Origin of the sequence: Desulfitobacterium chlororespirans DSM 11544 (genome assembly GCF_900143285.1) — a bacterium.
In the GTDB taxonomy this organism is placed as follows: domain Bacteria; phylum Bacillota; class Desulfitobacteriia; order Desulfitobacteriales; family Desulfitobacteriaceae; genus Desulfitobacterium; species Desulfitobacterium chlororespirans.
This window is the reverse complement of the sequence record NZ_FRDN01000018.1, coordinates 1-92,897: the sequence shown is the minus strand read 5'-3', so window position 1 is coordinate 92,897 and position 92,897 is coordinate 1. Positions and strand designations below refer to the sequence as shown.

General features: G+C 46.5%; 84 protein-coding genes and 1 pseudogene. 22 read left to right on the top strand and 63 right to left on the bottom strand.

All coding sequences use genetic code 11. The annotated features are described in order from the left end of the window. From BUA14_RS24090 to BUA14_RS24065, 7 genes are all read right to left on the bottom strand, one after another. On the bottom strand, positions 1–477 hold a 477-nt coding region (locus tag BUA14_RS24090), incomplete at its 3' end, for a TrmH family RNA methyltransferase (RefSeq protein WP_427846702.1). A gap of 605 nt (positions 478–1,082) precedes the next feature. Next, positions 1,083–1,211: a hypothetical protein gene (locus tag BUA14_RS28815; protein WP_282433394.1), complete on the bottom strand. Its 129-nt coding sequence runs from the start codon at positions 1,209–1,211 to the stop codon at positions 1,083–1,085. A 366-nt stretch (positions 1,212–1,577) separates the two neighbouring features. After that, positions 1,578–1,853, bottom strand: coding sequence for a hypothetical protein (locus tag BUA14_RS28625; protein ID WP_242954753.1), 276 nt, complete (start codon positions 1,851–1,853; stop codon positions 1,578–1,580). Beyond that, positions 1,810–2,304 (bottom strand): hypothetical protein, encoded by a 495-nt coding sequence (locus BUA14_RS24080; RefSeq protein ID WP_242954752.1) that lies wholly within the window; start codon positions 2,302–2,304, stop codon positions 1,810–1,812. The genes BUA14_RS28625 and BUA14_RS24080 overlap by 44 nt, the downstream gene beginning before the upstream one ends. Positions 2,305–2,651: 347 nt before the next feature. Then, positions 2,652–4,169 (bottom strand): glutamate synthase subunit beta, encoded by a 1,518-nt coding sequence (locus BUA14_RS24075; protein WP_072774904.1) that lies wholly within the window; start codon positions 4,167–4,169, stop codon positions 2,652–2,654. A gap of 12 nt (positions 4,170–4,181) precedes the next feature. Continuing rightward, on the bottom strand, positions 4,182–8,801 hold the full coding sequence (gltB, locus tag BUA14_RS24070; protein ID WP_072774903.1) for a glutamate synthase large subunit: 4,620 nt from the start codon (positions 8,799–8,801) through the stop codon (positions 4,182–4,184). Between the two features lie 223 nt (positions 8,802–9,024). Continuing rightward, positions 9,025–9,579 carry a helix-turn-helix domain-containing protein gene (locus BUA14_RS24065; protein WP_072774902.1) on the bottom strand — a complete coding sequence of 185 codons (555 nt, stop codon included), beginning with the start codon at positions 9,577–9,579 and terminating at the stop codon, positions 9,025–9,027. Positions 9,580–9,748: 169 nt separating this feature from the next. Here BUA14_RS24065 and BUA14_RS24060 point away from each other — a divergent pair, with 169 nt between their 5' ends. Both BUA14_RS24060 and BUA14_RS24055 read left to right on the top strand, forming a co-directional pair. Beyond that, positions 9,749–10,456, top strand: a complete 708-nt coding sequence (locus BUA14_RS24060) for an AzlC family ABC transporter permease (protein ID WP_072774901.1) — start codon at positions 9,749–9,751, stop codon at positions 10,454–10,456. Beyond that, positions 10,453–10,755 (top strand): AzlD domain-containing protein, encoded by a 303-nt coding sequence (locus tag BUA14_RS24055; protein WP_072774900.1) that lies wholly within the window; start codon positions 10,453–10,455, stop codon positions 10,753–10,755. Before BUA14_RS24060 ends, BUA14_RS24055 begins: the two co-directional genes overlap by 4 nt. Positions 10,756–10,781: 26 nt before the next feature. Here the strand turns inward: BUA14_RS24055 and BUA14_RS24050 are convergent, their stop codons facing one another. From BUA14_RS24050 to BUA14_RS24040, 3 genes are all read right to left on the bottom strand, one after another. Next, positions 10,782–11,915 carry a mechanosensitive ion channel family protein gene (locus BUA14_RS24050; protein ID WP_072774899.1) on the bottom strand — a complete coding sequence of 378 codons (1,134 nt, stop codon included), beginning with the start codon at positions 11,913–11,915 and terminating at the stop codon, positions 10,782–10,784. A 151-nt stretch (positions 11,916–12,066) separates the two neighbouring features. Beyond that, positions 12,067–13,689, bottom strand: a complete 1,623-nt coding sequence (locus tag BUA14_RS24045) for a sensor histidine kinase (RefSeq protein ID WP_072774898.1) — start codon at positions 13,687–13,689, stop codon at positions 12,067–12,069. Next, on the bottom strand, positions 13,682–14,395 hold the full coding sequence (locus tag BUA14_RS24040; protein ID WP_072774897.1) for a response regulator transcription factor: 714 nt from the start codon (positions 14,393–14,395) through the stop codon (positions 13,682–13,684). Before BUA14_RS24040 ends, BUA14_RS24045 begins: the two co-directional genes overlap by 8 nt. Positions 14,396–14,765: 370 nt before the next feature. Between BUA14_RS24040 and BUA14_RS24035 the strand changes: the two genes are divergently transcribed. After that, positions 14,766–15,485 carry a poly-gamma-glutamate hydrolase family protein gene (locus BUA14_RS24035; protein ID WP_072774896.1) on the top strand — a complete coding sequence of 240 codons (720 nt, stop codon included), beginning with the start codon at positions 14,766–14,768 and terminating at the stop codon, positions 15,483–15,485. A 152-nt stretch (positions 15,486–15,637) separates the two neighbouring features. On the opposite strand, the gene BUA14_RS24030 is transcribed toward BUA14_RS24035, so the two are convergent. From BUA14_RS24030 to BUA14_RS23950, 18 genes are all read right to left on the bottom strand, one after another. Next, positions 15,638–16,474 carry a poly-gamma-glutamate hydrolase family protein gene (locus tag BUA14_RS24030; protein WP_072774895.1) on the bottom strand — a complete coding sequence of 279 codons (837 nt, stop codon included), beginning with the start codon at positions 16,472–16,474 and terminating at the stop codon, positions 15,638–15,640. A gap of 17 nt (positions 16,475–16,491) precedes the next feature. Beyond that, entirely contained in the window at positions 16,492–16,626 is a 135-nt protein-coding gene (locus BUA14_RS28810) for a hypothetical protein (protein WP_282432838.1), read from the bottom strand. Positions 16,627–16,641: 15 nt separating this feature from the next. Continuing rightward, positions 16,642–17,097: a poly-gamma-glutamate biosynthesis protein PgsC gene (pgsC, locus tag BUA14_RS24025; protein WP_084078822.1), complete on the bottom strand. Its 456-nt coding sequence runs from the start codon at positions 17,095–17,097 to the stop codon at positions 16,642–16,644. Continuing rightward, a complete protein-coding gene (gene pgsB / locus BUA14_RS24020; protein WP_072774894.1) occupies positions 17,078–18,295 on the bottom strand; it encodes a poly-gamma-glutamate synthase PgsB in 1,218 nt (405 codons plus the stop codon). The genes pgsC and pgsB overlap by 20 nt, the downstream gene beginning before the upstream one ends. Before the next feature lie 234 nt (positions 18,296–18,529). Next, on the bottom strand, positions 18,530–20,269 hold the full coding sequence (xsc, locus tag BUA14_RS24015) for a sulfoacetaldehyde acetyltransferase (protein WP_072774893.1): 1,740 nt from the start codon (positions 20,267–20,269) through the stop codon (positions 18,530–18,532). A 45-nt stretch (positions 20,270–20,314) separates the two neighbouring features. Next, complete coding sequence (locus tag BUA14_RS24010) at positions 20,315–20,635, bottom strand: SCP2 sterol-binding domain-containing protein (RefSeq protein WP_072774892.1); 321 nt, start codon at positions 20,633–20,635, stop codon at positions 20,315–20,317. 127 nt (positions 20,636–20,762) lie between these two features. Then, entirely contained in the window at positions 20,763–22,409 is a 1,647-nt protein-coding gene (locus BUA14_RS24005; RefSeq protein WP_072774891.1) for a thiamine pyrophosphate-binding protein, read from the bottom strand. 103 nt (positions 22,410–22,512) lie between these two features. Then, positions 22,513–23,769 (bottom strand): MFS transporter, encoded by a 1,257-nt coding sequence (locus BUA14_RS24000; RefSeq protein WP_072774890.1) that lies wholly within the window; start codon positions 23,767–23,769, stop codon positions 22,513–22,515. A gap of 72 nt (positions 23,770–23,841) precedes the next feature. Then, positions 23,842–24,771 (bottom strand): 3-hydroxyacyl-CoA dehydrogenase family protein, encoded by a 930-nt coding sequence (locus BUA14_RS23995; RefSeq protein ID WP_072774889.1) that lies wholly within the window; start codon positions 24,769–24,771, stop codon positions 23,842–23,844. A 247-nt stretch (positions 24,772–25,018) separates the two neighbouring features. Then, on the bottom strand, positions 25,019–25,936 hold the full coding sequence (locus tag BUA14_RS23990) for a LysR family transcriptional regulator (protein WP_072774913.1): 918 nt from the start codon (positions 25,934–25,936) through the stop codon (positions 25,019–25,021). Positions 25,937–26,253: 317 nt separating this feature from the next. After that, entirely contained in the window at positions 26,254–26,625 is a 372-nt protein-coding gene (locus tag BUA14_RS23985; protein WP_072774888.1) for a hypothetical protein, read from the bottom strand. A 56-nt stretch (positions 26,626–26,681) separates the two neighbouring features. After that, positions 26,682–27,893 (bottom strand): GNAT family N-acetyltransferase, encoded by a 1,212-nt coding sequence (locus BUA14_RS23980; RefSeq protein ID WP_072774887.1) that lies wholly within the window; start codon positions 27,891–27,893, stop codon positions 26,682–26,684. A gap of 49 nt (positions 27,894–27,942) precedes the next feature. Beyond that, positions 27,943–28,233, bottom strand: coding sequence for a hypothetical protein (locus BUA14_RS23975; RefSeq protein WP_242954749.1), 291 nt, complete (start codon positions 28,231–28,233; stop codon positions 27,943–27,945). 274 nt (positions 28,234–28,507) lie between these two features. Next, positions 28,508–28,885: an ArsR/SmtB family transcription factor gene (locus tag BUA14_RS23970; RefSeq protein WP_072774886.1), complete on the bottom strand. Its 378-nt coding sequence runs from the start codon at positions 28,883–28,885 to the stop codon at positions 28,508–28,510. 80 nt (positions 28,886–28,965) lie between these two features. Continuing rightward, positions 28,966–31,368 carry a heavy metal translocating P-type ATPase gene (locus BUA14_RS23965; protein WP_072774885.1) on the bottom strand — a complete coding sequence of 801 codons (2,403 nt, stop codon included), beginning with the start codon at positions 31,366–31,368 and terminating at the stop codon, positions 28,966–28,968. Between the two features lie 292 nt (positions 31,369–31,660). Beyond that, positions 31,661–31,846, bottom strand: coding sequence for a hypothetical protein (locus BUA14_RS23960; RefSeq protein ID WP_072774884.1), 186 nt, complete (start codon positions 31,844–31,846; stop codon positions 31,661–31,663). A 32-nt stretch (positions 31,847–31,878) separates the two neighbouring features. Beyond that, positions 31,879–34,230, bottom strand: a complete 2,352-nt coding sequence (locus BUA14_RS23955) for a heavy metal translocating P-type ATPase (RefSeq protein ID WP_072774883.1) — start codon at positions 34,228–34,230, stop codon at positions 31,879–31,881. 123 nt (positions 34,231–34,353) lie between these two features. Continuing rightward, on the bottom strand, positions 34,354–34,722 hold the full coding sequence (locus tag BUA14_RS23950) for an ArsR/SmtB family transcription factor (protein WP_005807902.1): 369 nt from the start codon (positions 34,720–34,722) through the stop codon (positions 34,354–34,356). A 250-nt stretch (positions 34,723–34,972) separates the two neighbouring features. Between BUA14_RS23950 and BUA14_RS23945 the strand changes: the two genes are divergently transcribed. Next, positions 34,973–36,556: an alkaline phosphatase gene (locus BUA14_RS23945; protein WP_084078820.1), complete on the top strand. Its 1,584-nt coding sequence runs from the start codon at positions 34,973–34,975 to the stop codon at positions 36,554–36,556. A 140-nt stretch (positions 36,557–36,696) separates the two neighbouring features. Further along, positions 36,697–37,842, top strand: coding sequence for a YibE/F family protein (locus tag BUA14_RS23940; protein ID WP_072774882.1), 1,146 nt, complete (start codon positions 36,697–36,699; stop codon positions 37,840–37,842). 199 nt (positions 37,843–38,041) lie between these two features. Here BUA14_RS23940 and BUA14_RS23935 read toward each other — a convergent pair whose 3' ends face one another. From BUA14_RS23935 to BUA14_RS23860, 16 genes and pseudogenes are all read right to left on the bottom strand, one after another. Continuing rightward, complete coding sequence (locus BUA14_RS23935; RefSeq protein WP_011461804.1) at positions 38,042–40,129, bottom strand: glutamine synthetase III family protein; 2,088 nt, start codon at positions 40,127–40,129, stop codon at positions 38,042–38,044. A gap of 203 nt (positions 40,130–40,332) precedes the next feature. Next, a complete protein-coding gene (locus tag BUA14_RS23930; RefSeq protein WP_072774881.1) occupies positions 40,333–40,947 on the bottom strand; it encodes a nitroreductase family protein in 615 nt (204 codons plus the stop codon). A gap of 35 nt (positions 40,948–40,982) precedes the next feature. After that, positions 40,983–42,284 (bottom strand): DUF362 domain-containing protein, encoded by a 1,302-nt coding sequence (locus BUA14_RS23925; RefSeq protein WP_072774880.1) that lies wholly within the window; start codon positions 42,282–42,284, stop codon positions 40,983–40,985. Positions 42,285–42,339: 55 nt separating this feature from the next. After that, positions 42,340–42,531 (bottom strand): annotated as a pseudogene (locus BUA14_RS23920) (3-hydroxyacyl-CoA dehydrogenase NAD-binding domain-containing protein); the annotation flags it as partial. 34 nt (positions 42,532–42,565) lie between these two features. Further along, the gene (locus BUA14_RS23915) at positions 42,566–43,162 is read right to left on the bottom strand and encodes a helix-turn-helix domain-containing protein (RefSeq protein ID WP_072774878.1); all 597 of its coding nucleotides are present in this window, start codon (positions 43,160–43,162) and stop codon (positions 42,566–42,568) included. 145 nt (positions 43,163–43,307) lie between these two features. After that, the gene (gene nadA / locus BUA14_RS23910) at positions 43,308–44,390 is read right to left on the bottom strand and encodes a quinolinate synthase NadA (RefSeq protein WP_072774877.1); all 1,083 of its coding nucleotides are present in this window, start codon (positions 44,388–44,390) and stop codon (positions 43,308–43,310) included. A 73-nt stretch (positions 44,391–44,463) separates the two neighbouring features. Then, positions 44,464–46,263 carry a two-component system sensor histidine kinase NtrB gene (locus tag BUA14_RS23905; RefSeq protein WP_072774876.1) on the bottom strand — a complete coding sequence of 600 codons (1,800 nt, stop codon included), beginning with the start codon at positions 46,261–46,263 and terminating at the stop codon, positions 44,464–44,466. A gap of 60 nt (positions 46,264–46,323) precedes the next feature. Next, positions 46,324–46,446, bottom strand: a complete 123-nt coding sequence (locus BUA14_RS23900) for a cyclic lactone autoinducer peptide (RefSeq protein WP_072774875.1) — start codon at positions 46,444–46,446, stop codon at positions 46,324–46,326. A 1-nt stretch (position 46,447) separates the two neighbouring features. Further along, positions 46,448–47,032, bottom strand: a complete 585-nt coding sequence (locus BUA14_RS23895) for an accessory gene regulator ArgB-like protein (RefSeq protein ID WP_072774874.1) — start codon at positions 47,030–47,032, stop codon at positions 46,448–46,450. Continuing rightward, on the bottom strand, positions 47,025–47,453 hold the full coding sequence (locus BUA14_RS23890; RefSeq protein ID WP_072774911.1) for a hypothetical protein: 429 nt from the start codon (positions 47,451–47,453) through the stop codon (positions 47,025–47,027). The genes BUA14_RS23895 and BUA14_RS23890 overlap by 8 nt, the downstream gene beginning before the upstream one ends. Before the next feature lie 191 nt (positions 47,454–47,644). After that, positions 47,645–48,832 carry a benzoate/H(+) symporter BenE family transporter gene (locus tag BUA14_RS23885; protein WP_072774873.1) on the bottom strand — a complete coding sequence of 396 codons (1,188 nt, stop codon included), beginning with the start codon at positions 48,830–48,832 and terminating at the stop codon, positions 47,645–47,647. A gap of 325 nt (positions 48,833–49,157) precedes the next feature. Next, a complete protein-coding gene (locus BUA14_RS23880) occupies positions 49,158–50,531 on the bottom strand; it encodes an acyl-CoA carboxylase subunit beta (RefSeq protein WP_072774872.1) in 1,374 nt (457 codons plus the stop codon). A gap of 63 nt (positions 50,532–50,594) precedes the next feature. Next, positions 50,595–51,311 carry an ABC transporter ATP-binding protein gene (locus BUA14_RS23875; protein WP_242954754.1) on the bottom strand — a complete coding sequence of 239 codons (717 nt, stop codon included), beginning with the start codon at positions 51,309–51,311 and terminating at the stop codon, positions 50,595–50,597. Next, positions 51,305–52,156, bottom strand: a complete 852-nt coding sequence (locus BUA14_RS23870) for an ABC transporter permease (protein ID WP_072774870.1) — start codon at positions 52,154–52,156, stop codon at positions 51,305–51,307. Before BUA14_RS23870 ends, BUA14_RS23875 begins: the two co-directional genes overlap by 7 nt. A 36-nt stretch (positions 52,157–52,192) precedes the next feature. Continuing rightward, on the bottom strand, positions 52,193–53,284 hold the full coding sequence (locus tag BUA14_RS23865) for an ABC transporter substrate-binding protein (protein WP_072774869.1): 1,092 nt from the start codon (positions 53,282–53,284) through the stop codon (positions 52,193–52,195). Between the two features lie 32 nt (positions 53,285–53,316). Then, positions 53,317–53,994 (bottom strand): N-acyl homoserine lactonase family protein, encoded by a 678-nt coding sequence (locus tag BUA14_RS23860; protein WP_072774910.1) that lies wholly within the window; start codon positions 53,992–53,994, stop codon positions 53,317–53,319. 106 nt (positions 53,995–54,100) lie between these two features. Here BUA14_RS23860 and BUA14_RS23855 point away from each other — a divergent pair, with 106 nt between their 5' ends. Beyond that, positions 54,101–55,075, top strand: coding sequence for an oxamate carbamoyltransferase subunit AllH family protein (locus tag BUA14_RS23855; protein WP_072774868.1), 975 nt, complete (start codon positions 54,101–54,103; stop codon positions 55,073–55,075). Positions 55,076–55,095: 20 nt separating this feature from the next. Here the strand turns inward: BUA14_RS23855 and BUA14_RS23850 are convergent, their stop codons facing one another. The 11 genes from BUA14_RS23850 to BUA14_RS23800 form a co-directional block, all read right to left on the bottom strand. After that, positions 55,096–56,268, bottom strand: a complete 1,173-nt coding sequence (locus tag BUA14_RS23850) for an MSMEG_0565 family glycosyltransferase (RefSeq protein ID WP_072774867.1) — start codon at positions 56,266–56,268, stop codon at positions 55,096–55,098. Positions 56,269–56,280: 12 nt separating this feature from the next. Then, entirely contained in the window at positions 56,281–57,858 is a 1,578-nt protein-coding gene (gene fdrA, locus BUA14_RS23845; protein ID WP_072774866.1) for an acyl-CoA synthetase FdrA, read from the bottom strand. Between the two features lie 12 nt (positions 57,859–57,870). Next, positions 57,871–59,292, bottom strand: coding sequence for a YlbE family protein (locus BUA14_RS23840; protein WP_072774865.1), 1,422 nt, complete (start codon positions 59,290–59,292; stop codon positions 57,871–57,873). Positions 59,293–59,307: 15 nt separating this feature from the next. Then, on the bottom strand, positions 59,308–60,267 hold the full coding sequence (gene arcC / locus BUA14_RS23835) for a carbamate kinase (protein WP_072774864.1): 960 nt from the start codon (positions 60,265–60,267) through the stop codon (positions 59,308–59,310). Positions 60,268–60,269: 2 nt separating this feature from the next. Then, complete coding sequence (locus BUA14_RS23830; RefSeq protein WP_072774863.1) at positions 60,270–61,442, bottom strand: (Fe-S)-binding protein; 1,173 nt, start codon at positions 61,440–61,442, stop codon at positions 60,270–60,272. A gap of 12 nt (positions 61,443–61,454) precedes the next feature. Beyond that, entirely contained in the window at positions 61,455–62,909 is a 1,455-nt protein-coding gene (locus BUA14_RS23825) for an FAD-binding oxidoreductase (protein WP_072774862.1), read from the bottom strand. Between the two features lie 14 nt (positions 62,910–62,923). Continuing rightward, positions 62,924–63,889 (bottom strand): sll0787 family AIR synthase-like protein, encoded by a 966-nt coding sequence (locus BUA14_RS23820; protein ID WP_072774861.1) that lies wholly within the window; start codon positions 63,887–63,889, stop codon positions 62,924–62,926. Between the two features lie 21 nt (positions 63,890–63,910). Then, positions 63,911–64,360, bottom strand: a complete 450-nt coding sequence (locus BUA14_RS23815) for an MSMEG_0567/Sll0786 family nitrogen starvation N-acetyltransferase (protein ID WP_072774860.1) — start codon at positions 64,358–64,360, stop codon at positions 63,911–63,913. Then, positions 64,342–65,451: an MSMEG_0568 family radical SAM protein gene (locus BUA14_RS23810; RefSeq protein ID WP_072774859.1), complete on the bottom strand. Its 1,110-nt coding sequence runs from the start codon at positions 65,449–65,451 to the stop codon at positions 64,342–64,344. Before BUA14_RS23810 ends, BUA14_RS23815 begins: the two co-directional genes overlap by 19 nt. A gap of 99 nt (positions 65,452–65,550) precedes the next feature. Further along, on the bottom strand, positions 65,551–66,015 hold the full coding sequence (locus BUA14_RS23805) for an MSMEG_0572/Sll0783 family nitrogen starvation response protein (protein ID WP_072774858.1): 465 nt from the start codon (positions 66,013–66,015) through the stop codon (positions 65,551–65,553). Positions 66,016–66,051: 36 nt separating this feature from the next. Then, on the bottom strand, positions 66,052–66,906 hold the full coding sequence (locus BUA14_RS23800; RefSeq protein WP_072774857.1) for an amidohydrolase family protein: 855 nt from the start codon (positions 66,904–66,906) through the stop codon (positions 66,052–66,054). A gap of 505 nt (positions 66,907–67,411) precedes the next feature. Between BUA14_RS23800 and BUA14_RS23795 the strand changes: the two genes are divergently transcribed. Genes BUA14_RS23795 through BUA14_RS23785 form a run of 3 tightly spaced genes read left to right on the top strand, consistent with a single transcriptional unit; the run spans position 67,412 to position 71,199 of the window. Next, positions 67,412–69,091: an ATP-binding protein gene (locus BUA14_RS23795; RefSeq protein ID WP_072774909.1), complete on the top strand. Its 1,680-nt coding sequence runs from the start codon at positions 67,412–67,414 to the stop codon at positions 69,089–69,091. Positions 69,092–69,106: 15 nt separating this feature from the next. Next, positions 69,107–69,799, top strand: coding sequence for a response regulator transcription factor (locus BUA14_RS23790; RefSeq protein ID WP_072774856.1), 693 nt, complete (start codon positions 69,107–69,109; stop codon positions 69,797–69,799). Between the two features lie 20 nt (positions 69,800–69,819). Beyond that, a complete protein-coding gene (locus BUA14_RS23785; protein ID WP_072774855.1) occupies positions 69,820–71,199 on the top strand; it encodes a sugar phosphate nucleotidyltransferase in 1,380 nt (459 codons plus the stop codon). Between the two features lie 151 nt (positions 71,200–71,350). On the opposite strand, the gene BUA14_RS23780 is transcribed toward BUA14_RS23785, so the two are convergent. Then, positions 71,351–72,739: a DUF4179 domain-containing protein gene (locus BUA14_RS23780; RefSeq protein WP_072774854.1), complete on the bottom strand. Its 1,389-nt coding sequence runs from the start codon at positions 72,737–72,739 to the stop codon at positions 71,351–71,353. Continuing rightward, the gene (locus BUA14_RS23775) at positions 72,740–73,270 is read right to left on the bottom strand and encodes an RNA polymerase sigma factor (RefSeq protein WP_072774908.1); all 531 of its coding nucleotides are present in this window, start codon (positions 73,268–73,270) and stop codon (positions 72,740–72,742) included. A gap of 203 nt (positions 73,271–73,473) precedes the next feature. Between BUA14_RS23775 and BUA14_RS23770 the strand changes: the two genes are divergently transcribed. From BUA14_RS23770 to BUA14_RS23740, 7 genes are all read left to right on the top strand, one after another. Continuing rightward, complete coding sequence (locus BUA14_RS23770; protein ID WP_072774907.1) at positions 73,474–74,043, top strand: RNA polymerase sigma factor; 570 nt, start codon at positions 73,474–73,476, stop codon at positions 74,041–74,043. Beyond that, positions 74,044–74,490 (top strand): zf-HC2 domain-containing protein, encoded by a 447-nt coding sequence (locus BUA14_RS23765; protein ID WP_072774853.1) that lies wholly within the window; start codon positions 74,044–74,046, stop codon positions 74,488–74,490. Between the two features lie 20 nt (positions 74,491–74,510). Then, entirely contained in the window at positions 74,511–75,233 is a 723-nt protein-coding gene (locus tag BUA14_RS23760) for a DUF2953 domain-containing protein (protein WP_072774852.1), read from the top strand. Further along, positions 75,223–75,582 carry a GerW family sporulation protein gene (locus BUA14_RS23755; RefSeq protein WP_005807867.1) on the top strand — a complete coding sequence of 120 codons (360 nt, stop codon included), beginning with the start codon at positions 75,223–75,225 and terminating at the stop codon, positions 75,580–75,582. The genes BUA14_RS23760 and BUA14_RS23755 overlap by 11 nt, the downstream gene beginning before the upstream one ends. A 314-nt stretch (positions 75,583–75,896) precedes the next feature. Further along, on the top strand, positions 75,897–76,526 hold the full coding sequence (locus BUA14_RS23750) for a TetR family transcriptional regulator (protein WP_178371795.1): 630 nt from the start codon (positions 75,897–75,899) through the stop codon (positions 76,524–76,526). A 28-nt stretch (positions 76,527–76,554) separates the two neighbouring features. After that, the gene (locus tag BUA14_RS23745; protein WP_072774850.1) at positions 76,555–77,910 is read left to right on the top strand and encodes a B12-binding domain-containing radical SAM protein; all 1,356 of its coding nucleotides are present in this window, start codon (positions 76,555–76,557) and stop codon (positions 77,908–77,910) included. A gap of 94 nt (positions 77,911–78,004) precedes the next feature. Further along, positions 78,005–78,208, top strand: a complete 204-nt coding sequence (locus tag BUA14_RS23740) for a hypothetical protein (protein ID WP_072774849.1) — start codon at positions 78,005–78,007, stop codon at positions 78,206–78,208. An 89-nt stretch (positions 78,209–78,297) separates the two neighbouring features. On the opposite strand, the gene BUA14_RS23735 is transcribed toward BUA14_RS23740, so the two are convergent. After that, a complete protein-coding gene (locus BUA14_RS23735; protein ID WP_072774848.1) occupies positions 78,298–79,707 on the bottom strand; it encodes a transporter permease in 1,410 nt (469 codons plus the stop codon). A 423-nt stretch (positions 79,708–80,130) separates the two neighbouring features. Here BUA14_RS23735 and BUA14_RS23730 point away from each other — a divergent pair, with 423 nt between their 5' ends. Further along, on the top strand, positions 80,131–81,498 hold the full coding sequence (locus BUA14_RS23730; protein WP_072774847.1) for a citrate/2-methylcitrate synthase: 1,368 nt from the start codon (positions 80,131–80,133) through the stop codon (positions 81,496–81,498). A gap of 161 nt (positions 81,499–81,659) precedes the next feature. Here the strand turns inward: BUA14_RS23730 and BUA14_RS23725 are convergent, their stop codons facing one another. The 4 genes from BUA14_RS23725 to BUA14_RS23710 form a co-directional block, all read right to left on the bottom strand. Further along, positions 81,660–82,265, bottom strand: coding sequence for a histidine phosphatase family protein (locus BUA14_RS23725; protein WP_072774846.1), 606 nt, complete (start codon positions 82,263–82,265; stop codon positions 81,660–81,662). Between the two features lie 192 nt (positions 82,266–82,457). Then, a complete protein-coding gene (gene dapA / locus BUA14_RS23720) occupies positions 82,458–83,375 on the bottom strand; it encodes a 4-hydroxy-tetrahydrodipicolinate synthase (protein ID WP_072774906.1) in 918 nt (305 codons plus the stop codon). 139 nt (positions 83,376–83,514) lie between these two features. After that, positions 83,515–84,750, bottom strand: a complete 1,236-nt coding sequence (locus tag BUA14_RS23715; protein ID WP_072774845.1) for an NAD(P)-dependent malic enzyme — start codon at positions 84,748–84,750, stop codon at positions 83,515–83,517. 55 nt (positions 84,751–84,805) lie between these two features. Beyond that, positions 84,806–85,693 (bottom strand): HpcH/HpaI aldolase/citrate lyase family protein, encoded by an 888-nt coding sequence (locus BUA14_RS23710; RefSeq protein ID WP_072774844.1) that lies wholly within the window; start codon positions 85,691–85,693, stop codon positions 84,806–84,808. Positions 85,694–85,949: 256 nt separating this feature from the next. On the opposite strand from BUA14_RS23710, the gene BUA14_RS23705 reads away from it, so the two are divergent. Both BUA14_RS23705 and BUA14_RS23700 read left to right on the top strand, forming a co-directional pair. Continuing rightward, the gene (locus BUA14_RS23705; protein WP_072774843.1) at positions 85,950–86,282 is read left to right on the top strand and encodes a cupin domain-containing protein; all 333 of its coding nucleotides are present in this window, start codon (positions 85,950–85,952) and stop codon (positions 86,280–86,282) included. 19 nt (positions 86,283–86,301) lie between these two features. Then, positions 86,302–87,213, top strand: a complete 912-nt coding sequence (locus BUA14_RS23700; RefSeq protein ID WP_072774842.1) for a sugar phosphate isomerase/epimerase family protein — start codon at positions 86,302–86,304, stop codon at positions 87,211–87,213. Between the two features lie 99 nt (positions 87,214–87,312). Here BUA14_RS23700 and BUA14_RS23695 read toward each other — a convergent pair whose 3' ends face one another. Then, positions 87,313–88,125: an SLAC1 family transporter gene (locus BUA14_RS23695; protein WP_242954747.1), complete on the bottom strand. Its 813-nt coding sequence runs from the start codon at positions 88,123–88,125 to the stop codon at positions 87,313–87,315. A 215-nt stretch (positions 88,126–88,340) separates the two neighbouring features. On the opposite strand from BUA14_RS23695, the gene BUA14_RS23690 reads away from it, so the two are divergent. The 3 genes from BUA14_RS23690 (at position 88,341) to BUA14_RS23680 (ending at position 92,738) form a co-directional block, all read left to right on the top strand. Beyond that, positions 88,341–89,225, top strand: a complete 885-nt coding sequence (locus tag BUA14_RS23690) for a LysR family transcriptional regulator (RefSeq protein WP_072774905.1) — start codon at positions 88,341–88,343, stop codon at positions 89,223–89,225. Between the two features lie 408 nt (positions 89,226–89,633). Next, positions 89,634–91,355 carry an L-lactate permease gene (locus tag BUA14_RS23685; protein ID WP_072774841.1) on the top strand — a complete coding sequence of 574 codons (1,722 nt, stop codon included), beginning with the start codon at positions 89,634–89,636 and terminating at the stop codon, positions 91,353–91,355. Between the two features lie 138 nt (positions 91,356–91,493). Next, positions 91,494–92,738 (top strand): (Fe-S)-binding protein, encoded by a 1,245-nt coding sequence (locus tag BUA14_RS23680; protein ID WP_072774840.1) that lies wholly within the window; start codon positions 91,494–91,496, stop codon positions 92,736–92,738. Positions 92,739–92,897: the final 159 nt, after the last annotated feature.

The window sequence follows — 92,897 nt, the reverse complement described above, 5'->3', positions numbered from 1 at the left end:
TGGGTCACAGCATGAAGGGGTAAGCAGCACGGCATCGATGCCTAGAGCCGCAGCCGAGCGAAAAATGGCTCCCATGTTGGTGGAATCCGCAATCCCCTCAAGCACAGCCACCCGACTTGCACTGGCACACACCTCCTCAACGCTGGGTAAATGAGGGCGCCGCATGGCACACAGCACACCGCGGGTCAGCTGAAAGCCAGTCAGCCCTGCCAGCAGGCTTCTATCGGCAGTATAGACGGGGATATCTCCGCAGCGGATGATTATACCGTGCGCCTGCCCTGCAATGTATTTGCGCTCCATCAAAAGTGAAATAGGCTCGCATCCAGCGTCGAGGGCAAGTCCAATTACTTTGGTACTCTCCGCAATAAAGATGCCCATCTCCGGCTCCAACCGGTTGCGCAGCTGCGTTTCCGTCAGGCGAGCAAAGACATCCAAATTAGGCAATGAAAAATCGCTTATCTCAATGGTATTTGACATCTTATCTCCTTATGTTCGGGGTTAGTGAAAACATATAAACCTTGATTTTTTTGCAATATAAAATCCTTTTTTACCGTAAGTAAGAATTACACCACCATCAATATACTATATAACTACACTATATTGCATATAAGACACATCTTTCCACCACTACGAAACAATAATCTACAAGTACGAAATTAAGTTCTCGTCTATATCCCGCCATGGACGGCGGGCGGTCTTGAAGGAAATGTCATATAACGTTCTGGGCATTCCCGACGCGTCCTAACCACATACATCGTCCTCTAAGTGTCGGGAACCTGCTGTTATAAGAAGTGGCGCGCTCCAGAGCCCTACTTAATCCTTTAGAAATCCGAATGAATGAATCTAAGAAATTCTTTACCAAAATCGATGATATATAGTATGGTTAATCCCTCTTTTCCCAAGTCGTTGTATGTGTTTCCTATATTTTTTGAATCTATCAACAGAGATTTTGATATTAGGTCACATATATAAAATTCATACTTACCTTCTATTTCAATCGTTGTCAACTCCTGCTCATATTGACGAATTCTTTGCTTTATTCTTTTTCATAAATGGACTCAATAAACTATTAGTAAAATCATTTAACTTTTCTGTGCAATTCTACCTCTAATCTCAAAAAGAACCTCATTTAGTGCCTCACCGACATGAGGAATAGCCGCTATACCGGATTTTAACACACCGATTAATAGCTCTCTTTTATTGTTGTCCATAAAGTAATAACTCCTTTACAGCTAGTAAAAACCTACCCGAAATAAGAGCCACATATGCATCATTTCTTATAACGGATGTGAATTCCCGACGTTCTCCCGCCTTAGATAGCTCTTATCTTAGGCGGGAGGATGTGGTGCCTAAACCTGTGCCCTAACTTCCCTCATCTAGCACCCTTGCGGGAATTCTGGGTTATCTGACGCTATGCCCCCATATGTAACTTAAAATAATCAACTTTCTTCATTACCTATTATCGATAGCCATCCGGTCGGTGATTTAGCTTAGAAAGATTTACGATTTTCTTCCCATTGTTCTACTTAGTGAAATTGAAAAGTATACTCCCCGGAAAAGACGTCGTTGCCTCCGGATTATTTTACTATTCTAACGAACTTTTCTTGCTCAGTGTCATATTCATATATTTCAACAGTTTGCTCGACCTTATCTGGCTTATCTATTTTGTTATATAATTCTTCGGTTATAGAATAAACCAACGTTTGATTATCCATTGTCAGATTTATACTTCCTATTGTTCTGTAATCGGGGACTTGTCCCCCAAACATAAACTTCTCAGCTACTCCAGACCAGATTTCTGAATAGCCTTTATTTGTATATCCAATGACATGAAATGAGTTTTCCTTGAACACCAGTTCCTCCATGACCTGAAATAAATGCTAGTAACTGTTTTCCTCCACCGCCTCCACCATATACTTGCATACTATAGACTGGTTCACTTTTCGAGTAAACTTCTACGTATTTACCTTCCCTAAACTCATAAAGTATAAAATATCCATTCATTCTATCAATTGATAAAAATGCAGCGACTTGACTTTTACCAGATTCTTTCAAGTTAACCAGTATGAAAGTAATATCCTCTTGCTTTATGGATATTGTTGCGCTATTAAATTTCTGCTGAAGTGATTGATATAGCCAATCTGGTACTATATCATCCGAGAATTGTTTAGCACCAGAATTCATTGAAGAATTTAGTATTTGTACATCTTTGTTGTTTTCTTCTGTACGTTTCGTTGTATCATTTCCACAACCTATTAACAGAAGGATTACTATTATGATGGCTAACAATACAGTCTTTCTCATTATATTCAACCTCTCAAAATCGGCAATGACCAAGAATCGTTGTCAGTTGCCATGGATGGCAGCCCTTTAATCATTGAACCAACCTATTATAACTTTATTCTCCACAAACTACCTATTTCCTCTTAATTTTCCTAAATCTTACACAGCACCTGCAAAAACTACACCAACATATACATATCTACTTTCTTCCATACACCAAAGGTGCATTTCACTTCACACAAATACACCAAGAACAAAATAATCCAAAATAACAAAGGGACGATTCATCGACAGCACCCTGTCCAATGAATCGTCCCTTTAATTTACTCCACATTTCCTACCTATTTCACACACCTCTTACCTACCCATTACCTAATCCCGCTCCTCCCCATCAGATACTTATCCACCTCACGTGCCACCAGCTTTCCTTCTTGAAGAGCTGAAACCACAAGACTCTGCCCTCTTCGGGCATCTCCCGCTGCAAAGACTTTCTCCACATTGGTTTCAAACTCTTCATACACCGCTTTAAGGTTGCTGCGCTCATCCCGCTCAAGATTCAGCTCATTGGGTATAGCATCTTCCGGGCCAAGGAAACCCATGGCCAAAAGGACCAAGTCTGCTTCCCATACTTTTTCGCTGCCGGGCACTTCCTGGGGAACCATTCTTCCGGAGGAGTCTTTATTCCAGTGGACTTCTACGGTATGAACCTCCTTAACCTCACCCTGCTCGTTGCCCACGATCTTTTTTGTATTGATGAGGTAATGACGGGGATCTTTTCCGTAGAGACTGATGGCTTCTTCCTGACCGTAGTCAACTTTAAGCTTTTTGGGCCACTCCGGCCAAGGATTGGTGGCCTCGATTCGCTTGACAGGGGGCTCGGGCATAATCTCGAATTGGTGGACGCTTTTGCAGCCATGACGGATGGAGGTCGCGACACAGTCCGTTCCCGTGTCTCCACCGCCGATGATGATAACGTTTTTTCCTTGGGCACTGATCCAGCCGCCCTCCTGGCCATCTTTCTCAGCCATGGTTTCCAAGCCTTCAAAATTGGAGTCCAGCAGGCTTTTGGTGTTGGCCTTCAGGAAATCCACCGCATAGTGGACCCCTTTCAGATCACGGCCTTCCACGTTGAGCCCCCTGGCCTTGGTGGCACCGATGCAAAGAACCACCGCATCATATTGATTCACCAGATCCTGAGCTGGAACATCCCTGCCCACCTCGGTATTAAGGACAAAGTGGATACCGGATTCCTTCATTAAGTTTATGCGCCGCTCTACCACGTTTTTCTCCAGCTTCATGTTGGGAATGCCGTACATGAGAAGCCCGCCGGGACGGTCGGCCCGCTCATACACCGTGACCTCATGGCCCACGGCATTGAGATAATTCGCTGTTGATAGTCCTGCGGGGCCGGAACCGACCACCGCCACCTTTTTACCGGTGGCTTTACCCTTTTTGGGCTTTACCCATCCTTCGGCAAAGGCCTTCTCGATGATTTCATACTCTATACAGTTGATGGTTACCGGCTCCATAATATAGCCTTCGGTGCAGGCTCCTTCACAGGGTGCAGGGCAAACCCGGGAGGTGAATTCCGAGAAAGGACTGGTACGGCTTAAGCGCCGATAGGCTTCTTCCCATTGCCCTTTGTAAATCAGTTCATTCCAGTCCGGAATCAAATTATGCAAAGGGCAGCCCGAAACCATGCCATTGAGCATGACCCCCCCATTGCAGAAGGGAACACCACAATTCATACAGCGGGCTCCCTGGGTCTTAATCACCTCAGGGTCTCTGGGCAGCTTAATCTCCCGCCAGTCCTGAATACGCTCCTCAGGAGCGCGCTTCTTGGGCTCAATTCTTTGATACTCTAAAAAACCTGTTGCTTTTCCCATGTTTGTCCCCCCTTACTTAGCCGCTTCCGACGTTTTAAAATGCTCGGCAAAGGCTGCCATCAACGCTTCATCTCCTGAATATCCGTCTTGGCAAGCCTTATCGATATTGGCCAGCATCCGCTTATAGTCCTTGGGAATCACTTTGGTAAACCGGGTTGCATAGCTTTCCCAATCCGCGAGAACTTTTCCTCCCTGGGGACTATGGGTATACTCCACATGCTTGCGGATCATTTCCTTGACTTCATCAAGTTCGGCTTCAGATTGGATGTTTTCCAAAAGCACCATGGATTTATTGCAATAGTTCTCATCAAAATCCAGGATATAAGCTACCCCGCCGGACATTCCCGCTGCAAAGTTCCGTCCCGTCTTGCCCAGGATGACCACTTTGCCGCCGGTCATATATTCACAGCCATGATCCCCTACACCTTCTACCACGGCATGAACACCGCTGTTTCTGACGCAGAAGCGTTCCCCGGCAATCCCATTAATATAGGCTTCCCCTGAGGTTGCTCCATAGAAGGCTACATTGCCGATCAGAATATTCTCTTCAGGAACAAAATCCGCAGTCCCGGGTGGGTACACGGCGATTTTGCCGCCGGAAAGTCCTTTGCCCAGGTAATCGTTGGCGTCCCCTTCCAGCTCCAGAGTCAACCCCTTAGGGACAAAGGCCCCGAAGCTTTGACCGGCTGAGCCCACAAAGGTCAATTTAATGGTATCTTCAGGCAGTCCTTGTTCTCCATAGCGTTTGGAGATTTCGCTGCCGATGATGGTCCCCACCACCCGATCCACATTGTTGATTTTCAATTTGGCACGGATCGGCTTTTGGTTTTCCAAAGCAGGCTGACAAACCCGCAGAAGTTTTTTCATATCCAGGGATTTTTCCAGCAAATGTTTTTGGGTTTGAGTGTTATAGCGGCTTACATCAGAGCCGGCATAAGGCTGGTAGAGAATCTGGGAGAGATCCAACTGGGAGGCTTTCCAGTTCTTAATCGTCTCTTTGCTTTTCAGGCGGTCGGTACGGCCCACCATCTCATTGATGGTTCGGAAGCCCAGTTTGGCCATGATTTCCCGCATTTCCTGAGCGATAAAGCGCATGAAGTTCTCGACATGCTCAGGCTTGCCTGTGAAGTTCTTTCTTAATTCCTCATCCTGAGTAGCGATGCCCACCGGGCAGGTATTCAGGTTGCAGACCCGCATCATGACACAGCCCAAAGCGATCAGCGGGGTGGTGGCAAAGCCGAATTCTTCAGCGCCCAGCATGGCGGCGATGACCACATCACGCCCTGACAAAAGCTTGCCGTCTGTTTCCACCACCACCCGGTCTCTCAGTTTATTGAGGACCAGAGTCTGATGTGTTTCAGCCAGGCCCAGCTCCCAGGGCAGCCCGGCATTGCGGATACTAGTGCGGGGGGAGGCCCCTGTCCCTCCGTCATAACCGCTGATCAGAATCACATCGGCCTTTCCTTTGGCTACTCCGGCGGCAATGGTGCCGACTCCCACTTCCGAAACCAATTTGACGTTGATGCGGGCATCCCGGTTGGCATTCTTCAGGTCGTGGATCAGCTCCGCCAAATCTTCGATGGAGTAAATATCATGATGGGGAGGGGGAGAAATCAGGTCCACACCCGGTGTGGAGTGACGGGTCTTGGCCACCCAGGGATAAACCTTGCGTCCCGGCAGCTGTCCACCTTCACCGGGCTTGGCTCCCTGAGCCATCTTGATCTGAATCTCCCGGGCATTGACCAGATAATTGCTGGTGACACCGAAGCGTCCGGAAGCCACTTGCTTGATGGCGCTGTTCTTGGTGTCGCCATTGGCAAGAACCTTAAAGCGCTCATAGTCCTCCCCGCCTTCACCAGTATTGCTCTTGCCCCCCAGCCGGTTCATGGCTATAGCCAAAGCTTCGTGAGCTTCCTTGCTGATGGAGCCATAGGACATAGCCCCAGTTTTAAAGCGTTTGACGATGGAATCCACGGATTCCACTTCTTCGATGGGAATGGTGTCCCCGGCATTATATTTGAAGTCCAAAAGATGTCTCAAGGTATAGACTTCTTCTTCATTGATCTTTTTGGTGTACTCTTTAAAGAGAGCATAATTGCCTTCCCGGCAGGCCTTTTGAATCAAATAGATGGTTTCCGGATTATAAAGATGCTTTTCCCCATCTTCTTTACATTGGAAGTAACCGCCTACCTCCAGACTGTCTGCATAGAGAGAGTTTTCATCGTAGGCGCTTTCATGGCGCATTTGGTTCTCCAGGGCAATCTCTTCCAGACCGATCCCTTCCAGACGGGAAGGAGTCATGGTGAAATACTTGTCGATCAGATCCTTCCGCAGCCCCACCGCTTCAAAAATCTGGGCGCCATGGTAGCTGTGCATGGTGGAGATCCCCATTTTGGTGAGAACTTTAAGCATTCCTTTCACCGAAGCTTTAATGAAGTTTTTGATCCCTGCCTGGGCGGTCAGTCCGTCAAGGAGGCCCTTAGCCGCCAGATCTTCGATGGTCTCATAGGCCAGATAAGGATTGATGGCCGTCACGCCATAACCCACCAAAGTACAAAAGTGATGAACTTCCCGGGGTTCCGCAGATTCCAGCACAATACCCAGGTTCGTACGGATTTCTTTGCGAATCAGATGGTGGTGAAGGCCTGAAGAAGCCAGGAGGGCCGGAATGGCTGCCTGTTCCTTATCCACTCCCCGGTCGGAGAGAATGATAATATTGGCCCCCTCTGCAATTGCCTTATCCGCTTCTCTGCAGAGCCGCTCCAAGGCCCGCTCCATAGCCTTCGGGCCCCCCGCCACGGGATAAAGCATGGATAAGGTCACGGTTTTAAACTGCCCATGCTGCAAATGCTTAATCCTGTTAAGCTGTTCATTGGTCAGAATGGGATGCTCCAGGAAAAGGGATGCCGTATTCTCCTGATCGGGGTCCAGCAGGTTCCCGGAATTACCCAGAAGCATCGTGCAGGACGTGACGATTTCTTCCCGGATGCCATCGATAGGAGGATTGGTTACCTGAGCAAAAAGCTGTTTGAAATATAAATAGAGCATCTGAGGTTTTTCCGACAAGACCGCTAACGGAGAATCCATGCCCATGGCCCCCACAGGATCTACTCCTTCTACCGCCATCGGCTGGATGGTTTTTGTAATGTCTTCAAAGGTATAGCCAAAGGCTTTTTGCTGCTGAATCAGCTGCCCCTGATCTTTGCTTTCTTCCGATTCCTCAACTATCCCAACTGACCCAGCTCCCTGATCCATCCGGGCTGCCTCAGGTAAACTGCTGAGCTTCACGATATGCTTCTCAATCCACTCACCATAGGGGTTTTTCCGGGCTACGCCCGCTTTGATCTCCTCGTCGGCAATGATCCTCTGGGCCTCCGTATCAATAAGCAGCATTTTTCCAGGCTCCAGACGGCCTTTGTATTGAACATTCTCCGGCTTGATATCGATAACTCCCACCTCGGATGCCAGAATGACCTTATCATCCTTGGTGACATAATAGCGGGATGGGCGCAGCCCATTGCGGTCCAGTACCCCGCCGATCACCACCCCATCCGTAAAGCCCATAGCGGCGGGGCCGTCCCAGGGTTCCATCAAAAAACTGTTGTAAGCATAGAAATCCCTTTTCGCCTTAGGCATGAAGTCGTTGTTTTCCCAAGGCTCCGGAATCATCATCATCACCGCATGGGGAAGAGATCTTCCGGTCAGGTGCAGGAACTCCAGGCTGTTGTCAAACATGGCCGAATCACTGCCGAACTCATCCACAATGGGATAGACTTTGGCTATATCCTCAAATAAGGAAGAATCGATACATTTCTGACGGGCTCTCATCCAGTTCACATTCCCCCGGATGGTATTGATCTCCCCATTATGAACAATATAGCGGTTCGGGTGAGCTCTTTCCCAGCTGGGGAAAGTGTTGGTGCTGAAGCGGGAGTGGACCATAGCCAGAGCCGAGACGAAATCCAGGTCGGATAGATCCAGATAAAAATGACGCAGCTGCTCCGCCGTCAGCATCCCTTTATAAACGATGGTCTTGGCGGACAGGCTGGCCACATAGAAGGTACCGCCCTTATCCTCACACATAGGCAAAATGATTTTCTCGGCACGCTTGCGGATGGTATAGAGCTTTCTTTCGAAATCCATCACGTCAAGAATCTCAGGGTTTTTCTCTATAAACACTTGAATAAAGCGGGGCATCACTGTTTTAGCGCTTTCTCCAATCGTGCTTTTATCGATAGGGACCTCTCTCCAGCCCAGGATCCTTTGACCTTCTTCGATGACGATCCTTTCAAAGGTCTCCATTTGGGTCTGCCTGAAGTCAGCATAGCGATGAGCAAAGATCATCCCTACCCCGTAATTCCCCTTTTCCGGCAGCGCAAATCCCAGCACTTCACATTCCCGCTGAAAAAAATTATGGGGGATCTGGACCAGAATTCCGGCGCCGTCGCCTGTGTTCTCATCAGCGCCACTGGCTCCTCTGTGATTTAAATTCTCCAATACGGTTAAAGCTTCATCGATTATCTCATGGGACTTTTCACCTTTGATGCTGACCACGAATCCCATTCCGCAGGCATCGTGTTCTAACGCCGGGTCGTAAAGCCCCTGTTTTTGAGGCAGACCGTAATTTTGCATAATTCTCCCCCTCTTTGTTCAATACTGCTCTCTATAATAAGTGAATATTTCCGCTGCCTAAAAATAAAACAAAAAAGGCGCTTCAAAAAGACTTGCACCTGTTGGGTACATGTCTCTTTGAGCGCCTTTGCTCCATTTTTGATTAAGCATAACTTAACATAATAAGGCTTAGCATTTCAACCGTTTTCGCGAATGTATACAATATTTAAAGCTTAAGCCCTTATTACATCGGATAATAAATAACCATGCTTGCCCGTGTTAAGTGTTCCGTTCTATTGGAATAAGCATGAGCTCTGTCCGCCATGAATTTAATGGAGTCCCCTGCTTTTACACTGTATTCTTCATCATCCACCTGAATGGTCAGCACACCCTCATAGACCGTAATAAATTCCTGAGTTTTTTCTCCATGAGAATTCGAAGCAAAGGAACCGTCCTTTTCAAGCTCTATCGTATAGACTTCCACTTTTCGCCCATCTTCAGAGGGAAAGATTGAATAGACCTTATATCTCCCATCGTCCTCAACTTGAGGTTCGATCTCCTCTCTCAGAACAAGGAAGGTCTCCGGCTGGGGAATGTTGATGATTGATGTATAAGGTATTTTTAACCCTGAGGCAATTTTCCAGATGGTTTTAATGGTCGGGCTGGATTCACCCGCCTCAATCTGTCTTAACATCCCTTTACTGACACCCGTCAGATCCGCTACCTTGTCCAGACTTAATTTCATCTCTTCCCTGATTCGTTTTAAGTTATTGGCCACAATCTGGTTCAAGTCTTTCAACTAGGTCTTCCCCCTTGTATCTTATCCCCCGGCAGGCTATAATATATCCATCTGTATGTTATATTATACTTATTTGTTCAATATAACGCACAATATATACGATCTATGCTTTATCATTATACCATTGCCCTTAATAATAGATAGACTGCACAGAACCGGAGGAGAAAACATGAACAGAGAAAATCAGCTTGCAGACAGTATCAAAGAAGGACTTATCGCAGCTCTTCCCCTTATCTTCGGCTTTTTCCCCGTGGCTATGGCCTTCGGACTCCTTGCCAGAAATGTTGGCATCTCTCTGCAGGACACCGGTTTATTTTCCGTAATGGTTTTTGCCGGAGCCAGCCAATTTATGGCCTTAGACATGATCAAAGACGGCATTTCGGCGGGAAGCATCATTCTTGCCACCTTTCTTCTGAACTTACGGCATTTCATTATGAGCGCTTCCTTGTCGGTCAGACTGCAGGGAATTAAAAAGCATTGGCTTTTTGTCATTGCCTTCGGCATTACCGACGAAGCCTTTTCCTTGATCTCTCTAAGGAACAGGACCTTAGACATCCCATTTTTACTTACCTTGCAGATCATTCCCTATTTTTCCTGGGTCGCCGGTACGATTGCCGGGTATCTTGTCGGCACCATGCTGCCGGAAACGGTTCAACTGAGTCTGGGCGTAGGTCTTTACGCTATGTTTATGGCCTTATTGGCACCTGAGATCAAGAAATCCTTTTCCGTTTTGTTTCTGGCGGTGATGTCCGGGATTTTTTACCTGGTTGGATCACACTTCAAGCTTCTGCCCCCATCCTGGTGCTTCATTGCCGCCGTGATCCTGGCGGCCGGAATCGGCGCTTTCCTTATTAAAGAGCAGGAGGTATCCCCATGAAAAGCTATCTCCTTTTAATTACCGGTATGATGGCGGTAACCTATTTGCCCAGGTTGCTGCCCCTGCTGATGATGACAGGAAGACCTCTGCCCCCTGTCTTGAAGCGCTTCCTGCAGTATATACCCTATACCGCTTTGAGTGCTTTGATTATACGGGGGATCATGCAATCCGCTCCAGATATGAGATTGGCAACAGTTGTCGGTATCCTTGCCGCCGGTATCTGTTCCTGGTTGAAAGGGAGCTTAGTTTTATCCGTACTCGTTTCCATCATGGCCGCCTTTGCAGTTCTACAAATATAGCCATCATAGAGTCATCACTGACAAATTTAAGCTTTAGCAGTCGTGACCGTGACAACATCCTCTTTCAGAGCCTCACTCTTTGCTCCTTCGATATAAACACTTCGCGAAGGCAGGGCTACGAATACACCCAGCTCCTCCAGCAAGGCCATAATCTTAAAGTTAATATCCTCCTGAACTTCGAGGAATTTCTTCCAGTTGGTGGTGTTGGTAAAGAAATAAACAAAGATATTAAGGGAATTCTCCCCAAACCGCTCAAAATAAACCAGGATGGTTTCGGGATGGACCTCCGGATGTTCTTCCAGAATGGTCCGCAAAGATTGAATACACTGTTGAAGCTGTTCAGCTGTGGTTTGGTAACTCACTTTGAGCTGAAAATTAATTCTCCGCTTCCCCATCCTCGACCAATTGGTAATAGGGTCATTGCTCATGACCGAATTGGGGATGGTCACTACCGCATCGGCAAATGTTCTTACCTTGGTGCTTCTAAACCCAATCTCTTCAATCGTTCCTTCTACACTGGGGGTCAGAACCCAGTCGCCAATGTTAAAAGGGCGATCCAGCATAATAGTCACACTGCCGAATAAGTTTTTTGCTGTATCCTGAGCAGCAAGAGCAAAGGCCAGGCCGCCCAGCCCCAAACCCGTCAAAACACCGGCAATCTCACTAAACCAGACCTGAGCTACGGTGATCGCTCCCAAGACAATGATCACTGCTTTAGCCCCATTGCTCAAAAAAGAAACCAGCATATCGTCAAATTTATCAATCGTGAGCAGGGCCCGTTGTTCAAACAAAGCCGTAAAAACATCCGCAGCCCGGTAAGCCGACCAAAATAGAGTATATAAAATTAAAGAGCGAATAACCCTCTGGACAAACACACTGATCTCCGGGGGCAGGATCAGCATCTGGGCCGCGATCTGTAAGCCAATAATGATGAAAGCCAGCTGTACCGGTTTATCCAGCGCTTCCACAATAGAATCATCGACAGTGCTTTTGGTCTTTTTAGCCAATTTTTGCATCAAGACGATGATCACTTTAGAAAATATCTTTTTCAGCAGAAGCGCCAAGAGCAGAATTAATATGGCTCCGCCAATTCTCCTTAGATTAGTGCCATAAATGATCGATTCCCATTGATTTTGCAGTTCCAGCAGCAGCAGATCCATACTTACCTCCACTTAGTTCTTCATAATATTCTTAGAAAGCAGCAGCAAACTATACTTAAGAAATTATACCATACTTTAAAGCCCTTCCTAAAAATATCAGACAGCAGCATAAGCCTTTTCCGGGTTAAACTAACAGCCTCTAATATTATAACTATTTGTCAATCGTTCCCTGTTTCCGGGCGTAACTATGATCGGTAAGGGCTGAAGCCTGAAAAGAGGGAAAGATAATGCTGAAAACCGTTCCCTTGCCCAACTGGCTGGTGACCTCGATCCGGCCGCCTTGCAGCTGAACCATTTTTTTGACAATCACCAGGCCCAGACCGCTCCCTTTTTCCTGCTGGCGGCTGTCCTGCCGGTTCTTCACCCGGTAAAACCTCTCCCAAATGTGCGGCAGGTCGTCGGGCGCTATGCCGGTGCCGTTGTCTTCAATAGTCAGGACTACCTCCCTGCCGTAGCGTTCCTCCACCCCAACCCGGATCGTACCGTTCTCGGTGGCGGCGATGGCGTTCTTCAATAAATTCCTGATAATTTGTTCCAGCCGGTCCACATCGCCGATGACCACGGTTTTTTCCACTTTTTTCTCCAGGTAAATCGTGTTCTGCTTGCCGGCAGCCACAGCCTCCATGGAAACGACAACCCCCTGGGCCAGGGCGACCAGGTCCACCGGCAGCTTCTCCACCGTGATATTGCCGCTTTCCAGGCGGCTTAAGACCAGGATGTCGTCGACCAGCCTGCCGATATGTACCGTTTGCGTGTAAATCGTGTCCAAATACCGCTCCCGCAGAGCCTCGTCCTGCACCACACCGTCCCGGATGGCCTCCACAAAGCCCTGAACAGCCGTGAGCGGCGTGCGCAGCTCATGGGAAATCTCGGCAAACAGGCGGGCTCTTTCTTCATCCATGCGCAGACTTTCGCTCTGGATCTTCTGCAGTCTTTCCGTCAGTTTATTGAGCTGCCCGGCCAGGACATTGATCTCATCCAGAGGCTGGTCGTCCGTGCTCAGAACATACCCCCCGCTGCTGATCTCCCCCACCGTGGCCGCCAACCGGGAAATCGGCCGGGAAATATACATGGCCAGGTTCACGGAAACGATCAGAACGATCACCAGGACGGTCATTCCCCCGATCACCAGATAAACATGGAGTTTGTTCAAGGCCAGGTTCACGTTGGAAGGCTTGGTTTCCAGTAAAATACCGTTTTCCGTGGCCTGGTTGTTGTTGCCCATCGGAACGACAACCAGAAAGGCGAGCTGTCCCGTTTCGGGGTCCGTTGTGCGGGTGATCGCCGTCCCGCCCTTGGTGAAACTCTCCACATGCCGGAACTCTACCTTGCTGCCGGGCACCACTTCCTGCTCCGCCGAAGTGTCCAGAATCGTTCCCTCCCGGTCAAAGATGGTGATCCTGGCGTCAAAGAGATCGGCCAGGTATTTCAGGAAACTCTGTTTCTCCTGGGCCTGATCATTGACCTCTCCTTCCGGCGCTTTGCCCCAGATATAGTTCGTTTGCTGGAGCAGGGCGAAATTGACCCGCTTGGCCTTGCGCAATAGCTCCTGTTCGACCTGGTCGTAAGTCACCTGTTTGACCATAAAGCCGGAAAACAGGATGAGAGCGATCAAACCGACGACAAAGACCGTAACATTGGTGAAAAGAATACGGGTATAAATATTTTTATTAAACTGTTCCCCCAACAGGCGCTTGACCCCGAGCCAGAACCCCCGGACGGCGCCGGCTGCCTGCTGAAGTTTCCGCTTGATCCATCGCAAATCATTACGCAAAACCGGTCTCTCCCCCCTTGACCGGAGGTGTGAACTTGTACCCTACACCCCAAACAGTCTGCAGGTATTCGTGAGGCAAAGACGCCAGCTTTGTCCGCAACCTGCGAATATGAACATCCACCGTACGCTGATCGCCGAAGTAGTCATATCCCCAGACAGCCCCCAGCAGTTCCTCCCTGGTAAAGACCCGCTGGGGATTCTGGGCCAGGTGATAAAGCAGATCGAATTCTCTGGGGGTCACTTCGCTTTCCGCGGCATCCACCAGCACTTTCCTGATATCGGCCCGGATTTCCAGCCCCGGATATTTCAACTGCCAATTCGTGGCCGGGTCCGCCGCCTGGCTGCGCCGCAGCACCGCTTTGATCCTGGCGACCAATTCCCGTGGGCTGAAAGGTTTGGCAACATAGTCGTCAGCACCCATTTCCAGGCCGAGAACACGGTCCGCTTCCTCCCCTTTGGCCGTCAGCATAATGATCGGAATCATGCGCACCGCCCTTAAGTTTCGGCACAAAGAAAGCCCGTCCTGACCGGGAAGCATGATATCCAGGATGACGACATCAGGATTCTCCCGGTCGAAGGCGGCCAGCACCAGGTCCCCGTCGTCGACAGCGACCACTTCGAAACCCTCTCTCTCACCATATAACTTGACCAGTTCCAAGACATTCTGGTCGTCGTCGACAATAAGAACTTTCCCCAAAAACAGCATCGTTTCCCTCCTCAGCGGTTTTTATCCTACTTTTACTCATAGTTCATCGATTTATGGCGGTCCACAAATTGCCATTTTTCTTCCGGACGGAAGCGGAAAATGCTGAGAAGCAGATACTTCTCAGCTCTTTTCTTTTCGTCCCCTTACCACGTATATTAATCATTGTTACAAGAATCACACATTTTTCCCTTCCCAGTCATTATAGGGCAGAAATTTTACCTATCCTTTACCCCAATGTGAAAGTATTTTGCCAATCTGTTAACAAATGTTACAGGACGAAAGACCGCCGCCCCGGGAAGTTGCCAAGTGCGGAAAACATCCTTTATAATACAAACATGGAATACAGATATGGATTTTGGCAAAGCGGGTGATGAAGATGATAAACACAGGCATTTTTTCCAGACCGAAACGAATTCTGACTTGCTCCTGCCTGCTGATTTTGCTGTTTGCGGAACCGACCGCGACAGCTTCCGGTGCTACATACCTTGAGGCCCGGGAGTTGCCTCCCCAGCAAGGGACCACCCTCGAAGATGGAGTGAATATAAACGTGAAAAACTTCGGCGATTACGAAATCAGAACGGGCGTGACGGATTCCAAGATTGCCGTCATCGCCATTCATGGGGGGAAAATCGAGCAAGGGACCAGCGAATTGGCTTACACCTTGTCCGCCCGCAATCATTACAACTATTACACTTATCTGGGCGTGAAAAACAAAGACAACGCTTCCCTGCATATTCCTTCCGCTCAGTTCGAAGAACCGGCCGCCCTGGCCATAGTAGCCCAATCGGAAACAACCTTATCCATCCACGGCTGTTCCGGTGCGGGTGAGTTTACCTATATCGGGGGCCTGGACACCCCATTGGCCGGCAAAGTCAAAGACGCCCTGACGGAGTACGGCTTTACCGTGCTGGATGCGCCGAAGCACCTGGCCGGCCTGTCCCCGGACAATATCGTCAATCGCAACCAAAACGGGGGCGGCGTTCAGCTGGAAATCTCAAAGGGCTTGCGGGCACAGTTTCTGGATGCAGACAGCGACCAACTGACCAGGTATGTTGCGGCGCTCAGCGAGGCCCTGGGCAACAGAACATAGAGGCTGCCCAGGTCAGTAATCTGCCGGGATTGGCAATCAAAACAGTACACTCAATCAAAACGGTACACTCTTAAATACGAAAGCTGCAAACCCTTTTTAGGCGGTTTGCAGCTTTTTGTTTATCCCTGTTGTTACTCTGGGGTATTTTCTTGTTATTCCTGGATATTTTCAATTAATTCTTTGGGGGTTTTGGCTCCCTTCTTCAAGATCTGGTTGACCTTTTTCTCAAAGTTGGGCTTGGCCGGATCAAACTTGTGGAGAAATCCATTATAATTGGCGTTGGTGATTTTCTCCAGCTGGGAAACGATCACCGGCCAGCTGCCGCTTAACGCGCCATCAATGGCGCCCGCATAGCCGGTTAAGGTAGCGGGATCCGCTGCCAGCTTATCCCGTAACCCTTTGGAAACGGCGATCTGAACTCCGCCCAGCTGGTAATTGTCCTTAAACAGTTGATTCTGATTAACGATATTGCTGTCCAGGATTCCGGCGATCCGTTCGGGGACGCTTAGGGTCTGCACCTGGTAGCCTTTAGTAGTCAGATGCAATTTGATCAATTCCGCCAGCAGCTTATTCTGGCCGCCGATATAGGTGATTTCATCATCCCCTGCCGCTCCGACCACGGAAACCGTGTAATCCGAATCCTGAACCAGGCTGACCGCTGTGGGTTCATCAAACTCAACGGCCCTCAGGAAAAGGCTGCCGTTATCCGCCGCTTTCAGACCCTCAAAGGAATAGGTATTATACTTGCCGTAGCCGTTCAGGGCTTCGACCAGCTCCGAAGTCCCTCTTTCAATCCCGCCCCCGTGCAGGGCCAAAACGGTGGTGTCGCTGCCGATATCATTGGATTTGATGGTGTAGTCCGCAGCCGCTTCCGCCGCAGACAGTTCGGCAAAACTGTGATACCCCGGTGTCAGGGCATAGGCGCTGGCGCCAATCCCAAATGTAAACACTAAAGCAACCGCTAAAATTTTGTTCAGTCCTTTTTTCATACTTTTTCTCCTTTCAACTAGAGGAACAAATAATTGACCCCTATAACCGCCAGCATGACTCCCATAACCACAAGGGCCTGGGTGCCGGTCCTGCGCTTGCTGATCTTCATCAGATACAGGCATTTTTCTTTGATGGTCAACGCCTTATTCATTGTTCTCCTCCTTTCTCAAATTTGGACATTCAACAGCACTGCGCACCCGTAAGTCAGCACACTCAGCAGGCCCGTGCTTAAAAATGTTGTGGCCAGGCCCTGACGCTGAATGGTATTGGCCAACAGACCGGGTACGATAATGCCGACTGCCGCCAGTCCGGAGATCATACTATAATCAAAAACAGGCACCAGGGCATGGATGATAAACTGCAAGACGATGGCCACCGTGATCATGGCCACAAATTTTCGCTTGCCGTATAAAATGGTGACTTTGCTTACACCGAAATAAACGATGGCATAAGTCAGAATGCTGATCAGAAACGTCAGGAAAATGGCCTGAGGCTGTCTGGCAAGCATGGCCAGATAGCCGGGCACCACCAGACCGGCAGGCAATACGCCCGTGATTTCCGTAAACAGCAGACTCAAGATCACACCCATGATGATCATCGCGTCAATATTGGTCAGCAGCAACGATCTGCCTCCTCTCCTCCTGTTGGATGAAACCATTGCCTGTGGGGTGTATGATCAGCTCGACCAGTTCTTCCCCGCCCCCGTGGATGTTGCCGACACCGAAAACCATCCTGCCTGCAAAATCATCCTTGATCATGTGATACACCTCATGGGGAGACAGCCCCTCGGCATTGATATATTTGCGCGGCTCTATTTTCCCGCTGTGGACCCCTTCGCTGATGGGGCCCACTGTCTCCCCCATAGCCACGAGAATCTCAATATCCATCTGCGGCAGGACCTCCCCGGCAAACTGCAGGGTCCGGTCCACCCGGTCGGGCCGGCAGTTGACAATGATCATGGGGTTTGCCGTGGCATAGCCCATCGCTGTGATATGGTCCCAGATCAAGCGGGTCGAATTGGGATCATTGGCCGCAAAGCCGTTGACAAAATAACTCCCCTCCTGCTCATCCAGGGGATGGATCATCAGGGCCCCTGGGTCCGGATTGGCATTCAGCATTCCCCTTAAGGCGGTGTCCTTGTCGATGTTCAGGGCTTTGGCCACCGCCAGCGCCAAGGCGATATTTTCCGGGAAAACGATATAGCTGAACTTTTCCAGGTAACCATCAGGAATTTCCTTTTCATCAGTAATCAGGACCCGGCTGTTCCGTTTGCCCGCCTCCCGCCGGAAATAATCGTTATAAGGGCTGTCCGCCACAACCAGGGTTCCGTTCCTGGGAATGGTGGCTGTAAACGACTCGGCGATAAAGTCCAGGGTAGGGCCGCATAAATCCATATGGTCTTCCCGCACATTGACAATCACCCCGACATTGGCTTTCACCAGCTTCTCCTGGAATGTGATCTGGTAATCGGGATTGACCGCCATGCACTCCGTGACAAAGGCGGAAGCGCCCAGCCCGGCCGCTTTGCGGACGACTGTTTTTTGTTCGATGATGTTGGGCCCCAGAGGGCCCCGTTTGATCGGTTCTTCTTCCTCCCGGTCCCAGTAAATAATTCTGGCACTGGTTCCGGTCGTTTTCCCGACAACCTTCTCCCCCGCCTCCTTCAGGATCCCGGTAATCAACCTGGTGGCCGTTGATTTGCCCCTGGTGCCGTTGATATTGACGCGAAGAGGGATACTGTTCAGGTTTCGATTATGTCTGATCTGCTCATACACACCCAGGCAAAAAACAAAAAACATCAGCGCCAGCGCAAACTGCAAATCGATCTGTCCTTTCGTCCAATAATTAACAAATGGAACCCTCTTTCGTCGTTCATTATACGTGACAAATATGACCCAATATTTACCGGAAACAGAATATTTGTTACAGATTTTTAAACAAATGTTACAAAATGCCTATAAACAAAACAAAAAAAGAGCTGTGCCTGCGCACAGCCCTTTATATGGCAATCCGGGTTTTCTTGTTTTCTCACAATAGACTATCGATGGGTTTTCTCACTGCCAGTTTCTTACGTCCAGGTGCTGATACTTAGGCAGTAAACGGGTGGGCATTTTCAAAGCGTCTTTTCTAAAGGGTGGTGCCAGCTGGGTTCCGTCGCAAACGATTTCCAGCACGGTGGGTTTCCGGGAAGCCAACGCTTTTTCCAGAGCCGGTCCCACTTCCTCCGGGCTGGTAACGCGAATACCTTCGGCACCCATAGCGATGGCTACCGGCACAAAGCTTTCCGGATTAAGAATATCGGCGCCGATAAACCGATTATTGTAGAAATCGATTTGATTCTTTTTCTCCGCGCACCAAGCCATGTTCCGGAAGACAATGGCCACTACAGGCAGATTGTGTTCCACAGCGGTACTCACTTCATGGAGGCTCATTCCCCAAGCTCCATCCCCGACGATGGCAACCACAGGGGCATCGGGAGCAGCCATTTGGGCTCCTAAAGCTGCCGGATAAGCAAATCCTGTATTGCCGAAGGTCAGAGCCGCAATATGCATCCCTTCACCTTTGAATCTCAGGTAGCTGTTAGCTGTCGAAGAAACATTGCCAATATCCGTAGATACGATAGCATGCTCAGGCAGCGCTTTTTGGATTTCCCAAAGCGCACGGCGGGGATTGATGGGCTCCCCATCCACCATCGCCAGGTCAACAATTTCTTTATCCCAGGCTTCTTGACGGCTCTTGATGACAGCCAGGTATTCTTCCTTAACTTGGGGGCTGGGGATTTTAGCCTCTAAGCCCTTAAGAATTGCTTTAGCTGCTTCTTTGGCATCGGCAATCAGTCCGACTTCAACCGGATGGGTTCTGGCGATATGGCGGGGGTTGATATCTACCTGAATGATCTTCGCACTGTCCGGGAAGTAATTGATGTCATATTGAGGGGTGGTGCCAAAGACAGAAAGCCGGGTTCCCAGGGCCAGCATCACATCCGCCTCCGCCACGGTATTCATGGCTGCTTTGGAGCCCATATAGCCGATAGGCCCTAACCACAGAGGATGATCAGATGGGAAGGCATCGTTATGAAGATAGGTACAAGCTACGGGAGCGGAAAGGATCTCAGCGATTTTCCCTACAATATCCTTGGCTTTTGTATCGACAATTCCACGCCCGGAGATGATCACCGGACGTTTGGCGGAAGCCAGCAGCTCAGCAGCCTTGGCGATGGCGTCTAAATCACCGCAGCCCCGTTGGGAAACCCGGTATTGATGGGGTTCAAGAATCTGCTCATCGATCTCGCCATAGAAATAATCCCGGGGAATATCATAAAGGACCGGTCCCCGTTCAGCATAGGCAATGCGGAAAGCTGTCCGCAAGCAATCGGCAGCCCGGGAGGGATGAGGAACGCGAATGGTTTCTTTGGTAATCGCTTTGAAAATTTGAACAGTATCTGCTTCCTGGAAGCCATCCCAGCCCACGGTAGGGGTTCCGGCTGAAGGACAGATCACCACCATCGGTGTGTGGGCCATATTGGCTGCTGCCACAGAGGTGACCATGTTGGTAATGCCCGGGCCATTTTGACCGATCAGCACCCCGGCCCGGCCGGTAACACGGGTATAAGCGTCTTCCATATGGCCGGCGGATTGTTCGTGGCGAACAGGGATAAATTGAATCCCGGCGGTGGGGAAGAGATCCAAAAGGTCCATAAACGCAGATCCCACAATACCTGTTACATGGTCCACCCCTTCGGCCAATAAGGTTTCACAGATAGCTTCACTAGGTGTCATTCGCATTTTTGCCATAGTTCTTTCCTCCGAATCTATTCCAGCACATCTACGCACTATTTTTTAATAGTATTGCTTGACTACTTCCAAAAGCCTTAAGGCCTTATCCACACGATCCACTTTGACTTTTCCGGTCATCAGGGCCACTGTGGTGTTCAGCTGATTTTTAAGCAATTTCGAATAGTCCTCATCGGCAATGGTCAAGGTCAGCTCCGGTGTATGGGGGCAATCTTCATAAACCGTAATCCAGCTGTCTTTGATCATCATTTGAATAGGGCCGCTTTCCTTTAGATTAACCTGGAAGGTGAGATCCTTTTCTTCCATATGACCGGGGTCGGCATTCATTTTCTCGCAAAACTCATAGATTTCATCTTTAACACTCAATGTACCATAACCTCCAAATCTTCCCTAATTCCAGATCTCCATGATACTGGCCCAGAGCTCATTGTTTTTTGCTATAGGAACGCGGCAGGAACACGGTAGAGACACAGTGCCTGTCCCCTTGTCCCGGTTATCTGCTGGGGGGGCCGAATTGGGGGTCGGTAATGACATTGACACAGGACATTGTGCCGGAGGCCAGGGCGCGGTCAATAGCCTCGCCCACTTCTGCGGGATCGGTGACGAATTCACCGTAGCCCCCCAGGCTTTCCACCATCTTTTCGTAGCGCACCTCTTCCATCAGCTCCACCCCGACAAATCTGGCTTTGCCGCTGGCCTTTTTGGCTTCGGAGCGTTTGATCATTCCCCAGAGGCCATCATTGAGGATGATTGTCGTAATATCCAGCCCATAGCGCTTTAAGGTATCGAATTCGGCCGCGCCATAGCCGAAGGCTCCATCCCCGGTGACCATGATGACCTTTTTCTCGGGATGAGCCAGCTTGGCAGCGATGGCATAACCCATGCCCACGCCTAAAGGACCAAAACTTGTGCCGGCAATGGAGAGCATCTGTCCCGGACCATAGGCCGGAAGGACTAACGTTGCCCAAGTGGCTGTATCTCCCCCATCGATGACTACCACGGTCTCTTCATCCACCCGCTGGGCAATTTGGTTCATCAGGTGAACGGGATGGATCGGTGTATGGGCGGGATCACACATCTGGCCAAAAAGTCCGGCAAATTGTTGTTTCACAGCATTGAGGAATCCGGCCCATTGGGGATGACTTCCCTGATCTACTCCCCCATTAAGCTGTTTCAGAACTTCCCGGGCATCGCCGTGGATACCGACGGTGATATCCAGCTGATTGGTCAGCTCGGCAGCGTCAATATCAATGCGGATGATTTTCAAATCCTTGCGGAAGATTCCCCGCCCCAAGGTAAAGCCGGGTCTTGTGCCGATAACGATGGCCAGATCCGCCTCTGCCATGAGGGCTTGCAGGATGGGATGATCATAGCCGGGGCTGATGAACAAAGGATGTTTATCCGTTATGCATCCCCTGGCCGCGTTGCGGGTTGCGAAGGGGATGCCTGTTTTCTCCACGAATTCCCGGAGCTCCTGGTGAGCTTGGGAGAACCATACTCCGGAACCGGCGATGATCACCGGCTTATAAGCTTGTTTGATCAGATCCAGAGCAGCCTGAATGCTGGCTGGATCCCCTTGGGGCTTGCCGGCAACACAATAGTTTTCCTGGAATGCCACGGCAGAGAGTTCCACTTCCGATTCCATAAGATCCCTGGGTATTTCGATATAGACCGGCCCCGGTCTGCCGGTGGTTGCCTGGGCTACGGCCCTGCCCACGTATTCAGGGATCCGTTTCACCTCTGCGACGGCACGGGAGTGTTTGGTCATTTGACTGAGAATGGCCATTTGATTAAAATCCTGCAGTTCGTTGCGGTCACTTTCCGTAACCCGGGCTTTGCCGCCGAGAGCAAAGACCGGAAATCCTCCCACATAAGAGTTGGCCAGACCGGTAAGCAGATTGGTAACCCCCGGGCCCGCTGTCCCTGTGCATACTCCCAGTTTGCCGGTGGTCAAGGCCCACCCCCCCGCTGCAAAAGCAGCGGTCATTTCATGGCGGACACCGATGAATTTGATACCCAGCTCTTCACAGCGCTCCATAGTAGGATAGATGTGCCCGCCTGGGATACCGAAGAGGTATTGAACACCTTCCTTTTTGAAAATCTCGGAGACAAGAGCTCCTGCTCGGCATTTACCTTCCATGAGTGAAAACCTCCTTCTATTCTGCTTAAAATTCACTTCAAAAACTTTCCAGGCGATTCTGTACTGTTAGATTTCATAACCTTAAATTCCGCACCTGTAATCGTTACTTGGAAATAACCTTAGGGTTCGGAGTACCCGGAATATTGTTCTTCCTACCCGTTTCCGGCAAGAAGATCAGGATTAAAATAAGGGAAAGCAGAGGCAAGGCGACAGCGACAGCGGTGGCATTACCTAAACCAAGCCAGAGGGCCATCGTGGTTACGGCAGTGGGAACGATAATCTGCCCCAAACGACCGACGATATTGTTGGACCAAGCCATGGCATTGGCCCGGATCTCCGTGGGAAAAAGTTCATTGGTTAAGGTGGAGCCTACGATTAGAAACGAGTTGACAAATCCCGCGGAAATGATGCTGCACACCAGTACCGGATAGAAGCTCTTCAGAGTAAAGGTTAAGACACTAAAGACGCAGCCTACCAGAATGATTATCGTAGCAGCGCGCTTGCGCCCGATGACGTCCATCATTTTTCCATTCATAGCAATGACAAAGATACCGGTGAGGGTTTGGAGAACCAGACCTAAACTCACCATATTGGGAGTCCAGCTTAATTCATTAACAACTCTCAGAGAGAAAAAGTTCAAGGTTCCTTTGACTCCAAAATAAAGGAATACCCAGACCAGACACATGACCACCATATATTTGGCAAAGGGGTTTCGCCAAGGACCGAAGAAATCTTCTTTCTGGGGCAGGTTGCCTTGTTTCTTCTCTGCCTGGACCTCCAGGAAGGCCTCTGTTTCAGGCAAGCGGTTTCTCATCAGAAAAACAGGAATCATCGGCAGTGCACCCACAACATAAAGTGCTCTCCAACTTAAGCCGAAACGGGTGAAAACGGGAAGCAGAATACCAATCAGCAAAGCCCCGAATACAGCGGTCAATTGGAATCTTCCTACGGCTTTTCCCCGATGTTCCGTGGCGAACTCCTCGCAGAGGATGACATACCCCACAGACCAACAACCGATTAAGAAGATCCGGGCTACGAATTGAAAAAAGATGAACACCTGGATAGTCGGGGAAAAGGCTGTCAAGAGACTGCAAAGAGAATACATATATACGCAGGTTAAAAATATGTTGCGGCGGCCGATAGTGTCCGCCATCCGCGAAACGAAGAAGGCGACCATAGTCCCAAAAGCAATAATGGACAGGGCATAACCGGACATCTGAGTACTTAGGGCAAAATCCGCTTTTATATAGGGTAGGGCAATATTGATCAGCGCATCATCAAAGCCTTCGAAAAATGCTCCCAGGATGAGGATGGGCCACATGGTTTTTTGACGCGGGGTCAGTGCAAATTTTGTGCTCATCTTTGCTTCCTCCCGAATAAAAAGTCCTGACTTCAGGAGACCGGCGCATTCCTTTTGCCGCTTATCTATTTCCTATCTGGTTATGTATGACTTAAAAAGCTTAAGCTGTTCCAGGAGGCCCGCCTGTCTCTCCAGGGAAACCTCTGCGGAGCCCTCTGGATAGGTGAAGAAACCTTCTCCTGATTTTAAGCCTAACTTTCCTTCCTGAACCTTTTGGGTGATCGCTGCCGGAACGGCCGTGTCATTGCAAAGCTCCGGAAAAATGACATTATAGGCAAAGGCACAGGTATCCAAACCGATGTAATCCATAGTCTCAAAGGTTCCCTGCCAGGCGGATTTAAAACCAATACAGGCCGTATTGGCAGTATCCAGATCCTCAAGGGAAACAATGCCTTTTTCATAGAGGTAGAGAGCCTCCCGGGCCATGGCTGTCTGCATGCGGTTGATCAGGAAACCTTTGATAAATTGGTTAATGACAATCGGCTTTTTCCCGCATTTCTCCAATTCCTCTCTAAGCCAGGCCACTTTTTCGGGATTGGTTTTGTCATTTTTGACGATTTCCACTAAAGGAATGATTTGGGGCGGATTCATAAAGTGAGCCACAAAGAAGTTTCCCGGGCGAAAATGAGGGAATATCTCAGGCAGCGGCAAGGCCGAGGTGTTGCTGACGATAACGATCTCTTGGGGACAGAACCGATCCAGATCCTCATAAACCTTTTGCTTTATGCTGATCACTTCAGGGATAGCTTCTATCACCAGATCCGCCTCTTTAACCGCTTCTTCCAAGCTGGTCATGGTTTGAAAATTGCTCATCAGAGCCGTGATATCCTGAACAGTGATGCCCTTAGCTGCCATTAAGGCAAGACTATTGCGGATTTCTCTGGTTCCTTCCGCTAAAGCTTCCACTTTAATGTCTGACATAATCACACGATGTCCACCCATGAGGAATACCTGAGCAATGCCGGGTCCCATCACACCTGAACCAATAACAACCACATTCATTCCTTATGCCCCCTTTTCATTACAAGGTTGATGCCTTGTGAACCTCTTAACAAAATTGTAGACACCTTGACTCATTTTGACTAACACATAGTTTTGAATATCCTGCCATAGACTACAAATCTCATTTGTGGCTCTTTCTATCATCCACCTGCGCTGCTGTCAATGGACATAAAAATCCGCCATATAAATAAAACTCCGAGAGCATCTCTCGGAGGGAACAGGTTTTACTTATAAGCAATGAATAAGATTAGCAACGGTAATCCTGAGTTGTTAATTTAAGATAGCCGATAAATTCCTTACTGATTTCGGTTTGAGCATTGGCCATGGGATATACCACCCCAATGGTGATGTTATTGTGCTTTTCGATGGCTATGGGGACCACTTCCCCCTTCTTAAAGATAAGCTCTTTTTCCAAACCGATTCCGGTAACGAAACCCACCGCCAAGCCTTCTTCAATCACCTTTTTGTAAATCTGCATGCTGTTTGATTTCTGAATCTGCAGATCGGCGGGGTCCTGATAGCGTTTGATAATCTCCAGAATCCAGCCATAAAGATCCTCAGAAACGATCAGTTTTTGCTTAAAGAGCTCGGTATGAGTGATCACGCGCTTGTTTTTGAGAGGGGACTTTTTCCCGGCACACACAAAAATCTTATCGTCAAGTATGCTTTCGTAGCTCAATCCCAGATCATGAACAGCCTCAAAAAATCTCGGATCTTCACTTGTCTGAAAGATAATGCCAATATCGCTTATCCCCGCGGCTACATTACACATAATTTCCTGGGGACTATGCTCTTCTAAAATCACATTGACCTGAGGATGCAGCTTATAAAAAGAAACCAGGATATCCGGCAGGGTCATATAAGGGACCACATCAATGCGCAGCTTCCCTTTTAAAACCTTTTTAGGAAGAGGCTTGCTGAATTGGGAATAGAATTCGTCAATCTTAGTTAGGAGCTCCTGAGCTTTATTGACAAATTCCTCCCCCTCCTTTGTAAGCGATACACCCTTATAGGAACGCACCAAAAGCTCAACGCCGAACTCCTTCTCCAAATTACGAATGGCGACGCTAAGATTCTGTTGTGAGACATGAATCTGCTCAGCGGCGACACTCAGAGATTTATTTTTGCTCACTTCAACAAGATAATATAGCTGCTCGATACGCATAAACAGCATCCATCCCATCATCCATATAGCAAGTTCTGTATTAAATTAATTATAGATCAAATAGATACTCTTTCCCAGCTCTATTTGTTCCATATTTCTCATATTTATTTAGATTTCCACTTTACTGCTCAACCAACTGTCAACGAGTGCATACTTTACACGAAAATCTTGTTTTAAGGTTCGCTTGAACCTAGTTAAGACATTCGTAATATTCCTTCTTACATTCACGAAGGCGTTTGGCGCCAAGGGATTGAGGATCCCGTTCTTTTCTGTTTCCTTCTTCACCAGATCTGTTCTGCCCAGGGCGAGGAGCTCTTCTATTTTTCATCTTCCAAAAGAGTAATCCTGATTACAGGATTGACTATTCTTCTTGGATAGCTCTCTTGAACTTCACCGATATAAGTAACAGAAATAGTGTCCCCTATCTGTAAATCTTCCCGGGTGATTTGTGTATGTCTCCATTCTAACTTGGTTTTATTATCAACTCTAAAATAGACTTCACCTCGATTATTTATATCATTGACATCCAAACCATTTACCAGGAAGTTGTTTTGATTAATATCCTCAATAGTTGCATAAAATGTAGCCCCTGCTATCGGCTCAGCAGTATTTCGTCCAATCCAAAACCCTCCGCTTGCCACTGCCACTAATAGTATTAAATAACCTACAATTAAAATAGTTTTTTTCATTACACACCTCTTTCCAATTAGCCGGTTAGAATTATAGCATGGACATCACACGGGTCTTAAAAATAATCCGAAAAATACGGTGTCTGCTGTTCAATAGCATCCTCAAGCATATCCACAGTTTTCGATCTGCAGGATATGCGCCCAATCTTGTGCAGATAGTCCGGCCGCTTATATCCTAACAACATAGTCGTCATGGTCTGAATATCAATTTTATCGTTGCTTTTCTCCGACGCACGAATGACTTCACCTTGGCCTGCCGCAGTGATACGCAGTGTAAAAACACCTTGATTCCACGAAAGCAGCGGATCATCCAACATAAATGTCCATTCTCGTTCCGTCGTGTCCGGCTTAAAGGGGTATTGGGCAATAAATTGCTCTAAATCCACGATCCGTGCCATGAAATAAGGAGAGATCGTTTCCTTGATATCCGCGTCCTCCAGCAAAAACGCCAGAGGTTCGTCCGTGTACGTATGGCCTACGACCTTTGCGATCATAGAAAAATGTGCGCTGATAAAATTCCAGAGTCCGCTGCGGGCCTCCTCATTAATAAAGATCATATCCTTGATGTGAAAAACCTCATCTGCAATTCGGTAAAGCACATAACCATCCGGCTGTCCGCTCTCATTATAGTATACAGCCGCCATCATATCATCAGGATCCCACAGCCAATATTCCCGCCACGCAAGATCATTGCGCAGCATAGCGCCATGGGTTTGAAGAGCGAAGCGCTCGTAGGTTTTTTTCACCTGCTCGTCTTCCACTGGAACGCGTTCTATCTCACCAGACACCTGCTTGTTTTTAGGCAGTTGATAATCCTGAATTTCATATATGATTCGATCGGAAATGATCTCCCAGCCTTTCCGGCGATAATAAGGGATGGAATACGGATACAGGAAGGAAATCGACTGACCCTGCTTTTTCATGTTTTCCAGCGCCTGATACAACAACTTATGCATGAGTCCTTGATTGGTATACTCCGGGTATGTGCCGACTCCGGTAAGCCCTCCCATATTATAAGTTTTATTGAAGATGCGTACCTGTAAAGGATAAACCGCTACCTGAGAGATAAGTTTGTCCCCGTCAAACCATCCCCACACATCCGCCTGCTCCAAAACAGGGGATTTGGCGCGTATAATCTCATCCTCTTCCCAGCCAATTTGATGTAATTGCCGGTCAGTTACCTGAAAGACATATCTCAGCAGTTGATTGTACTGTTCAAGATGCTCCAGGCCGGCCTTTTTGATTTTTAGCTGCTTTCTCCTGCTCATAAAATCCTCCTTTCAAGCAACTCTTTGTTCGATACGGTGAGGCACTCGCTCATTCATGATAATCATCGCTACAGACAACGCCTCCTTGCTGAAGCGCCATAACGATTTTACTTGTCTGGCCGATAAAGACATTTTCTTTAGTCAGATAAGCGATTTCAATGGGGAAATCTTTAGCCTTGCCGAATTGACACAGCCAATTGCTGATAAACATCATAGCCATGACGGAGGTCCCTTTTTTGCCGATCTCTCCCTTATCATTATAGACATCCAGACAATAAAACATAATATATTTAATGACATCGGGTGGTATTTCTTCCCGATCAAAAAGAGCTGATAGCATTCATCATCGTTGTTGGCCCGCAGTCATATTCGGTCGCTTGATAACTTAACGGAACTTTCATCGACCGCACCTCAATCCCAGATAATTATTATTAACTTATTATACAAATATCAAGCCATGGGGACAACCAAAACAACGATAGGCTATTGCCGCAAAATAATTGTTTCAAATCCATAAAAACCATAGCTTTATAGGCAGTATACACTTCCCTTTATCGGACAAACAAAAAAGGCGTACTCGCTCCACTAATGAGAGAGGTACGCCTTTGTCTATTTCATTCATCAATATGCTCTAATCCCTGACGGTAAAGTTCCTGGACATGATTATCATGAAGGGAATAATAGACCATTTTCCCCTCCCGCCGGTACTTGACAAGATTGCTGCTCCGCAAAACCCTGAGTTGATGGGAGGTGGCAGACTGACTTAAACCCAGAAGTTCAGCAAGATCACAAACACAAATTTCCGTCTTGGCAAGGGCATCCATAAGCCGTACCCGGGTAGGATCTCCCAGAGTCTTGAATAAATCCGCCAATTTGGTGGCCCGATCCAGGCTCAGCATCTGATCAGCATAAGCACGAATCACATCCGGGTGGGTACACACTACCTCACATGAAACGTTTTCATTATTTTCATGACACTTATTGGAAGTCATTGTCAGATTCACCCCATTATGCTAGTCCTTGCTGATTAGTACTATATCAGTAAATCTCCAGCATGACAAGTAAAGGGGGCTCAAAGGCTCGGAAGAGCGGCAGGTTTTTCAGGGCGGGTATAACGCCTGACACGGGTAGCATTTAAAATCGCCAGCAAAGCCACTCCCACATCAGCGAAAACAGCTTCCCACATGTTGGCCACCCCAAACATGCCCAGCCCAATAAAACCAAGTTTGATAATCAATGCGAAGCCAATGTTCTGCCAGATCACCTTTTTAGTAAACTGTGCGATATCCATTGCGCTGACCAATTTACCCGGCCGGTCTTCCATCAGAACCACATCTGCCGCTTCGATAGCGGCATCAGAGCCCAAACCACCCATCGCTACTCCAATATCGGCCCGGCTTAAGACCGGCGCATCATTAATCCCATCCCCAACAAAGACAACCTTTCCTTTCCCCTTAAGCTTCTGTTGGTAACGCTCAAGCCAGGTGACCTTATCTTCCGGCAGCAAATCGCCATGATACTCCCGGATTCCCAACTGTTCAGCCACAGCTTCGGCAACGCTGCGCTGATCCCCGGTGAGCATAACTGTGGTAATCCCCGCCTGGTTCAACTGAGCCACCACTTCTTTAGCCCCTTCTTTGGACCGGTCGGAAATCATCAGAACTCCTGCGTATTCGCCATCCACCCCAATATAGACTTGAGTCCCCACTTCACTCATTTCCAGCTCAGGAACGGCTATGGAGTTCTCAAGCAGGAGGTCCCTTTTACCCACTAATACCACTTTACCTTTGAATTCTGAGCGAATTCCCTTGCCGCTGATTTCTTCATAATGAGTGAGCGAAACAGAATCAATCTCTTTACCCCATTTATCCCGAATGGATTTGGCAATGGGATGGCTGGAATGAACTTCAGCTGCAGCAGCAATTTCCAGCAGCTGCGCTTCCGTGTAATGCTTGCTTGTTTCTATTTTATTGACTTCAAATACCCCTTGGGTTAAAGTTCCCGTCTTATCGAAGATCACTGTTTTTACTGAGGTCAAAGCTTCTAAATAGTTGGCCCCTTTAACCAGAATCCCATGACGGGAAGCTCCGCCGATTCCTCCAAAATAACCGAGAGGTACGGAAATCACCAAAGCACAGGGGCAGGAGATAACGAGAATCGTCATGGCCCGATAGAGCCATTCCCGGAAATCCCCTCCCATAAAGAGAGGCGGAATCAAGGCAATCCCTAATGCTATGACCACCACGGCCGGTGTGTAGTACCGGGCAAAGGTCGTGATGAACTTTTCTGTTTTGGCCTTCCGGGCGCTGGCGTTCTCCACCAGATCAAGGATCTTCTGAACTGAAGAATCGGCAAACTCCCGGGTCACACGAACGGTGAGCACCCCTGAGGTATTGATGATTCCTGCCAGAACCGAATCCCCGACTTTGACTGACCGCGGGACGGATTCACCCGTCAAAGCCGATGTATCCACATAAGAAGACCCATGAACAATTTCTCCATCCAATGGAACCTTCTCCCCGGGGCGAATCAGAATCAGCTGCCCTATATGAACATCATCCGGATCCACCTTTTTCGTCTCTAATCCATTGACCAGATTGGCATAATCCGGACGAATATTAAGCACCGCTTGGATGGAACGCCTTGAGCGGTTGACTGCCCGATCTTCAAAGTATTCTCCCACAGCGTAGAAGAGCATAACCCCTACCGCCTCCGGAAGTTCATGAATGGCAATGGCCCCCAGGGTGGCGATACTCATCAGAAAATTTTCATCGAAAACCGAACCGCGCATAATATTTCGGAACGCTTTGGCCAAGACTTCATACCCGACCAAACCATAAGCCAATAGAAAAACAAGGTATTCAAGGACCTCCAGGGAGGTATTATGCCAACGCGAGCCAAAAATCAGCCCAATGATCAGAAAAATACCCGCAATGAAAATTTTTAATAGCTTTTGTTTCGTTTCCTTTGCTTCCTCTTCCGCATCATGAACACTGTTCTTTACGGCCTTTTTCTCCACGGGCATAAGTTTTACCCCTGGTTCTATTCTCTCGATGATTTCCTGAGCTTTGCTCATCATCCCCGGCGGCAGTAAAACTGTTTTCATGGCATAGTTGATACTCGTCTCCCCTATACCTTCTGTTGCACATAGCGCCTGCTCCATTTTAGCCGAGCAGTTAGGGCAAAACTCCCCTTCAATCCGATATTGAACCTTTTCCGGAGCGTTCACAGCTCCCTTCTCTTTCACTGCCACAAGCTTAACACCGGGTTCAATTTTCTCAATGATGGCTTGAGCCCGGCCCATCGTCCCAGGGGGTAAGAAAACCGTTTTCATGGCATAATTGATGCTCGTCTCCCCGATTCCCTCCGTTGCACTTAATGCCCTTTCCATTTTAGCTGAACAATTGGCACAAAACTCGCCTTCAATGCAATATTTCACCCGTTCTTGTGATTGACTACGACTGCTGTCAGGCATTCTCTTTCCCTCCAAACCTTGCTTAATGCTTCTTCATATAATAATTCCTTTTAACTGTTCATTTACACATATGAATATCTGTTCATATATAGAATATCAAATCCACTCTCTTACTTCAAGATAGTATCTTAAATTAATTTTATTTACCTACCCTGCACTGAAGCTTTTCCAGCTCCTTTCCTTGATCCGGTCATGCCTCAGCAGTATTTGATTAATTATATAAAACAACTGGCAGCAATGTCTTTCATCGCTCCCAGTTGTTTCGCCTGCCGTTTTATATCCTTTATATCTTTTAAAAACCGGCCAATATAAGCTTAATTACTATGCCAATTGTTATCACTACACCGACTGCGATACATGTACCATAGATTTTTACGGAATCTTTCTCGTCTTTTTCTTGAATCAAGTAATATATACCTGTGGCAATCAAAGCAATTCCAAATAATAAACCTAAGCTGACCAAAATCAAAGATATCATGTTTCCTGCTCCTCTGTTTTAAAAATAAGAACTTAGATTGTCTTCATTGCTCGCATCGCGTTCAAGATGGCAATCACCGTCACGCCTACGTCACCAAAAACAGCTTCCCACATGGTCGCAATGCCCCCAGCTGCCAGAATCAGGACGATAACCTTGACCCCCATGGCAAAGATAATATTCTGCCAGACAATGGAACGGGTCTTGCGGGCCACCCGAATAGCGGCAACGATTTTGGAGGGTTCATCGGTCATCAGCACTACATCAGCGGCCTCGATGGCGGCATCGGAACCCAGTGCGCCCATAGCGATCCCGATATCGGCTCTGGCCAGTACGGGGGCATCGTTGATCCCATCACCAACAAAGACCAGCTTGCCTTTGCCTTTTCTGTTTTTGTCCAGCTCCTCCAGCTTTTCAACCTTCTGATGAGGAAGAAGTTCCGAATAAACGGTATCCAGCCCGATTTCGCGGGCAATCGCTTCTCCCACAACCTTGCTGTCCCCGGTAAGCATCGCGGTCTGGCTCACGCCCAGCCTCTTCAACTCTTGAATAGCCTTTTTGCTGTCCGGCTTCAGTTCATCAGAAATTACAATATAGCCCGCGAAACTGCCATTGACCGCTAAATACACAACGCTGCCCAAAGCCCTTACAGGTTTCCAATCCACCTGCTCCGACTCCATCAGTTTACCGTTTCCGGCCAGCACGGATTTACCGTCAATCCTCACACGGATGCCCATTCCAGGAATCTCTTCCTGCTCCGTAAGTCTTTGCCCATCAACTTCCTGGCCGTACGCCTTTTGAATGGATAGGGCAATGGGGTGATTGGAGAAGCTTTCCGCATGGGCAGCATAAGCCAGCAGCTCCTGCTCCGACCAGTTATTCATTCCCACCACAGAAGTCACCTTGAAAATACCCTTGGTCAGCGTTCCGGTCTTATCAAAGACAATGGTATCAACCGCATTAAGAGCCTCCAGATAATTGCTGCCCTTGACCAGGATCCCGTTTTTGGACGCTCCCCCAATGCCGCCGAAAAAGCTGAGAGGAATGGAAATGACCAAGGCGCAGGGGCAGGACACCACCAGAAAGGCAAGGGCCCTGTAAATCCAGTCGCTGAAAACGGCCCCCGGAATCATAAGGGGCGGGATCACCGCCAGCGCCAGAGCGGCAAAAGTGACAATGGGGGTATAATATCTGGCGAATTTTGTGATAAAGTTCTCGGTTGGTGCCTTTTTGCTGCTGGCATTCTGGACCAGATCCAGAATTCTGGAGATCGTCGATTCCCCGAACTCCTTGGCAACCTCAATAGTCAAGACACCATTTTTGTTGATGGATCCCGACAGCACCTCGTTGCCGGGCTCCACATCCCGAGGGAGGGATTCGCCGGTGAGCGCTGAGGTATCCAAAGCGGAGAAGCCTTCAATAATCCGGCCGTCCAGAGGGATCTTTTCCCCAGGTTTGACAATGATAAAGTCTCCGATGCCTACTTCTTCCGGCGAAACTTTGCGGACTTCATTTCCTACCTTCAGGTTTGCGAAATCAGGCCGGATATCCATAAGGGCAGAGATAGATTTACGGGAACGGTTGACAGCCAGCCGCTGGAAGGCTTCGCCCACCTGATAAAAAAGCATGACCGCCACGCCCTCCGGATATTCGCCAATGATGAAAGCGCCGATGGTGGCCACACTCATCAAAAAGTTCTCATCAAATACCTGACCCTTTGCTATGTTTTTCAGTGCCCGAAGCACGACCTCGCCGCCCACCAGAAGATAGCTGATCAGAAACACACTGAAGCCAACCGGCTGTGCGAAATCAAATACAGCGCCCATGACAAACAGCGCCGCTCCCATGCCGAGCCTGAGACGGTGCATCCATCTTTTCGAGTGTGCCACACTGTCAGCTTCAGCGGGCTTTTTATCTGTATAAGCTATCTGAATGGCGGGTTCAATGTCCAGGGCGATTTGGGACGCCTGGCGCACGATGGCGGGCAGGTTTTTCCTGTCAACTGCCTCAATGGTCAGTTTCTGCCCAACAAAATCCAAAGTGGCTGTCCTGACCCCTTCAATACGGTTGACCTGTGCCTCAATCCTCTGGGCACAATCCCCGCAGCACAGCCCTAACAAAAAAAGTGTCTTTCGTCCCGGCTGGGAGATTTCCTTTTCGTTCATGACGATTTCAGGATCATGTCTCTTGACAATAGCATCCGCCTGAGCGATCAGGCTGTTGGTTTTCGTATCGTCCCCTATCTCCATAGTGAGGGTTTTCGCTACGAAATCAACGGCGGCGGATGCCATGCCCTCCAGCCTGGCCACATCCCTTTCGATTTTAGCAGCGCAATTACCGCAGCAAAGCCCTTCCAGAATAAACTCTTTTTTAATTGCCGCTTCCATAGTTCATTCCTCTTTCATAATTCAATTAATTGAACAGTTGCTTTATCATTCAACCATCAAGGCAAACAAACCCAAACCCAGTTACCATAGATATAATGCTCAGCAATGCTACTCTCAGCCCATTTACTTTTCGCAAATATGAAGGAGCCCCTGATCAAAGATGGTCTTAACGTGATCGTCCGCAAGGGAGTAGTAAACAACTTTCCCGGATTTACGGTAGTTGACCAGCTTTGACTGTTTCAGCACTCTAAGTTGATGTGAGATTGAGGATTTGGTCATGCCCAAAAGCACGGCAATATCGCAAACACACATCTCGGCACGGAATAAAGCGCAGAGAATTTTCACCCGTGTCGAATCGCCAAACACCTTGAATAAATCCGCAAGATCGATCAGGTTATCTTCATCAGGCATATGCTCCCTGACATCTGCAACCACATCCTCGTGGATTGTATTACAATCACATCTGTCAAAATCAGCGGTATAGGCGCACATAAACTATTCACCTCCAGATTGAACGATTGAGCCATTGTTCAATCAAAAGTATAAACTTAATGTATTGACATGTCAATCATATCTTACTCCAAGCAGCAATTCGCTCAAATGTTGCAGCGCTGCACCATTTGCACTAACCCTAAAACTCGAGAACAGCAAATTTTATGCAGATTTTACCTTTCCACGATTTTCCTTTAACATAACGGCCCTATACTTATAGATGTACTACAATAAGTTTGGGAGGTAAGTTATGTTTAAGAATTTCAAAATGTCCAAGCGATTCCTGGCATCATCCCTCTGTCTGGTCATGGCCTTATCTCTGGCCACAGGTGCCGTACTTAATAGCAGGCCGGCATCAGTAGTGGCAGCGCAACCTGCCGCAACAGCCAAAGCCGAAGTAACAGGAAAGACCCCCAAGTATATCTTTATGTTCATCGGGGATGGCATGGCAGCCGTACAAGTGAACTCAGCTCAAATTTACGGCGGAACCAATAAGCATAATCAAATGGCTTTAGACAAAATGAACTTCCAGGGTTTTGAGGCCGTTGGCTATCAAACCACTCAGGACGCCACATCCTTTGCACCGGACTCTGCATCCACAGCAACTTCCCTTTCCTCAGGATTTAAGACCTGGAGCGGAACCATTGGCCTAAAACCAGTGGGAAGTAAATCCGGAAACAAACCGGAAAATGTGGAAGGTACGATTCCCAAAACCATTGCCGAAAGACTTAAGGCCGAAAAAGGAATGAAGATAGGCATCATTTCCACCGTAACCATCAACCATGCCACACCGGCAGCTTACTATGCTCATGTCGCTTCCCGAAACGACTATTATGACATCGCTCTGCAAATGGCAGATTCCGGCTTCGATTTCTTTGGCGGCGGAACCATCAGCCAGCCTACAGGAAAAGACAAAGATCAAAAAGATGCTTATGACGTCATGAAAGAAAAGGGCTATAAAATAGCTAAGACAAAAGAAGATATCCTGGCCCTTAACAGCCAATCAGGAAAAGCCTATGCAGTGACTCCGGTTACTCAGGACAGCGGCGCTATGCCCTATGCCATAGATAATAAAGATGGCGATTTAACTCTGGCTGATTTCGTAAAAAAAGGCATTGATGTTCTTGACAACGACAAAGGATTCTTCATGATGGCCGAATCAGGCAAGATTGACTGGGCAGGTCATGCTAATGATGCCAAAGCCAATATTGGTGATGTGATCGCCTTTGAAGAAGCTATCCAAGTCGCCATCGACTTTGCTGCCAAGCACCCTGAAGAGACCCTGATCATCGTTACCGGCGACCATGAAACAGGCGGCATGACCATCGGTCAGGCAACAACCGGTTATGATACAGCTTTTCATATTTTAGAAAGCCAAAAGATATCTTATGTAGCCTTTGACGCTTTAATCAATAAGATGAAAGCAGACAATCCGTCCCTAAAATTTGACGACGTTATGCCGGTTATCACTGAAAGCTTCGGTCTTGTTAACAAAACCAAAAATGATATAAGCCGCCCCGGTGAGCCCAGCTATATGACTTTAGAGCTATCTGATCGGGAAGTAGCTAAGCTGAAAAAGGCCTTTATGGAAACCATGAAAGACAAACCTACCGACAGCGAAGAAAATGATCTATTATACGGCGGTTATAATCCACTTTCCGTAACCTTAACTCATATTCTTAATAACAAAGCAGGTATCGGCTGGACCTCCTATTCCCACACAGGCGTACCGGTTCCAGTCTATGCAACAGGTGCTGGTGCCGAGTTGTTTAATGGTGCCTATGAAAATACCGCTGTGTATGACAAATTAGTCAAGGCTACAAATATTAACTAGTCGTAACTTCAATAGATATCTAAATAAAGGAGTGTCGCAAAGCTACTTTTTAACATAGTCTGCGATGCTCCTTTTTCATTCCCGGATCGTCAATCCATTGCCAATTTGGGCGCAAAGGAAAGGAGCGCGACTTAAAGAAGATGCTTCAGAATATTAACAGAAAAGAATTGGTTTTTACTATTGTCATTTTAATAGCGATAGCGATTCTCACCTTATTGCCTACGGGATTTCAGAAACAAGAATACCACTTTACCGAAGGGGTTCGAGCCAAAGTCATTTCTGTCAATAATATAGGGGTACATAGTTCCGGGATTTATAACATAGGTGATCAAAGCGCCTTAATTGAAATAGAAACCGGCTCCCACAAAGGAGAACAGGTTCAGGCCAATAATATGCTTACCGGCAGTCTCTCCGTGGACAAAATATTTCAAGCAGGAGACAAGGCCTGGGTTCTGCTTGGATTTGATGAAGATAACAAGATCAACTTTGCCAATATGATCGATCACTATCGTATCGATAAGGAGATCCTTTTAATCGGAACCTTCGCCGTAGTTATCATCATATTTTCTGGATTTACCGGAGTTCGCACCTTGCTTTCCTTTACTTTTACACTATTAAGTATCTGGAAGATTTTGATACCGGCAATGCTTTACGGCTATAATCCACTCATAGTTGCCCTCCTTGTGGGAAATGTGCTGACCGTTGTCACCCTGCTCTCGGTGGCAGGATTCACCAGAAAAGCCTATGCCTCTATTATCAGTGCTGTTACTTGTTCCATTGCAACCTGCCTTCTGGCCATTCTCTTTGGCAGTCTATTTAATATCCACGGCGCGGTAATGGAAGGAGCCGAATCACTGCTGTATGCCGGATTCATGGATCTTGATTTAACTTTAGTTTTTCAAGGAGGAATTTATCTTGCCTGTTCAGGTGCCGTACTCGATTTAGCAATCGACATTTCATCGGCTCTGGAAGAGATTATCCATAATAATCCCCATGTAACCAAGACGGCCCTTATGAAATCGGGACTTAACATCGGAAAATCTGTAGTCGGCGGCCAAACTACTACTCTGCTGCTGGCCTATATGGGAAGCTACATCACAGTGATGATGGTCTTTATGGCTCAAGGCACACCACTTATGAACATCCTTAATTCAAAGCCCATTGCAGCAGAAATATTGCACACCTTTGTCGGCTGTATCGGACTGGTTCTGGTATCCCCATTAACATCACTTATCTGCGGCCTTATCTACGATTGGGATAGTAACACCGCCCAAAATCAGGGATGAGACAAGACCCCACGGGGAAGAGAGTTCAAATTGTGCACCAGTGCATGATTTGAACCACCATTCATTTCTTAAAAGCGGCTTTGCTCACTTCGCAATCGAAAAGAAGGCCACCAATACAATCCGCAAAGACGTATCGGTGGCCTTTCCTCTTCTTCCCAATAAAATCAGAAGTATTTATACCTGAACCAAACCTTACAGCTTACAGTTTAAACAACATGTCTGCATAGCTGGGCAAAGGCCAGTATTCCTTATCCACCAGCTCCTCCAATTGATCCACAGCCCCCCGGAGAGTATTCATAGCGGTGAATACCTCATCCCGATAAAACACCCCCTGTTCAAAGACCTCACCCATAGCCAGAGCTTTATTGATCTTCTCTTCCAGATCCCGAAGGCTTTCATTCACTGCCACCACTATAGAAGAGACCTGGTTCAAAAGATCTTCCTGGACAGAGACAGGTGCACTGGAAACCGCTTTCACCGCCGCAATCCCGGCCGCCAGATTTTGAATCATTTTCAACCCGGCGGGCATAATTTGACGTTTGACCATAGTGAGCATCGTTTGCCCTTCAATATTGATGATTTTGTTGTACTGCTCAAGGAGAATTTCATAACGGGAATGAAGCTCCGTTCCACTGAGAACACCATGTTTTTCAAAGAGGGCCACTGCCTTTTCCGTGACCCAGGCCGGGGTAGCATCCACAGTGGAGCGAATATTGGGCAGTCCCCGGCGCTCCGCTTCTTCCACCCATTCATCCGAGTAGTTATTGCCATCGAAAACGATGCGGGAATGCTTCACTGCAATCTCTTTGAGAAGTTTCTGCAAATCGGCATTGAAGTCCTCCGCCTGCTCCAAGCGATCCGCCATTTGACAAAGAGCTTCCGCCACAATGGAATTCAGAACAATATTGGGACCGGCAATGGAGAGCGAAGAAGGAACCATCCGGAATTCGAATTTATTGCCGGTAAAGGCGAAGGGTGAAGTCCGGTTCCGATCGGTGGAATCTTTCCTCAAAACAGGTAAAGTGGAGGCACCGATATTCATGCGGCTTTCTGCTATAGAATGAGTCAGGCCGCCATTTTGCAATTGAGCTAAAATATCGCTTAGCTGGTCCCCTAAGAAGACAGAGATAATAGCCGGCGGCGCTTCATTGGCACCCAAGCGATGGTCATTGCCCGGATTGGCAGCAGAAGCCCGCAGCAAATCCGCGTGCTCATCCACGGCCTTCAGCACAGCGCAAAGGAAGGTGAGGAATTGAGCGTTTTCATGGGGTGTGCGTCCCGGATCCAAGAGATTCTTCCCGGAATTGGTTCCCAAGGCCCAGTTATTATGCTTACCGGAGCCATTGACACCGGCGAAGGGCTTTTCATGAAGAAGACACACTAAGCCATGGCGGTTGGCCACCTTCTTTAAGATATCCATGATCAATTGATTGTGATCCGTCGCCACATTGGTCACGCTGAAAATAGGCGCGATTTCATACTGACCGGGAGCCACTTCCTTATGCTGAGTCTTGGCAGCGATGCCCAGCTTCCAGGCCTCCACATTCACATCATGCATGAACGCCGATACCCGCTCATTGATGCTGCCAAAGTATTGATCTTCCATTTCCTGACCCTTAGGAGGCTTCGCTCCAAAAAGGGTGCGGCCTGTAAGAACCAGGTCCATTCTGTTTTCGTAATAGGCTTTGTCGATCAGGAAGTACTCTTGCTCAGGTCCTACAGTGCTGGAGATACGGGTGGTTTCCTCATCACCAAAAAGTCTGAGAATCCGCACCGCTTGCTTGGATAAGGCCTCCATAGAACGGAGCAGAGGGGTTTTATTGTCCAAAGCTTCACCGGTATAAGCACAGAAAGCAGTGGGAATGCACAGCACGATATTGGTTCCTTCTTCCCTTAAGAAGGCCGGTGATGTACAATCCCAGGCTGTATAACCACGGGCTTCAAAAGTAGAACGAATTCCGCCATTGGGAAAAGAAGAGGCATCCGGCTCGCCCTTAATGAGTTCCTTCCCGGAAAACTCCATGATCACCCGTCCATCGTTGGTCGGAGCAATAAAAGAGTCATGTTTTTCAGCAGTTAAGCCTGTCAAGGGTTGGAACCAGTGGGTATAGTGGGTCGCCCCCTTTTCAATAGCCCAATCTTTCATAGCACTGGCCACGACTTCAGCAACGCTGGGCTCCAGAGGCAGCCCATTGTCAATGGTGTTTTTTAAAGATTTGTAGATGTTTTTAGGAAGTCTTTCCCGCATCACGCTGTCGTTAAACACATTCATTCCGAAGATCTTCATTGCCCTTTTCCCCTTTCAAATACAGCAAATAAAAAAAGCGCCCTAAGAAATGTACCCTTGTACATTCCTTATGAGCGCCTTTGCTCTTCATTTATAAAATTTCTGCATTAAAAGTAACACAGAACATGCGGTTATTTCAACAGGTTTTTGAGATGTATACAATATTTATGTCATCCATTCGGTACCGAAAGGGACTCATCCTTCTATTCAATAACCTTATAGATAATCTCCTCAAGCTTCAGCCGGGGCCGCATACCGGGGCTTTGATCCGGAAAACCCACCGGCATCAGCACAGTCACAATGAGATGTTCCGGCAAATCCAGAATCTTGCTGATCTCTCTGGCCTTCATCAATTGTACCCAGCAGGTACCTAAACCCAGAGACACGGCACGCAGGGCAATGTGCTCAGTGGCAATGGCCACATTCAGCATGGCATGGGGCTTATACCCCTGCAACGTCTCAGCGTCCATCGGCTTATCCGCATTAGGATAGTTGGCAACCTCTTCTTCCCTGAACACTCCCGCATCCACTAACTCCTGAAGCCTTCTGCGGGTATTGGTGGCATAGGTTGAAAGATCGGCACAGCATACCAAAAGCACCGGAGCTTCGCTCAAGAACTTCTTATCAAAAGCAGCTCCCTGGATCTTCTCCTTAACCTCCTGATTTTTGACCACGATAAAGCGCCAAGGCTGCTGATTGGTTCCTGAAGGCGCCAAACGGGCGGCCTCCAGCAATTCTCTCAGCATCTCCTCAGGCACAGGGTCCGGCTTGAATTTACGGATACTGTGCCTCTCCAGCATGGCAGTTTTTACATCCATTGTCTTACCCCTCCCGGGCCTAGGCCCTTATCTTTTTATTCTATAGTCCAATCCTCCGGATTATAGCCCTCCTTGCCCTTATACCGGTCAAAAAGATAATTGCGGAAACGGACATATTCATTAAAATCACACTGAATGCCCTCTTTTCCCAGTTCCTCCACCATCTTCTCCAGATCAGGCGGACAGCCCCATAAGGTAATAGCTTGGTTGATATTGGGGTTATTTTTGTTCAAATGGCAAGCACATTTACCAAAGAGGATAGTGGTATTAAAATCCGCCGAGGCCAATTGCTGTTTACCGCTGACCAATTCGATGCGATTGAAAGGCTCTCCCTTATAAGCTGAGGCAAGAAGAATCAGCATGGGATTAAACTGCACGGAACATCCTGTACATAAGCTGCTGTCATACTTCCGTATAGCCAAGCCGGTTATGCCCCGCTTTTCAAAACCGGCCGGCCCGGTATTATCCTCACTCCACTCAAAATCATAGTCGATACGCCCCTGGTACCCTTCAATACTCTCACCTTTAACCTCATAGTCCGACAGCTCCAGGCTATAGCCATGCTTCTCAGCATAAAAGGCCAGATGGGGTACCTCTTGGGCCCCATAACCCAGCACAACCGCCCCGACCAGATCGCAGGCCAAGGGATCCCTGGAGGCCAGCAAGAGCCCTTTGGGATACGCCTTTCCAGTAGGTCCCGGTCCTTTTTCAAGGGTGTAAAGACCGTCGATAATAGTCAAAGCCACTGGAAGCTTCTCAATGATGCGGGGAAAGGTCAGATTCAATTCTTCCTGATCCAGACCGTGACAGAATTGCTTAGAACGGCGGCTCAGGCACCCCTTAAGGTTTTTGATTCCCAGAGATACCTTGGCTTGGTTATGGGTTTTCAAAACGGGAATATTGATAATTTTGTCCACTGCCAAAGCTTCTTGAGCGATATCCAGCTTAAAACCGTCTCCATAATCAGTGGTGATAAAAGGCTCCGCATTGAAATCAACCAGTCTGACCCCATACCTATCCCGGAGTTTACCATACCCCAAAGCCTCATAGATGGCGTCTCCCTGAGGCTTTGTCCCCGGAAGAGAGCCCTCACCGATGATTAGATTTTTAAATCCTCTTTCCACAAGGATCTGAACCAGAGCTTGCATTACAGTGCTGGTGGTCACGACCCCATAAGGTGGAAACGGATAGTCAAAATCCCAACTGACAATATTGGGTTTCAGCAAAATTTTGTCATCGACCTGCAGCCCGGCCAATCCGTCGCACAGATCGAGAGCCTGGCCAAGAGATTCATACACCTCAGAAACCTTGACCAAGGAAACGGAAGCTTTACTCATGGGACGCCCCTCCGTAAGTATAGAATCCCTTACCGGCTTTCCTGCCCCATTCCCCTTGAGTCATCTTCCCTTTAGCCACCCGTTCCGGCAGATACGACTGAGCAAAGGCTTCCGCCTTATCCAACATAGCCTGGCTGATATCCGTACAGATCACTTGATAACCGGCCAGAGCACAGCTTAAAGCAATCTGGTGTCCCATATTTCCGGCCCCGACCACACCCATCTTTTTAATATCTTCCAGCCTCATAATCCAACCTCCTCACCTGAGCTTTCTGGAATGACTAACTCATTTCTTTATCCCGGTCTTCAATTCCATATTTCCGCAGTTTATCATAAAAAGCCCGCCGCGAAATCCCTAAAGCCTTCATGGCCTGGGTACGGTTATTGTTGTAATTGCCCAAAGCTGAGATAATCAATTCCTTTTCCAGACGAGAGGTGATTTCCTTCATGTTATAAGGATTTTCCCTCCGCACATGATCCATATCACTAATAAGTTCTTGGCTCAGCCCAGCCGCCCCTGTGATGTTTCTAAAAATGGATACCGCACCGACAATGCGCTCATCATGATAAAGCGGAAAGGTATTACTTACTACTTCAAAGTTCAAGGATTCCACATATTCCCTGCCTTGGCTGGGCATCCCCGTCTTTAAACAATTAATAGTAGATGAATTGGGCTCGATCCTATCGAGCCTTCGGCCCAAAACCTTTGTCACAGGGACTCCCAGGCTTTTGACATAGGCTTCATTGGCATACACAATCGTGGTATCCGCGTCAATAACGAGAACCACATCATGAATGTTGTCCAAGATTTTAAATAGGAGTTCACGATCCCATTGCGGAATAACGGGTGTCGTGATGGCATGAATAACTCTACTCATTTTATCCTCCTTATTTTCTGTCTCTTGTGTATACATTATAGAGGGATAGAAAAAAGAAGTAAAGAATTTAACCAAATATTATGAATATTCTACATAAAAAGAAAGAGCCCGAAAGCTCTTCCCTTACTCCATAGAGGAATCTTATCTATTTACTCATTTCCAGCATTCTATCCAGTGCCACAATGGCCTCTTTGGCGATCTCGGGCTTCACGGTGATCTGATTCACCACATTACCCTGGGCCAGGTTCTCCAGAGTCCAAAGCAAGTGAGGTTGACTGATGCGGCTCATCATCACACAGAGACAAGTATTCTCATTAAGACTGACTATCTTTTTATCCGGATTTTCCTTAGCTAGTCGGCTGACAAGATTAATCTCCGTTCCCACAGCCCAAATGCTTCCTTCCGGAGCACCTGTGATTTGGCGGATAATAAAATCGGTGGAACCGTCCAAATCCGCCTTTTCCACCACAGCATGGCTGCACTCCGGGTGAACAATCACCGTAACACCGGGATATTTTACCCGGACATAATCCACATGGGCCGGCGTGAATCTCTGATGAACTCCGCAATAGCCATCCCAAAGGATAATCTTCGGTGCAGCCTCCGGCAGCTCCATCTCCCATTCCTCCCGATGCCATAAGAACATGTCTTTCTCCTCCAGGCCCAGATGCATCGCTGAATTGCGCCCAAGATGCTCATCAGGCAGGAAAAGGATGCGCTTGCCCTGGCTAAACAGAGTTTTGAGGATTTTCATGGCATTGGAGGAGGTGCAAGTCAGGCCTCCATGGCGTCCGCAAAAAGCTTTAACCTCTGCCGAGGAATTGACGTAGGTCACTGGAATGAACTCTTCATCATACTGAGCGACGAGCTGTTCCCAGCACCGCTCAACATCTTCGATATCTGCCATATCAGCCATCGGACACCCTGCTCCCAGATCAGGCAAAATCACCTTCTGCTCCGGAACTGTCAGGATATCAGCCGTTTCCGCCATAAAGTGGACACCGCAGAAAACGATGTACTCCGCTTCGGCCTGAGCCGCCAATTGAGAGAGCCTCAAGGAGTCCCCCCGGTAATCGGCATAGCGGACAACCTCGTCCCGTTGATAATGATGGCCCAATATCAGCAGCCGGGAACCCAGATCTTCTTTCACCTTTCGTATCCGCCGATCCATCTCTTCCTCGCTAAGGCTAAGATACTCTGCTGGCAGTGGCTGTTGCATGGTGTACATTTCTTGCTCCTCCATAAAAACACGTTATTTCGCGATAAATTTATTCCAGTTTAACCAAACAGCCATTATTCTGTCAACTTAATTCACCTTCATCTTTTTTGCCGAGGACATTCCTTCTTTTAAATATGACTTTAAAGGTAGTTCCCTGATCCCCTGTATCAAACGTCAGTTCAGCATTGTGACGATGAGCTATGCCCATGGAGATCGCAATTCCCAAACCTGTTCCGCTCTCTTTGGTTGTGAAAAACGGCGTCCCAATCTTATCTCGAATCTCCTCGGGAATACCGCACCCTTGATCTTTGACAGCCAAGACCACATTATTTTTATCCTCGTAAGTCTGTATAATGACACACCCACCCTGTGGAGTAACCTCCAGGGCATTGCGGACAAAGTTCAAGAGCAGTTGGCGTATTTCATTTTCATTAAGCCATAAGCTGGGTAACGGATTTAAATTCAATATGAGATCTTTATTGCCGTTATTGGCATCAGCCTGAATCATCGGGAAAATTCTATAGATAATCTGATTGATATCCTGTTCCTGAGTGCTGCCCATATTGTCTTTTGCCAAAGATAAAAACTCGGAAATAATAGTATTGGCACGATCAATTTCCGAAATCATTAGATCGTTGTACTCTTTTTCATCAGGATCCGTAACCTTAATGCCGCGCAATTGTAGGAAGCCCTTAACGGTGGTGAGAGGATTTCTTATTTCATGGCTGATTCCGGCGGCCATTTGGCCAACCAGGTTAAGCCTTTCCAGTCGCGCCATTTCATGCTGCTGTTGCCTTTGTTCTGTTATATCCCTAAAGAAGACCGTAATTCCTTCTTCAAAGGGATAGATGCTGGTATGGAAAATTCTTTCCGAGGTCATCATTCCATCTGCTTCGAAATAGGCAGGTTCAGCAGTAATGAAAACTTCCGCAATATATTGATAAGTTACTGTATTAGAAAAACTCGGGAAAATTTCGAGTATATTTTTCATTTTCAATTCTTCATCAGGCTTATCAAAATACTTCTTCGCTACATCATTGTAAAAAAGAAGCCGCCACTCTCTATCTATAGAAAATAAACCATCGGAGATCCCCTCCATGATTTGTGTAAATCGCCGCTGTGAAGCCCCAAGCTCTTCATTAATAGCACTCAGCTCTTGAGTATACCCCTTAATCTTGTCTAAAACTGGCTCAAGTTCAGGCAGCCCATGGGAGTTCCACGACAGATTGGTTTCAGGATGAACGATGGATTCCGAGAATTCTTCCAACTGATGTTGGATCTCCTTCATAAACTTTTGAATGAGGATGATAATAATCCCTATGGACAAAAACAACAAGCTAAAAGAGATGCTATACCCCGTAAAAGGACCAAGTTCAAATTCGGATTTTGTGGCGTAAGCCCACACATACCCCTTTAAGCCTTTTTCCAGTTGTACCGGAACGCTTACCAAAGTTATATAATCGTAATTGAGAACCTTTATTTCTGAAGCACCATGAAGATCCACCAGAATCGTCTCTACAGACTCTATTTGCTTTCCCTCAGAAACCATCCAACCAAACTCCAAATCATAATAAGCCACGGAGTAGGGGCGTTTCTCCTGCAACAAAGGTTTTACCACTTTGTCAAGTTTCACCATTTGCTGGGTTCTAGGCAGAATATTTACATCATCTTGGCAGGAAGGAATCAAATGCAGGTTTGAATCGATAGTCTGCTTTACATCAAGAGCAATAGTCAATAAGTCATATTCCAGTTTAACAGACTCTTTTTCCCAAAAGGTCTTTCCAAAAAACAACATCAATACCATGGTTATCATAAATATGCTAATTGTTATGCTGAATAAGGTCGATTGAATAATTGACTTTTTTAGAAAAACTTTCTTCATCTTTCCCTCCCATTCTTAAGAAAGCCGGGTTATAAACCCAGCTTCTTAAGTGGAACTACATTATTTTTGTAATGATTTCGGTGTCTTGGGCTGATAGGCGTACCAACCACAAGCAAATACTGAAGAAGCACTAGCAAGTATCATTAGTGATGTCGCGAGAGCTGTGAAGATAGTTTTTTTCACCTTATCCACCTCCTCGGCGATTGAATACAGGCAGCAAAGTAAGGGATTGATAAAGTACCCCAAGACACATGCTGACAATTAACAATGGTTCCGGTGATACTTTGTAAATTATTAAAGCTACGATTATCAAAACAATAGACAGCATTTTTAAATTATTTCTTAGTCTTTTAGAATGTATAGGTTTACTATCACTATCAACCGGTGCAAGAATAATAACTATCAAAAAAGAACTAGCTAAACTTATCCAAACCAAATAATCGTAGTTCAATTGGTATTTTATTAAGGTTTGAGCCAAAAACCCAAGAAGGGTATATACAATCGCCCCAAAAATCAAACATTTTGTAGGTGTATTAAAATGAGCACCTCCAGAAACCTTACGTAACGCAACCCCAAACAGTGCCGCGATAAGTGCAGGTTTCAAGGCATTTGCAATAAATGCAAAAAGAACTAATAAAAGAGTCCCTATTACGGCGAGTAGTGATGTCTCAATAGAGTAAGCAATAATCTCTTTCTTATCTTCGTTATAGTCTAAATCCTTAGTGATTATGTTTGTTAGGTTATTACTCATTTTGTTAAGGCTAATCATGTGCCATCTTCTTTCGCCTAATCAAAAATGCAGTGATAAATAGCAAAATAACCTGTGGTTCAGTAAACAATATTCTACCAATGGAATCAGCAAACATAGCTTCAACGGGAATATTTAAGACAACTATGAACAGATTAATAGATATGAATTCAAACACAATCAAAAACATGTAGCTCACTAAGGAAGCAAATAATGAAACACTTACATCCTTTTTACTCCTCAAGGTTAAGAAAAGAAACACTAAGACCACAAGAACAATTGTATGAGTCCCAAAAGGTAAGTTACACAGCCTCAAGAAGTAAGCTGTTAAAGCTAAAACAGTGCCCATTGGTATAAGTTCTTTCCACCTGAACGGAATCCCCGCTATAGCATAGGCTAAAGTAACGATCCCAATTTCTTCAGGAATCCCCTGAAATATCAATACAATTAAAGGTATGTCTATGGCAATCACCTACTTCTATTCTGACAAATACTTCGACTATTTCCATGATAAAGAACTTTTATTTTCATAAATTTTCTACATAACTCTTTGAAACTCCTTCTTCGTTCACATAATTAAAAAAATTTTAGCCAATTTTTTGCTCAATCCTCGTGAATGCTTCAAATTTCAAATTATTCCTCTATGAACCTTGCGACTAAAGTCCCAATGAGAAGGGACCAAATGGGGGCACTGATATTCAACAGGGTGATATTGGACAAGGCGATAACAAAAGTCAGAGCAGCACTTAGTTTCATTCTCGGGTTTGAAAATCCGGTGGATAAGCTATTCCCAAACACCCCCAGCAGAGCAAAGCCCACCAGCAGAGAAGTGAAAGATTTGGGCAATACTTGAATCAACGGCACCAGCTTCCAGGCAAAAAGGCCGAAGAAGAGGATAATAACTCCTGAGACCACTGCCCCCATGTAGCGCTTTTCCTTGGGGCCTGCTTCAGGATCAGCGCAGATAGCCGACATCATACCGGCTACATTGGCCGATTGTCCGCCAAAAAAGCTGGTAACAACCGAGAAAATGCCGCTCAAGGAAATAATCTTATTAATAGGGGGGCGATAGTCGTTTTGCTCTAAAGCGCCTAAGCCTACGGCAGCATCATTGCTGAGAATGAGTAAGGCCAAAGGAATTGATATGGATAAAAAGCTTAGTGGATTAAAGGTGGGAATCTGAAGAGCAGGCATAACCGGCGAAGAACCCAAAGCTGCACCTTCCAAAGGCTGAGTCAGGAATAGAAGCACAGTCCCCATTACAATGCCTGCGACCATAGGAGGAATCTTGGTTTTCCATTTGCTGAAAATCAAAAAGACAGCAAGAGCCACTCCCCCGATTAGAGGAAGCTCCGTCATCGAGTTAACAAAGTTCACCATATACCGTGTAATCATGCCGGCCAGCATGACTGCTATAATTTCCTTCGGTACATACTCAAGAAGCTTAGAAAAGATTCCAAACACGCCAACGGCTAACATTAAAAGAGCCGAGATGATATAGGCGCCGATCATCTCTGAATAAGAAAAATGGGCGGTGACCGTGGCTAGAAAAGCCACTCCGGTAATGGAGTGGGCACCTACTATGGGCATTTTATAATACCAGGGGATGAGAATACTGTAAATCCCCCCGACCACATAACAGGAAAACATCCAGAGTATGGTCTGGGACGTTGTAAAGTTACCATTAGCGGCCGCTTCAAGTATGATGGCCGGCGGACCGGTTACAGCAAGCAATGCCGATACAATGCCCGCCGCGAAGTTCCGAAGGTTTAAATCTCTTAAACCGGCTTTATTAATTCTGCTCATGCTTGTCCCCATCATAACTGCCTCTCTTTGATACCTTCTGCTTAGTTATTTCATAGCTATTAAGTCTGATAGAACCTATTATAGCCCCATATTAAGCCAATGCTCAAGAACAATCCTTCGGATTTTCTATAATTGCCTATACCAGAGTACAGAAAATGGCCGAACCCATAGTCCGGCCATTTTCATTCATGATGCCGACTATATGTTGCTTAGCCTCAGAACTGAACTGATTTGTTCTACGGTCTGTTCTATGCGACTATTAACAATATGGAGAGAAATAAACCACCCTAATTAAAAGCAAAATCCGGAGCATCAATAACTCCGGATTTTTTCATATTCTTTAAACAGCAAGCTGTTCCCTTTTCCGAAACTCTTCGAGAGCTTCAATCAGCTTCTGCCGGGTCTCATAGGGCTCTATAACCTCGTCGATCACGCCATGCGCAAGAGCCAGCTCCAGATTCCCTTCCATGCCGCGGCTCAAGTTCCTCTCCAGAGACTCCGATGAAGCCGAATCCTTCTTCAACAGATTCACCGCAGCCCCGATGCCCATCACGCCGATCTCTACGTTCGTCCAGGCATAGACCCGGGTTGCTCCAATAGCTTTCGAATTAAGAGCGATATAGGCTCCTCCAAATGCCTTTCTGATCATCACCGTGATTTTGGGTACTGAAGCTTCTACAAAAGCCTTGACAATATCTGCTCCGTATCGGAGCAGCCCACTGGACTCTTGCCGGACTCCCGGCATAAAACCCACCGTATCTTCAAGGAGTATAATGGGAAGATTAAAATTAGAACAAAGCCGGATAAAGGAAGCGACTTTTCCGGAGGCATCCACATCCAGTGCTCCGGCAAGGTATTTCGGCTGATTGGCAATCACTCCGCAGGCGATACCATTGAATCTCCCCAAGCCGATAATGGCATTTTTGGCGTACTGTTTCTGAATCTCGATAAACGATTCATTATCCACGATTTTCTCGATGAGCTTAAGGATATCATAGGGTTTGTTGGCTTCCGCAGGCACAAAATTTTTCGGCTCTGAGTATTTTGCCGAAATGCCCGATACCATCCGCGGAGATTTTTCACGATGATTCTGAGGCAAGTAAGAAAGCAGCCGGCGCACCTCTTTAAGGGCAGACTCCTCATCCGGGGCTTCAAAGTGGCTAATCCCGCTCACTTTTCCATGGATCCTTGTTCCCCCTAATTCCTCCCCAGTTGCTCTCTCGCCGGTAATAGCCTGTACAACTTTAGGGCCCGTGACAAAAAGTTGGGATTTTTCTTCAATCATAACTATAAAGTCTGTCAATGCCGGACAATAAGCCGCTCCCCCGGCACAGGAACCCATAATCACCGAAATCTGAGGAACTTTTCCTGATAATTTCACATGATAATTGAATAACTTTCCGACGGCATCCAAGGCCAGGATACCATCGTGGATTCTGGCTCCGACGGAATGATAAAAACCAACGATGGGAGCGCCTTCATTTAAGGCCATCTCCATGGCAGCAATGATTTTATCGGCATGAGCCGAATCAATGGACCCTCCCCTGATCTCAAAATTTTGGGCAAAGGCATACACCCGCCGGCCATTCACCTTCCCCAACCCGGTCAGAACATTGGTTTCCGCCATACTCTCATGCAACTCCACAAAGGTACCCTCATCCACTAATTTATGAATAAGCTCAAGAAGCTTAACCTGTACTGTATCCTTTTCCATCTCTAACTACCTCCACTTGTTCGGGGTATTAGCACCTCTCAATCTGCCCGGAATATGATGGGCTTACTCGCCCAACAGCGATAAAACTCGCTTGCGAATCACACCAAAGGTTCTTTCAGTACGGTCCCGGGGCCGTTCCATGGTTACCTCGATTTCTTCCATAACCTTCCCCGGTCCACCGGAAAGAACGATAATCTTATTGGCAAGGTAGACTGCCTCATCAATATTGTGAGTCACCATCAGGATCGTGGGTTTCAAGCGCTGCCATAGGTCAACCATATCACTTTGCAGCTTATTCCGGGTTCGGAAATCCAAGGCCGCAAAAGGCTCATCCATAAGAATAAGCTTAGGCTGGTAAACCAGGACCCTGGCCAACGCAGCCCGCATGCGCATTCCCCCGGAAAGTTCCTTAGGATAATAATTTTCAAATCCCTGGAGTTCCACCATTTCCAGAGCATCCTGAACACGCTGCTTTGTTTCCTCAAGGGGTACTCCCCTGAGCTTCAGACCGAATGCCACGTTCTGTGCTGCCGTGAGCCAGGGAAAGAGCGCCCCTTCCTGGAAGACATACCCACTGTCATGCTTATCCCCCGCCCTGCTCCCATCTAAGCAGATCCGCCCGGATGAAGGCTGAATAAGGCCCGCTGCAAGCCGCAGGAGGGTGGTTTTGCCGCAGCCGCTGGGACCGGTCAGGCAGGCAAAATCTCCTTCCTGAAGCTTAAAAGAGATCCCTTCCAGGACGCTCTTTCCATCTATTTCTTTGCTTACATTCTCTACCACGAGTGCCAACGTGCTATCCTCCGCCCAATCAAGCTTATTCCTTCATTCATCATAAAGCCAACGATCCCCACACAAAGGATGGCGATCACAATCTCGTTCATCCTTCCCCCGATAGTATAGACCGACCAGATATAAGCGCCGATCCCCATACGTCCGCCCACAAATTCTGCCCCCACAATACACATCCAGCCTACCCCCAGCCCGCTCCGGATACCGGAAACAAGTGCCGGGACCACTGAAGGCAGAAGGACTTTGCCCAGAATCTGTCTCTTGTGTCTGGCTCCTAAGGTATGGGCGGCCTCGATAAGGATGGGGTCCACGCTTTGGACCGCGTGGACTGTAGCCGTAAAGCAAGGGAAAAAAGCCCCTACGAAGACAACCATCACCTGTACCCAGAGGGTGGGCTGGGGCATCCCGGCAAATAGGATATACCCTACCGGAATCCAGGCCATCGGAGGAATCGGACGGCACAAACTGATATACACATTCAGAAAGCGGCTCATGCCCCGAAAATATCCCAACAAAATTCCTAAAGGGATGGCAATGATAAAGGCTGACCCTGCTCCTGCCAGAAGTGTGAAAAGACTGGCACCCAGCATTTGGAATAGGGTCAAATTATAAAGGGGATCTCCTTCCAGAGCCAAACCTACAAACTTCTGACCCAGGATATAGGGTGAGGAGATAAACCCTAAACTGGCTAAAAACTGCCAGATAAACAGACCCAAAAGCCCCGCTGCAATCCCTTCCCAGGGAGGTACTTTCATTTTGTAACCGTCCGGCCGGCTTTTCCGGATTTTCCTTGTTTCCATCTTCTTTAGGTTCTGATCCGCGGTAAGCCGACTCATCCTGCCCTCTCCTTTAACTTTTCTCTAAACTTGTTTTTACTTTGCCTGGAGCTTCATCCCATTGTTCCGGGCCGCCAAATCCAGGATATAACTCTGAACCGTCCCCAGCCCTGGAATAGCTACCGTTTTATCCTTTAAATCACTAATAGACCGGATATCTGAATCCTTAGCCACGACGATGGCCGAGCCTTCATCATTGGCACCGGCAATCCCCTGGAGGGCGATTCCATCATTGATCTGTTTGAGAACGGCTGGAGCCACGCCGAGATAGGATGCATTCAATTCCTTCACTTTGAAGGCTTCCATGACAGCAACACCGTTGGCATACCCCTTAAGCTGAAGATTCTGCCCGACAACCAGACCTACCGCCTCATAATAACCTTCTTGAACGGCGATAAACATCGGAAGATGGTGAAGATCCTGATTAATATAGCCTAAAGTAATCTGTCTTCCGTTGATTGACGGGGGTGTCCAGGAGGGATCCTTCTCCAGTTCAGCGTTGACTTTATCCATGTATTCCTTATTCATAAATCCCTGAAAAAAAGCCGTATCGCTTTCATATCCCAATGTCGCAGGTTCCTTGACCAAGGTTCCGTTTTGGCGCATGGCTCCCAGGAAATCCGCTAACCGCTCCCGATCCGGAAAGCTCACATATTTCGTATAGGTCAAGGCTTCCCCTACGGATTCTTTGTCTCTCCCTGTAAAATCCATAGCATAGTGAAGCATTTTTTCCTGGTTATTGCTATCATTGATAAATTTGATGGATTTTACATTCGCCCAAGCCAGAGCCAATGCCAAATCCTCGTCTCCTTCAGTTCCTGCCAACGCTAAAATACAGCAAGGATGTTCTGAAGCAATTTCACCTGACTGCATAAGGTAGCGTCCGGTGCCTTCCCTGACAGCCTGAGCATTATTGGGCTCCCAGGCGACAAAGGCGTCTATCTCTCCGGTGTTTAATTGCTGCAGCATATTAGCCGGTGAAGTCTGTACATAATAGATGGTTCCTTGTTCCGGCTTTGTTGCCTCCACTTGATCTTTTTGATTTTGAGTGATGCAGCCACTGAGCAATAAGGTAACCATAAGAACTGCCGGAATGACTTTACTTAATCTATAATCCCTTTTTTTCATTCCCTTTCCCCCTTTTCTCCATTCATAAACTATTAAAGAATAACCTTTTCTCTCTTAACTGAGGGGTCATGGCTGGTCAATATCACCGTCTCCCTTTCTTCGCTTATCTCTTTCAACCGCTTTAAGGATCGTAAGGCCTCTTTTCGATCCTCCAGAATCAAGGGCGGATTGCAATCATAAAGATTATGCGGTCGAAAACAGGCATCCCCAGTCAGAAGTACCTGCTTGTTATTTCCCTTGACCAGCATGGACTGGTGATCACCGGCATGACCTGGGGTTGGCAGCAAGAGAATCGAACCGTCCTCCAAAAGGTCATGATCGCCTTTTATATCCTCCTGAATCCCCTTAATGCAGATTGCCCCGGGGATTAGGGCATTCCCCCCGGCGTGATCAGGATGATGATGGGAATTCACAATGAGGGCAATATCCTTATATGAATAACCCTGCTTCTCAATTTCCCGAACCAGGCCTTCACTGTCCCCTTGCTTAGCCCTAAGTCCAGGGGTAAGCTCCATGATTGGAGAACCGGCCCAAAGCTGGGGGGGCAGCCCGGTATCAAAGAGGATCATACCTTGGGGATGAAGAATCAGAAAGGCCAAAACCGGCAATACCAAGAGAGTGGATCTAGTGTCTCCCGTAAATACACTGCGGTTAAACTGCAATTGTCCACAATTCAAAGGAATTACCGCTAAGGCCAAGTCACTCACCATGCCCATCACCCCTTTCCTATTTACATCCTTCGCATAAATTGTTACCATTATGAGAGAATTTGGTGTTGGAAATTAAGCTCCTACACTATCCAAGAAGGTGTCATCTATGAATTCTGAGCTCCTGTCGGCATTGAGCATAGGGCCGTTCGCATTGGATTATTTGCACGGATCCATGGATAAGGGAAGGGTGCACTCTGTCTTTCATCGGGTGATTAATATTCTCTGGTCAGATGGCTTATGGAGCATCTCCCGTAGTGACGTCAGTAATGGCCCGGCAAATGTCGTCACCAATCTGCCGATTTCATCGGACTTTACCCTTTATGGGATCGAGCCTGGAACTTTGGTTTATTTTAAGAAGAAAGAAGGACTGCTCCTTCTGGGGGGCCTTTCCATCTCTCTGGAAAAGGCCGTTTATTGGCAAGCCCCCTTATCTCAGAATAATTCCCTGCTTCCCGTCGCCCTGATCAAGGCCAATCTATCGGAAGTGGAAAGCTGGCTCCGCCTTTCCCCCAGATCTCCGGGGCTGGCTAAGCTCTTCCCTCACTTAACCGCCTTAGTGCAGGGGACTTTCGCCCTTCCCCGCTCTGCTGATCCTGTTGTTCTCCTTGCGGGGCAATCCATTAACTGCCTGGTGAAGGGGATTTATTCTTTGGACAGAACCATAATTGAAGAGGGAACTTGTTCACTAATAGGACTGGGCCCCGGACTCACACCCTCGGGGGATGATTTCCTGGCCGGTCTTCTGTTAAGCCTGGCGGCAGCCCAAAGAGCATTTTCTGTATCCTCCGCTGCCCTCTTGCCCCTTGCTCATAAGGCTCTGAGTGATATTATTGTGAAGCATTCTCCAGGCCTCACCAATGAGATTAGCTCGCAAATGCTCTGCTTAGCCTCCCAGGGCACAGGCAGTGAACTTATGGAAAATATGGTGTGTGCATTGTATTACGGGCTCTCACCAAAAATCACCCCTGCCCGGGCGGCTCAGGAATTGTGTTCTGTAGGAGCCAGCTCTGGCTTTGATCAACTTTTAGGGATTCTTTTGGGAGCCCATCTATTAACCGATTTTATCCCAATTCCATCCTGAACTTATTCTAATCCTTAATCTTATTGACCTGCTTGGGCACCTTCCAGAATCTCATAGTAAAATTGTTCATGTTTGCGGGCTGTATCCTCCCAGCTGAAGTTGGATGCGGTCATAAGCCCGCCGCTAATCAGCCGGCGCCGCAAGTTGCTATCTATGATCGTCTCGATCATGGCTGCCGCAAACTGTTCCCCATTGTCCGGGTCGACGAATAAGGCATCTTCTCCAGGGGTTAGGAACTCATGGAAAACGGGTATATCCGACACAACAGTGGGAATCCCCGACAGGAGAGCTTCCAGAGCGACCAGCCCCCAGCCTTCCTGAGCGGAAGGGAAGGCGAAGCAATCCGCAGCCTGATACAGCAGGGGAACATCCTCTTCTTTCAGCACACCAAGATTAATGACATCTTCCCCCAGCTTCAGGTTACAGCCCTCTGCCATTTGCAAGAATTCCTGACGATAAGCCTGATAATCGAACAAGGTTTGTCCACCGCCAATGACCAAAACAGCCTGTTTTCCTGATTCCGCAAAATATTTCCGCACATGGGCGAAGGCCGCAAGCAGCTTCTTAGTGTTTTTACGAGGTTCAATTCCCCCAATGGTTAAAAAGACCAATTTATTTTCCAGGCCAAATTTTGCCTTGGGATTCTCCCCTTTTTTTGCAGGGCTAAAGCGTTTCGTATCTAAACCATTGTGAATGACTCTCGCCTTGACTCCATACTCCGCGGCCAACCGCTTTTGCCAGAATTCACTGACAGCAATATGGGCATCAGGACGAAAAACGGACTTATTCTGACAATTGATCAAGACCGGAGATGTGAAATCATCAAGATGATGAACGGTACGAACTAAGGGGAAATCCGCTCCACTTAACCGATAATTAACCAGCGCATTAGCGGAGATGCAATCCTGGGCATGATAGATATCAAATCCCCCGGCCTTTCCACTCACAAAGTAATCTGTATAGGTTTGAATATAGGCTTCAATCTTGTCATCAAAGCTTTCGGGCAAAGAACCAAAACGAGCAATTTCATGAGAAACCTGAGGGATGCGGAAAAATCCGCTCCCCTCTTTTTTATCCAAAGCGATAATCCGTACTTCATGCCCTCGTTTGGCCAGGTTCTCCGCCAGACAAAGAGAGTGAACGACACCACCTCTCGGTTTGGTTGAGTATGTGAGAATTGCAATCTTTAACATTGAGCCAGCCTCCTAATGCGCCGCATTCCTTGCCACCTTAGCTGCAGTATAAGAAGCCAGCAAAGCTGCGTGGGCATTGGTAGGAAGAATCTCCACCCCGCATTCCTGAAGCTTCTTAATCTGTTCTTCCTTTCCTTGAGGGTCTTTATCCGTTCCGCAAACATAACCGATGAAGCGAATATCACGACCATTGGACTGAGCAAGCGCCTGAGCTTCTTGAATAACAGGCACCAATTCGGCTGCCGGATCAGGATTAGACCCATAACCCAGGACCACATCCAATAAAATAACTGCCGTTTCCGGATCAGCAGCTTCTTTTAAAATGCGCTCATTGCGTAATTGGAAATCAATCATGGGGTGTGGCCTCCCTACCGTGAACTCATCTTCCCCCAGGTCAATACAGGTATTTCCCTTACTGACCAGGGAATCACTCAGTTTTTGTTCCGGTTTTAAGGGGACATTGGAGTTGACAGAGCCAATGATTTTTTCCATGAGAAGCATGGCCTCATAACATAAGGTGCCCCCGGAAAACAAGCCCCTAATATACTTTTGTGACGAATTGAGATTATAGGCCAGATCCTCGGCCCGCATGACGATATCCATCTCGATTTTAGGAATATCTTCTTGCCAGGCATAAGGATTGGTGCCATTGGCAAGTGCGACGGCCATTGCTGCCGCTTCTTCCAATGATCCGGCAAAATGTTCATTGGCAGCAGGCTTATCCGAAGCTTCGCCGCCGAGAAGATTAACCACCACTGGTTTTTTCAGCTGGGCGATGGTCTCACGGACTTTGGCAATAACCCTCGGTGCGGGCGGTTTGGAGATGAGGACGATGACTTCGGTAGCCGGGTCTTCATCCAAACGGCGCATAACTTCCAGGAACATGAGTCCGCCGACCTTTTCCTTTAAATCACGGCCCCCAACGCCGATAACTTGGGAACAGCCACCGCCCCAACGTTCGATTTGAACGGTAACCTCCTGAACTCCGGTACCGGAAGCCCCGACAATCCCGATGTTGCCGCGGTTGATGACATTAGCGAACCCCAGGCATGCACCATTGATGATGGAGGTACCGCAATCCGGTCCCATCATGAGCAGACCCTTCTCCAGGGCCATTTTCTTCAGCTCGACTTCTTCCTCAAGGGTCACATTATCGCTGAAGAGGAAGACATTGATCCCTTTGGCCAAGGCCTTGGCTACTTCAATTTTGGCAAAGGCTCCGGGCACAGAGATGGTAACCATATTGGCCCCAGGCATCTCCTCCAGGGCTAATTCTAAACTTTTGGCTTTTTGAACTTCTGCCTTGCCTGAACCGGAGGATTCGGAAAGGGCGTTTTCCGCTGCCTGAAGTGCTTCCTCAGCTATTTCCGGTGTTTCTCCATCTATGGCGATGACCAGGTCATTCGCTCCGGCGGCAGCCGCCTCAGGTCCCAGCAGTCCGGCCATTTCCATAACTCGTTTATTGGCATCGGTAGCCATCATGACGGACGCATTGACGACCCCGGCAATTTTTTTCAATTGACCGGAAATCCGCATTAAGCGCACTGAATCTTGGTAACTGTTTTTCTTGACTATATTTCTGACACTCATCGTTGCCCCTCCTTATTGTTCGCTTGACATGGTTTTTGCCATAGCCAGCACGGCGTCTTCGAAGATACGGATGGGAGCACGCGCTACTCCCGCCCCAATCTGCCCAATACCTGCTTCCTTATGAATAACACCGGTATCGATAATGGGTACGATCCGGGATTCAACCACTTTGCGGATATCAATTCCAGTGGGTGAACCGGCAAAATCCATATTGGGAATAGCAAAGGTCTTGTTGCGGCCATAGGCGATCGAAGCCATTTGTTTGTTCAACTCAATGGCATCTTTCACTCCCCCGCCAACAAACGAAGCAATGGTGGGAGCGCAGGCAAAGGTCATACCGCCAAAACCTACGGTTTCGATAATGGCACTGTCCCCGATATCCGCCACCGCATCCTCCACACTAAAGCCGGCATAATACAGGCAGTCATCCAAGGCAGGGGCAGCGGTGATAAACCATTGATCACTCATTCCGCCCACCCGGATTCCAAAATCCGTGCCATTGCGGGTCATAGCGGTAACGATGGTGCTGTGGGGCACTCCATGAGCGGCATCCAAAACGGATTTGGAGGCGGCCATAGCCAGATTCAAGCTGAAGGTGTTATTGCGGGCCATAAAGCGCACCATATCGGCAATATCCTTGCCGTCCACACCGGCTTCAGCTAAAAGAGGAACAAGCTCTTTGATCAATAACGCTGTCGTTGCCTGGCAGCGAACATGGACTTCGTCTCCCATGGACAATCCTTGGGCAACCAGATTGAAAACATTGATGGTTCCGCTTTGTTTAGCCAAAGCTTTTTTCACACTGGGACCAAAGACATCTCTGAACCAGGTCAAACGCTCAATAGTGCTCTCATCAAAATCCCCGTACCAGAGTGTTACTCCTTTGCCCTCATTTAAGGTAGAGTAAGCCCGATTGCCAAAGGCTTTGTTTTCAACAACCCATACCGGCATGGAGGGTGAAATAATTCCGGTCATAGGACCTACCGCATTATGAAAATGATTGGGGGAGAATTCGATTTCGTTGTTTTTGATCAATTCCAGGGCACTTTCCCGCTCCTTGGCCCAGCCCTCAAAAATAATCGCTCCAAGCACTCCGCGCTGTACTCCTGGGCACATCCGTTCCCAGGTTAAGGGAGGACCTGCATGAAAAATACTCCGGGGACCCATCCCGGGGATAACATCCTGAGCACGCTCCATACCGATCAGAACGGGTTCACCTTTAAGAATCTTTTCGATGGTCAGATGATTGGCTTCCTCCACCTCGGCGTTCTCAATCACTTTGAGTGCATTGACTAATTCCGTATTTCCTCCGGCCGGGATCTGCCATTCTACCATAACAGTCTCTACCTCCTGGGTGATTAAATCCTCACCAAAGGAAGGCAAGCCAATGTTGACAGTTTTTAATTTTTGGGAAAACAACTCATAAGTAGCCATTTTTCTTCCTCCTCATTATTGAGCATCCGGGATAATATAGGTGCCCCTTTGTCCTTTCAGTGCCTCATCCAACTTTTCTGCTGAAGTAATCAAGACTTCCTTCCCGCTGCTCTTGATGAACTTTAATGCCGCCGCAATCTTCGGTCCCATGCTGCCTGGCGGGAAATGTCCTTCAGCCATATATTTTTCCGCTTCCGATACGGTGATTCTATCTAACAACCTCATATTGGGCTTACCAAAATTGATGGCGACTTGGGATACCCCGGTAAGGACAATATAGAGATCTGCGCCGATTTCTTCTGCCAATAAGCTGGAAGCCAAGTCCTTATCGATGACAGCCTCCAGGCCTACGAATTCATCATTGACTCTCGCCACCGGAATCCCGCCGCCGCCGCAGGCAATGACGATATTCCCGGCTTGGGCCAGTTCCCTGATGGCCTTGCTCTCCATGATTTTTTGCGGTTTCGGTGAGGGAACCACTCTGCGGTACCCCCGCCCGGCGTCCTCAATAATTTTCCACCCTTTGCTTTTCTCCATTTCTTGGGCTCTCTCGGCAGACATGAAGGACCCAATGGGTTTCGTAGGATTCTCAAAGGCCGGATCCGCGGGGCTCACTGCAACATTGGTGAGCACAGTAACGGTATCCACATTGATATGGAGCCGTTTAGCCGTCCGTCGCAAGGCGGTCGTTAAGATATAGCCAATGGTTCCCTGAGTTGCCGCCACGCAGGCATCCAGCGGCTGCATAGGTACCTTTTCCGAGGACTCCTCATTTTGCACTAAAACCTGCCCTACTTGTGGGCCATTGCCATGAACCAAAATGACATCATAGCCATTCCGGGATATCCCGATAATGGATTCTGCAGCCGCATCGGCATTCGCTTGTTGCTCCTCAAAGGTCCCCTCCTGGGTCTCCGGCAATAAAGCATTTCCTCCGAAAGCCACCACCGCTATTTTCTTCTCACTATTCCCCAAGGTTATGCTCTCCCTTCTCCTCCCAAGACATCGAGTCCCATAGATTCCACGACCAGAGCGGTGATGTCTTTTTGCACCATGTCTTTATGGGCAGCTTCAATAGCTTGCGATAGATTGGTCTTACAGAATGGACAGCAGCTGGCCAGAATGCCGGCACCCGTTTCTTCAGCCTCATCCACACGGGATATGCCGATTCCCATAGCCACATCAGGCATACCTGCCTTCATGCCGCCCCCGGCTCCGCAGCAGCGGGACTCTTCACGGACAAAGTCCATCTCGATCAGCTCCACCCCGGGAATCGTCTTGAGGATAGCCCGGGGAGCATCGTATTCCCCGGCATGCAGCCCTAAATGGCAGGGATCATGATAGGTTACCTTTTCATGGATGGGCTTTTTAAATTTAAGCTTACCCTCTTGAATTCGTTGGGCCAGAAACTGAGTGATATGCATCATTTTAAAGGGCAGCTCCTCCCCATTAATCACCGGATAATCTCCGCTGATGGTTTTGAAGCAGCCGGTACAGGAAGCTACAACAATCTCCGCTCCTGTATTCTTAAGAGCTTCTACATTATGGGCTGCGATTTCTTTAATTTGGCTTCGTTGTCCGGTCCTCAGCAATACAGAGCCACAGCACCACTCATCTTCGCCCAAAACTGCCACATCTTCGCCCAAGGCCTGGAGGATCTTCATGGTATCCTGAGCCAACTGCTGCATCCGGTAAGAAGAGGTACACCCCACGTAGAATGCAATTTTACCCTTCCTCTTCAGCTCCACATTGATGTCTTTCGCCCAATCATTTCTGGTGGAAGCCGGTTCACGATAGGTATTGTGGCTTTCCTCCACAGATGCCCCGATTCTCTTGTGCGGTTCCAGCGGGCCTAATTTGTCTTCAACCAGCCAGGAGCGCACATCCTCCCAGATCTCCACTAAAGGCAAATCGGTCTGACAAACTTTTTCGCAGCGGCTGCAAGTGGTGCAGGCGTAATAACGATCTTTAACCTCAGCACTGAGTTGTATATCATTTTCAATCAGAAGCTTGAGCAGATGCATTCTTCCCCGGGGACCATAACTCTCCCAACCGATTTGTTCGGATATGGGGCAAATAGCTGTACAAAATGCACAGGACGCGCAGGTATAGATATGATGTTCAATAGATCGCAGTTTTTCTTGTAGCATTATTGTCTCCCCCTATTTGCCATACTTTACAAAAAGGCCTAGCCCAAACATCCCCAGACCGTAAGCGAACTTAGGAAGAGCTATCTTAAACCGGGTCATGCAGTGAATAGCCTTGCCAGGGTTCATGACGTTACGAGGGTCACATTGTTTTTTGAACTGAACCAATTCATTGAATTTCTCCCCATGGATCTCCTTGGCATAAAAGGCATTGAATAAACCTGCACCATAGGGCACTCCGCCTAGTTCAACACTCATGTCATTCAAATCCTTAACCAGGGACATCATCGTCAAGTACCGGAACTTCCTCCGTTCATCGCTGAGCACCTGAGGCATAAACAACACCTCGTTCACACCGAGAGTCCCATGAATTCCAATCGTGATGTTCTTTTTTTCCGCCAGCTTATTAACCCGTCTGACCACTTCCGTCAACTGCTCGATGGGAGCGCTAAATTCCCCGCCGAGAAGGTTGGGCCCAGCACCCTTATGGCGCATGGCATAATAACGGCCCGCCCATTCTTCTTCGGCAATCTCCCGGGATAATTCCTGGCCCCCATGATTGACCATAATCTTGCGCAGTTCTTGGATAGTGGAGTCTAAAGAAGCCCCTTCTCCCTCCAAGACCACAGTGACTAAGTTTTTAGCCGGCGGGACATGAAGTCCGGCTTTTTTCTTAAAGCCCAGCATCCCTTCATCTTCGATAAGCAGAAAGAAGGGTTTAAGTACCGCACTTTCTTTAACTGCCCAGCAAAGCTTGGTTATTTCGTTAAAATTAAAACTGAAAGCCTCTTGCCGTGCAGGAAGAGGACGGACTTTCAGGGTCACCGTATCATAGATAGCCATAACTCCGTCACTGCCGATGAAATCCTTCACCTTATATTGAGACGCGGCCACGGATTCAAGGTATTCCCCTGAAGGCAGGACTACACCCAGATCCACTACTGTATCTGCCGCATAACCATACTCGGAGGAACCGATTCCCAATCCGCCTTTGCCCAGCCCGACTCCGCCATTGCCCAGCCAACCGCCTACAGTGGCCGAAGGAGCACTGGTGGGATAGCCATACAAAGTGAGTCCCCGTTTTGCTAAATACCTTAAGACATTGTCCCAAATTGTCCCTGAACAGACCTTCACGGTCTTCTTTGCCTCATTCAAGGAAATAATTCCTTGACGTGCCGTCATATCCACAGCGATTCCGCCCCACACAGGGTAAGATCCTCCCATCATAGTTGTGGAACGTCCTCTGGGAATGAGCGGAATTCCGTTGGCTGCCGCAAATTTTACCAACTGCTGAATCTGCTGAGAAGAATTCGGGCGCACGACGGCATCGGGCATGGTCTTGAAGAACAACCCGAAGATCTTGGGCACAGGAGCCATATCATGAGCATATTGCCTGCATTCAATATCAAGAGTTGATACCGAATCCGGACCCAGAAGCTCTGTCAATTGGTTTTCTAATCCTTTATTCATGATTCACCTCGCACTTAGGATTGGGCAAAACCCATTAATGGAGTTTTCAAATCCCAGATAACCTTGCTTTCTCTGCGTCCCCGGATGATTATGGTTGAAGCCTTGATAACCCTCCCATAAGGAACGCAGCATATTTCCTTTTTCTCAAATACATTCATGACATCCCGCACATGCTCCGGCCGGACAGCTAGGATAAATCCATAACTATGGAAAACTTTTAGCCACTGTTCCAACCCGACTCCCAGCGGGCAGGGAATCTCATCCAAATCGATCTCGGCCCCGTATCCGGAAGTCTCTAACATCATGATCGTCGTTCCCAGAATTCCCGCCATACTTACATCCTTCGCGGTATCACAAAGTTCCGCCTCAGCCAGGAAAGGAAGACATTCCAGTTCCTCTCTGAGTTCCTCGGGCGAACATCTGCTGGAGCAATCCCAGAAATTAAAACCATTTCGTATATTCCCTTCTAATTTGCAAACGAGCAGCAGTTGATCTTCCGGGCGGGCGGTGTGACTGGTTAGTAATTTTTTAGCCTGACCTAGTATGGCAACAGCTAAAGCTGAAGTATCTCTGTTCTTGGTAAAATGCCCTCCAACGATGGGTACCCCGAAACGCTCAGCATTCTCCTGCATTCCTTTTAAAACTTTTGAGGCAACCTCGTCATCGGTAGCAAAAAGAACATCCACAACTGCCGTAGGGCGTCCTCCCATTGCGTAGATATCGCTGACATTGGTTAAGACACAGCACCTACCAGCCAATTGAGGATCGGCTCGTAACAAAGGTGGCCATACTCCCTCGGCCGCCAGGAGCAGATAGCCCTCATTGCTTGGAATAGCCGCGGCATCATCCCCCAGGAGGACTGGCTGACCATTCACAAGAGGGTTAATCGGCAAACTGCCCGCGACGGCCTGGATATCCTGCTTCTCTTGCAGACCGCTTGTCGCCAGCCAATCAGCGACAAAATCATTGAGCCAAGACATACTCTCATCCTTCCATGCTGGTTACTCTCGATGTTCAAAAACCACTTTCATATCATAATGAACTACATTGCAGAACACTGAACTTCTCCCCGTTAGGGACCATCCCAATCTTTCAAAGAACTTAACATTTTGCTCTTGAATATGAGCATAGAATGTACGGCACCCACGACCTTGAACTTCCTCCATCGCTTTACGGACCAGAAGGGCTCCCAATCTCCCGCGAAATTCGGGCAATACGGCAAGCCTTCCCCCCACCCAGTCTCCATTTTCTATGGGATAACAACGCACCACTCCGGCCACTCTCCCGCTTTCCGTTTCTACAGCGATAATCGGTACGGCTATGGTATCGTAGTCATCAGAGTCATCCCCATTAAAAATACCTTGTTCGTTCACAAAGACTGCTCTTCTTACCTCTTCATATTGTTTGATTTCTTCTGCGCTCTCGGCGATTTTCAGCTCATACTTAGCCATGTTTTTTTCCTTTCAAACGCAGGCAGCACCGAACAAGCTCCACAACGTACACAGCCGGCCTTACTATCCGCTGCGCTTAACCTATGATCGGCTAAAGATCTTGCAACTTCCCGATAGATTTCTGCCATAGTCTTCGGCACCGGCGGAGCTATATTGGCAAAGGGGGTCTCTTTCACCGGCCGAAGGGGTACCACAAAAGGATAGACTCCCATTTCAATGCAACGCGTACAACCTGCTAAGGTATCGGCCAGACTCTCTCCTAATCCGATGATGATATAAGTGCTCACTTGATTTCGGCCAAAGACTTTCACCGCTCCGGCGAAACCTTTAAAGTATTCCTCTATAGATATCCTGGCCTTTCCAGGTGTAATGCGCTCTCTGACTTTTTGGTCAAAGCTCTCCAGATGCATTCCCACCGTATCCACACCGCATTCTTTGAGGTGCCGATAAATATCCGGATCATCCACAGGCTCAAATTGGATATGGACAGGAAGCCCTGTCGCCTCTTTGATAGCCCCGGCGCAATCACCCAAATGCTTAATACCGTACAAGGGATTAACCGTTGTCCCAGCTGTAAGAGTCACATGAGTTACTCCGTCTAAGCGCTGAGCTGCTTCAGCCACCTCTGCCAATTGTTTAGGGGTTTTTACCGGTACTGTGTTTTCATCATTTAAACTTGTTCCGATGCCACAAAACTGGCACCGCTCCTCCCCATGCCAACGGGAACAGGTTTGAATGACCGTACTGGCTAAACAATCCCGTCCATGGAGAAGGGCAATTTTGTGGTAAGGCACACCATCTTCCGTATGCAATTCATAAAAACGAGGGGTGGCGATTAACTCCACCTCGCTGACTACTTCACCATCCTTGTAAATAAGGGCATGCTCCCCATCTTCATGAAGAGAGTACTCAGAATTCGTAGCACATTCCCCGCTGGTGGGGACTGTGATCTGGTAATTGCCGAAGACCATTCCTTTGCCATTGGCCGGACCGGCCCCGCCTTGGCGCCCTTTTCCCGAGCCTTGTTCTAAACGGACTCCTTTGCTCTGTAGCTCCACCATAAGTTCTTCCGGCTTCAATGAACTACCCATTTTCGCTTACTCCTTTGCGATTCGATTAGGGATAATCCCCTTCCCTGGCTTTGCCAGGGAAGGGGTAATACATATCCTGAGCCTATTCCTTTACAAGGCCTACATCCAAGTTCCCATAATGAAAGCGCCTGCTTTATAGTGTTCAAGTGCCAGATCAAGGGTATCTAATGGATCAAAAGCGACGACACCCTCAAGTAGATCTTCTTCACGGAAACCGACAGCACCTAATCCGAACTGACACAGATAGACTTTACCGCCTTCTTTCATGAATTGTTGAAGACGTTGAGTATGGGCCAGATGACCGGGATAGAATTCATCGCCCACTCTGGGGTAGCCCTTGGTAGCACTTGCCGCAAGCACGCCGCAGGGTCCATAGAGAAGAATAGAGGTTTCAAACCCTTTACGTAGAAGACGGGTAGCTGTTAAGAGCGCGATCAGGGTAACGGATGCTTCGGTAAACATCCCGTGGATTTGCACTAAAGCCTTTTGACCGGGTTCTGCTTTATAATCAGGAAAGATTTTGTTTTTCGTATAAAGGCTATCTCCAATTTGCACTTTCGCCATGTGTATTTCCCCCTTATTGCTCAATTCTTAAACTTCTTATTTTTTCTTACAACCGTAAACGCGTTCAGCGTTCTCCCAGAAGATCTTGTTCTTGAATTCCTCGGAGATGTCCGCGCCTTCCCATTTCCAGTATTCGGAGGGGAGGTCGCTCCATGGTTCGTCAGAACCCCAGAGAATACGCTCTTCGCCCACTCCGGCTTTGGCGATTTCATCCAAGAGGAAGCGCACACCGAAACCAACTGCCCAGCAACCATCGGTATAAACTTGATACCCTTCTTTCACCCAGTTGATGAATTTAGGCACCATTTTAATATGACCGCTTACCCCGCCGCCAAGATGAATAATATGGATGCGAATGCGTTTTGCGTATTTCTCGACAAATTTATAGTAGTTACTGATGTCTGAATTTCCACCTGAACTCGAGTGGGTTTGCAAAGTAAGGTCATATTTTTCACATGTGCTGACAATCAATTCTGTAAGCTCTTCTTGCTCAGCGTCATATTTTTCCGGGTCGGGATTGCCCCCCAGCAGATAGGTCATCTTCAGGCAGGCAATACCCGGCTCACCCGCATATTTAAGCGCTTCCAATGTAAGCTCCTTATTACGAGGAAGATTGGATACCCAGATACCGCCGAGAAGACGGTCGGACTTTCTTACTGCTTCAATGACCAAAGGATTGAGGCTAAAGGGCTGCTCATGCTTGGGAATACCATAGTTAGGGCAGACAAGTGCCTTTTTGATCCCATACTTGTCCATATGAGCCAAGTAAGAATCCACATCAGGATATTCGATTACCGTAGGGTTTACTTCTTCCTGGAGATCATAATATTTCCAGGGGGCCATTGGCCCGATGTGCGAATGTGCGTCAAAGACATTGCGCAAAACCTTCAAGACGATTCCTCCTTTTAATTCTCCTACCCCGCCTAGGATGGGGTATGCCCTATAGGGTTGTATTCATTGTACAATTCCAAAATTTCAGGCATATGGTAATCAGCTAACAACTCATCTGATTTTTCATGACTTAACATCGTACTTTTGCTTTCAGCATCCTTGTCTTTTCTATTTTTTTGATTATATTTTACTTGCAGAAACATCACACATTTCTTGCAGAATTATTACATCGTCAAATCCCCTGTTTCCGGACATGCGTAAAGCCGCCTTACAGGCGGCTTTACGTCTTTTTGATATTTTCTCGGATTACCCTGGCAAGTCGGTTTTCCAGAAGATCCCTATGGTTGACTACTCAATCAGGCTTCGATACAATGTACGCAAAGAAGGGGAATCCACTCTATCCTAATTGCATTTATTGCGTTTATTGTATTTTTGGGAAATCGGAAATTTACAGCAATATAACCTTATAGGTCTGAAAATTTTTATAATTGCAAGGATGAACATTTTGAAATTATTTAAAAAATCCCCTCAGAGATATCTTAATACCCAAATACTAGGGCTGGTTGCCATAATTATTACCATGTTTATGAGTGTATACATCGCAATCAGCGGCTATCAGCAATATCAATTAGCTCTTAAAAACCTCCACAATAGCACTTCTATGCTTGCCCAGGAGCTGATTGCGACTCGTGTCTTCATCGCTGAACAACAAGACGTGATCAATGTCGACAGGGATGGCACCCTGAATTTTAAGCATTTTAATCCTTCGGTAGCTATTCGGGGGATTTCCGAAATATTTAACGGGACTTTAGGCTATACTTTTAAGCAAACTCAGCTTAATGTGCGGAATTCAGTCAATGCTCCTGACCCATACGAGCAAGAGGTTTTAAAAAAGTTCTACCAGGATCGCAGTTTGACCGAATACTATTCCATCGATTATACAAATAAAACCTACCGGTATTTAGTGCCTCTTCACTATGAAGAAGGTTGTTTGAGTTGCCATGGTGGTCCTGCTGGAAGTATAGATATTACGGGATACCCCCGTGAAGGAGCACAATTAGAGGATTTTGCCGGGGTCATCAGCATCACGGCCCCCTTAGAGCCAACTTACGCCGAGCTTTCTTCCGCCATCATTCAAGATCTTATTTCGACCTTAATCCTGATTATTAGCCTATCGGCCGCAATCTACTTGGTCATCCGTTGTCGAGTGGTAAAACCTCTTGAAAGCATGGCTGATTTAGCGACCCATTTCAGCGAGGGGCAGCTCTCCATTCCTGCTATGGCTCCCGCCGAAAATTATGAAATTCACGTCCTGCAAAACAATCTCTTTACAATGGCGAATAATCTGCAAAACCTCTATGAAACGCTGGAGTCTAAGGTCGACGAGAGAACCATTGAACTGCTTAAGGCAAATCACGCCCTGCGTCTCCATCAAGAAAGCCTGCATCGTATCAATGAAGAATTAACAAAGGCCAACGAGGTCAAGTCAGAATTCATTGCTCTTATGAGTCACGAATTGCAGACCCCTCTTACTTCGATCATCGCCTACAGCGAAATCCTCATTCAACAAGGGGTGGACGTTCCTGAGTCTTCTGAATATCTGTTTGATATTTACCAAAGCGCCCACCATTTACTGGATCTCATCACCGATCTTTTGGATTTCTCGAAAATCGAGCAGAATAAGTTGCATCTTCATCCGACCTTCTTTGAATTCTCTGAGGTTACTGCTGTCCTCGAAAACATCTTTAACCCCATGATTCAGAATAATAAACTGCAGTTTTCTATGGATATTCCCCCTGATTTGCCTGCCATCGAAGCCGACAAGAACAAGATCAAACAGATCCTTATGAACCTTTTATCCAATGCGATTAAATTCACCCCTTGCCGCGGAAAAATTCATCTCCAGGCCCACTATAATGAAGAAAAAGAAGAGATTCAAGTCTCTCTGTCGGACACTGGCCGGGGAATTGCCCCGGAACAACTCCAGCAAATTTTTGAAAAGTTTTATCAGGTCGACTCCGGTACCTGCCGCGAATTTGGTGGATTAGGACTCGGCCTGGCGGTTACTAAGCAAATGATCGAGCTCCACGGCGGGAAAATCCATGTTGATAGTTTTCCAGGACAAGGAAGTACATTCCATTTCACCATTCCGACTACCGCTTCATACCGAGCAGACACTATTTAGAAAGAAGGGTACATCATGCCAAAGGTTTTGGTCGTCGACGATGAACCTAAAATTCTCAAGATTATCGAGCATAGCTTACGGCGGGAAGGCTATGAAGTGATTACAGCTCTTGACGGGAGCCAGGCTATCGAACAATTCCACCGTCAGGAACCCGAACTGATCATTCTTGATTTAATGCTCCCTCATGTGGACGGTTTCCAAGTCTGCAGAACGGTTCGAGAAACCTCTTCAGTCCCTATCATCATTCTATCGGTGCGAAACGAGGAGCTGGATAAAATATTGGGGTTCAACCTTGGTGTCGACGACTATCTTGCCAAACCCTTCAGCCCTGTGGAACTCTGCCTGCGCGTTAAAGCCGTCTTACGCCGTACCCGCAAGGAGGAAAGCGCACCGACCCCGGATTCCAGCGTTTTCAACAGCAGCGGCCTTTATATCAACCCTTCAACACGTGAAGTTGCGATCAACGATCAGCCTGTGGAGTTAACCGCTAAAGAATTTGACATGCTTTGGTTCCTCGCCAAGCATCCCAACAAAGTTTTTACCCGCAAGCAGCTGCTCTATCAAATCTGGCAAGCAGACTATTATGGCAATGATGATACGGTAACCGTTCTTATTAGCCGCTTAAGGGAGAAAATTGAACTTGACAAACCACAGCTTTTCCATATAAGGACGTTAAGAGGAGTCGGATATAAGCTTATTATCGAATAATCAGAGCTGGGGAGATCATCATGCAACTCATTTTACTTTCCGGTGGGGCAGGAAAAAGACTTTGGCCCATTTCCAACCCGGCGCGCCCTAAACAATTCATCAAACTTCTCCAAAACCAAGAAGGTCGGGTCGAGTCAATGGCCCAACGGGTATGGCGGCAGCTTCAGGCCAAGGGATTGGCCTCATCGACGCTTATTGTCTGTTGTGAGCCTCAGACTGATAATCTCATTTCCCAACTTAGTCCTGAAATTAAAGTCGTCTGCGAACCTGAGCAACGGGACACCTTTCCCGCTATTGCTCTTGCCTGCTCTCACCTGCATACTCAGGAAAACCTTAATCCCGACGAAGCCGTCATCGTTGCCCCCATCGATACGTATGCTGCAGAGAACTTTTTTGATAACTATAGGAAACTTGCCCAATTATTGACTGAAGAACACGGGGAAGTCGGATTAATTGGGATCACACCCACATCTCCTTCCTCTTCTTTTGGATATATGGTTCCCTCCTCAGGGCCGGTGGCCCCTGACTTTTTGAGAATAGAGCGTTTTGTGGAAAAGCCTAAACCCGAAGCGGCAGCAAAAATAATCAAAGATGGGGCTCTATGGAATAGCGGCGTATTTGCTTTTAAGCTAGGTTTTATTCTCAACTGGTTAAAAAGCCATCGCTTCCCAACTCAATACGAGGACCTGCGCCATTGTTATTCCTCCCTGCCAAGAACAAGCTTTGATTATGAAGTATTGGAAAATTCCTCTCAAATAATTGCTGTTAAGTATGATGGATACTGGTTAGACATTGGTACATGGAAGACCATAACCCCTATCTTGCCGCAGATAATCGGTAAAGGGGCTATAAGCCCGGATTCGGTGAATACCCATATTATCAATGAACTGGACATACCCATCCTCACCTTGGGAACCTTAGATATAGTGGTAGCTGCTGGCCCCGATGGCATCCTTGTGGCCGACAAAGACTCAAGCCCCCGCTTGAAGGACTTTACCGGCGATTATCCGAATCGCCCTAGGTATGAAGAGAGGCGCTGGGGTTGGTACTATGTCCTCGATCATTCAAAATCCTTAGATGGTTATGAGATTCTAACCAAAAAACTTCACCTTCACCATGATAAATGTTTAAGTTACCAGGTTCATGGCATGCGTACTGAAGTATGGACTATTACCAGCGGGAACGGACTGTTTGCCTGCGATGGCAAAATTTATCCAGTGAAATCAGGGGATGTCCTGCATATTCCAGGTGGCACGAAACATGGTCTGAAAGCGATCTCTGATTTGGAACTCATCGAAGTTCAATCCGGGATTAACTTAATCGAAGAAGATATCACCCGCATTTACCTCTTCTGGCAAGAAGTCGTTGAGCACTGCGTCTATGTTGAACACTACTATTAAAATAAATAAATCATAAAGTGATGAAAGCCCGGATAAATCCTTTAAAAGAATTTCCCCGGGTTTCTTCTTATTGCTTTCCTTTTTTCCCGCCCAAACTATTCAGAATAAATAAAATAGAGTATGCACATCTTACTAATTAATTGCTTTTAGCCTATTCAGCAAGTTTAACCCTTACCGCTTCATGCTCATTAAGCTTCATAGGACGGGTAAAGTATCCAACCTTTTTCACCTTGGCGATGTCTTCTTCACTGACATCTTTAAAAGTAAGGGTAACAGTGATTTTCCTTGTTTCCCGGTCATAACTGTCATCATAAAAAGCTGTAAAGCTCAAATTATCACCATTCTCATCCAACAGCCTCAGATCCGGATTACTGATCCCCACTGCCCCTTCTTGGCGGAAAGTAGCCACCGCTTTTTCAGAGGTCAGCTCCAGATCCTCCATCACATAGCCGCCTAATTCGCTCTCCGGCATAAAAATCGGATAACTCCCGATTTCCGCACTCATCAGTTGCGGGGCCGGCAGTCCATCGTCTTCATCTCCCGTAACGATCGGAATAAGCGTCAGTTCCTTCATATCCGTTTTGCCCCCGATAAACTCAAAGTTGTTGGTGACTTTTATGAAGAAATTGCCTCCATAGGTAGCCGTAGGAATGACCGTCAGATACCGGCCCTGCTCATCCCGAAGAGCAAACTGAGAAAAGGTATTTTCTGCTCTTTCACTAAGCACAATTTGGTTGCCAAAGGGAGAAATAGACACCTTTTCAACAGTAATATCATGCTTATATTCCCCATTCCAGCCTGTGCTTACCTTAGCCTTCAGCTTGGGAGTAACCGTTAAACTTTCCACGGCAACGCTGCTCTTGTCCACACTCAAAGGAATATGCCAACGCCCTTCTTTACCAAAGATCTCATCGGCGTAAATCTCCAGGTTCACCGTATCCCCTAACGTCCCTACCACAGCAAAACGCTGCATACCTATTAAGGTATAAGGATTTTCCAGATAAGCATCGATCTCATTTTGGGCAGGAGGTTGAATATAACGCCCATCCTCCTTAAACCAGAAATGAGGGGCGGTCCAATTGATACGCCACTGCTCTATAGTCTCCTCATCGCCCAAGAGCCGGATAGGCTCTTCACTCTCCACTGTATAGAACACATTAATATAGTTATCATCCACCGCCAGATTATCCACAGTGACCTTAATCCCCTGATCACTGACAGAGACCCCCATTTGGCTGTTGTACTGCTCATAAACCGCTTGCTTGGAGATATATTTGAAATCCCGCGGAACATTAAAATAGTCGATAACACCGCTGGTCATCTCACCGACAAGAGGAGAAGCAACCACCGACATCGAAGCAAATACTATAAAACCAGCCGCAACGAGAAGAATTTTCTTAGGCATCCTTCTCACTCCCCGCGTCTTTTCCGGTAAATTAGCCATAAGCGAATCCATCCTTTCCGCAAATCCTGGGGGAACATTAATCGGCTCACCCTTTGCCTGATTTTTTAGAAACCGGTCAAAGTTGCGATGTTCCATTTATTCCATACCCCCTTCATTGACTAACAGCATTTTCAATTTTTGTCTTGCCCTGGCTAAACGTGACTTTACAGTGCCTGTGGGCAAACCTAACGTTTTACCGATATCCCTGATGCTCATATCCTCATAGTAAAAAAGTACGGTTATCGTGCGAAACTCATCTTCAAGTTTCTCTACGGCAGCCCACAGCTCCCCTGATTCCCTGATCATGCTTTCAGTGCTCTCTTCAGGAACCTCCAGTTCTTCCAAATACATGACTTTCTTACGCCTATTGGCTAAGGAATAGGCTTCATTGACGACAATCTTCATAATCCAGGGCTTAAAACTGCCAAAGGAGCGAAGCTCGCTCAAATTCCGATAAGCTTTCAGAATCGCTTCACCGGTTACATCTTCGGCATCTGCATCATTGTGAACGATACTCTTCGCTAATCGAAACATATTTAATTGGTAATCATGTATGTAGGTGCAAAATCTCTCCTTATCCTCATGGGTTGTCACCCTGCTGCGGTTGAAGATGGTGTTTGTAAACATATGGGGTACCCCCTCGGTTTCCACCCGTTCCAAATCTTTATCACCTCGGTATGGTTTATTTGTCCAGACATCTGATAGATGATTATAAGCAGGAAAAGGTTCCCGTCTTAAAAAAAATTTTAAAAAAATGGCGATCATCAAAACTTTATTGGCTGTATTGTGTATTAATAAGTGAGATAAAACATAGAAGGATGATCCGAGCTTTGGATGCTTCAGATGTGACCCTCCTGAAAGTTTATAGAAAAAATAAAAATCAAGGGTTGGAGCTTCTCTACGATCGGTATAAGAAATATATCTATACGATTGCCTACCATTATACCGGAAACAAGGAAGATGCTCTCGATTTAACCCAAGAGGTTTTTCTGTCCATCTTTAGGTCCTTGGATCGTTTCGATGACAGCTTTTCTATGCTCCCCTGGATTAAACGAATTACGGTCAATAAGTGCTTGAATTATCTCCGAGATAAAAAGGACACCCTATCCTTAAATCAACCCAATGAAAGCGGTCAGGAAATCCAGGAACTGCTTCCTTCCAGCAATCAGACCGAGGAAGCAACTTTATATCTGGATACAAAAGAGACCCTGACCAAAGCCATTCACGCCCTTCCTGCCGAAGAACGCATGGCTCTTATCTTGAGGCATATGAAGGGTATGAAATATGAAGAAATCGCTAAGATTATGGGAGTTCCTTTAGGAACAGTCAAGACCTATTTGTATAGAGGACGCAAAAGCCTTAAGACATCTTTAAGCAAAGACGGATTATGGGAGAGATAAATGATGACTTGTAAATTAGATAAATTACTCCTTCAAGATCTGCTGGACGGTACCATAGATCCCCTGGAAAAGCTCTTGGTGGATGAACATCTTAAGATCTGCCCGGAATGTCGGAAAGATCTCAACGAGCTGAAACTTCTCTTCTGGGATCTTAACGATAAATCTATCTACGAAATCGCACTTCCTCCTGAACTGGATCAGCAACTGGATCAGCTTAAAGGCCTCCTCCTTGAGCAAGTCTTCGAACCTTCTCCTCAAAGTACTTTCACAGCCCTAATGGGAATTCAGCGTAAAAATATAAAATCAGCAAGCAAATTTCTCAATTACGTACCCGGTGTCAAAACCGGCAATTACCTGGCTAAAGAAGGTTTAAAAGCCACTCCCTCAGCCCTTAAATTAGTGTCAAAAGGTCTGCTCAAGAGCACCAAATTACTCAAAGCTAAATAACAGACTTTGGAGGTGATTTATTGTTCTTATCCATACTTGGTTTCCTGTTGCAAGTCCTTGGTTATCTTCTCTTGGCTGTCCTTCTTCTATGTCTGATCCTAATCATCGTGCCTTACCACTATCGTGTAGCCGGAGAGAAATATGAACAAAGCCGATTAGAAGGCTCTATTATCTGGCTCTTCGGAGGAATAAAGATTGATTTTAGCCGTACTTTTCCCGGAAGATTTAGGGTCCATCTTACTGTTTTGGGATGGTTCAGGTATTCCTTTGCGCCCCCAACACCTCCCGGCAAGCCAAAGCAAGAAAGCCTCCCTCCTCCCGGGAAATCAGAGGAAAACAAACATAGCAAAGAAAAGAAGAAATCTTCCTTTAAGGAATTTTTAAAGCCGGACATCCTTAAAGAGGCACTCACAACCCTGGTCAAGCTGCTTAAACATTTTCAGCCTCATACTCTATCTGTTTCAGCTAAAATAGGCTTCAATGATCCGATGATGACCGGCTTACTTTACGGGCTGCTCAGTCAGTTTCATTTCTTGATTCATCGACATGATGTTCATGTGCAGCCGGTATTCGATGAAGAGTATCTTGAAGGGCAATTCTTAATTGGTGGCAGAGTATGGATTCCCGCTCTTCTCTTGATGATGGCAGGATTCATGCTCTCTAAACCAGTTAGAAACATATATATCTCCAAAATCTTTAAAAAACCAAGGAAATCAAAAGGAGGTCCTCAATATGTCAATTAACACCAAAGAAAACATCGATGCGATTTTTGAAAAATTGGAAAGCTTTCTCAAGTCCAAAACAGTGATCGGCGAACCGATTAAAATCGGCGAAACCACGATTATTCCTTTTATCGACATCACTTTCGGCCTTGGTACAGGCGGCGGCGGTGGCAAAGATGAAAAAGGCAACGACGGCACCGGCAGCGGCGCCGGCGCAGGGGCTAAAATCAGTGCCACAGCTGTCCTCGTCATCAAAGGGGACCAAGTCGAGCTCCTTCCCATCAAGAAAGCCGGCGGCTTAGAAAAGCTTCTGGATATGGTTCCGGAAATCGTCGATAAGGTAAAAGAACAAAAGGAAGATGATGATTAAGCTTTAACCACTTGAAAACAATTTAAAGCAACGTTCTGTCAAACCAAACGCGGCCCGATGGCCGCGTTTTTTCATTTATGACCAACATATAGCCCATTAAGTCCTCGATACGCACATAACGTTATGGAGCTTAACCTACTTAGGGGGTTCCGGGGTCCACTTCACTTAAGAGTTCACTTTACCCTCTTTACTTAAGAGATCCCACTTTACATAGAAGAAAGAATAATATATACTAAATATAAATTAACTCAGTACAATATTTTATATGGTAATTTAATTTATCAAGTAAACAATCTCAGATTTCATTATATCTGATGAAAAATAAGGGGGCTATGATGAATAAAGATACTACTTTAAGCCGGCGGGAGCGAAAAAAAGAGGAGACAAAGCAGAGCATCCTCACGACAGCCATTCATTTTTTTCAAACTCAAGGTTATGATGCTACGACAATGGAACAAATCGCTGAAGCCGTGGATCTTTCCAAAGTGACACTCTATAATTATTTCCCTTCTAAAGAGCTTATTGTGGCTGAGTTCTTCCAAAGCATGAGCCACCAATTTGTGGATCAGGTTTTGGACATGCTGGCCAAACTATCAACTACCCGCTCAAAAATTTATGAGTATTTTCGCGGGCAGTTTGAATGGAACCGCCAATACCGCGAACTCCTTCAGGTCTACTTTGTTCATCAGTTTCAATCCATGTTACATCCCGAAGCTTATCAGAACAGCGGTATGGATCAGGTCCTTGCCCAAATCATTGGCTACGGTCAGGAAGCTGGTGAGATCCGTCGGGATCTCCCGACAGAATACCTGGCTAAGCATCTTGAAATTATGTATGTCATGGAATTTATGGTCTGGATTTTAGAGGGTGATTCCTGGAACCCTGATCAGCATCTCGGGGCAATGGTTGATCTATTCATGAATGGCGCTGAAAACAAACGCTGAAAATAAAAGCGAAACGAGGTAACAGCTAATGAAAGTACTATTGATCCAACCTCCCAGCAGCACAGCCTTTATGGATAAAGTGTATATGTATGAGCCTCTCGGATTGGAATACCTTGGTGCAGGTTTGCAAGAAGATGGTCATGAAGTCCTTCTCCTCGACGCCCGCCTGGAGCCGGATTTTGAAAAGACCTTTCACTCTTTTCAACCGGATATCGTGGGCATAACAGGATATACCAATCATTTAAACATTGTTAAAGCCATTGCCGCCCGCTTCAAGGAGATCAATCCGGATGTGTTTATCATTGTAGGTGGTCATCACGCTACTGTAAAACCTGCAGACTATAACGACGAGGCTATTGACTTAATCGTGATAGGAGAAGGTGTCTTTACCCTGCGCCAGATTCTGAAGCACAAAGAATCTCAGCTCCCCTTCGAGGATATACCCGGCTTGGCCATACCGGGAGCAGTCATGAAATTTACAGCGGAACGCTCCTATACACCTTTAGATGATCTGCCCTTCCCCGACCGTTCCTTGACCGCCCGTTACCGCAGTCATTATTTTAGTGACTGGATGAAGCCCATCGCCTCAATCCGGACTTCTTTGGGATGTTTTGGACGGTGCAATTTTTGCGCCCTCTGGTCAATCACCAACGGAAAATATCTACAACGAAGTCCGGAACGAATCGTTGCCGAATTACAAAGGATCCAAGAAGAAATTGTTTTTTTCTGTGATGATGAATCCATGTGTGACACACGCAGAATGGATCAACTAGCCGATCTAATCCAGGAAGCAGGCATACGCAAGAAGTATTTCCTCTATGGGCGAGTAGATACCATCGTGAAACATCCTGAACTATTTGCCAAATGGAAAAACATCGGCTTAATCCAAGTCTTCGTCGGCTTTGAGAGCTTTTCCGATGAGCGCTTGCAAGGCCTTAATAAAAACATCACAGTGGCCCAACAGGAAGAAGCGGTAAAGATTCTTAATGACCTTAACATCGATATCTATGCTTCTTTTGTCATCGATCCTTCCTTTACCCGCCAAGAATTCGCTCAGCTGATTGCTTATACCCGCAAACTCAATATTGCTTATGCCGCCCTCTCCGTCCTTACCCCTTTACCGGGAACAGCACTTTACGAGCAGAACAAGGACCGGCTTCTCACTCATGATCCCAAATTCTTTGACTTTATGCATACGGTATTGCCCACTGCCCTGCCACTTCAACAGTTTTACAGTGAATATGCCCGCACCCTTATGAACGCTACTCCGACTCCCCGTTATTTCAAGTTCATTGCTAAGTTCGACCGCCAAAGAAGATTGTCTACTATGAAGGAACTCTATGGAGTCGTGGGCGATGTGCGAAAAGGGTATCAATGGCATTAAGCAAAAGAATCTTAAGCGGTCATATAAGCACCTCACTTCTTGTCGAACAATACCATATAATAACCCATAGAGCCATGGAAGTGAGGTGACCGACATGACGATCTCCCGGGAAAAGCTTCATGACTTAATTGACCAAATACCCGATGATTGCTTATCTTATCTTGATGATGTGCTTAATCGGATCTTGAGAAGCGAGTTGCATGATGTTCAAAGGGCAGAGGCAGATACGGGTATCTCTGTCCAAGAAAGGATAATCTCCGCCACACTCGACGATATCTTCAGAGATCAGGATGTGTAATACTGACAACCTATACTAATTCAAAGCGTCCTCTCCTCGCCATAATAGCGGGGGGAGGACGCTTACGCTCTATCCGGGTGAAATATTTCTTACAACACCCCAAGGAGTCTCATACCGGTCAGGAAAACGATCAGGACCAGGGTGGCCAGGACAACATAAGGTCCATTCCAGCGGATACCTACTTGCAGAGGAGATTCGCCAACGATGCTGGATACAGCGATGACGTTGGCCGCTGAAGGAGAGATGGAGGTTCCCATAGCCCAGCTGATAGCAAGCACAAGGGCAAGATAAGTGGGAGAAACCCCATAAGCCGCTGCTTTTATTGTTCCGCCAAAGATAGTTACTGTAGCAATGGGGTGCACCCCTAAAGCTGCTAAGCAAAGTGTGGACCCCATAATCACAAGCGTCAAAAGCAGCCCATTATGTCCCACCAGATAGGATAAAATCTGTGGGACATAGTCTCCTAAATGGGAATAGTTGATACTATTGGCCAATAATCCCGCGCCGACAAACAGAATCATCTCATTTTTAATGGAGGGGAGCCGGTTATGAAAATAATCTCCTTTAAACTCCCGGAAAAATACAGGAAGACGTTCGATCAGGATCAGCCATATCATCGGATAAATCAAAGCCAGAACCGAGACTACGATTATGGCTGAAATTCCGCTAACCCAGGAAATAACCCCTATTCCTATAATTAAGACGATGGAAAAAGCGCCTAATTCAACAAGTTTTCTCAAATCAAAGTCTCCCCCCAAGGACACGTCCTCTACAGGGTAGGACCTTTCTTGTTTTTTCTTTTGCTTTTCTTCAAAAACTGTCATCACATAACCGACCGCACCGACAATAACTCCGCAGGAAATCGCTAAAGGGAAAAAAGCCGACCAGGTGGACCCTGTTAATTGAACCACTAAGGCAATCGCCGCAGTGGTCGGAGCCCAAATAATACATGTGCTGAAACCTCGGCTGATTGCCGAGCTTAAAAGTTTATGATCAGAACTGCGGCTGCTGTTTCGGCAGACTTGATAAACCAGAGGAACAACCGCCAGACTGACTAATACTCCTATAAAAGCCGATAAAAAACTGACCAGTAAATAGTAACGGCTATTGGAATTTACATGACGTTCAAAAAGACTTTGGAGGGCTGGGGTATATCCTCCATGTTGAATGGGAATTCCCATAAGGGGCACCATAATGAACATCACAACGAGAAAAAGATTATCCTGTAGAGCTTGCCGCCAGACACTCAAAGGAGCATCGAAATGAAGCAGTAAAGCAATACTGACAGCAAAGGACAGGTAGCCGATGATCTTCGAGGAACCCGTAACCGCTGTGAAGCCCAGAACAATGACAATAATCATCAGAACTAAAATAAGATCTTCTAAAGCTTGAGATCGTAAAAGCAAGTTCCCCAAATAGGTCACTGCCAGCCCAAAAGTCAGGAGGCTGCGAATGCGAGTAAGTGCTTTACCGGTAATAGTAATATCCTTGAGTTCCATCCTTATTTCTCCCCGAGTTTTCTATACTGTTTTTGCTAAGAGCAGTTTTCCTATACTTAATATAGACAGGTTCAAAAAAGACTTCAACCAATTAATGTATACATTTGATATCCCTATGCACCTTCTTATTTTTCATCCGGATATCATATATAATATTAAGTGTTCACCTGAGTCCCGTAAATTTAAAGTACTGTATTAATATAAAAATGCTGTATTAATTCAAAGTACCGTATAAATCTGAAGTGCCGTATAATCTGAGCTTCTCTATCAATAAGAATTTACTTGACTAATTTCTACTGACAACTCATAATGTATATAAAGTTGTCTGCAAATAGCTTCTTGCCTTCGGCAGGCTGTATAGCTTAATAATAAGCCTACCACACCAAAAAATATAAGATAAAAACGAATAAGAGGAGTTGTGCTATGGAAAATACTGACCTTAAAAACTTTGAAGAAAGTATGCTGGACGGACTCAGTGAACTCACTGTTAAGAAAGGTCCCATTAACCCGGAACTTTACCACAAGTATGAAGTTAAGCGCGGACTTCGTGATTTAGACGGTAGAGGTGTGTTGGTGGGCTTAACCGAGATCGGTGAAGTTCATTCCTATATTATCGATGAAGGGGAAATGGTCCCCGTACCTGGCCGGCTTATTTATCGCGGCTATGATATTACCGATCTTGCCCGGGGCTTTATGGAAGATAACCGCTTTGGATTTGAGGAGACAGCTTATCTTCTTCTCTTTGGCAGGTTGCCGAACAGGCAGGAACTCATTGATTTTCATAATCTGCTCGACATCTATCAAAAACTCCCTGATAATTTTGCCCGGGATATGATTCTCAACGTACCCAGTAAAGACATTATGAACGGGATGGCCCGCAGTGTCTTGGGTTTCTATTGTTATGACTCCAATCCTGATGATACTTCCATAAGAAATGTACTTAAGCAATGCATCCGCCTGATTGCTGCCTTCCCTGCCCTTGCTGTTTATTGTTATCAAGCCTATACCCATTATCATGGGAACAAAAGCTTGGTTATTCACAGCCCTCAACCTGAATTGAGCCTGGCTGAAAATATTCTTTATATGCTGCGCCCTAACCATAAATATACAGAGCTGGAAGCCAGGCTTCTGGATCTGGCCTTGGTTCTTCATGCGGAACATGGCGGAGGAAATAACTCCTCTTTTGTTACCCATGTGGTCACCTCCACCGGAACGGATACTTATTCAGCCGTAGCAGCGGCCTTAGGCTCTTTACGTGGTCCAAAACATGGCGGCGCCAACCATAAAGTCATTCAGATGTTCCAGGATATCAAAGAAAAGATCTCCGATTGGCAGGATGAAGACGAACTCAGCGCTTACCTTGATAAAATTCTTCTTAAGGATGCCTTTGATCGCTCCGGGCTGATCTATGGAATCGGCCATGCCGTCTACTCCGTCTCCGATCCCAGAGCCGTCGTCCTGAAGCACTACGCCTCAAAGCTTGCCGCTGAAAAGGGCCTGGATAACGAATTCAATCTTTATGCTAAAGTGGAGGAACTGGCACCCAAGGTCATCGCTAAGCACACGAAGATTTATAAAGGAGTCAGTGCCAATGTGGACTTCTATTCAGGGTTCGTATATCAGATGCTCAATCTGCCTTTAGAAATGTTCACTCCGATTTTTGCTCTCTCCCGCATCGCCGGTTGGAGTGCTCACCGGATCGAGGAAATCGTCAATGGCGGCAAAATCATTCGTCCCGCCTATAAGAGCGTGGTGCCCCGTCAAAAATACGTTCCTCTTAATAAAAGATAATCTCATCATGTTTAATCAAAAGGGGCGTTGCAAAACAAACAGGGTAGTTTGTCGAGCAACGGCTCCTTATTTACGTATTTCGTTTTTCTGAGAATAGAAGATGGTTACCCATCTATAATTTTTCAGTAATTAATATCCGCAATCTTCAGAATATATAACGGTTAAGCATCGCAATAGTGTGAAATATTATTCAAGTATTTTACTTTACATGTATTGTCATCAATTTCTATAACACTTAACGATGTTGGGCTAAGATCAATTTCACTGAATAATTCTTTTTCTTCCAAAAGAATACTTAAGAGCATTCTAAGGGTTATTCTATGGGAAACTATTGCAATATTTCCTTCTTGACTAAATAATCTTTCGGTATAGATAAATTGTTTAAGTCTATTTTTAAGTTTAGCAAATGATTCACCACCCTTTGAGGGATTATAATTAAATGGATCGTTGAAAAAATTATGCCACTCTTTTGGATTCATCTTTTCAATTTGAGTGTATGTTCTTCCTTCCCACTCCCCCATAGCAATTTCATTAAGAGAAGTCGAATAGCACACTTCCATACTTGGGAAAATAAATCCAGATGTTTCCATAGTCCTAGTAGCAGAACTCGAATATATTTTGTTAAACTTAACTGGCTTTAGCTTTTTTCCAAGCATAATTGCTTGTTTTATTCCTTGATCTGTTAATTTTGAATCTTTTGATCCTTGCATTTTCTTTAATAGATTCCATTTAGTTTGTCCGTGACGAATTAGATAAATTTGGAGCATTTTTTCACCTCAATTGAAAAATTTCTTTCGCACGTGAGAATTATTTTGCAGATCATTGCAAGCCCGACAGAATCGCACAACAACTGTCCTGCACTTGTTTTCCTTAGAACATATAAGCTTTCGATATGATTTTGATTTTAGGATTTACCATATTTCGACATGGAATTGCATTGAATTTTTAGCATGGCGACGTCAACCATAAAGCCATCCCAATGTAGCTCCTTTTCTCAACTTATATAGCTCCCACTCACAAAGTATTTCATTCAATATTTTTTCTTCCGCCGGTGTCGTTGCAACCAGAGGTGGTCGTACTCCACCTACCTCAATGCCCCTCTGATTGAGTAGATATTTGATCGGGGCAGGGTTAGTTGCGATAAACAATCCTTTAAAAACCGGTATTAACTTTAAGTGCCATTTACGTGCTGTTTCAATATCTCCGGAAAACCAGGCATCGATCATCAGCTTCATCTCATCTCCAACAATGTGGGAGCCTACACCAACGACCCCATTGCACCCTAAAGCCAGCATGGGGAGAGTCACCGAATCATCTCCACTGAAGATTTCAAATTCCTCAGGTAATATTCGCTTCAATTCGCTCACTTGATCCATTGATCCTGAAGCCTCTTTAAGAGCCACAATGTTAGGAATATCGCTTAAACGCAGAACCGTTTCAGGCAAAATACTCGCAGAAGTTCTCCCCGGTACATTATAAATCATAAGGGGGAGAGCGGATGCTTCCGCGATCTCCCGAAAATGACGATACAACCCTTCCTGTGAAGGTTTATTGTAATAGGGCACAACAGCAATCAGACCATCAACCCCAGTCTTTACGGCACGAAGAGCCATCCCGACACTCTCTTGTGTGGAATTACTCCCTACACCTGCGATGACTTTGACCTTTGAGCCAACAGCTTTTTTCACAGCCCTAAATAATTCAAGTTTCTCTTCATCTCCTATAGTGGGCGATTCCCCTGTCGTGCTTGCAACAACGATTCCATCTGAGCCGTGTTCTACTAAGTGTTGTGCCAAGTTGGCCGCTGCTTGATAATCCACTTCCAGCTTTTCATTCATTGGCGTAACCATCGCCGTTAATAACCTGCCAAAGCTCACTACCCTCAACTCCAATCCTATATCTCTTAATCGCTAACCCTAACAAAGGTTACTCCTCCCGGAAAGCAAAGTTAACAAAGAAACAGCCATGGCTGGGGCTGTTTCTTTGCTTAACTATTTAGGAGGAATTGTACCTATCTTATTTGCCCTCTTGGGCAAGTAAGCTGATTAAGTTCAGAGAAACCTGCTCCGGTTCAACCATCTTTCTGGCCACACCGCTCTCCATAGCCGCTTTCGCTACAGCTGCAGCTACAGCCGGTGCCACCCGATGGTCAAAAGCCTTCGGGATAATATACTCTGCATTGAGCTCCTCAGGGCTGACGATGGAAGCGATTGCTTCCGCAGCGGCGATTTTCATTGGTCCATTGATTTCTCTTGCTTCAACATCAAAAGCCCCACGGAAAATTCCAGGGAAAGAAAGAATATTATTAATTTGGTTGGGGTAGTCGGAACGGCCTGTTCCTACTACAACCGCTCCTGCTTCTTTGGCCTCTTCAGGCATGATTTCGGGAACAGGATTAGCCTGAGCGAAGACAATCGCATCTTTGGCCATAGACCGGATCATTTCCCGAGTCACCGTATTTCCTACAGAAATTCCGATAAATACATCGGCATCTTTCAACGCTTCCACAAGACCGCCTTTGAGCATAGAGGGATTCGTCTTTGCAGCGATTTCTTCCTTATACTTATTCATGCCTTCAGTACGACCCTTATAAATCGTTCCCTTGGTATCGCACATGACTACATTTTGCAGACCGCAATCCATCAAAAGCTTAACAATAGCCATGCCAGCTGCACCGGCTCCACTGGTTACGATCTTAACATCTTTAAGATCCTTGTTCACGATTTTCAGTGCGTTGAACATCGCGGCCAAAGTCACAACAGCCGTACCATGCTGATCATCATGGAATACAGGGCCATCATAGACCGCTTTTAACTTCTCTTCAATCTCAAAGCACTCCGGCGCTTTAATATCCTCCAGATTGATCCCTCCGAAGGTAGGTTCCAGTAATTTGACCACTTCGACAATCTTGTCCATGTCCTTTGTATCTAAGCAAATCGGGAAGGAATCCACCCCAGCAAAATTTTTGAACAAAAGAGATTTCCCTTCCATTACAGGCATAGCTGCACGTGCACCTATATCGCCAAGACCGAGAACTGCTGTTCCATTGGACACAACTGCCACACAATTAGCCCGATTAGTGTAGGTATTGACCAGTTCAGGGTTTTTGGCAATTTCCATGCAAGGTTCAGCAACTCCTGGAGAGTAAGCCAAACTCAAATCATTATAGTCACGGCAGGGAACTTTAAGGGCAATTTTGATTTTACCACGATGATCAGCATGAAGTTTCAATGCATTCTCTCTTAAAGACATTTAAAACACTCCTCATTATTTATCAACTATCCTATCTATTTTTTAACGTTCCTATCTACTTTTTTCCCAGCTTGGCATCAATCTCAGCTTGATTTGCCAGAATATCAAGAGCATTGCTATACACAGGAGTATCTACCAGCTTATCTTTATAGACGATTGCCGCTTTTCCCTTGGCAATAGCCTTTTCTTCAAAAACCTTTTTAATCTCACCGGCCCATTGTACATCCTCCGGGTCAGGAGAATAGAGGCGATTGGCATCTTCCACAAGGCTGGGGTGAACAATCATCCGGCCTTTATATCCCAACTGGCGTCCCTCGGCTATGTTACGCACATAGCCTTCTTTGTCGGTGTAGTTAAGGAACGGAGCGTCAAGAGCTATCACTCCGGCAGCACGAGCCGCAACAGCCACATAACCCCGGGCGAACTGCTGCTCTTTCGCTTCAGGGGTCAGCTTAACCTGCATATCACGGGTAAAATCGACTGCTCCAAAAATAGCTGCAGCAACGCGAGGACTGGCTGCACAAGACTCGTAGGCGTTGACGACACCGATGGCTGTCTCAATAAGCAGGCAGATCTTTATGCTTCCCACGGTCAAGCCATTCTTCCGCTCCAGCTCCTCAAGTCTCCAGGACAGACGCTGCACATCGCCGGCACCGGCAACCTTGGTCAGATTAATTCCTGTCAGGCCTTCACACACTGCGGCTTCCAGATCATCATCGGTTATATTCGTCTCCCAGGCATTCACCCGAACCCAGACCTCAGCTCTCTGAGAGCCTGCGTACTTAATATTCGCACGAACCATTCTGCGTGCTCTTGGTTTTTCCAGCGGTGGTACCAAATCCTCCAGATCCAAAATAAGTGCATCCGCCCCATAGGTTAAGGCCTCATCCAGACCCTCCTGATCATTTCCCGCCACAAACAATACTGATCTCATAATAGTCATTTTCTTTCCTCCTTCTAAAATCAGAGTTTTAATACTCTTATTGTGCTTTCATTGTAGATACCCTGTTCCTTTAAGTAAAATACCTATTCTGAATACAGTATATTTACGTTCTGAATAAGTTCCGACTTCTTCCCTCTTTTATTCTCTTCTTGAATACGCAATATTCTAAATGGATATTTTACTCTCTTTAAAAAACTCTTTATTCTAAAGGTGAACTTAAACTAAGAGAAATGTTGAATTTTAAGGGGGTATAAACATGAAATTTACTAAAATCGCAGAAATATTAAGTAAGAATATCAAAAAGACTGTACTTTATGAGAGTGATTGCACCAATACAGCCATAATCAATCTACAGCCCGGAGATTCCGTTCCTGCCCATCAACACCCTAATACGGATGATATCTGGGTAGTTATCCAGGGAGAAGGGGAATTTCTGGGAGGCAAAGGGTCATCTTTACCTATGAAAGCCGGTACGATCATTCCTAACCTTAAAGGGGAAGCCCATGGCATTAAAAATACTGGAGATGAGCCTCTTGTAGTGATTGCCTTTTCTGCTCCAGTGCCTATCGAATCCTTCCCCGTGGATTAAAGCTTAAGGAGGTTGCCTTATGAATGAATCCTTTCGTAACTATATGAAGGTAGGTCTCGTTCATTTTATGGCTTATCCCAGCACCGGCAAAGGAGAAGGACCTATCCTGGAAACGCTGAGAAGAATTGCCATGGATGAGTATTTTGAAGTAGTCGAAATGACCTGGATCAAGGACCCCATCGTTCGAAAAAAAGCAAGGCAGATGATTGAGACCTCCCATATGGAATTCTCTTATGCCGGGATGCCCCGGCTCTTGATCACTAAGCAGAACATCAATTCCCTCCATGAAGAAGAAAGATTACTGGCTCTGGCCAATGTAAAAGAAGGCATTGATGAAGCCTATGAAATGGGCGCCAAGGACTTCGCCTTCCTCAGCGGAAACTATGAAGAAGCTAAAAAGGAAGAAGCCTATCAGGCACTGATCCGCTCTACCAAGGAAATATGTGCCTACGCTAAATCCAAGGGTAATATGAAGATCGCTATTGAAGTATTCGACTATGATGTCGACAAATGTTCTCTGATTGGACCTGTGGGCATCACCCATCGATATGTTAAGGAGATTTGCCAGGAATACGATAATTTCGGCTTAATGGTGGACTTAAGCCACCTGCCTCAGCTCCGGGAAACACCGGCTGAAGCTCTGATCCCTATAAAAGACTATATTATCCATGCTCACATGGGCAACGCTCTTATCAAAGACAAACTATCTCCCGTTTATGGAGATGAACACCCGCGATTTGGCTTCCCTGGCAGCGAAAATGATGTGGATGAACTCGTGGAATATCTCCGCGTCCTTCTGGACATTGGCTTTCTCAACAAAGAAAATCGGCCGATTGTCAGCCTGGAAGTAAAACCATATGGGGACGAGGACCCCGAATTGGTGATCGCTAATGCAAAGAGAGTACTAAATCTGGCTTGGCATCGGGTATAATTTCTCAATAAATATATTGATTCTAGCTTAAACCTAAAAAAGTAGAGTTTATGTTCAACTGAAGAACTTAACTCTACTTTTTCTTTATCTCAAAATAATTTATGAAGTGAATACTCCTACCCTTTTCCACCAAAAAAGGAGCCAAAGTACAGTAAGCAGGATGGTCAGTAAAGATGAAATCCCTGACGTAAGTGGAGAAAATAATTCTTCAGCAATCTTGTCGCTGGCAATCGTATACACCTGAAACGAAAAAATATATATCCCCCACTCCACTTTGATTGGCATTTTCTTCTGCTTCTGATAGCACCATAGGATAAAAATAAAGCCCATAATCCAAACACCAAATCCCCAGAAGAAGCAAGCCAGAAACTTAAAAGGTTGTATATTATCCAATAAACCCATAAGGAGCAAGATCTGAGCATAATCAAGAATTGTCCAGATGGTCAATCCCACAGCCCCAAGGAGAAAGACAAAAAAAGAATGGATTCCGGCAAAGGTGAGCGACTGCTGAGCAATCCGAACAATGACGAGTACGCTGAGCCAGTGGAACCACAGGAATCCAACTATGAATAACAAGGTGTTCGTTCCTAATAGCAGCCATACCCAATTTAAATTAAGAATAATCGCTTTTTCCAAACAGGCGTTGCCAATAAGCTGAACGCTCATATATAGCATGGGTAACATGAATCGAGTCATATTTATCTCTTTGCTCATCTCTCTATAGACAAAAACACAAATCCCAGCCACTGCTGTAGACCAAAAAATAATTAGCAAGATATATCCGTGAAAAGGAGCGTACAAGGACATCACCTCTGACATCCATGGATAAAGAATATTGCTCCAGCTCCCCATCCCAATCATGATTGACAAATAGGTAAAGGTCTGATGCTTTAAAGAAAATAACTTTTGCATACCTGTAACCCTTTCAGGAAGTGCTGGAATTTTACCAAGTCTGGAAGATATCAGAAATTTGCATTATACTTAAAAGGTATCCAATCTCACGAATCTATTCTTCAGGCTTTTCTCGCTTCTATTCTCATTTTAATTATCTTCTCTGAAGATGTGAAATACTCGTTACGAATACGGTGTATTCAGACAACGAATAAATGCAAAGGTGGATGGATAAAGTGGAAATACGGCATTTAGAATATTTCATCGAAGTTGCACGTCACAAAAGTTTTAGTGTCGCAGCTGAGGTAACCCATACCTCCCAACCCTCAATCAGTAAAGCGATTAAGGATCTGGAAGCAGAACTGGGAAAAGCATTGTTCTATCGCAGTACCAAATATGTAAAGCTGACCGATGCCGGAGAGCTTGTTCTTGAGCAAGCGCAACAAATTGTAGCCGCCTTTAGAAATATTAACACTCAATTAGAAGGCCTGGCCAAGCTACAAACAGGAAAAATCCACATTGGGCTCCCTCCCATTACGGCTGTCACCACCTTTTCCCATATGCTCGGGGCTTTTAAAAATGAGTATCCTAAAATTCAAGTTCAGCTTTTTGAGTATGGCCCCAAAAAGATTGAGGCTTCTCTTCAAGATGGCTTGCTGGATTTCGGCATTTTTACTCCTGAAGATAACGATCTCTTTGAATGGATTTGGTTCGAACAAGACCCCCTTAGTGTCATTATGCACCCTAATCATCCTTTAACTCTAAAGGAATGTATTGATTACAAAGACTTTGCCGGAGAGCAACTGATTCTATACAATAGCGACTATAAGCTCCATGATATTATTATTGCAGGATGCAGGCGAGCCGGGATCGACCCGGAAATTGCTTTCAAAACCTCTCAGCGTGAATTGATGACCCAAATGGTGGCTGCCAAGCTTGGTTTAGCCCTCTTACCAACTAAGATCTGCCATGTACTCGATCCGGCAAACATTATCTACCGGCCCTTCTCTGATTCGAACCTTTGCCTTCAGTTAGCCTTGACCTGGAAAAAGGGACGTTATCTTCCCCATGCTGCTCGCGAATTATTAGCGTTCTTTAAGGATCACTTCCTGCTTCAATAACCCTCTTGGGGTTGCACTCAATATCATAAAGCTAGGGCTAAATTCCATTAATTTCAGAAAGACGTTAGGGACTCCTACTTCCAAACGTCTTTTTTGTGTTCTTTTGTCGAAAAAATCATTATTTTTAAACCTGACTGAGTCGTACCATTATTGAACTTTATTCATTTTATCGATACATTATATTCCTAATTGATATTTTACTAAACTTTTCTCACTCCCTATAATATAAACCAATACAAGCGCTTGTATTATCTTGACTTATTTGGTAAAACATCAAGCACATAAAAGGCAAATCGAAAAGTACCTGCTTATCAGCGCGGCAAACTGCATCTTGTGAATGAGAAAACTTTCATCTTTAGCGTCAGTCTAACCCTTAATAAATTATTTTAACGATGGAGGGAAATTGTTTTGACTTACTTTCAAAATTATAACCCAACCGAAAATGTTTATTTGTCAACTTTTCTTGCGGCACTGCCGATTATCGTTCTTCTTTACTTGCTGGCACTTCACCCACATAAAGACAAGCAAGGCCATAGGCAATTGGGTATCTTTGCTCCTTATGCTGCTATCCTTGCAACCTTGGTTGCCTTTTGTATCGTTACTTTGGTGATGAAAATGCCTCCGTCAATTGCAGCTTCTTCCTTCTTGTTCGGCTTCTTTACCAGCGGAGTTTTCCCTATTGGCTGGATCGTTTTTACTGCTATTTTCCTCTATAACATCACAGTTGTTACTGGCCAGTTTGAAGTACTTAAAGATTCAATCGCCGGAATTACTGATGACCGTCGCCTCCAAGCTTTAATCATCGCCTTCTCATTCGGTGCCTTTATGGAAGGAACAAGTGGTTTTGGTACTCCAGTTGCTGTCTGCGGTGCAATTATGGTAGGCTTAGGTTTCCGTCCCATGACTGCTGCTGTTATCTGCCTGATTGCTAATACCTCACCGGTTGCTTTCGGTGCTGTGGGGACTCCGATTATTACCCTTTCTGCAGCCTCCGGTATTCCTGAGCACTATCTCACCATGATGGCCGGCCGCCAGCTGGTCCTCTTCTCAATCATTGTGCCCTTCTGGCTCGTTGCCACATTGGTCTTCATGGACAAAGGCTCCTGGAAAGATGTCTGGGATGTCTGGCCGGCAACCCTTGTCTGCGGCGCTTCTTTTGCTCTTGCTCAATTTATCTTCTCGCAGATGGGCTGGACAGGGGTAATTAATATTACTGCCGGAATCTTCTCGATGATTCTTACCATCCTCTTTCTGAGAGTATGGAAACCCAAACATATTATGGGACATGCTGATTCTGCAGACAATCAATCTAAATTATCTGAAACCGGGAAATTCGCCAAGCACACCATCTCAGAATATATTAAAGCCTGGACGCCTTGGGCTCTTCTTGGCAGCACTGTTTTCATTATCGGCTTAAATAGCGTAAAAACTACTCTGAACAATCTATTCTGTCCGACCTTTAACTGGCCCTATTTGCACAATCTTGTTTATCATACTCCACCTGTCGGCTCCGGCGACACTCCGATGGCCGCTGTTTTCAAGTTTAATTTCCTCACCATGGCCGGTACTGGAATTCTGCTTGCCGCTTTGATATCAGGGTTTTTCGTTCTGAAATTAAGTTCCTCACAATGGAAGGCTGCCTTTAGCATGACTATCTCACGTATGAAAGTCCCATTATCTGTAATCTGCACCGTATTGGGCTTCGGATTCATGACCCGATATTCCGGCACTGACGCTGTTCTCGGTCTGGCATTCACTAAAACTGGAGCAGCTTACCCCTTCTTTGCTTCCATGCTTGGTTGGTTAGGTGTATTCCTGACGGGCTCAGATGCTTCATCCAATGCTATGTTTGGTAACTTGCAAAGAATCACTGCTGAGCAGTTAGGATTGAATCCTGTACTTATCGTTACTGCCAACAGTACCGGTGGTGTTATGGGTAAAATAATCAATGCTCAAAGCATGGTAGTTGCAACGGTTGCTTGTTACAAGAATCATCATGAAGGTATGGCAGCCGTGGGGCCTATTTTCCGGGCAGTCTTCTGGCACAGTCTAATTCTGGGAATCCTGATTAGCACTTTTGTTTGGGCTCAGGCTTATGTGTTCCCATGGATGCAGGTTTGGATGCCTTAAGCAGTAATTTGTCGCAATTTGAGGAGGGTACTACCTCAAATTGCGACCCCATTTATGGTCTCAGTAACTTGAATTGCTGCGGAATTTTAACTATTTGATTCGGTGGTCTAACCACCTACCAAGAAAGGGGAAGTTAAAGTGGGGGTTTTAGCGGAAGTTTATGAAATGCTAAACACGTGTAACAAATGTGGTTTCTGTCATACATCTTGTAAAACTTACAAGGTTGACGGAGCGGAGACTAAAGTTGCACGGGGAAGAATCCAACTAATTAAAGCAGTTGCTGATGGGAAAATTAAGCTGGATGCGGATTATAAGGATGCCATCAACAGCTGTTTGCTTTGTGGAGAATGTGCGATTGCTTGCCCTAGTGGGGTAAGTGGGAAGGAATTGGTCATGGCAGCTCGTCGTGATCTAAAGCTTAAAAATGGAGTTAAACCATTTGCTAAGTCCTACGCTCTTAATACACTAGCAAACCCAAACAAACTGGAAAGAGCTTTTAAGCTCTTTGGTGGAATTGGTAAGAGTATTCTTAATAAGGTCGATGGAATAGATTATTTCCGCGGTGTCGATATTAAAGGCATGAATGTGGCACAGGTTCCATTTCTTGACCAAGTTCCTTCAAGGATTCTCGTTGCTCAACCGAAACACAAGGTCGCCTTTTATGTAGGCTGCTTCTTAAACTTTTCACTTGATGACACTGCGAAGTCAGTCGTTAAAGTTTTAACGAAAAATGATTGCGAAGTAATCATCCCTAAAGAGCAAGTATGTTGCGGTCTTCCGCAATACGCTTATGGGGATTTTGAAACGGCTAGGGGCAATGCTCGCAAAACCATTGATACCTTCCTCGATAAAAAGATAGAGGCAATTATCGTCGCCTGCGGATCCTGTGCGGCAATGCTTCAAAAGGATTACCTGAAGCTATTTGCCAATGATGTCACTTACCTGCCGAAGGTCAAGAGATTCACTTCTTTGGTCAAAGAATTCTCCGAATATATGGCTGAAATCGGAGTCGATGAAAGCAAGCTCCATAGTTTTACCCCCGTTAAAGTAACTTATCATGATCCTTGTCATATGGTTCGGGGTATCAAAGTTACTGAGCAACCTCGTAAACTGTTAAAGAGCCTGCCGAGAGTAGAATATATTGAAATGTTTGAAGCCAACCGCTGCTGCGGAGCTTCCGGACTTGTACAAGCCTTCTATCACGAAATGGCTACTGATATTACACGCCAAAAGGCTAAAAATATTGAAGACAGTGGCGTTGAAGTAGTGGCCACCAGCTGTCCCGCATGTATCATGAGATTGCAAGGCGGAATCAATATGGTTGGTCAAAAGCAAAAAGTAATGCATGTTGCGGATCTAATAGCGAGGGCTTACGAAGACTAATTCCCACGGAGCAGATCAATGAGCACGAAATATTATCATACCGCAGATTTGGATAAAATAAGTTGAAAGGCGGGTAGTCATGAGCAATACACTAAGTGAGTTAAAAGGGATTGTGGGCGATAATTACGTCTTGGACAATCCTGCTGATATGGCACAATA

Coding starts and splice junctions, on each gene's coding strand:
- BUA14_RS28815 (WP_282433394.1), bottom strand. CDS start 1,211: ATGGACAACAATAAAAGAGAGCTATTAATCGGTGTGTTAAAATCCGGT.
- BUA14_RS24080 (WP_242954752.1), bottom strand. CDS start 2,304: ATGAGAAAGACTGTATTGTTAGCCATCATAATAGTAATCCTTCTGTTA.
- BUA14_RS24075 (WP_072774904.1), bottom strand. CDS start 4,169: ATGGGAAAAGCAACAGGTTTTTTAGAGTATCAAAGAATTGAGCCCAAG.
- gltB (WP_072774903.1), bottom strand. CDS start 8,801: ATGCAAAATTACGGTCTGCCTCAAAAACAGGGGCTTTACGACCCGGCG.
- BUA14_RS24060 (WP_072774901.1), top strand. CDS start 9,749: ATGAACAGAGAAAATCAGCTTGCAGACAGTATCAAAGAAGGACTTATC.
- BUA14_RS24055 (WP_072774900.1), top strand. CDS start 10,453: ATGAAAAGCTATCTCCTTTTAATTACCGGTATGATGGCGGTAACCTAT.
- BUA14_RS24050 (WP_072774899.1), bottom strand. CDS start 11,915: ATGGATCTGCTGCTGCTGGAACTGCAAAATCAATGGGAATCGATCATT.
- BUA14_RS24040 (WP_072774897.1), bottom strand. CDS start 14,395: ATGCTGTTTTTGGGGAAAGTTCTTATTGTCGACGACGACCAGAATGTC.
- BUA14_RS24035 (WP_072774896.1), top strand. CDS start 14,766: ATGAAGATGATAAACACAGGCATTTTTTCCAGACCGAAACGAATTCTG.
- BUA14_RS24030 (WP_072774895.1), bottom strand. CDS start 16,474: ATGAAAAAAGGACTGAACAAAATTTTAGCGGTTGCTTTAGTGTTTACA.
- BUA14_RS28810 (WP_282432838.1), bottom strand. CDS start 16,626: ATGAATAAGGCGTTGACCATCAAAGAAAAATGCCTGTATCTGATGAAG.
- xsc (WP_072774893.1), bottom strand. CDS start 20,269: ATGGCAAAAATGCGAATGACACCTAGTGAAGCTATCTGTGAAACCTTA.
- BUA14_RS24005 (WP_072774891.1), bottom strand. CDS start 22,409: ATGGAAGGTAAATGCCGAGCAGGAGCTCTTGTCTCCGAGATTTTCAAA.
- BUA14_RS24000 (WP_072774890.1), bottom strand. CDS start 23,769: ATGAGCACAAAATTTGCACTGACCCCGCGTCAAAAAACCATGTGGCCC.
- BUA14_RS23995 (WP_072774889.1), bottom strand. CDS start 24,771: ATGAATGTGGTTGTTATTGGTTCAGGTGTGATGGGACCCGGCATTGCT.
- BUA14_RS23990 (WP_072774913.1), bottom strand. CDS start 25,936: ATGCGTATCGAGCAGCTATATTATCTTGTTGAAGTGAGCAAAAATAAA.
- BUA14_RS23985 (WP_072774888.1), bottom strand. CDS start 26,625: ATGAAAAAAACTATTTTAATTGTAGGTTATTTAATACTATTAGTGGCA.
- BUA14_RS23980 (WP_072774887.1), bottom strand. CDS start 27,893: ATGAGCAGGAGAAAGCAGCTAAAAATCAAAAAGGCCGGCCTGGAGCAT.
- BUA14_RS23975 (WP_242954749.1), bottom strand. CDS start 28,233: ATGCTATCAGCTCTTTTTGATCGGGAAGAAATACCACCCGATGTCATT.
- BUA14_RS23970 (WP_072774886.1), bottom strand. CDS start 28,885: ATGACTTCCAATAAGTGTCATGAAAATAATGAAAACGTTTCATGTGAG.
- BUA14_RS23965 (WP_072774885.1), bottom strand. CDS start 31,368: ATGCCTGACAGCAGTCGTAGTCAATCACAAGAACGGGTGAAATATTGC.
- BUA14_RS23960 (WP_072774884.1), bottom strand. CDS start 31,846: ATGATATCTTTGATTTTGGTCAGCTTAGGTTTATTATTTGGAATTGCT.
- BUA14_RS23955 (WP_072774883.1), bottom strand. CDS start 34,230: ATGGAAGCGGCAATTAAAAAAGAGTTTATTCTGGAAGGGCTTTGCTGC.
- BUA14_RS23950 (WP_005807902.1), bottom strand. CDS start 34,722: ATGTGCGCCTATACCGCTGATTTTGACAGATGTGATTGTAATACAATC.
- BUA14_RS23945 (WP_084078820.1), top strand. CDS start 34,973: ATGTTTAAGAATTTCAAAATGTCCAAGCGATTCCTGGCATCATCCCTC.
- BUA14_RS23940 (WP_072774882.1), top strand. CDS start 36,697: ATGCTTCAGAATATTAACAGAAAAGAATTGGTTTTTACTATTGTCATT.
- BUA14_RS23935 (WP_011461804.1), bottom strand. CDS start 40,129: ATGAAGATCTTCGGAATGAATGTGTTTAACGACAGCGTGATGCGGGAA.
- BUA14_RS23930 (WP_072774881.1), bottom strand. CDS start 40,947: ATGGATGTAAAAACTGCCATGCTGGAGAGGCACAGTATCCGTAAATTC.
- BUA14_RS23925 (WP_072774880.1), bottom strand. CDS start 42,284: ATGAGTAAAGCTTCCGTTTCCTTGGTCAAGGTTTCTGAGGTGTATGAA.
- BUA14_RS23915 (WP_072774878.1), bottom strand. CDS start 43,162: ATGAGTAGAGTTATTCATGCCATCACGACACCCGTTATTCCGCAATGG.
- nadA (WP_072774877.1), bottom strand. CDS start 44,390: ATGTACACCATGCAACAGCCACTGCCAGCAGAGTATCTTAGCCTTAGC.
- BUA14_RS23905 (WP_072774876.1), bottom strand. CDS start 46,263: ATGAAGAAAGTTTTTCTAAAAAAGTCAATTATTCAATCGACCTTATTC.
- BUA14_RS23895 (WP_072774874.1), bottom strand. CDS start 47,032: ATGATTAGCCTTAACAAAATGAGTAATAACCTAACAAACATAATCACT.
- BUA14_RS23885 (WP_072774873.1), bottom strand. CDS start 48,832: ATGATGGGGACAAGCATGAGCAGAATTAATAAAGCCGGTTTAAGAGAT.
- BUA14_RS23880 (WP_072774872.1), bottom strand. CDS start 50,531: ATGGAAAAGGATACAGTACAGGTTAAGCTTCTTGAGCTTATTCATAAA.
- BUA14_RS23870 (WP_072774870.1), bottom strand. CDS start 52,156: ATGAGTCGGCTTACCGCGGATCAGAACCTAAAGAAGATGGAAACAAGG.
- BUA14_RS23865 (WP_072774869.1), bottom strand. CDS start 53,284: ATGAAAAAAAGGGATTATAGATTAAGTAAAGTCATTCCGGCAGTTCTT.
- BUA14_RS23860 (WP_072774910.1), bottom strand. CDS start 53,994: ATGGTGAGTGACTTGGCCTTAGCGGTAATTCCTTTGAATTGTGGACAA.
- BUA14_RS23855 (WP_072774868.1), top strand. CDS start 54,101: ATGAATTCTGAGCTCCTGTCGGCATTGAGCATAGGGCCGTTCGCATTG.
- BUA14_RS23850 (WP_072774867.1), bottom strand. CDS start 56,268: ATGTTAAAGATTGCAATTCTCACATACTCAACCAAACCGAGAGGTGGT.
- fdrA (WP_072774866.1), bottom strand. CDS start 57,858: ATGAGTGTCAGAAATATAGTCAAGAAAAACAGTTACCAAGATTCAGTG.
- BUA14_RS23840 (WP_072774865.1), bottom strand. CDS start 59,292: ATGGCTACTTATGAGTTGTTTTCCCAAAAATTAAAAACTGTCAACATT.
- BUA14_RS23830 (WP_072774863.1), bottom strand. CDS start 61,442: ATGCTACAAGAAAAACTGCGATCTATTGAACATCATATCTATACCTGC.
- BUA14_RS23825 (WP_072774862.1), bottom strand. CDS start 62,909: ATGAATAAAGGATTAGAAAACCAATTGACAGAGCTTCTGGGTCCGGAT.
- BUA14_RS23820 (WP_072774861.1), bottom strand. CDS start 63,889: ATGTCTTGGCTCAATGATTTTGTCGCTGATTGGCTGGCGACAAGCGGT.
- BUA14_RS23815 (WP_072774860.1), bottom strand. CDS start 64,360: ATGGCTAAGTATGAGCTGAAAATCGCCGAGAGCGCAGAAGAAATCAAA.
- BUA14_RS23810 (WP_072774859.1), bottom strand. CDS start 65,451: ATGGGTAGTTCATTGAAGCCGGAAGAACTTATGGTGGAGCTACAGAGC.
- BUA14_RS23805 (WP_072774858.1), bottom strand. CDS start 66,015: ATGGCGAAAGTGCAAATTGGAGATAGCCTTTATACGAAAAACAAAATC.
- BUA14_RS23790 (WP_072774856.1), top strand. CDS start 69,107: ATGCCAAAGGTTTTGGTCGTCGACGATGAACCTAAAATTCTCAAGATT.
- BUA14_RS23785 (WP_072774855.1), top strand. CDS start 69,820: ATGCAACTCATTTTACTTTCCGGTGGGGCAGGAAAAAGACTTTGGCCC.
- BUA14_RS23780 (WP_072774854.1), bottom strand. CDS start 72,739: ATGGAACATCGCAACTTTGACCGGTTTCTAAAAAATCAGGCAAAGGGT.
- BUA14_RS23775 (WP_072774908.1), bottom strand. CDS start 73,270: ATGTTTACAAACACCATCTTCAACCGCAGCAGGGTGACAACCCATGAG.
- BUA14_RS23765 (WP_072774853.1), top strand. CDS start 74,044: ATGATGACTTGTAAATTAGATAAATTACTCCTTCAAGATCTGCTGGAC.
- BUA14_RS23755 (WP_005807867.1), top strand. CDS start 75,223: ATGTCAATTAACACCAAAGAAAACATCGATGCGATTTTTGAAAAATTG.
- BUA14_RS23750 (WP_178371795.1), top strand. CDS start 75,897: ATGAAAAATAAGGGGGCTATGATGAATAAAGATACTACTTTAAGCCGG.
- BUA14_RS23745 (WP_072774850.1), top strand. CDS start 76,555: ATGAAAGTACTATTGATCCAACCTCCCAGCAGCACAGCCTTTATGGAT.
- BUA14_RS23740 (WP_072774849.1), top strand. CDS start 78,005: ATGACGATCTCCCGGGAAAAGCTTCATGACTTAATTGACCAAATACCC.
- BUA14_RS23735 (WP_072774848.1), bottom strand. CDS start 79,707: ATGGAACTCAAGGATATTACTATTACCGGTAAAGCACTTACTCGCATT.
- BUA14_RS23730 (WP_072774847.1), top strand. CDS start 80,131: ATGGAAAATACTGACCTTAAAAACTTTGAAGAAAGTATGCTGGACGGA.
- BUA14_RS23725 (WP_072774846.1), bottom strand. CDS start 82,265: ATGCTCCAAATTTATCTAATTCGTCACGGACAAACTAAATGGAATCTA.
- BUA14_RS23715 (WP_072774845.1), bottom strand. CDS start 84,750: ATGTCTTTAAGAGAGAATGCATTGAAACTTCATGCTGATCATCGTGGT.
- BUA14_RS23710 (WP_072774844.1), bottom strand. CDS start 85,693: ATGACTATTATGAGATCAGTATTGTTTGTGGCGGGAAATGATCAGGAG.
- BUA14_RS23705 (WP_072774843.1), top strand. CDS start 85,950: ATGAAATTTACTAAAATCGCAGAAATATTAAGTAAGAATATCAAAAAG.
- BUA14_RS23700 (WP_072774842.1), top strand. CDS start 86,302: ATGAATGAATCCTTTCGTAACTATATGAAGGTAGGTCTCGTTCATTTT.
- BUA14_RS23695 (WP_242954747.1), bottom strand. CDS start 88,125: ATGCAAAAGTTATTTTCTTTAAAGCATCAGACCTTTACCTATTTGTCA.